The following is an 82956-nucleotide window of genomic DNA, read 5'->3' on the forward strand; positions in this document are numbered from 1 at the left end:
TAAACTTCTCTCTACTCATAATTATAACAGATAAAATCACTTTTGTCAGTTTATTTAATAAAAATAAACTAAACTTTTTTTCTTAAAATAAAATCTATCACAACTAAACTTTTACCCAAAAATTTATTTACATACACCTAAACTTAAATACTCTCTCTGGATCACTGGTTTGCCCTTGGAACCACTTTCAACCCCTTAGTCCATATATTTATACCCTAAACTCAGAAAACCCCTGGAAATTGATTCTGGTCGCTATTTTGAATATCAAACTAATAAACAAACATAAAAATAACATGCCACCTGATTGATGACATGCTATCTTTATCATTTACTATTTGCTATTTCTCTACTTGATTGCTTGAATAATAATCATGTGTTATATTCTGAGTTTCATTACAGTGCATTTTATAAGGCACTGATCCCAACTTTACTTTATAACCCAGTAACCCCCATTGTCTACTTGTCTTAAAATTATCTCTTAAATGACTTGGCAGATTATTTTTATATGGTAACCTATCAAGCCTTGAGACCTGACCCTCATAGAAAAAGAGTTCAATTCCATCTATAAATGCACTCCATGACCTGAACATGTAATATATGTTGGAGAAGGAAGTAAGGGCTCTCTTACAGTGTTTGTTCTAGCCATATAAACAGACCTCATCTGTTTAAACATGTTAGACAATCCTCTGAAATCTTGCCTATCTGGTGGAGCACCTGCTGCCTCTAGTAATCCATAAGTTTCATTTGATTTATCTATTGCCATTTTCAACCCAGATAAGTCTTTAAAGAATGGTTTTGCATATCCTTTTTCATTACTGCCCATTACTTTTTTAGTGGAATGAACCACTATCTGCACCCTGCCCATTCCTTCATCTTTAGCTGATCCTTTATTATCAGCTCTGAGTACTTCTTCAGGGTATATATCTCTATAAAAATCCATTAGTGTCACTTCAGTATATCCCTCTTTAAGCATCCACTCTGCTACAGTATTCTTTTTCAAATCTAGCATGTGCAATCACCTTTCCTCATGTTGTTCTTCTTCCTAATGTTCTCTTTACCATGTTCTTTCTCAAAATTTTGCCGTACCTATCTCATTTCTTAAAGCTCTCACATAGAGGGGAGTATACAAGCGTATCATACCAAAGGGATTTTGACCCATTAAAATCCCTTTGGGCGAACCCAGATAAAACTTCTCAAATTCACTGAACATCTCCAAAATCCTCCCCCTTCTCTCCTTTTATACTATAGGTAAATGGACCTATCTGTTCTCATCCACAGGTGACACGTTATCATCATTAAAAAATTATTTATATATACTACATACTTTAACGTCCTCTGGATTTATCAACTTTTCTTCCTACTGTCATAAAATTTTTCTCTTTACGTACATCGAAGCGTGTATAACTGTAGGCATTAAAAAAGCAGAAGCTATCATAGGAAAAGTCCTACTGCTTCTGCTTTCTTGAATCTTATGCTATTTTTTCTCTACCCAGTAAACTACACTACCAGCTTGTAATACCTCAATGCCTCCATGATATATTCCCTTTTCTCTGGAGTACAGGATTTTATCACAGGATCATCTTTCTTTGAAACATTATAATTAGGACGCATATCCAATTCACAATCCCGTTTTACTTCTGCTATATAAGCAGTATGCACCTTCACCCCATGCTTCTCCATGATATATTTCTTGATATTCTCATAAGTTGGTTTCTGTTCCTTCTGTTCTTTATACTCCTTATGCATATCTGGACTAATCGGCACTTCCATCTCAACCTGGAAGTCTCTCTTTTTCTTCCCAAAGTCACTTTTTTTAGTTAAAAGAGCTACCGTCTCGACAGTTGTTTCAGTTTCCAAGGGAAGTTCTTTCACTTCCTCACCATCAACAGGCACAGGAAAATTGAATACGATCTTCTTTATCCAGCTTCCGTCTTTCCTTTTCTCCGGGAACATCTCAATTCGCTCGATAAAGGCCTTCATAAACTCCTTCTGCTCCGCTTCCGTTGCGGAATGGTAGACTTCATCAAATGCCAGCAACAAGCGATAGATATTGTCTCCGGAAATCTTCTCCTGCTGGATGCTGCGGATCTGACTTTGCAATTCGCCAATCTGAACTTCGATTTCCTCTATGGTGTCATACTGCTCATCATAGCGGCGCTGCAAGTCCAAAATCTTTCTGTCATAGTGGGCATCATTGATGTCCAAGGTATCCATCTGACGCTCCAAGCGGCTTTTCGTTCCAAAGGCTTGCTTTAGCCGCCCTTGTAGGACAGCAATCTGCCGTTCCATATCTTCTGTATCAACTGCTGTTCCGATTTTCGCCTGAATCGCTTCTACAAACCGTGGATTGTTGACCATAGCGGAGATAACCTTCGCCACAAATTTGTTGATTTCCGTCTGCTCGATATTCAGACGGAAACTGCACTCATGCCCGGTAGGTGTTACCGTATTTTTGCAGTAGTAATAATACCGTGTTTTCTTGTCCTTGCTGTGCGCCTTGGCGATATTGCCGTACATACTCTTTCCGCAGCATGGGCATTTCAAGATACCGGACAGGATGTGTGCGTGGTCTGGATTGTTAACCTTTTCCCGCTTAAAAGAATTGATCTTGCGCTTTTCCTGTGCCAGATACCAATCCTCTTCGGAAATGATAGCTTCGTGTTGTCCTTCATAAACCGGGAACTCCGACTGCTCAACCACGTGCATCTCGTTTCTTGTACCCTGTTTCTTTTCTGTTCTTCGTCTGCCGTAAGCAATCTTTCCCATATAAACAGGATTGTACAATACATTTTTCACAAAATCTCTTGAAAATCCCGGAATGGTATTATTCTGTCTTAGTTTCTTAGTATAACCATTGCGGTTCAGATATTTTGCAACTCCTGCAACACCCTCATTAGTGTGAATGTAGCGGTCATAAATGACACGAATTACTTCCACTTCATCCTCTGCAATGACAAGGTTTCCATTTTCCAGTTTGTATCCATATGGAGCGAAACCGCCGTTCCATTTGCCCTCACGAGCCTTTTGCTCACGTCCTGCCATTGTCTGTGTGCGGATATTTTCTCGCTCAATCTCTGCCACCGCAGACAGCACAGAGATCATCAGCTTTCCTGCATCCTTGGAGCTGTCAATGCCATCCTCCACGCAGATCAGATTGACACCGAAATCCTGCATGAGTTGCAAAGAGTTCAGAACGTCCGCTGCATTTCTGCCAAATCGGGACAGCTTAAAGACCAACACATAAGAAACATCATCTTTGCCGTCCTGGATGTCATTCAGCATCCGTTGAAACTCCTGCCGCCCTTGAATGTTCTTTCCGGAAAAGCCCTCGTCAGAATACTCCCCGGCAACGATCATATCCTCGTATGCCGCATACTTCCGCAGCTTGTCACGCTGGGCATCCAAACTGTATCCGTCAACCTGCATCGAGGTGGACACTCTTGTATAAAGATAGCATTTAAGTTGTTTCTTTTTCAGAATCTCCACCTCCCTCATTCCTTCCTTTTACCATAAGTCCCTCGTTGCGGATATAATACTCCAAAAGCCACAGCACATAATCCGGTGCATGGCGGTTGTCCAATTCCCATTCAGTCATAGTCCGGTAAGGAATATGAACGAGCTTGCAAAAATCTTTCCGATTCAGTCCTGTGCTTTCCCGCAACTTTATAATTCTGTTTTTACAATCCATCCGTCTTTTCTCCACAAAAGCAAAAAATACACGTTGCGTAATCATTATAGCATAGCCATAGTGAATACGCAACGTGTAAATTGCAAATTTTACGCAGCCTTATCCGTCAGAAGCTGCGCTTGATTACTTTCCTCGGAATACTCCACTTCCTGCGGAGCGTCCTGTTCCAATTTATCCAAAACCTGATGTCCATATTTCTGGAGCATCTGGCTCATAACATCCACACAGCGGTCAAATGCCGCATTATATTTCGCTTCTTCATAATATTTCTTCAATAGGCGATTCCTCCATCAAAGTTCCATATCCTGTCCACGCTTCCGGGCAGGGTGTTCGTGTTCCTGTGTTTCCTTTCCTCTGATGAGGATAGAATTGATAAAAGCCCGAACCTTTTCGGATGCGATTTCCAGTGCATCCAGAAAGGGTTGGGCTTTCTGTTTGAGTTCCATATATTTTTCGCTTACCGCTTCATACCGCTGCTTCCAGATGGAAACCGTCTTTTCTGCGGAAGCCAATTTTTCTTTCAGTCGCTTGTTGTCAGCATTGGCAATAATACCATTGACCGCATAGTGTTTGAGCGTGTCGCATTCATCCGGAGTCAGCACAACATTGTTTCCGAATGTGGCTTTTTTGCCCATTGTTTCAATCTCCTGCACCGTCAGAGCAACGGTCTTTGCTGTTTTGGTTTCCTTTTGCAGAGCTTCCAGTTTCTGTTTCTGCTTCTCCGTGGCAGCTTTGGCATTCTCCAAACCCCGCTCCACCTGTGCCACCTGTCCGGCCACAGTTTCCAGCCGCTGCTGTTCTGCCTGCACCTTGAACTGGGTCACAGTCAGATGTTCCTCGGTACTGCCACGCTCTCCACGCTCCAGATCGGTATATCCGGCAACTCGCATGAAATGAAAAAAGTCATCCTGCAACACACTGTAGGATGACCTCAAAATCTTTTTTCCTCTTGCGTTCAACATTGGATTACCGTCCTCGTCAAGCACCGGCTTAGACTCCCATTTCTTACTGCGGCTGACCTGTGTGATGACCTCCTTAACGGTTCCCCGGAGGCTTCATCCTTGCATCGCTTCGACCAAAGGATCTGCTTTTCCACCACCGGGATATAAACCACATGAAGATGATAGTGGTACACATCCTCGCCCAGAGCTTCGGACATCGCCCGGTTGCGCTCATCGGCGTGCATCACAGCGGAGAGGATATACTGCTCACCGCCTACAATCTCCACGGCGGCTTTGTAAGCATCAGCATAAAACTGTTTTGCAAATTCATAGCCGCCATGATTGTAGAAATAAGCAGAGTTCACATCAAATACTAACTCGCCGTATTTGACGGCATCCGGTTTCAGACCTCTGGTGGAAATTACGCCGTCCTGTTCCATCTGCTCAAACGTTTTTACATAATCGTCCGTGGGTGCTTTGAAATGAACGTTCAGAGAAGTGCGTTCCGGCACGATGTCCTGATTGCTGTAGCTGTCCTTTTCACGCTCATTGTGTTCCTGTACCTTAGCCACATCTGCCGGGGTTTCCAAGTCCTGATTTCTGGCTACGGTACGGTCTATTCCATCATTTCTTGCCATAGAATTTTTGTCCTTTCTTTGAGATTTGCAGACAGCGGAGAACTACGGAGAGGCACTTTTTCAAAGTGTAATAACCCACTATGACACTTTCATCCATACTGGCTGCAAAGTGCCGTGGGCTCTCCGAGGGCTCTCCCGAGGGGGAATGCGGTCACTGCGGTGACCTCTGCTGAACTGCCCGAAAACTGTCTGCATCGTTTTCTGTTGTTCAGCCCGGATAGCTGCTGTTTTGCGAAACACCACCCATCCCGGCGGCAGTGAAAATCAAATCTTTCACTGCAATAGAAACAGCCCAAATAAAGGAAATGAGCTGTTTCTATCACAAGCGTTTCACGCTCTTTTGCTGCGTACATACGTACCAGCCAATGGGATTTACTCGACCTGCCGCCATTCCTCCGGAATGTCCTCCGGTACGTACGTACACGGCGAATCTCCGTAAAACCCATTTATATGAGGTCGTGCAATGGCTTCCACTCCCATGAATCCCCAAACCCGCCGTCCGGCAGAGTTGGTGATATTGTTGCAATGTTCCAGATTAAATTTCTTGGCATTGGCAATCATGGCGTCGCTGAAGCTGCGGGCTTTCAGCGGTGCAAGGGAATTTTCTTCGCACCACATCCGGTAGATTTCATAGAAATCCTTGGAACTGATGGACGCATCCGCTTTACGCTGGATGTATCCCTCGGAATCCATGAAATCAAAGATATTGTTGTTGTCACGCTTGACCGCTTCCCGGTTTTCCCGGATACGCTCACTCTCCGTAAACTTAAAGTTGTTGGCAACAAGCCGCTGTAAGCCTTCAAATGCCCACAGGAAGATACCCTCGGCTTCAGCTTTCATCTTCTCCGCAAGGTCGGGATCGTCAGCTCTGTCCACTGGCTTTTCCTTGGTGGTCAGCACAAGCTGTCTGCGATAAAATCCGTCACTGCGGTCATACAAGGCTTGCAGATCACCGTTGCTGAATGCCAGCAATCGGGCGAACATCCAACCCTGATAACTCTGCTTGCCTTTGCGTTCCAAATCCATCTTGCCCTGTGCGGTGACAATGGATTTTACATAGTTGGTCTGGCGCAGAGCTTCCATCCGCATATCATCATCCACGCACAGGAGAATGTGTTCCAAATCGGCACGGGCGAAGCGGTTTTCAGAAATCTTGCCGATGCTGCCGTCTTTCATATTCGTGCCGAAGATGGTAGACAGTACCGCACCGATTTGAGATTTACCCTCGCCGCCGTTGCCTTTAATCACCATCATGTGCTGCCCCTTGTTGGAGGGAATCAGGCAATAGCCGATAAACTCCTGCAAAGTTGGAATGTCCTCGGCGTAAAGCAACCCATCCAGAAAGTTCAGCCAGATCACCGGCGCAGTAGCATCGGGATTGTAAGCAACCGGCAAACGGCTCCGCACGATAGCCGGTCTGCCCTCGGTAAATGTGCCATTCAATAGCAGCGTACCGTTGGACAAATGAATCCGATCCTGCTCCGGTGGAAAGTCCGGCACTTGCGCTTCCAGTTTCAGCACTTCCAGAATGTTGGTGATCTTCCGGGGGATATTGTTTACGGCACAGAATTTCAGCTTGTCGTAAATCTCCCCACGCAGAGGAAGATCGTCCGTCACTCGACCATCGGGCGTGAAAAAAGCTCCGTTTGCGAAGATGATCCTGCGCTCTTGCAGAAATTCTTCACAAAACAGAGCTTCGTTGATGTTCTGCCCGTCAAACCACATGGGCAAGTTCATATCAGGCGTTTTCCGGTTCTTCGCATGGTGCGCCACCTCCTTTTTCTTTCGTGTGATGTACTCTTGCAGAAAAGCAATTTTGCCGTCATGCATCAGCTTGTCCACCAATGCCACCCGTTCTTCCAGATCACCCACCGTCAGCACATCTGCCATATATTCGATATAGCAGTGCATCTGGCAGGCTTCCACAAAACGGTCATCCAGAGCATCTTCCGGTGTCTTGGGTGCGTATCGTACTTTCCAATCTTCCAGCAGATGCAGATAATCCGTCAGCACCCGGAAACACAGCATTTCATCCTCCCGTAACTGACGGATATAGGGACGCTTCGGCTTGACCATAGCTGCGGCAGTGGGCGGTTTTGGGTCAAGTCCAAAGTCCGCAGCCAGCTTTTGCGCTGCTTCATAACTGCTCAGATCGAACAGCCTTGCCACAAGGTCGATCACATCCCCTTTGGCTCCGCAGCCGAAGCAGAAAAAATAGTCCTCATTCAGCTTCAGGCTCGGATGCCTGTCGTTGTGGAACGGGCAGCAAGCCATGCCGTTGTGGCTCACTTTCAGCCCGTAGTGTTCGGCGGCTTGCTTGACGCTGATTGCCGCCTTGATGGTTTCATAGATTGTCATAGAAAACCCTCCGTTCATAATATTCTGGAAAGCACGAAGCACCCGCCGTGATTGGCAGGTGCTTCGCTCCTTCTATTATGGTTATGACGGATTTTTCAAAAAACAGGCTAATGACAGGACAATCCTGTTTCAAAAAACAGGACAACTTATCTGAGGACGTAGATTTCTTTACATTTACATGATATAATTAGAAAAATGAAAAAACAGGACAGGAGGGCAAGCATGAATCAAGAATTGATGACATTGGATTTCTGGCAGGATACGGTCATATATGAGAGCAAAACATTTCCTGTCGGTACGCTTGCCTGTGATGCACTGAATGTTCCTGTGAATACCATTGCAAAAATAAACGAGCAATGCGAGAAAATCAATCTGCTGCTCGGGATGCTGAATGCCGGACAGGATACTTCTGCACTCTTTCCTATGGCAAAGGAAGCTGCATTGACAATGTTAGAGATTCTCAGCAAAACGCCGCCGTTCTCCTATATGGATATACCAAAGCACCGGGAACGAATAGAAAGGGTCTTTACTGCGGACAATGCTCTGAAATATGTGGAGTTCGCCATAAAAGCCGTAACCAATTCTTTACCGTTCGAAGAAGTTCCGAAATATGCTGATGCGGTGATGCTCCAGCGCTATACCGCTGTATGCGGGCATCTGGCTTACTCCCTTGGGGAATACCAAACGTCCATGCTTGATTTTGCAGAAAAAACAGACGGCAACGAAGCAGACCGCACCGCAGAGGGTTTTGCAAAAATGTTCGGCAGCTATTTCCCGCCGGAGTTTTCCATCACGGAGGGCAATGCCTGGATGTCTACCCTGAACAATTCCGTTCAGTATGTATCCGTCATCCGTCCCGGCGAAAAAGTTGCGAAGCTGGTCAAGCGGATGCACTATGTATCATTTGTGGGGATGTTCCGGTCTGATCTCTTTGAGGGCTTGTGTGTGGGTCATGCACCGAAGAAATGCCGGATCTGCGGCAAGTGGTTTCTGACCACCAACGCAAGGCACACCAAATACTGCGGTGGCTATGCACCGGGGGACAAGCTGCACCGCACTTGCCGACAGATCGGCAACTTGAAAGGCAGAGAACAGAGGGAGCTTGCGGACGATCATCCGCTGAAACAGATTTATGAGAAGCGTCTGAATACCATAAACCGCTATATAAAGCGTGGCGCTTTGGACGCTGATCTTGCGGAGGCTATGAAGAAGCTGGCAAAGGATAAAATGCTTCGAGCGCTGAGCAATGTCGCCTATGCCAAAGGTGATTACGAAAAAGAGATGGGACAGACGGCTTTGAAAAAAGAAGCATTGAAAGTAACTTATAGGTATAAACAATGAAAATTATTGAGGTTACAGAAAACAAAAAGGAATATCTGGATTTGCTGTTATTGGCTGATGAGCAGGAAAACATGGTAGATTGCTATCTTGATAATGGCAGGATGTATATCCTCGATGACAATGGAGTTAAAAGCGAATGTGTCATAACCGGCGAAAGAAATGGTGTGCTTGAAATTAAGAACATTGCAACAGTTCCAGAACATCAAGGCAAAGGCTATGCAAAAGCTTTGATTGACTTTATCATCGAGAAATATAGCGGACAATATGCTGTTCTGCAAGTTGGAACGGGCGATAGTCCACTGACAATACCATTCTATGAAAAATGTGGTTTTGTCCGTTCTCACATAATACCAAATTTCTTTACAGACAATTATGACCACCCAATATATGAAGGTGGTGTACAGTTGGTGGATATGGTGTATTTGCAAAGAAAGTTCTAAATACTGATATGGTAAACCGGAAGGAGGTGCGCTATGCTGAATGATTTTACATGGAATATGACTGGATACATACCAAAACACCAAGTCAATCCGCACGGTGACGGCATCATTCCCTATGTAGCAGAGCGCATCTTCCAACTGGAACCGGAGCCGCCATCAGTGGGCAATCTGAACGAATATATCCTGTCTGCCTTGCAGGAAAAGAATTTGATATATTTCTCATTCTTCCTACACCACTACGAGCCGCAGCTTAACAAGCGCATCAAAGACTTTCTCGGTGTGGATGGCGGCGATCTGTACGACACAGACCGATTTATAGATATAAAGCTCTCCTGCCGGGAGCAAATGCTCCAAAAGCTGATGGACTATGACCTTGCCAAGGGTGCAGAGTATGCTACATACATTTTCCCGTTCATCCGGGATGCTATGCTCCGTTTTCGCATGGGCGAAGAAAAATGGTCGGTGTCCTCTCTGACCAATTACAAAATGGTGCGGTCAATGGCATGGATGTACCATAACACCAAGGATGCGGTCAACGAATTTTCCAAGAAGTACAACTGCGATCTTGCCCTTGCGGAAGAATATCTGAAAGTTGTCCGTGGAATCCGTAATCAGCAGCCTTTCTATGTCACAGACGAGGACGGCGAAGAAACAGGCGAGGATGTAGCCCTTGACGATAGCTGGAACTATACCGATATCCTCTGGAACGGCATACAGGCAGAAAAGGTGCAGCGGGCATTTGAGAAACTGAATTACCGGGAACAGACCTTGCTCGAAAAACGGTTAGCAATTTGCATGACCTGTGGGCGTGTCAGCTCATGGAAAGACCGCCCCACCTTTGAAGAACTGGCGGTTATGTTTGAGGGCAGTACAGCCAGCGGTGCAGAACGAGCCTACCGAAAAGCGGTGGACAAGCTGACAGAACTTCTGGTTGCCGAGGGTGCGATCCACGCTGTCCGACTAAAACAGAAATCCAAGACCAAGCGCAAAAAGAAAATCGCCGCCGCAATCTACGAATATCAAGCAGACTGCGACGGCGAATGGGGCGAAATATCATTGGATTTTCAGAACGGCAAGGCAGAGGTCATTCGGCTTGCCGATTGGGATACAGTGAAAACAAACAAATTTGCAAGCAGAGCAATAGCCTATCTTCTGAACTGTGAGAACGAAAAATTGCCCAAGGAAATAATGGTGGCATTTGAATAACGAAGGAGTGAGATACATGGAACAATTATTGATTATTGAAGATGATATCGGTTTGAATCAAGGCTTATGCAAAGCGCTGAAAGCAGATGACCGTCAGATTATATCCTGCCATGATCTAAAAGCGGCAAGAGAACAATTGCTTTGCGGGAGTGTATCCCTGATCCTGCTGGATATCAATCTGCCGGATGGCAGCGGGCTCGAGCTGCTCCGGGAGGTCAAGGAAAACACACCCTATATTCCTGTTATTCTGCTGACTGCCAATGACACCGATCTGGACATCGTAGACGGACTGGAGAGGGGCGCTGATGATTACATTACCAAGCCCTTTTCTCTTTCGGTTTTGCGGGCAAGGGTGAATACCCAACTGCGAAAGCAAGCGTCAAACCATAAAAATGCGCCGTTCCATATGGATCTATTTCACTTTGACTTTGAGGCTATGACCTTTTATGTGGGAGATTCAAAAGTGGAATTGAGCAAAACAGAACAAAAATTACTGCGTCTGCTTGTTGAAAATCGTGGTCGAACCATGACCCGTGGAGACCTTGTCGACCGGATCTGGACAGATGGCGCAGAATATGTGGATGAAAATGCTTTGTCTGTTACGATCAAGCGTCTGAGGGATAAGCTTGGTGCACAGAAATACATTAAAACCGTCTATGGAATCGGTTATAGCTGGGTGACAAAAGATGAATAAAACCGGCATTGTGATCATACTGCTATGTTTTCTGGCGGCGATAGCTGCTGTATTATGGGAACGGAGAAAGACCAGAAAAACGATGGAAGAAATCGAAAAGATGCTGGACGCTGCCATGACCGGCTCCTTTTCTGAAACCAATTTTGATGAAAGCCAGCTGTCTGCATTGGAAACGAAGTTTGCGCACTATCTTTCCGCAGCAGAAGCATCTTCTCAAAATATAGCGCAGGAAAAAGACAAAATCAAAACCTTGATTGCGGACATTTCCCACCAGACGAAAACGCCGATTGCAAATCTGCTGTTATACAGCGAGCTTTTGATGGAGGAAACTCTGCCTGCATCGGCGAAGGCAAATGTGGAGGCGCTGTACAAACAATCGGAAAAGCTGCGTTTTCTGATCGATTCTCTCGTAAAGCTTTCCAGACTGGAAAACGGGATCATTTCACTCTCCCCTCAGCAAGCAGCGCTGCAGCCGCTGCTTGAAAGTGTGGTAGAACAATATACTGCCAAGGCTTCTGAAAAAGGATTGTCTTTGCAAATGCAGGATACCGATGCTTTTGCTGTATTCGACTTCAAATGGACAGCGGAAGCGCTGGCTAATATCGTAGACAATGCCATCAAATATACAGAGCATGGCACAATCAGGATTTCTGCCGTAAGTTACGAAATGTTTGCAAGGATCGATATATCGGATACCGGTTCAGGCATCCCGGAAAATGAGCAAGCGAAGATATTTGCTCGCTTTTACCGCTCAAATAGTGTGCAGAAACAAGAAGGTGTGGGCATCGGCTTATACCTTGCTCGACAGATCATATCCGGCGAGGGCGGTTATATCAAGGTTGCTTCCGTTCCGGGAAAAGGAAGTACGTTTTCCATATTTCTGCCGAAATAACAACAATTCTATCAAAACTGTTAGATTTCATTTTCCGCCGGAAAGAATGTGGAAAGATTCCTATGCAATAATCTGTATGTATCAAAGGATCATTTCCTTTCATACATACAGATTTTTTCATGGAGGTACTCATTTATGGAAGTTTTACAGGCAAAAAACCTGAAAAAGATTTATGGCTCCGGCAATAACGCAGTTCATGCGTTGGATGGAGTTGATTTAAGTGTAAAGAAGGGCGAATTTGTTGCAATTGTCGGCACATCCGGCTCCGGCAAATCCACGCTGCTGCACATGCTGGGCGGGCTGGATCGCCCTACAAGTGGCACGGTTATGGTGGACGGACAGGATATTTTCTCCCTGAAGGAGGAAGCCCTGACCATCTTCCGCCGCAGGAAAATCGGCTTTGTGTTCCAAGCATATAATCTTGTTCCGGTGCTGAATGTGTATGAAAATATTGTTCTACCCATTGAGCTGGACGGTGGCAAGGTCAATAAGGATTTCGTACAGCAGATTGTACAGACACTTGGGCTGGATGATCGTCTGGATGCGCTGCCCAATCAGCTCTCAGGCGGTCAACAGCAGCGGGTAGCCATTGCCCGTGCGCTGGCGGCAGCACCCGCTATCATTCTGGCAGATGAACCCACCGGCAATCTGGATTCCAAAACCAGCCAGGATGTATTGAGCCTTTTGAAAGTCACCAGTCAAAAGTTCGCCCAGACAATCGTAATGATCACTCACAACGAAGAAATTGCACAGATGGCAGACCGCATTATCCGTATCGAAGATGGTCGGATCGTCTCCCAGAGCTAACGGGAGGTGGTTACGATGAATGTCAAAAACAGAAAATGTATTCGGAAGCTCAGCTTAAAATCTCTTTATGCGAACCGCCGTCGCAATCTGATCGCTATTTTTGCCATTGCGCTGACAACGCTGCTATTTACGTCCATGTTCACCATTGTCTTGTCGTTGAACGCCAGTTATGAAACCTACCAGTTTCGGCAGGTAGGCGGCTATGCGCATGGCACCTTTAAGGATGTTTCCCCCGAGCAGGCGGAACGCATCGCTGCCCACCCAAAGGTGAAGGCTGCGGGGGTACGGAAGGTAATCGGTATCACTGCGGAGGGGGTCTTTGCCAAAATACCGGCAGAGATCAGCTACATGGATGCCAACTGCACTAAATGGAGCTATGCAACCCCTACTACCGGACGGATGCCCGAAAGCGGCAAAGAGGTAGCCATGGATACGGCAGCGTTGCAGCTGCTTGGCGTAACGCCGGAGCTGGGCGCCGAGGTCACGGTTTCCTATTCCATTACGGACAAGGATCAAACCGCCTTTACTGTAACAGATACCTTTACGCTGGTGGGCTATTGGGACTATGATGAACTAATGCCTGTTCATTACATCAACATCAGCCGTGATTACGCAGATGACATCGAAGCGCAGGCAGTGAAAACAGGTTTACAGCCTTTCCGCACCGATTTGAATGTCATGCTGGCCTCCGGCACAAACATTCAAGGCAGATGGAGCAGGTGGATACCGATCTTGGCTACACATGGGACAGCTATACCGATCCCAACAGCGTCCGGATCGGCGTCAACTGGGGATATACCTCATCCCAGCTGGAGTCGAAGCTTGATCCGGAACTTGTGATCGCCATAGCAGCTTTTTTGCTGCTGGTGATTTTCACGGGGTATCTTATCATCTATAACATTTTCCAGATCTCTGTTGTAGGGGATATCCGGTTCTACGGACTTCTGAAAACCATTGGCACAACGCCCCGGCAGCTCAAACGTATCATTCGCCAGCAGGCACTTCTGCTTTGTCTGATCGGCATTCCGGCAGGGCTGCTGCTGGGCTACGGCATCGGCGCTGTTCTGGTGCCTGTTGTCTTGCGCTCCACCCAGTTGGATGCAGGCATCACCACCATCAGCACATCGCCTGTGATCTTCCTTGGTTCTATGCTGTTCGCCTTGTTGACGGTGCTCTTGTCCTGTTCCAAGCCCGGAAAAATGGCAGCTAAGGTCTCTCCGGTGGAGGCTACCAAATATACGGATGCAATGCAGACCAAGAAAAAACAGCGCAGCACCCGGGGAGCGAAGCTCCATCAGATGGCCTTTGCCAATTTGGGACGAAACAAGAAAAAGACGGTACTGGTGGTGGTGTCTCTGGCACTGTCGGTGACACTCTTCAATGCGCTGTGTACCTTTGTGGGCGGCTTCAGCATGGAGAAGTATGTATCCGCCAAGACCTGCGCCGATTTTATCGTCAGCACGCCCGACTATTTCCGTTACAACTCAGCAGATGAATTCATCACGCCAGAACAGATCGGAGAGATCGCAGCAAACACAAAGGCCAGTCTTTCCGGCACGGGATATGCTGTGCGAAAACCCGCATATCTGTGGATGACGGAGGATGCTCTGCGGCAGGACTATGCATGGTTCGAAAGCGCCGAGCAGTTGGACAGCCATATGAGCCGTCTGGAGCACCGGGGCAATATGGTGATGGGAAAGACCAGAATTGAGGCTCTGGATAACAGTCTGTTTGACAAGCTGCAAGTGTTCGACGGAGATATTTCTCCCATGTTGGAGCCGGACAATAACGCCATTGCCATTGCGGTTTCCTTAGATGACTACGGTAATCTGCCCAATCTTGAATACTACCCTAAGGTGGGAGACACGATCACCGCTACCTATGCGGACGATGTGAAATATATCGACAGCCGCACCGGGGAACTCTGCACCGAAGATACACCGGAGGAGTACCTTCAGGAAAAACTGTATGGAGCCAGAGATGTAGCGTACACGGTCTGCGCCTTGGTAGAGCTTCCGTATTCCATGAGTTATCGTTATGGTGGTATTGGATATGAGACAGTTTTGTCTGTGGATACCGCACAGCGGGACAGCGGTGGTGCGGCCATTCCGCTGCTCTACCTGTTCGACACAGCGGACGAAGCGGACGAGGCCGAAGCAGAGCAATATCTATCGAAGCTCACTGCCGGTGAGTTTTCGCCCTTGATGTATGAAAGCAAGGCCACGGCTCGCTCTGAATTTGCTCAGTTCCGGCAGATGTTCCTTCTGATAGGTGGTATCCTCTGTGCTATCATTGGGCTGGTGGGACTCTTAAATTTCTTCAACGCCATGATGACCAGTATTCTTTCCCGCCGCCGTGAATTTGCTGTGCTTCAGGCTGTAGGAATGACGAACCGGCAGCTCAAAACCATGCTGATCTACGAGGGATTGTTTTACGCAATGTCCTCCGTATCGGCGGCCTTTATTCTGTCGCTGGCGGTGGGACCTCTTGCAGGAAAAATGCTGGGCAGTATGTTCTGGTTCTTTGAGTATCGATTCACCATTCTGCCTGTCCTGCTGACAATTCCGGTATTTCTTCTGCTGGGGTGGCTGATTCCTTGCATGATGTATGACAATGCAGCGAAATGCAGTGTTGTAGAGCAATTAAGGGATGCTCAATAACTGTTAAGCAAAAAACGGCCCTCTGCCAAGGAAAAGGCAGAGGGCTGAGTTTTAATCTAAGGGTTTACATTCAGTTACAGTTTTTAGATAAATTTCGGGATCACCGTTCAAGATCAAGTCTGCATATCCAACCGGATCATTGTAGATTAGATAATCCAGTTCTGACCGTTGATACATATTGTCAGCAACCTCATTCTCCACGGCGATGGTATCAATGGCAATCATGCTGCCATCTAAAAATTTCAGTTCCACACAAGCGGTATCCATGTTAAACTCACAAGAAATCAATCTATCCATAAGAAACCTCCATTTTGCGGGATGTTAGATCATCCCAAAATATTTGAATGCTTCTCGGATTGCTTTCTCTTTTTCCTGCGGACACTGGGGCTGTCTGGAATCCTCGGACTTCGGCAGATTATAGTTCTTACCAACCCCAATCCCACATTTTCGTTTAATCTGTGAGATATAGAGGTTGGACACCTTTAACCCGGTATGCTCCAACACATACTCCTTGATCTGCGGATAGGTTGCCCCATCCTGAAATTCGGACATATCCATATCTTCCAAAGAGAACTCAACCCGAATCTTTTTCGAGTCGACCTCACCCTTGGAAAGCAAGACAACCGTCTCCACATGCCCCGTCCACCCAAACAAATCCACCGGCCATGCTTCTTTCGCCCGATAACCGTGCTTTGCGAATACTTTCAAATCGCGTGCCAATGTATCCGGACCACAGGAAATGTAGACGACACGTTTCGGCTGCATCAGGCTACCGCGTCGATAAATTCTTCGGTACTTCCGCTTCTCGGCGGATCCATGAAAACGACGTCGGCGCTCTCGCTGCGGGCTGCCATATGAGACATGAACCGGCCTGCATCATTGCAGAAGAACTGTGCATTGGTGATGCCATTCTTCTTCGCATTCTGCACTGCATTCCGCACTGCATCCTGATTTAACTCTACGCCGATAACTTTGCCCGCGTGTTTGCTGGCAATGAGACCGATCGTACCAATACCGCAATAAGCATCCAGTACCGTCTCCTTGCCTGTAAGTCCTGCCAGTTCCATCGCTTTTCCGTACAGCTTCTCAGTCTGAACTGAGTTAATCTGATAGAAGGAACGGGACGAAATACGGAACCGGAGTCCGCAGAGTTCATCTTCGATATATCCTTTTCCATACAGTACATGTTCTTTGTCCCCCAGTACCATACTGGTGCTTCTGCCGTTGATATTCTGGACAATCGTAGTAATTTCCGGGTGCTTTTCACGAAGCGCCTTGACGAAATTGTTCTTCGACGGGAATACCGGGGATGCTGTCACCAAAACGACCAGAATCTCGCCGGTTGTGAAGCCGCGGCGAATCAATACATGACGCAGCAGACCGTATCCGGTGTCCTCATCAAAAACACGAATCTTGAACGAACGAAGCATACTCCGGATCGTCACGATGATCTCGTCTGCTTTCTGATCCTCAATCAGACAGGAATCCACCGGAAGAATCCGATGTGTCCCCTCTTTGTAAATGCCAGAAATCGGATTATTTTTCCGATCCAATCCAAATACCGCATGAACTTTATTGCGGTAATGATACGGCTCTTCCATTCCAATGATCGGACGAACCGGACAGACACCGCCCAGCAGTTCTTCCATGCGCTTCTGTTTTTCTTTTAACTGCTGATCATAGGTTAAATGGAGATACTGACAGCCACCGCACTCACGGTAAATCGGACATTTTGTTTTTCCTCGCTGTCCACCACGAACCGTTTTCTGACCGTCTTTTTCCCCTACATTTCGTTTCCTGTCCCCATGTGTGCCCCATTTATCCTCAACTCCAGACACTTTACGAGCAGCTTTTCTCTGTTTTTCCCCATTGACTCCCACTTTTGCACTATTCTTGGAAAATCCAGTTGTTTTCTCCCCCCGGCCAAACGATTTCTTTCCTTCCGTTCTTTTTCCATCAGAACCATTCCCTGCTGTCTTTTTCCATCCTGTTTCTTTCATTTTTTCTCACACTTTCTTTCTTCGCTTATCTTCTACGCCTCTCCCAACTCCGCTTCTGTCTTCACGCCCTTAAAATTCTTCTTCCAACGTTCTTTCTTAAAATGCACCGCGTAAATGAGTCCGCGCACGCATTCATCGGCTGCCATCGCAATCCAGACGCCTTCCAACCCCCAGCCGAGCTTGCTGCCGAGCAGCCAGGAACCGGCGGCAGCTACGACCCACTGGAAGGTGATTCCGACCGTGGTCGGGGTCAGGACATCGCCGACCGCAATCAGGCATTTGGTCATAACAATGTTGACCGCGCGCCCGATCTCCAGCACAATCTCAATCACCAGAATCCGCCGTCCAAGCGCAATGATCTCCGGGTTGTCTGTGAAAATCAGGAAAATGTATTTGCCTCCCAGACACATCAGCACCGCCATACCGACACACGCCGCAATCGCAACCTTCAGTGTCGCATTCACTCGTTTCTGTATATCATTCAGACGGCGCGCGCCGATCAGGTAGCCCAGCACAATCTGGGTTCCGTCGCGATCGCCATCGCATAGACATAATCAATATTGGCAAAAATCGTACAATATCCCTTAGTTACAGTAACCAGCGTGCCAAAGGAATTAACAATTCCCAGAATCATCATCTGGGAGAGATTGTATGAAAAACTTTCGACCCCTGTCGGAATTGCCAACAGGCAGAGATTTTTTAAAATCTGCACCGGAAATGGACGCAGATAACTCATTCCCATTTTGACGCGGCGGCTCTTGAAAAACATTCCGATCATCAATGCCAGACCAACTAACTTACTGATATCCGTCGAGATCGCCGCCCCGACCGCCCCAAGCTGCGGCATTCCGAACCAGCCGTTGATTAAAATCGCATTTCCCACAATATTCATGGCATTCATGATAACTGATATAATCATGACTTCCTTTACCATGGCAAATGCGCGGATCATCGCTGAGAAGGTCAGATAAAGTCCCTGCACCAGAATAAATGCGCCGACAATCAGCAGATACAGCGACGCCTCATCAAAAACCTCCTCCGGCACATGGATCGCCCGGTAAAGCGGCGTGTGCCCGGCAAAAACCAGAATCGTTGCCGCAAGACTGACGCCGCCGATCAGCACGATCGAGACCATGCAGGTCCGGGATGCATTTTTTTCATCCTGCGCGCCCAGATACTGGGACAAAATCACGGTAACCGCCGTCGATGCCATGCTCAGCACGATAATTACCAGGTTCATGATCTGGTTCGCATTGACAATCGCTGCCACTGAGGGCTGCGATACCCGGCTTACCATCATCTGATCAACGTTTCCGACCAAAAGCTGCAATAACAGCTCCACGAAGATCGGCAGCGACATCAGAAATAAATTCCGGTTCGTATTCATTTTGTCAATATCATTTTGATATTTCATATTTTCCCCTTACTTGTAATAATAGCAAAACAGCACATACAGCCGTCCAAACACTCTCGTATTCGCCCGGCTGCATGTGCCATTTTACACGATACTATATTGAATTGCAAGTGGAAGTCATTCTTTTTCCCTTACAAAAGCCCCCTCATTTTTAAATAATCCTTAATCAACTGAACCGCCCCATCCACACCAATCTGCGTCGTATTGATCAAAAGATCGTAATTCTCCGGTTTCTCCCAGTCGCGCCCTGCATAATAACGATTATAATCGCGGCGTTCCCGGTCGATCCGGTGGATATTTTTGAGAACGTCTTTGTCCGCGTAGAGATTCCGCTCACGCACGCGCTCCTCACGCACTTTAATATCCGCGTAGAGGAACACGCGGATCAGTCCCTCGGTGCCATCCAGCACGTAATCCGCGCAGCGACCGATGATGACGCAGGATTCCTCCGCCGCCAGCTTCCGGATCACTTCCGACTGGAAGCGAAACAGATTGTCGGCTGAAATGAGATCGGAACCGAACGACGGTGCGCCCTTTTCCGGCGTCAATGTATTGATAATCTTGTATAAAAGCCGGTTGCCCGCCTTCTCGTCTGCCAGATGGAAATAGCTCTCTTTGATACCGCTCTCATCTGAGTTCATACGGAGAATGTTCTTATCATAAAAACTGATCCCCAGATCTTCCGCCAACTTTTTGCCCGTATCCGCACCACCGCTTCCATACTGTCTCGCAATCGTGATGATAATTTTTTTCTTCTCTGACATACCAAACCCCTCCCTTTATCTACAAGAAAATGCATGTTGCTTTCTATCTTCAGCATACCATAATGAGGGGATTTTTTCCATTCATTTTTACAAAAAGCACAGCAAAAATCAATCAAATAAGTCATTCTATTCTTATTTTCAGATAGTGCCTGTTTTTCAGCTTTTCTCCCCTACTTTACCTCCCTCTCATACAAAAGCACCGTCGGAAATCCCGCCTTCCGCAGTTCCTGTTCCATCCGCACAGCGTTGTCGAGATTTTTAAACGCACCGACCCGAAGCTTGAAATACGTCCCGTCGTACACCAGAAATGCAGGGAATCCCATACGGCGCAGTTCTTCTAACTGCTGCTCTGCCAGCGATCGGATGCGGTACGCCCCCGTCTGGATCTGGTAATAATAGTCGCTCTCTTCCACCGGACGGCGATCCATGTCGTCATCGATTACATTTAGAATCCCAGATGCAACCGCCGCCGCAATTTCGTCAAACTGCGCGTCAAACCGCTTGTTATCCTCCGGATTGTCGATAAATCCGGCTTCAACCAGAACCGCCGGCATCTGCGTTTTCCGCAGCACAATCAAATCCGGGCGCTCGATCACGCCGAGATCCACATATCCGGTGCGCGCCAGCTCTCTCTGGATTGAATCCGCCAGCTGTTCTGATTCCCTGCCTGTCTTGTACACCAGCGTCATGACGCCCGAACCTTTTCCCGGCTCACTCGCCGCATTGCGGTGCAGGGAAACAAAATAGTCCGCGCCCGCCTCATTTCCCATCTCTGCTTTCTGGTAGGGCGTGTCATAAACGTCCGTTGACCGCGTGTAGACGACATTCACCCCATTTTCCTCGAGAATCCTCCCTACTGCCAGCGCCAGACGCAGGGTATCGTCCTTTTCCATCCGATCCTCAAATACTGCTCCCGGATCTTTCGTTCCGCCGTGCCCGGCATCTATCATCACTTTCTTTTTTTCTTCCAAAAGAAAAGACTCCTCTCACATATCGTTGTACTACTACCATATGTGAAAGAAGTCCCAAAGTTTCCTGTTTAATTATTCCTCATACTCCCCGCTAAACACTTCCACCGCCGGTCCAGTCATGAACACGCGGTTTTTCTCTCGGTCCCAGCGGATCTGCAGGCAGCCGCCCAGCAGCTCGACCTCAACCGAATCCTCCGTATGCCCTGCCAGAATGGATGCAACGGCAACCGCGCAGGCACCTGTTCCACATGCCATCGTTTCGCCGGATCCGCGCTCCCAGACACGCATTTTTACGTGTGTGCGGTCAATGACCTTGACAAACTCGGTGTTGGTACGATCCGGGAAACGCTTATGGAACTCGAATTTCGGTCCAATCGTCTCCAGATCCAGGGAATCAATCTCATCCATAAACAGAACGGCGTGCGGATTTCCCATGGAAATTCCGGTAAATTCGTATTCCGTTCCATCTACCTCGATCTTCTCCGGAAGCTCGGAAGTCTGCTCCGGCTCGCCCATATCGACGGTGACCGCCGTTACTTTGCCATTTTCAACCTTCATATCCAGATATTTAATCCCGGACAATGTCTCAACAGAAATCTGCGGCTTGTCCACGATATGGTGGTCATACGCATATTTTCCCACACAGCGGATGCCGTTGCCGCACATCGCGCCGCGGGAACCGTCCAGATTGTACATATCCATGCGGCAGTCTGCCACCTCAGATGGGGTAATCAGAATCAATCCGTCGGAACCAATTCCAAAATGGCGGTCACTGACGGCAATCGCCAGCTTCTCCGGATCGTTTACCGTTTCTTCAAAACAGTTGACATAGACATAATCATTGCCAAGTCCCTGCATTTTTGTAAATTTCATCGTTTTTGCTGCTCCTTCTGCCTTTTTGATCCTATTGTAAAGGATCTTACGCCATTTTGTAAAGACTGATTACCATTTGTGCCGCCTCAATAAGGCTGACCTGGCTGTCCATGCTGCATTTCTGCAGATATTTGTGCGCCTCCGGCTCCGCCATCCGGTTCCGCTCCATCAAAATAGCCTTTGCGGTGTCGATCGCTTTCTGATCCTCTTCCCTACGCTTCTGCGGCGGCTGGCGGCGCATCCGCCGTCTTTTTTCCGCCTGTGACTGCTCAATCATGCGGACTGTCGAAACTAAATCTCCCATTTTAAACGGCGCCGGCAGGCAGACAATCCTTCCCATCGCTTCGCCGCTCCACCGGCTCGGGGAAGCAATGAGAAGCAAATCAAATCCCGGCGGCAGCTGGTCGGCAAGCTGCCGGCAGGTCATATCACCAAACCGGTAGCCGCTCACCACAATCCCGCTTCGCAAATCATCGGTTAACGCTAAAACCTGCGCGCCCGATGTGCAGGAGGCTGTGACCTGTATTCCATGTTTTACGAGTATATTTCTAATATTTCGTCCGTCCTGCGGCTTCGAAAATGCTACTATGATGTTTCCCACGTGGTCTCACCTCACTGCGATTTCGTACCCCCTAACAACGATACAGATATTCCGCTGTCTCCCAATCCGTCACATAGGCACAGAAGCGTTCCCACTCCTCTTTCTTGCCCTCGCCGTACATCCGGCAGAACTTTTCCCCAAATACACGGTGTGCAAATTCATTCTGATCCAGCTTCTGGAGCAATATCCCCAATGTCTCCGGGAACCGCGGCGCATTCTCATCGCCCGCTTCTTCATCCAGCACCAGCGCCTTCTCGATTCCTTCCAGTCCTGCTGCCAGAATCGCCGTCAGCGCCAGATACGGATTCGCAGACGGATCCGGGAACTGCACTTCCACGGAAATACATCCGTTCCGGTCTTCCTTCACATGAACTGCCTTTTCACTTCCTTTTTCCCACACAGCCGCCGGGAACTCCGGCTGGAACACCGTGCTCCGCTCCGCCGCCAGACGTTTATATGAATTGACGGTCGGATTCGTAAAAATCATCATATCACTCAGATTTTTAAGCACGCCTGCTGCAAAATGCTTCGCCTGCGCCATCGCCTCCGCGCCCCGTCTGGAAGAGATCGACATGCCCACATGAAGCCCCGATCCGTCGCCGCTCATGTTTGGCTTCGGCATAAAAGTCGCATGCAGACCATGGCGTTTCGCAATCCGTTTGACCGCCGCCTTGAACGTCTGTAAATAATCTGCTGCCTCAATGCCCCGGCGCGCCGGAAGGACGAAACTGTGCTGTCCGGCAGTCAGACCATGATGCGTGCTCTCGACCGCAAATCCTGCTTCCTCCAGGCTCAGAACCATGTCCCGGCGGACGCCCTCTGCCAGATCGATCGGCCCCGCGTCATAATACCCGGCAACCTCATGCGTCACCGTCGTCGGTCTCCCATCATCATCCGTGTGAAACAGATAAAACTCACACTGGAAATCAAAATCAAAGTCCAGTCCCATCTTCTCGGCACGTTTTACCGTTTCCTGTAAAATATGACGCGAATCCGTCCAGGACGGCGTCCCATCCGCATTGCAGACCTGGCAGATCACGCGCGCTACATTTTCCTGCCCGGAATCCCACGGAAGAATCTGATACGTTGATGCATCCGGCTTCAAGTACAATTCCACACTCTCGCTCTGGTCCGTCAGATACTCCGGCGCCGCCGCGCCCTCGATCCCAGCTTTCTGTAAGCCGCCGAGCGCAAACCGGTTGATTGCATACCCCTCTTTCATCGCTTTTTCCGCCTGCCTCCGCGTCATCTGGACCATTTTGCACTGTCCAAAAATATCGGTAAACTGCAGCTTTACCAAATCAACATCTTCATCAAAAAAAGGTTCGGATCGGTTCGTATTCTCTCCCATCGCCATTTCCTCCTATAAAAAACGAGGCAGCTGTCTCTGTTTCCAGTCAGCCCCCTCGCCCTCTTTTCATATACGCCCAGAATTTTCCTGCCTATACAGACCCCAAAATTTCAAGCATACGTTTATGATCGTTTTGCTGTGTGAGAATGCCCCTGTCATTCTTTTCACAATTTTTATAAATAAAATATAGCAGTCCGATATTTTTCTGTCAAATACTTTTTTATTTAATCCGCAGCTGTTCGCTCAATTCATTTCCCAACTGGATATGTCCCACATAGCCGACCTCGCCGACCATGTAAACCATGCCGTCCTCCTTGATTTCCACTTCCAGCGTGCCGCCCGGCATATGGACGTACATATGCGGATCGGCAAGTCCCAGGCGGTATGCCGCACTCGCCGCCGCGCAGGCGCAGCTTCCGGACGCCAGCGTATATCCAACGCCTCTCTCGTAGATCTCGATCTGGATATTCGTCCGGTCAAGAACATTTAAAATCTGCGTATTGACCTTTTCCGGGAAATATTCGGATGTTTCCGAATGCTCGCCGATCCGGCACACCATTTCCTTCGAAATCTCATTCATCCAGATAACACAGTGCGGATTTCCCATTGAAAGACAAGTCGTGACATACGGAATCTTTCCAAATACCATCGTCTGGTTTACCATCTCCCGCCGCTCGCCGGTCACCGGAATCTCATCGCTCCAGAACGTCGGATGTCCCATCGAAATTTTCACACGGGTCGCATCCTCGTTGAGATAAAAGACTGTCTCCTCGCCTCCCAGCGTTTTCCAGGAGATCGTCGTTTTCTGCACATATCCCGCGTCCCGCAGATATTTTGCAAAAATACCCATGCCGTTGCCGCTCTTCTCCGCCTCGCTTCCATCCGCGTTGTAGATGCGTACATAAAAATCATTCTCCCCCAGATATGGACCCGCCAGAATGCCATCCGCGCCGATGCCAAAATGACGGCTGCACATCTTCTTGATATTCTCCGCATTCAATTCCAGATCATTCTTATTTGGATCAAACACCAGGTAATCATTTCCCATACAGTGATATTTTTCAAGCACAACCTGTTTCATCGCGATACCTCCTGCCCCTTTTAATCAATACCATAAAATTCTTTTATCAATGATTTCTATTCTACTTCCGTTCTTGAAATCACTTTATCATGCATATCCATTTATGTTTTGAATATGTCTGCATTTTCATAATATTCCATCTATGCTTTCTTTAATTTCAATTTTAGGAAAATATAGCAGCTTTTAATAGAAGAATCATGCTTTAAATATTGCATATAATGCTATATAATATGAAATAAGAAATGAAATGTCTGTGTTTCAAAACATATTTATCTCAGAGGAAAACAACAAACTCAATGCATTTATACAAGATATAATTTCCCGCAACAATCAACCTGCAATACACTCAAAAAAGGAGTCCCCTTATGTCAGAAAATACCACCCACGAATCCCCCGCCTACGAAAAACGCGGCTACCTCAACCACGAATTCCGCCTTTTCCACCTGCGCGGGCAGATGGATACACCGGTTGCCTACCACTATCATGATTTCCACAAAGTCCTGATCCTGTTAAATGGCGAAGCGGACTACATCGTGGAAGGCCGTTCCTACCACCTCCGCCCGCTCGACATCGTCCTCGTCGGCGCGCACTGCCTGCACAAGCCGGTCGTGCCATACGGAAGCCGATATGAGCGCATCATCCTCTACCTGTCGCCGGAATGTCTGGATGCATTCTCCTGTGCTGACTGTGCGCTCGACCTCTGTTTCCAGCTTGCCAGAGAACAGCAGTCCGATGTTCTGCGCCTCGGTTCCCTTACCATGACGCCGCTCTTAGAGGCGCTGTCAAGACTGGAAAATGCCTATCAGGCAGGCGGTACAAATGACAATGGCACAGACAATGCTAACTTTGAATCCCTTGGTGGCAGCAGCTATGGCTCCGGGCTTCTTCTGCGTTTATTATTTCTGGAATTTATGGTACACCTTGATCGCGCCGCCTCCGAAAACCACCGGGAATACGTTCCGACCTCCCCTTCCGGCGAAAAAATCCTGGAACTCATGCGCTACCTCTCTGAACACCCAGAAGGAGACCACACGATCGACCAGCTCGCCACCCGCTTTTACATGAGCAAATACCACATGATGCGCCTCTTCCGCCAGGAAACCGGCTACACCATTACCGAATACCTGACCGAAAAACGCCTCCAAAACGCAAACGAGCTCCTGCGCCGGGGCACCCCCGTCACAGAAGCCTGCTATCAATCCGGATTCCGCAATTATGCTGCATTCCTCCGGGCATATAAGAAAAAATATCGCGATACGCCGCATAATTTATCCAGATTAAATTACAAAGAAAATTTTACTATATAATAAGGAAACCTCCCTATTCTTCCCTCCGGAATTTCTGAATCGCCTCCATCAGCATCCTGAAATTCCGGATCATTGAATCAAACGCCCCATATTTATAAAAATTGATAAAGACAAGCCCCACCGGCACCGCCAGAATCATGCCTGTCAGCCCGCGCAGCTTAAATCCCAGATACAAAAGAAACAGCGTCATCAGAGGCGGCAATCCCATCGACTCCCCGACGATCTTCGGCTGGATGATCTGACGGACGACCTGCGTCAGGATGTAGAGCAGGATAAGCCCGGTCGCATACGCATACTCCCCCGCAAACAGTTTCACAACCGCCCATGGGAACAGCACCGTTCCCGTTCCAAAGATCGGCAGAAAATCCAGAATCGCCGTCAAAAACGCCAACAGGACACCGTAGCGGACACCCAGCACCAAAAATCCTGCCGCGAGAATCAGCGCCACCACACACATGATACGGAATTGTGCCAGAAAATATCCACCAATCAGTCCCTTTGCGTCCCGTTTCATATACTCGATATAGCGGAATACAAATGCCGGAAGATGCTCTTTCAGCCACCGCATGATGGACTCCCGATCCGCCAGAAACAGGTATGAAGACAGGATAATAATGACCATATTTACCAGAAGATTCGGAATACTCTTCGCCACATGTCCGGCGATCTGCACGGTCGGTTCCGCCGCCCGCGATACCAGTTTTCCAAACAGACCATCCAGATTATCCGAAAATGCCAGCAGCGGCGGTTGTAAATTCTGCGGAAAATATTCTGCAAGCTTCCGCCCATTCTGCAATGCATTCTCGATCTCAGCGATCACACTCTGATATATTTCCGGTGCATCCGCCAGAAAACTTCCCATTTCCCGGTAAACCAGAAGACCCGCCCCGTAAAAAAGACCGATCACGATCGCCAGCGCCGCAATAATGATCAGCATCGAGCCGTGGCGCCGCACCAGCTTCACGCGCCGTTCCAGAAACCGAACCAGCGGATTTGCTAAAAGTGCCAGAATCCATCCGACCACAAACGGCATGAAAAAATGCAGAAGTCTGGGACCTAAAAAGATGACCAGACATAAACCAAGGAGCGGAATCACAATATTCAGAATCATTCTAAAACATCGTTTCATCTCATCCTTTTCCTTTCCGAGGCAATGATGCAATTTCGCTATACCAGATTATAGTGTTCCGCAATCTTTCTGAATGCCGGAAGCGATCTCTCGATCTGTCCATATGATACGCAGTATGCGATGCGCACATAACCTGGGCACGCGAATGAACTTCCCGGTACTACCAGTACATTGTACTGTTTGCATACCTCGCAGAATTCCTTCTCATTCTCCACTGGAGATTTCACAAACAGGTAGAACGCGCCCTCCGGCTTGATGCAGGAAAATCCGCACTCTTTCAATCCGTTGTAAAGCAGGTTACGGTTGCGGTCGTAAGCTTCCAGATTCACATTCGCATCTACGCAGCGCTTGATGACTCTCTGCATCAGGGATGGCGCATTGACACAGCCAGAACACGGTTCGCGATCGTTGCCGCCTGGAATACATTTGCGCTCTCATCCATCTCAGACGGGATTACCAGATAACCGATACGCTCGCCCGGAAGGGACAGGGACTTGCTGTACGAGTAGCAAACCACTGTATTGCGGTAATATTTTGTCACATACGGTACAACCGCGCCGTCGTAAGCCAGCTCACGATACGGCTCATCGGACAGAAGCACGATCGATGTGCCAAATTCCTTCTGTTTCTTTTCCAGAATTGCTGCAATCTTCTGCAGTGTTTCCTCGGAATAAATAACGCCGGTCGGGTTATTCGGGGTGTTGATGATGACTGCCTTGGTCTTTTCGTTGATCTTTTCCTCAAATTCAACGAGATTCGGCTGGAAATCCACCGTATTCGGAGATACAACCACCAGCTCGCCGTCATAGTTGCGGACATAGGAACCATACTCTACAAAGTATGGTGCAAAGGTAATGACCTGCTCTCCTGGATTTAACAGGGTCTTTAAAATGACATTCAAACCACTTGCCGCACCGACCGTCATCAGGATGTTGCCTGCGTGAAAGGAGGTGCCGAACCGGCGGTTTAACGACTGAGCGATCGTCTCACGCACATCTTCATAGCCTGCGTTGGACATATATCCGTGTACAAACAGGGAATCTTCTTCCTTTACGATATCCTGAATCGCCTGATTTACCTCTGCCGGAGCCGGTACGCTCGGATTTCCAAGGCTGAAATCAAACACATTCTCACGTCCATATTTCGCCGCCAGCTTATTGCCCTCTTCAAACATCATACGGATGGCGGAGTTATTTTTCATAAGCGGTATCATTTTTTCTGAAATCATTGGCTTGCCCTCTTTTCTGTAAAACTGATCCATGCGGCAACTCTATCTGTATACAAGCAGCACTTTAACTTACTGAATTGTCGTCTTTTTGTTATTATAGCAGATTTTATTTCATTTTTATATCTTAATCCATATATTTTTACCGCCCTGCAACCTTATGCGATACCAGAAAGGCCACAACCGCTGTCACCGCGAAATAAAACCATGTGGACGGATTGCTGAACCAGGTTGTGAAAAACGATAACAGCATGTAAAGTGCAAACTGTGCGTACAGAAGATAGGTAATCGGATTCTGCACCTGGCGCATCATCCGCATCAGCAGATACGCCGCCGCTCCTAACAGGACAGAAAAGACGAACACGCCAATTATGCCGAAATCGTAGTACGCATCATAAAACATCGTCAGCGTCGTCAGCTCTTCCTTCGTCACATAATACGGAAATGCCGTCAACGACGGAACCAGAAACTTGAGTCCCGTCAGCGTCCAGAACGGTGCCAGCATCTTCATGCCCCAGCTGTGCTTCACAAGTCCCTTGACCAGACAGTCGAAATTATCGTAATTGTTTGCAATATAGATATACGGCTGCGTCACAAAAATCGGCAGGTGCCGTTTCATCTCAAAAACCGTATTCAAGTAGGCAGTATCATGGCTGCGCGCGATCGTCAGCAGAATGTAGAGCACAATCAGCCCTGCCAGCGCAAAAGCAACATAAATCGGATTCAGCTGGTGTTCCATCTGTATGTAGGTAATCAATGCCAGCAGTACCGCAAACAGAAGCTGGGAGCGCGACACGCACAGAAGCGGAATCGCCACCGCCGCTGCATCTGCCAGAAGCATACATACCAGCCGTCCCCGGCTGCGACCGCCCTCGATGCAAAAATAGATCACAGAGAGCGCCGGAACCAGCACACAGGACACCGTTAGATAATGAAGCCCGGTCACATGGAAATAGGAATAAGCATGCGGAACGCCCCGGAGCAGCAGCGGAATATAGCCCATATAGACCGCCTCGATCGCGAAACAGCCTGCCGATAGCGCCGCCAGCGCCACCGCGCAGAAAAAGACGGTTCCGGCATAAGATTCCAACCCCCGGCGCTGCACCGCGCCGGAATGACCGCCCACGCGGACGGACGCCTCACCGGAAAATGCTTCCAGATAATAAAAAGCCAGATAAAAGCCCGCAAACGCCGCCAAAAGTCCCAGCCACGTTCCCGCACTCCATGCCTGACTTAAATAACTAAGCTTCATACACGCCAGTCCCTGTCCACCTACAAAGGAAAGAGCGAAAATCCCCCGCAGATGCAGAAGATTTCCACTCCGGATATAGTCTGACGCATACAGATACGCCGCCGCCGCCAGAAGCCCTGCGCCGGATAAAAGATAATGGCGGCCAAGCGCCAGAAGCAGCGAAGCCGCATAGCAAACCAAATAAACGATCATAGTTTCATCCTATCTGTACGTCTGTACACATTCTTTTACCGCACCGGTTTTCCCTACTCGCCCAGCCCGTCATCAACTATTTTCAGCATCGCCGACAGAGCTTCCTCCTCGTCTTTTCCATCACAGATAAACTCGATCTCATCACCGCTCTTGATGCACGCCCCAAGCACGCTCAGGACACTCTTTGCATTGGACACGGTGCCACGGAACTGGAACTGGACAGAACAATCGAATTTTACCGCCTCATTACACAGGATTCCCGCCGGTCTCAAATGCAGACCGGTCGGGTTTTTTAATTTAATTTTTGCTTTTACCATTGTTTAACTTCTTTCTCCTCATTTGTGGATGGCATACCATGCTTTATGCAGCATTGCCGCTCTCTGCATCCACATTTTCTTTTGCCGAGCTTGCCCCGCTCTCCCGGTTGGAACTGCTCTGGCTGCCCGTGTCTCCACGGTCACTCTCGGTGCTTTCCGTCGTCTGGGCACTGGAGCTTCCATGTTCGCTGACCCGCACTGTCACAGCCGGCGCCGACAGCATCTTATACGCGTCCCCCAGCTGGAACTGCGCCGCTGCCGTGTGCTCGCCCAGTCCCATGCCTGATACATCGACCCGGATATTCATCTTCGCCGCCGACAGGCTGCTTAAATCCTCCTCAAGTCCCTGTACCTTGACTTCCATCTTCGTATCTTCGACGGTATAGCTGTAGCTGCTGTTCTTTCCGTTTAGAGTCACATCCTCCGGTTTGACCGTAAAGGTCTTCTCTATCAACTTCTCCACCTGTAGTGTCACGTTGATCGTCGTGCTGTCCAGTCCCACGATCGTAAGCCCGGACGGCAGATAATCATCCAGATCGATCTCGCACTCCACATTCTTCGTCGCGCCCTGCACATTAAGGGACGGTCCCTGAATCGTGAGCGTGCTGACCGATGCCAGATCCGTCTTAAGCCCCGCCACAGACACCGACTTGATATCCGTCTTCGGACCCGTATAGCGGTATCCATCCGCCACTTCACCACTGACGTCAAAATCAAGCGGTACTTCTTTTACTTTCAGGATCTGCATCGTATAAGAGACATCTCCGCCAACCGTCTTGACAGAATCTCCCAAATCTGACAGCACATTTCCATTGGCGTCAAAATACTCCGGTGTTGCTGTTCCACCGACATCCGCCGCAGCACCGTCAATATTAAAACGGATACCCACGCTGCTGATCTGTCCGATCAGGGAGGTTGGTCCTTTAACCGTCACCTGGGATGGCACCATTGTCACCTCACCTGCCTCGTAACCGTCTGCCGCCTTGCCCTGCGGATACGCTTTCAGCGTAAATGCCTTGGTCTGCAGCGCCTCGGTCGTGATCTTGATGACCTCCGGGGACTTCACAACCGGCGTGGACTCCAGCAGTTCCTCATTGTTCACCACTTCCACTCGGATCGGGATCGCACCCGTCACATCATACATTTCCGATAAATCCGCATAGGCGTTGAAATCCGACGCCTTTACCTTATAATCATCCTTCGTCCGGATCTTGAAATTGATCGTCGCCGTTTTTTTGCCTACCACATCATAGGCAAGATCCGCCTGCTCCAGCACCTGATCGTTCGTGATCGTGACCGGAACCTCCCTCGTCGATACCTTGATCGGGTTCGCCACATTCACGACTGCCAGCCACACAAAGAAAGCACAGAACAGGGCAATCAGCTTGATCGCAAGATTATTCGTCAGCTTTTCTTTCATTTCTGCGTCTTCCCTTCCATATTCTGAAACGACCTGTGTTTTCCGTTTCCCGTTTTACCAGAACTGACAATATATCTCTCAGTTCATCTCCATCCTTGACACTCTTAAGCCGTCCGGACACAGCCACCGACACACGCCCTGTCTCTTCCGATACAACCAGCGTCACGCTATCGGTCGCCTCACTGACTCCGACTGCCGCACGGTGTCTGGTTCCCAATGCCTTGCTGATATCCATATTGTCCGAGAGCGGCAGATAACAGGTCGCCGCCGTCACACGGTTACCGCGAATCACGACTGCGCCGTCGTGCAGCGGCGTGTTGTGCTCAAAAATATTGATCAGAAGCTGGCTCGTCACGATACCATCGACCTCGATGCCCGTCCGCTCGATCTCTCCAAGCGGCGTGCCCCTCTCGATGACGATCAAGGCGCCCGTCTTGACTTTTCCCATCTCAAAACAAGCACGCACCAGCTCTGCGATCGTCTTTTCGCTGAAATCCTCATTTTTCTTCGTATCATCCGTTGAAAACAGCGTCGTCAGCACGTTCTGGCTTCCGATCTGTTCCAGTGCTTTCCGCAGCTCCGGCTGAAAAATAACGATGATCGCCGTCACCGCAATGTACGACGTCTTTTCCAGAAGCCACAGAATCGTATCCAGTTCCAGGATCGCAGCTGCCAGAAAGAATGCAAGAATAAAAATAATACCCTTCAGAAGCGTCCACGCCCGCGTATTTTTGATCCAGATCAGCATTTCATATACCAGAATTGCTATAATCGCGATCTCTATTAAATTTTTAAAGGTTATCTTCGGTACGAACGAGATCCACGAATAAATCTCCGCCAGTATCTCTGCCATTCTTTTCCCTCCCTTTCGGGCTGCGTTTCTGTTACCAGTCACGTACATATGACCCGTCACGCATTTCTTTTAACAACAAGTTTCTTTTATAAAATAGTCTATCTTCTCTTTACTTTATTGATTTCCTGTACTTTTACATCCGTCCTCGAGATCGCAATCTTTGGAACCGCTTTCACATAGTAATAATAATCGTCATCCTCAAACTGCGTGTACTCGGTCCGGCTGTAATCGACCGAAAAAACAAACAGCTGATAGATCAGCGATGCAATAACCGCACCAATCATTCCTACAATCAGCTCCGGCACGGACACCGGAACGCCAAAGCGGAAATCGCCGATAAACACAACCAGAATCTGTAAAATAAGGCCAGCTCCGATCGCGATCCCCCAGGAGTAATTGATCGACAGTTTCTTGAGCACACAGACCGTCAGCGCCCCCAGGCAGCATGCCGCAATCATGACAAGCATCGCCGGGTTTGCCAGCAGGTTTTTGATGACCTGAGCCAGCATCTGCGTGATCTCAGTCTGCTCACTGCCTGCCAGGAAGCTTCCGTTCTGCTTCACATACAGAATCACGTAGTACAGAAAAATCCCGCAGCTCATCGGAATCACCGATATGAGGCTTCCAGTCAGTCCGAGAATCATCGGGACTGCAAACGGCACCTTCAGAAAAAACAAGATCGGCGTTACAATCAGGTACGCGCTGTCACCCGGCTGAAATCCGTAATACAGCAGCACCACGATCAGAAGGAACACCAAGGTGATGAGCGCCACTTCCATCGATGCTGCAAAGAGCTGTGCCAGCAAAAAAATCCCAATCAGAAACGCAATGGCTCCAAATGGGAGAAATGCACATATAATTCCCGCAAACAGCGGCACCAGACCGCCGCTCAGTTTCGGCATCAGTCCGATGTTCTGGTTAATCAGAAACACCGCCGCAAAGGCAGTTATAAAACGCAGGAATGCATTCACAAATGCACTGTATCTCGCATAGAAAGCCTTGAGTGCTTCTTTCCCTGCAAGGAGTCCTCTCATCTGCCTCTCCTCTCTCTCTCCATTTTTCTGGCGCGCGGTGTATATCGTAACGCTTATCCAGATGTTTCAGTTTCGCTATGTAGATCCGATTCCTCTTTTCCTCGTACTCATACCGCCCGCCATACACGATGATCGTCAGCACGACATACAGAAAAAGCCCCCCGAGGTATAAAGCTCCTCCTCGAAAAGCCAGTCCCTTCAGTTCATCCATTCCTATCGAACTCAGAACTACTTCTACATTAAATAATACCCACATTCCAAAGAGAAGTATGCTGCACAATGTATAGCTTATAAATCCCCGGAGCAGATTGCGGCTGATATAGTCGCTTTTAAAATACTGATTGACTGTTTTCATCTGGGAAGCATGCTTCTTCTCAAACAGTGCCAGTTCGGTCATTAATTTTATCTTGTCTTCGTTGAGCATACATGGTTCCTTTTTTATATATGCCGCGCTTCCGGTCCAATACGTCCCGTTTCTGAAACCGCTGCGCCAAAAACGCATTCTTCCATAAATTATAACATAACTTTTTTCTCTTGGCGAGGGGGCGGGGGGATTTTTCATAGGTTTTTCATAAATTTGTAAGGGATTGTCAGACATCAAAAAAGAGCTCTGCCGATCACACATTTTCGCATGATCGGCAGAGGGTATCAAGTCTGTTTCATAAGATGCCAAAATACGACACACGATGTAAAAACTATGCCTTTTTTGCTTCTTTTTATGTTATGATACTTTTATGATATTAGGATCAAAAGGTTCGAAACATGCGTAAGCAGCCTTTTTCCAGACAATCAGACGAAAAGAGGGATTTTGTTTTGAAAATCGCGATTGTAGATGATTTGAAATTGGATGCCGAACAGTTGTCGCATCTGATTTTTTCTTATATGAAGGAGCACCGTATTCCTACGGCTGCACCAGAAATATTTCCAAATGGTAAAACATTTCTCGCCAGCTTTACCGTCGGTTCCTTCGATATTGTCTTCTTAGATATCTATATGGATGGATTGAGCGGAATGGAAACCGCCCAAAAACTCCGCGCGCTGGATGCTTCCTGCCGGATCGTTTTTGTCACTACTTCGCCGGATTTTGCGGTGGACAGTTACGATGTGAACGCGGCTTTTTATCTGCTAAAACCGGTTACGATGGAGCGCGTTTCAAAGGCGCTGGAACGATGCCATCTTTCCGCCGCCGAGGCGGAGGTTTCCGTTCTGGTTCCCTGCCAGGGAACAGAGCTTCGCTTGCCTCTGCATCAGATATCGTACACAGAATATCTGAAGCGGCGGATTCTGGTGCACATGCGGGATCGGAGCCAACATGAAATTTCCATGAATCAGCGGGATTTTTCTGCCCTGCTTTTGTCCTATCCTTGGTTTTGCGATTGCATCAAGGGGGTTTTAGTAAACCTGGAGGATGTCGATAAGCTTCTGGAAGACCGTTTTCTGATGAAAAGCGGCGCCTCCATTCCCATCAGCCGCCTGAAATACCGGGATGTCCGGGAACAATATATCCAATATTCGTACCATTTAGTCCGGGGAGGTCCGCATCTATGATTGAATTATTTTTTAATGAATTCATACCTCGCAGACTACGAAAAACAACATCCGACTCATTCGGACCGCGTATACTGCAACAATTATGCGCTCAACGCCATTCTTTCCTTCTATGCAGATAAGGCGGAAAGCGCCGGAATCCAGTTTGACATCCACATTCAGCTGTCCGATCCCCCAGTCATCCCGGAGACGAAACTGTGCGTGCTTCTCGGAAATCTGCTGGAAAATGCCCTGGACGCCTGTCAGACCTGGTGTTCCGGCTCTAAAAACACGCCGCCTTTCATCCGTCTCTCCGCGGTGCAGACGGGTACCTCCACCCTGTCCATCACCACGGACAACACCAGCGCATTCAGCCCTACCTGGATGAATGAAAAACTGGTATCGACCAAACCTGCGGGAAGCGGCATCGGAACCGAATCGATCCGCATGATCGCCGAACAGTACCACGGCGATGCACGGTTTGAATGGCGGGACGGCGTATTTTATGCTTCGGTATTGCTGAACCCATAATGATACAAAAACCAGATATCCTCTTTTTATATAATATAAATTTTCTGCTATCTCCCTACATAACCGGTTCCTGCAGCACGGTTCCCTCCGGGAATGCGGTACGGAACACGCGGCGCACCAGCGGACCTGCTACAATGAGCTGGAACGGAAGCGCATGATGATGTTCTTCGGAATATTGGTCAGCCAGATGATGAGCAGCTGGCTCCATGCGCCGGATTTCACGCAGGCTTCCAGACCGCCATATAAGGACATAACAAATACCATCGGAACGACCATGCAGCAGGAGATCGTGATTACTTTACGAAGTGTGCTGCTCTCCGGTGATACAAAGTAACGGAACGCAATTCCCTTCGCCGGACCGGACACGATGAACCAGTCAAACAGAAACGCATACACGAATGCAAACGGGAATCCGATCCATCCTTCGCGGATCGTTTCCAAGGATAAATGTCCCATATGAAGGGTTACATTGTACATACTCATCCAGAGTACCATCGTGAAACACATGATAACGGAATAGATAAAACTTTCTCTCTTATTTCTTGGCATTTTCATTCTCCTCCTATAAAATAATTGCTTCTATCCAGATGCAACGGCAAATCAGTCCGACACACCCACGCACAAGATGCTGTCCGTGATAAATTTCACAAAATAAAAGGCAGCAGAAATCGGAAACTCGTTTCGATCTCTACTGCTGTATGCAATCTCACTGCGTTTTTTCAAACTATATTCGATTTGGGTTACGGTTCGCTATTATAACGTCTTTTTTCCATTCGTGTAAGCACTTTTTTTTATTTTTTCACAATTTCATCATATTGAACGATCAATTTTTTTTATTTTTTATTCCGCTTATGCAACTTGACAAGAGCTGCTTTTTCAGCTCCCCTTTCATTTTTTCCGAATTTTTCCCTAAAAACAGGCAAATAGATATTGACAATACTGCCTTTATTCGATAGAATGTAATAGTATGTTTACATTGAACTGTCCGTGTCCAGGCTTTAATGCAAACCAAATACAAAATGAATTACGAATCAAAATAAAAGAATTTATGATGGAGGTACACTACATTGGCTAACATTAAATCCGCAAAAAAAAGAATCTTAGTTGCAGAGACAAGAGCTGCAAGAAACAAGGCTATCAGATCCAAAGTAAAACTGCTGTTAAGAAAGTAGAAGCTGCTGTTGCTGCAAAAGATAAGGCTGCTGCACAGGCTGCATTATTAGCTGCTACCAGCGAGATCGACAAGGCTACTTCCAAGGGCGTATACCACAAGAATACAGCTTCCCGCAAAGTATCCCGTCTTTCCAAGGCTGTAAATACTCTGGCTTAATTATCCAGAGCGGATCTTTCGAATTATATATTAAAAATTAACCCAAATTAAAAAACCATTATTCTGTGGGTGTGACAGAATAATGGTTTTTTGTTGCTTCTTTTCCAGCCGGGTCCGGCCGAAGAACCGCTGATTCTGATGCTGGCACTGCCCTTTAGAATCAGCGCACGGAACTTCTGGGCTGACTGATCAGCAGCTCCACCGCCAGCCGGTCGCCCATCCGCCCGGTCTTGACTGCCTCCTCGGCATCCACGCAGGTCTGCACATAGGAAATGAGCTGTTCTTTCGTAAATGCCGCCGCCTGGCTGCTGAGCTTTCCGGCTACGAACGGAGGTACTTTCAATTTCGAGGCAACCGTCCCCCGGTCTGCGCCGGACGCCTGCAATTCTCGCACCAGCAAAAGCTGGTTAAACTGTCTGGCAATCAGGAACAGGATCCGCATCGGCGGCTCCCTGAGTGTCAGCAGGTCTTCGTACAGATCCATCGCCCGCTTCGTCTTTCCCGCCGTGATCGCCGCTACCATGTCGAAGATCTTGTTCGTGATCTGCACGGTCGTGATGACTTTCACATCCTCTGCCGTCACTACCTCACTGCCCATCGTGTAGGAAATGAGTTTTTCCAGCTCCATCCGGATGTTTTCCATATCATCGCCGACGCGCTCCAAAAAGAGATTCATCGTGGAGGGCGTGATCTTCCGCCCATTCTGCGCCAGGATCGTCGCCGCCCATCTGGCGAGCTGCGCGCTGTCCTGCCGCTTCATCTCCGCAATGTGACCCAGATCCTTGACCTTTTTGTAGAGTTTGTTTCTCTTATCGACCGCCTCCTCCACAAATACGATGCAGGTCGTGTCCGGCATCATCGGCAGATACTCCGCCAGCGCCTCCGAAGAAGTCTTGAAAAATCCGCTGTCCTCGATCAGAATCAGACGCCGCTCGCTGAAAAATGGCATCGTGTCCGCCAGACTGATCAGCTCGTTCACATCCAGCCCTTTTCCCTCGAAATAATTGTAGTTCATCGTATCATCGCCCGAGATCGCCGCCCGCAGCTTCTTTTTATAACTCTGCTTCAAAAACGCCTCTTCGCCGTATAGCAGATAAACCGGCTTAAATGTGCCATTTTTGATGTCTTCATTGATCGTCTGCATTAACTCCGTCCCCGCCTCCTGGTTCTATTCGATAAAAACAGATCCATTTTTTCGAATGACTGTCCATCCGGTTACTTTCCTGTCTATTTTTTCACTTCCTACTATTATAAACATTTTTCTAAAATGTTGTCTACTGTAAACCCATAAAAAGAATAAAACAGCAGCTCCTTTTGTTGCTTGAAATTTTTCCTTGGTTCACTTTCAGTCAAAACCTACATTACCATCCCTAGCAAAAGATAGACCGCATACGCTACAATCCACGCAATCACGCACTGCGCCACCACGACAAAGCAAGCCCATTTTCCGCCCAGTTCGCGTCTGACCGATGAAATCGCTGCCACGCACGGCGTATAGAGCAGGCAGAAAACCAGCAGACTGACCGCTGAAAGAGGGGTCAGAATGTCACGCAGGCTCTGAGTCGTCCCGAACAGAACCGACAGCGTTGATACAACACTCTCTTTTGCCATAAATCCGGTCAGAAGTGCCGTGCAGACACGCCAGTCGCCTAATCCCATCGGCGCAAACAGTGGTGCAATCACACCAGAAATAACCGCCAGAAGACTCTGCTGGGAATTGGACACAACATTCAGGTGCAGATCAAATGTCTGAAGGAACCAGATTAAAATCGTCGCCACAAAAATAACCGTGAATGCTTTCTGCAGGAAATCCCTTGCCTTTTCCCAGAGAAGCTGGGCGACATTGCGCGCCCCCGGCATCCGGTAGTTCGGAAGCTCCATGACGAACGGAACGGCTTCACCCTTAAATAAAGTTGTTTTAAGAAGCATTGCCATCAAAATTCCCATCAGGATTCCCAACAAATAAAGTGCAATCATAACAATCGCCCCATGATGTGGGAAAAAGACGGCGGTAAAAAACGCATAAATCGAAATCTTGGCGGAACAGCTCATAAACGGAGTCAACAGGATCGTCATTTTTCGATCCCGCTCCGAAGAAAGCGTCCGGCTTGCCATGACTCCTGGTACCGTGCAGCCAAAGCCAATCAGCATCGGCACGATGCTCCGTCCGGAAAGGCCGATCTTTCGAAGCAGTTTATCCATCACAAACGCCACACGTGCCATATAACCGCTGTCCTCTAAAAGCGACAAGAAGAAAAACAGCGTCACAATGATCGGCAGAAAGCTCAAAACACTTCCCACACCATTGCACACACCATCGATCAGCAGGGAATGGAGCACCGGATTGATACCGGCCGCTGTCAGCGCTGCGTCTGCCCGCTCTGTCAGCCATCCAATCACCAGTTCCAGACCATCTGAAAGGACCGCGCCAATCACATTAAATGTCAGCCAGAATACCAGACCCATGATTGCAATAAATGCCGGAATCGCCGTGTAGGTTCCGGTAAGAAGACGGTCAATCTTCACACTTCGCTGGTGTTCCCGGCTTTCCCTCGGTTTGACGACTGTCTGCCTGCAGACTTTTTCGATAAAACCAAACCGCATATCTGCAATCGCAGCTGCCCGATCCAGCCCGCGTTCCTTCTCCATCTGGCAGATAATATGTTCCAGCGTCTCTTTTTCATTCGTGTCCAGATTCAGACGCGCCTCAATCTCCTCATCGCCTTCTGCCAGCTTCGATGCAGCAAAGCGCACCGGAATACCCGCATTCTGCGCGTGATCTTCGATCAGATGCATAATACCATGCAGGCAGCGGTGCACCGCGCCACCGTGATAATCCGCATCACAGAAATCCTGCCGTCCCGGTTTCTCCTGAAAATGCGTTACATGAAGCGCATGATCGATCAGCTCTCCGATTCCTTCATTCTTTGCCGCTGAGATCGGGATAACCGGAATCCCCAGTTCTTCCTCCAGTTCGTTGACACGGACAGAACCGCCGTTCTGGCGCACCTCGTCCATCATATTAAGCGCCAGAACCATCGGAATATCCAGTTCCAGAAGCTGCATGGTCAGATACAGGTTGCGCTCAATGTTTGTCGCATCCACGATATTGATGATTCCCTTCGGGTGCTCCTGCAAAATAAACTGACGCGTCACCAGCTCCTCATTCGAATATGGCGATAAGGAATAGATTCCTGGCAGGTCGGTCACTTTCGTATTTTCATGTCCGCGGATCGTGCCATCCTTCCGGTCCACCGTCACACCCGGGAAATTCCCCACATGCTGATTGGATCCGGTCAACTGGTTAAAAAGCGTCGTTTTGCCACAGTTCTGATTACCTGCCAGGGCAAACGTCAGGACGGTGCCATCCGGCAATGGGTGTTCCTCCGCCTTTGTATGGTATTTTCCACCTTCTCCGAGTCCAGGGTGATCGATCGCGCGCGCCATCGGAATCCCATGTTCCTTTTTGTCCGCTGCTTCGGTTCCTGCCTCGCGTACATTCTCAATCTCTATCTTCTCTGCATCCGCCAGGCGCAACGTCAGTTCATAGCTATGAATCCGCACCTCAACCGGATCGCCCATCGGCGCATATTTTACCATCGTAACCGATGCAGTCGGAATCAATCCCATATCCAGAAAATGATGCCGCAGTGCACCTTCTCCGCCAACTGCCCGAACGGTTGCAGTTTTTCCTATTGGTAAATCCTTTAATGTCATTCTCTGCCTCCATCTCTCTTCATTGGTCAAACTCATTGTATGTCATCAGGCTTCTACATCCGCCTGATTTTGAAGCAAAGCATAGAGAGAAAAATACTATTGAAACTTTTTCTCAATTATGTTTCCAGATAAGTCTATTGTACTTTAGGGAATTTGTCAATCGTTGGAATCTTTAAGAATCTACCAATCAGAAAAAAATAGAAAAGATAAAAGAAAAACAGTAAGGATGAATCATCCTCACTGTCTCAAAATAGCTGGGCTACAAGGATTCGAACCTTGAAAATGACGGAGTCAGAGTCCGTTGCCTTACCATTTGGCGATAGCCCAATCTTTTATTTCATAGCTGTCTCAGCCACATTTATTATTATATCATAAATTTTTGTTTCGTCAAGTATTTTTTTCAAACACTTATGTTTTTTTGAACAATTATAATTATTTACCAGTTCGAAACATTTTACAGTCTCGTAATGCCCCGGATATTTTTCCGTCACGAGGCTTCCTGCAAATAATTCTAATGATTCTTAAAATTCCTGCTGCCCGAATCCAACTTCTGGTAACTCCAGACATATCATGGTTCAGGCAGCAGGAATCATATATCCTCATACACTCCGCTTTAATTAGCTGACTCCGCATCTGTCTTCGTTTCTTTTTCCGTCGGCTTTGTCTCCATCTGACTGTACTCTGTCTCCGAGTGCGTGCTCTCTTTTACTGCTTCTGTCAGTGTCTCCGGCGCGCGGGATGTCTCGGACGGCTTTGTCTCCACTGTCTCATCATCCGCATCGTCGTCATCCTCATCAATCAGATCATCCGCAATATCCGGCGTCTCGAAATAGCTTTTACCGTACCAAAGGAGCCGCCGTCCCGCACTGCCACTCCGCCGAGCGTAAACGTGCACTCCGTATTGGCTGGAAGCCCTTTGACGTGAATCTCACAGGAGGTTCCGCCTGTGTCCGTGATTCTCGCCGAATAGCTCTGACCGTCCGGATCTACCACCGACACGGTCGGATTTTTCCATTTAACCTTTTCCTTAAAAACGATGTTCAGCGAACCGCTCTCGTAATCTACATAGTCAATCTTCGCTTTCTTGCCTCCCGAATCGACTTCTTCCTCGTCCTCATCTGCTGCGGCGGTTGTCTCCACCGGGCGTACTGCAGTCGATGGCTGTTCTGCCGGCGTCGGTTCATTTTCCGGCTGACCGGTGCTTTCCACGGTCGTCTCCGCTAAGGTTTCTTCCTCGGTCTGCGGCAATGTCACCTCACGAACCAGAGCCGCATCCGTCTCAATGGTGCTGTCCGTCTTCGAATAACCTACCGTATAAGCACGATCCGCGATCTCCCGCGCAATCTCTTCCATCGTCATACCGGCAAATTTTTTCATATCATTTTCGGTCAGGTCGTTATCCCGAATCAGCTCTCGCAGAAAATACGCTTTTCCATAAGAAATATTGTATTTCTCCGCCAGATCCTGAATCTCCCCGGTTACCTTCATCCGCTGGTCATAGACAACCGCCTGTACCGCGTGTTCCTGCAGGGAAGACTCTACATCCCCTACGACATCCTGACGCAAAGATGATGCCTTTTTCTCATTCTCATTGGACACGGTAACCAGAATCGCATTGTCCAGTTCATCCAGATAACCGTTCCGGACCATCGAACCGATCAATGCGTTGACCGCAATATCAAGGTCTACATTTTTCAAATTCATATCATCCAGGATCGTCTCCGCATCCTCATTGAGCGGATTCGCCTGCAATACTTTCTCGTTCCGGTTGACGGAAAGCTCAATACTCGGATTGACATCGATGCCAATCACCGAATCGACACGGTGATTCTGGTAAAATGAAACACCGCCTCCTAACACAGCCACACACAGGCAGGCGGCTGCTGCCATCGCCACGGTCCGCATCCGGCGGTACATCCGTACACGGCGGGATGGTTTTACATAGATCTCCTGTGGCGTCGAGAGATCGATTTTATCGAATACGTTGGGAGTCAGGGCGTCCATCGCCGATCGCAGATGTGACTCAATCTCATCCTGTTCCCACGCTGTTTCAGAGTGATCGGTCAATGTACTCCCTCCTCTCTCAGGTGTTTTTTCAGTTTTTTCATAGCACGGTTGTACTTGGAAAGCACCGTTGCCAGCGGCATCTCCAAATCTGCCGCGATCTCACGATGTTTACCCCGCTGATGTCCGCAGAAGTACAATCTGCCGTTCTTCTTCATTTAATATTTTGAGTGCTGCGTGTAATACCATCTTATCCGCAGCATCCTCTATCTGGGGACAGAATTCCCCTGTCTCCATCTCAGAAAGATCCGAAAGCCCGATATCCGCTTCATGCTTCTGGTCACGGAAGCGCATATAGCAAAGATTTCTAGCGATCGTAAACATCCACGCCAGCGGTTTGCCCTGCGACTGATAGCTTCCAGCCGAAGTCCAGACCTTTAAATAAAGCTCCTGCATGACCTCCTCAGAGTCCTGCGGATTCCGCAAAATCGATAGAATAAAACCGTATATAGTTTTATCCGTATTCTGATAAAGCTGCTGAAATGCCGCCTTATCTCCCTCTGCCACTCGCAGAAGCAACTTTTCATCGCTCATCTTATCATAGGCGACCGGCTCTTCCATGGTCGTTAAAAGCCCCGTCAAAAACATGGACGAAATTTCCTTTCTATATAACTTAATGCAAAGAAACCAGTTCTTATTGCATTTGTTATGAATTTTTTCTGATTTCTGTCCAGCTCCTCACGGCAGCTGGCAAAAATCAATGCAGCTTTATTCATACTCGACCCGTTCCAGAAAAAGCCCCTCCGGCGGCGCCGTAAAACCTGCCAGCGCTCGGTCACAGGAAAAAAGCGCCTCCGCCACTGATTCCGGTGTCCGCTTATGAAGTCCTACCTCGATCAGTGTACCGGTCAGAATTCTTACCATATTATATAGGAAGCCATTGCCACGAAAATGCAGTTCGCACACACTTTCCTGCATGGTCAGCTCAATAGCAGTGAGATTCCGCACCGTCGATTTTTTTATCCGTTTCAACGAACAGAATGCTTTAAAATCGTGCTCACCCGTCAGATACGCAGCCGCCCGTCTCATGGACGCTATGTCCAGCGGTTCCCCCAGACCGTACACATATCGGCGCTCAAATACATTTTTCTTCGCTGCCGTCTCAATCCGGTAGCAGTACGTCTTGGAAACAGCATTTAAACGGCTGTGAAAACGCGTTCCCGCCTCCTGTGCCGATAAAACAGCGATATCATCCGGGAGATAGCGGTTCAGGTACGCTTTCAACTCCTCCGCGCTCATCCCGGCACAGGACGCCGGAAGATGGAAATTCGCCACCTGTCCCCATGCGTGGACGCCTGCATCTGTCCGTCCGGAACCGTGCACCTCTACCGTCTGCCCCGCCATTTTCTCCAGAATCTGCTCTAATTTTCCCTGTATCGTCTTGTCCGTGTTTTCCTGCTTCTGCCAGCCGTCATAACGGCTTCCGTCATATTGCAGGGTAATTTTTATATTTCGATCCGACATATTTTTTCTCCATGTGTTATCTATCTTCATTCTTTCTTTATTCGCAAATATATCCGCCTCGCTGCCAGATACAGCACCGTTCCAGTCAGTGCTCCCGCCATATCCAGCCATACATCGCTGATCTGCCCGGAACGTCCTCGGTAAACAGCTGAATCGTCTCATCCAGAAACGGGACCGCAAAAATAGCGATACGATGGATTTCCAGCCATACATGTCCGTCCGGTGTCAGCGCACACATTCTCCCAGTCCCATCTCCCCGATCAACCAAATCCTCTATCCGCATTTTTTCTGAGACAGTCCGGTTCCTGCGCACACAGGCATCACTCTGTCTAAGCAGCATTCCCAGCCCTGTATATTCAATAAAATGAGCACATTTGCGCACAATATGTTCGGTCAGCCATGGTACAGCCACTCCGGACTCTGCTGCCAGCTTCTGCAAAAACCGGAGGATCCGTCCGCTCTCCGCCGATGACTGTACTGCCGGACGCATGGAATTGGAGTAGATAAACAAAATATATAAAATTAAAACAATATGCCAAATCCAGACCGTCACCAGGACTCTCTGTCTTCCCCGGATATTTTTTTCCACATTCATCTATAAATTCCTGTATCCATTCTATCTTCTATTGATTTATATCTTTACTGATTGGATTGTAAAATGCCGCTCTCTGCAATCCGGCGCACCGCCAGCGCAATCGCATCCTCGTCCTGCACCAGTGCCATCCGCACATGACCTTCGCCCGACGGTCCAAATGCGCTGCCCGGTGTCACCAGAACACCTGCTTTTTCAAATAAAGCCTTTACAAACTCCAGTGAATCCGTAAATCCTGCCGGGATCGGCGCCCACACAAACATCGTGCCTTCCGGTTTTTCCATCTTCCAGCCGATGGATGCAAGTCCGTCGCACAGACAGTCGCGCCATCTCTCATATGCCGCCCTCGTCGAAGCCACACAGCTCTGGTCACCGCTGATCGCCGCGATCGCCGCTTTTTGAATCGGCAGGAACATACCATAATCCATGTTGGATTTCAATGTTTTCAGATGACTGACCACTTCCTCATTTCCCACACAGAAGCCGACGCGCGCGCCCGCCAATCCGTACGTTTTTGACAGCGAATTAAACTCCACGCCGACCTCGCGTGCGCCCGGAAAACGCAGGAAACTTCCGCAGGTTCTTCCGTCAAACACAAGCTCACTGTAGGCGTTGTCGTGAAGAACGATAATATCATATTTCTTTGCAAATGCAATCAATTCCTCATAGAAACTGTCTGGAGCCAGCACCGCCGTCGGATTGTTCGGGTAGGAAACGATCATAAATTTCGCTTTCTGAGCGACTTCCTCCGGAATTTCCTTCAAATCAATGATGTAGTGATTTTCTTCGCGCTGCGGCATATAGTAAAGCTCTGCCCCCGCCAAAGACGGACCATCCGCAAACACCGGATAACACGGATCCGGTACCAAAACCACATCGCCCTCGTCCACGATCGAAAGTGCGATGTGCGCCAGTCCCTCCTGGGAACCGAGCAAAGAGCAAATCTCTGTCTCCGGGTTCAGCTCCACTCCATAGCGGCGCGCATACCAGTCGGACACTGCCTCCAGAAGTGCCTGCTGATCCTGAATTGCATACAGGTAATTTCCGGTACCAGACAGGCTTCGCTGAGCGCCTTTAAAATATGCGGTGCGGGGGCAATATTCGGTGCGCCGATGCTCAGATCAACGATCATCTCCCCCTCTTCCAATTTTTTCTTCTTCATCTGCGCCAGCATGGAGAACACGCCCTCGCCAAACCGGTCCATTCTATTTGCAAATTTCATCTTATGTTTTTCCTCGCTTTCAGAAGTTCTTCTATCCACCAGCTGAGTCAACAGCCCCTGACTCTGTCATTCTCCATCGTTCTATCTTTGATTTTTCTGGTTCTCAGCCTTTCTCCGCCATTCTTTTTATCTGGCTATATAAGTATTAATTATAGTACAAGCATATAGGAAAGTAAAGGCGTGTCCAACAACGGAATTTGCCGTAGCTTTTCTAAAAACGTTGTAAAAACAACCGACTTTTCTCAGCAAAACAATTATACTTAATCTCGTAATTGAAACAGTAATTGTTCCGTGCTTTTATCCTCACGGACAGGAAATTCATACATGAAAGTTAAGAAAGACGAGGTTTTTATCATGATACGAAGAATTATTGAAATTGATCAAAAAAAATGCAACGGCTGCGGGCTCTGCGCTTCTGCCTGTCACGAGGGCGCCATCGGCATGGTTGATGGAAAGGCAGCTCTTTAAAAGATGATTACTGTGACGGTCTGGGAGACTGCCTGCCAGCCTGTCCGACCGGTGCCATCTCTTTTGTCGAGCGCGAAGCAGCGGCTTACGATGAAGCGGCCGTCCAGGTTCATATGGCTGCCCGCAAGGCAAAACAGGTGCTGGAAAATGCAAATACTGCTGCTTCTGCAAACGCTTCCGCCCGCCCTGCATTCAGCGGATGTCCAGGATCCATGAGCCGTTTCCTGAAGCGCACTGAAAGCGCTCCTTCTGAACATGACGATACTCATGCAGATAGCGCCGAGACTTTTAATCCTTCTGATTCAGCATCCATCCCGGTGAGCGCCCTTCAAAACTGGCCGGTTCAGATTAAATTAGCTCCGATCCATGCACCGTATTTCGATGGGGCAAAGCTCCTGGTCGCTGCCGACTGCACCGCTTACGCATACAGCCGCTTCCATCAGGACTTTATCCATGGTAAAATAACCTTGATCGGATGTCCGAAACTGGACAGCATCGATTACTCCGAAAAACTGACCGAAATTATCCGCAGCAACGATATCAAGAGCGTGACCGTTGTCCGCATGGAGGTTCCATGCTGCGGAGGCATTGAACAGGCAGTTAAAAATGCCTTGCAGGAAAGCGGAAAATTCATTCCATGGCAGGTAACAACCATTTCGATCGATGGGCGGATTTTAGATTAATATCTGCCATTCCCCCGATTGACCTACCCAACCATTTCGTGCAGGTTCCGCTCTCCATACACACCTGCCGAATGGACTCAATCAGACTCAAAAGAATACGAAAATTTATATATCTAAACGAGATTTTATTAAGGAGGTTCATTATGGAATACCCATACATCAAAAACATTACTCACGAAAAAGTGCAGTCTTTAGCCGGCCTGGTAAACGCAGAAGACGGTCAGATCGTCAGCAAGACTCTGGCACAGAACGAAGCTGTCAGCGTTACTCTGTTTGCATTTGCAAAAGGCGAAGAAATCTCCACCCATGATTCCACCGGAGATGCGATGGTGACCGTTCTGGAAGGCACCGGCCGCTTCACGGTCGATGGCGTCGAGCACCTGGTTCACGCAGGCGAAGTTCTCGTCATGCCGGCGAAAAAGCCGCACGCCGTTTATGCACCGGAAGCATTTAAATGGATGTTGACGGTTGTTTTCCCATTTAAATAAAGACTGCGCTCAAACTCTTTTTACCATGCAGCCCGACTGATAGCAGCCCTTATCCATTTATTCCAAAACAGGCATACCGCAGGAATCCATGCATGATTTTCATCCTTTTCTCTGCGATATGCCTGTTTTTCATTTTATAAGCACATGGTTGTGTTCATTTTTCCAGTTAATCTCCCTTCAACAGATATGAACAGCAGCTTCCAGCTTTCATTATTCCACATACTCATGTGTCTCCACCCACTGCAGCAGCTTTTCAATCGCCGGATTCGGGTTGCTCTGACGCCATGCGATCTCAAAATCAAGCTCTTCCGGGCTGCCGTCCGCGCGGAGAAGCGGAACCACTACCAGATTCCGCGCATTCCGATAATGGCGGACGGCATATTCTGGGAGAATCGCCACGCCAAATCCCGCTGACACCTCCAGAAGCACCGTCTGTACCTCCCGTTCACGCGCCACGATATTCGGTATAAAACCGCCCTTATTGTAACAAATCAATACTTCTTCCGCCTCATCGTTGGAACGTCCCTGCGGCTGCATGATGATAAAGTCTTCCCGCGCCAGATCACGGTACATCAGATGGCTCTCTCCCGCCAGCGTGTGTCCCGGATAAAGAACCGCCATCATCGGAAACCGTTTGAGGAATCGATGCTTTAAATCCTCGTAATTCTGCGTGTACAAAGACAGATTAAACGCAAGATCGCAGGTTCCATTATCTAACAGCTCATAGAGCGCACTCATATTTTCCCGCAGCAGATGAATCGAAATATTCGGGTACGCCTCATGAAAACTTCTGAGCGTCTCCGAAAAACGGCTCTGCTCATATCCCCGGATAAATCCGATCGTCAGCTCCCCAGCTACGCCTTCCGCTGCCGTCCGCGCGAGCTTCGCCGCCTCCTCGGCGCGGACCAGAATCGCCCGCGCCTCGTTCAGATATACCTTTCCCGCCGCCGTCAGCTCGACATGGTGCTTGTCCCGCACAAAAAGCGGCACCCCGATCTTCTCCTCCAACGACCGAATCTGCAGCGTCATCGCTGTCTGCGAAATAAAACATTTTTTCGCCGCCCGCGTAAAATTCAGCTGCTCCGCCGCCGCCACAAAATATTCCATCTGTTTTAAATTCATCTTATTTCCCCATTTCTATATCCTATATGTAATCGCGTCTTTTCGATCGAGCAGAAAAATGAATCATGCCGCCCAATTTACGGGCTTTCGATCTGGCTTTTCCTGTTTTGTTATAAGTTTCCCTTATTATAATATCTGTTCTTTCTATTGGCAAGTTTTTCATTCATCCTTTATAATTTTTAATAGTCAACAAAAGAAAGTGAGTGAAAGGTATGAAACAATTCAAAAATTTCTACGAAGGCACATACGCCAAGTACATTCTGCCGGGCGTCCTGCTGCAATCGGTTCTGATTGGCGGCGGCTATGCAACCGGACGTGAGATTTATTCTTACGGTGCGAAATTCGGAGCGATGGGCTGGATCTCCGGACTGACGATCGGCATCGGTTTTGCCCTGTTTGCCTTCCTGACCTTTGAGATCTGCCGGATCTACAAGGTTTACGATTATAAAAACTATATCAAGCAGGTCATTGGACCGCTCTGGCCGATGATGGATATTTTAACTGTCCTCATCGCGATTCTGCTGATTGCCGTTATGGCAGCCGCAACCGGAAGTATTTTCGAGCAGGTCGGACTTCCGAATATTCTCGGCTCCGTTGTGATCGTTCTGATTTGCGGACTCCTGAACTTTAAGGGTTCCAAGATGATCGAGAAATTTGAATCGATCGGTACTATTTTACTGTACGGCGGCTATATTCTGTTTACAATTCTGGTACTCGTCAACAAGGGCGGCAACATTTCCCATGTATTCAGCACGATGGACACCAGCACCTACGACGGCTCTGTCACTGTTCCGTTGTGCATTTACACCGGTATCCTGTATGTTGCCTACAACATCAATTCCATCCCGATGGGCATGTTCTCCCTGACACGCCAGACCAAACGGAAAGAAACCTTTATTTCCGGTCTGATCGCCGGTCTTCTGATGGTTATTCCGTGGTTTTTGTCTTACTTTGCGATGATGTGCTTCTACGGTGACACCTCCATCGTCGGCGCGGATGTCACAACCCCGTGGATGGAAATGATCAAGGCAGTCAACGGCGGACCGGCACTGATGGCACTGTTCAGTCTCGTTATGGGCTGGACGCTGGTTGAGACGGCAACTGGCTGCATCCACATGATCATCGACCGTTTCGACGTTGCCATGGAGGAAAAGGGCGCTGCCAAGCTGTCCGATACAAACCGCGGTCTGATTACGGTCATCACGCTGATCGCTGCACTCGTATTATCCCGCGTCGGCGTTGTCACCTTGATCGAGCAGGGCTATTCGTACCTGTCTTACGGATTTATCCTCTTCTACCTGCTGCCGACGCTGCTGGTAGGCGGATATAAGATTATTAAACATAAAGACAAATAAATATGTAATGATAAGAACACATCCGCCTGTGGTAGATATCATCTTATAGGCGGATGTGGTATAATGTAAACACTTGACGAGGTATTTTCGAATCAACATAGAAAGGAAGTATATGCAATGAAATATGTCGGATATTACAATGGAGAAATCGGCCCCCTCGAGGAAATGAAAATCCCGATATTGGACCGCGCCGTTTATTTTGGAGATGGCTGCTACGATGCCACCACCTTTGCAAACAACAACATTTTTGCCGCAGACGACCACCTCGACCGTTTCTACAACAGCTGCAAGCTGCTGGAAATCCCGTTTGAAATGTCGCGCGAAGAACTGCGTGCCGAGCTGCAGAAATGCATCGATGCCAATGAGATTGACCACGGTATGCTGTACTGGCAGTGTTCCCGCGGAACTACCTATCGTGGACATCAGTTTCCACCTGCTACCGTAAAACCAAATCTGATGATTTTTACTGTTCCGTGCGACCTGATTCCATTTGATAAGACTTTCCGCCTGATCTCGATGGAGGACACCCGTTTCCTGCACTGCAACATCAAGACGCTGAACCTGATTCCAAGTGTCATCGCTTACCAGCGCTGCATCGAACAGGGCTGCCAGGAAACGGTCTTCCACCGCGGCGAACGCGTCACCGAATGCGCCCACAGCAATATCTTAATCATCAAGGACGGCGTTCTCTGCACCCCACCGAGAGATAATCTGATTCTTCCGGGCATCACGTTAAAACACCTGCTGATGTTAGCTGAGAAAAACGGCATCCCGACCAGCGAGGCACCATTTACCATGCAGGAACTGGCAGACGCCGACGAAATCATCGTCAGCAGCTCCGGTGGGCTCTGCATCCAGGCCGTTGAGCTTGATGGTAAACCAATCGGAGGAAAGGATCCGAAGACGCTGAAGACTTTGCAGGATGCTTATGCGGAGTTTTATGCGGAAGATACGAAGGTACGGTAAAAATCCATAAATTTGCCAATCAAGGGCTGTCACTCAAAACGTGGCAGCTCTTTTTTTATTCTTTTCATATTTTTCCCGCTGTCCGTCTGAAATCTTAGTGCCGCCTCATCTTAGATTACCGAAGTATCTTGCAATTTTTATTTTCATATGCTACTTTAACAGTAATAGAAATCGAACTGTAGAATGGAATCTATTCCCAGTCAGGTGTCCGGGAATACTGGATTATCGATCCTGCAAAGGAAAAAGTTGTGGTTTACTATTATGACCGTGATAGTGACCCTTGTCTTTACTCGTTTGATTCTGATATTCCGGTTGGGATCTATCCGGGTCTGAGCATCAAAATCAATGATTTGTTAAAGAATCACTAAAATCTGCAACATTTAAATTCTGTGAAGTTCAACCATATAGCTGAAAATTCACAAAATCAAACTCAACATAGAATCACTTGCAATATATAAAAATATAGGAGGCGTTTTTAAAATGTTATACCCTTTTATGACCTTAAATGACAATACAGAAATTGTCCATTCCGAAATACTGGAAAATTCAGGAAAAGAAGAAGTCGAAGTTCGAATCGAAAAACCAGTTCAGGGCGGCTTTTATTCCGCCACCTGCTGGCTTCCGGAATACCGCTGGGAAAACATTCAGGGATTCTCTCAGGAAGATATCCATTATTTTCAGGAGCTTCTGGAATCCGTCGCCCACATCATTTTGCAGCTGGCAAGAGAAGGTGGAATCGAAGGAGGTCTTGATCATGCCGCAGGTTTTTAAAATTGCTGGATATACGGTTTATTTCTGGGTCAATGAAAACAATCCGCTCGAACCAGTCCACGTTCATATTGCTAAGGGCGTTCCTTCTCCCAATGCTACCAAAATATGGATTACAAAGTCCGGAAAATGTCTTTTGTGCCACAATAATTCGAAAATTCCAGACAAACAACTCCGAATCATCATGCAGATCATCGAAGCCCGGAATAAATCGGTTATTGATTTGTGGTATTCAACTTTTAGAGAAATCCGCTTTTATTGCTAAATTCTTCCCCATCCTCCGGCATCCGCCGAAGGAACCTCACCACCATCGGAATGGTAATCGCCGCAGCTATCCCATCCGCAATCGTCTGTGACGTCTGAATTCCAAAAAGCCCAATCAGATAACTGAGAATCCACAAAACCGGAATAAAGACGAGACCGCTTCGAATCATGGACAAAAAAGTTGCTTTTCCACTCTGTCCGATGCTCTGGAACAGCATATTTCCACAGAGGGAAAATGGCATGAAAAACAGGGCAATACACTCGATACGCAGCGCGGTGATTCCGATGGAAATAACCGCCGGATCATCGCGGAACATTTTTACAATAGGAGCAGCAAATACTATTCCAAACAAAGCAGAAACACTCATAACAGCAAGGTTGCTTCGGATGCTGAACCAGAATGCTTCACGCACACGGCTGTATTTTTTCGCGCCGTAATTGAAGGCGCTGACAGGCTGAAAACCCTGACCGATGCCAAGTGCAATACAGAACAGGAACATGATGACCCGGGTCACAATGCTCATGGCAGCGATGGCGGCATCACCGTAAGGAGCCGAACACTGGTTTAAAATCATCACAGAAATACTGTTAAGTCCCTGACGCATCAGGCTTGGAAAACCGGTTGCGATAATGTTGGTCACATCGGAAAGTCTCCGGGTCATATAGCGGATATGAATCCGGCTCTGTACCTTTTTTCTAAAGAACGGGCTGATCAAGATTGCCATGCTGATGTACTGCGAAACAGCCGTAGAGATACCGGCACCGCGCACTCCCAGATTTAGTTCAAAAATCAGAAACATATCACCAAAAATATTGAGAATACCGCCGGATGCCAGCCCCAGCATGGCGAAAAAAGCTTTCCCTTCATAACGAAGAATGTTGTTCATCACACAGCTGGAAGCCATCGCCGGTGCGGAAATGAGAATCCATGTGCTGTACTCAAGCGCATAAGGCAAAATAGAATCTGTGCTTCCCAAAAGCCGCATAAATGGAACATGAAATAAAAGTCCTAATATTCCAATGCAACCTCCGGCTAAGAACGCTAAAAAGAAGCTGGTGGAAGCAAACACACGGGCACTCTCCACATCATGCGCCCCTAATTTCCGGCTGATATTGCTGCCCGCACCATGTCCAAACATGAATCCAAACGCATTGATTACTGCCATTAATGCAAATACCACTCCGGTCGCACCGCTGACACTCGTTCCAAGCTGGCTGACAAACAGAGTGTCTGCCATATTGTAAATGCTAGTTACCAGCATACTGATGGTGGTGGGAACCGCCAGCCGCAGTACCAGTTTCGGAACCGGCGTCTGCGTCATTTCTTCATATTGTTCCTGTGTGCTGTCTCGTTCCATACGTTTGTATCCTTTTCCTTTGCTGAAATCTATACGCTGAGATCTACGTTACCATAATGATAGTATTTTGTGAAAAATATGTTAAATACGTTCAATTTAAAATTTAAAAAATGTCCCCAAATAGTATGTAAATGCAACATTTCTTAAATGACGAAAAAACTATATAATACACTTAACATCTTTCCTAGCATGAGGAAGTCGTACTTTCTGTTAAGCGTACTATATAGTTTTCACGATTATTCAAACTTACTTATACATATCGTTTCCGGAACAATTTTTTGATTTCCGCAATCGGAGCATCTTTTTCAATCAACTCACGCATGATTTCCTCATCCGGGAGAATCTCCTGACACTTTTTCAGGACAAATTCTGCGTGCTGCGGCGGAACCGCACAGATACCGGAATCATCTGCGATAATCAAATCACCCGGATTAATTTGAATGCGGTTCAGGACAACCGGTCCATTGATCTCCATCGCTTCGATACGGCATTTTCCAGTCTTTGGTGTCACGCCACGGCACCAGGTAGGAACGCCATATTTTCGAATTTCACCCACATCGCGTACCGCGCCATCGATTACAACACCTTCCAGACCACGTGCTTTTGCAGATACGAAGGATTGTCCTCCCATGCTGCTCATATCGGTCATTCCACCGGCATCTCCGACCAGGACATCACCCGGCTCTGCCAGATAATTTACCTCTCTCGATGCCATTTTGATAAAATCATGGTCTATCAAACCCTGTGTAGTTGTTTTCTCAATCGGAATACTGCGAAGTGTCACTGCTGTTCCGACAATCATATGTCCCGGTTCAATCGGTTTTAAATAGCTTCCCGGAATCACTTTATTATATCCCAGTGCATCCAGAATATCGCTGACTGTACCGGTCAGATCGTCTTCCAGTGCCTTAAAACCATCTACGATTTCTTTTGGAACCCGTGGAAATTTGATTTTTTTGATATTTTCCTTATCAATGACTCCCCAGATTCTTCCAGCCGCTTTATATTCCTCATACTCCGCTTCTACCTTCGGATCCATCATAACTATTTCTCCTTTTCTTACTTCGCCCTACACGCTTCGATTTATTTGTAACGTGCTCTGAACAGTGGGCGAAGTTCGCTGATCGGTTTCTTCTCCTCGATTAACTGACGCATTCTTTCCTCAGATGCCGCAATCTTCTCTGCTTCCTCGATAACTGCCTCTGCCAGCTCTGCCGGTACAATGCAGACACCAGAATCATCTGCAACCATCAGATCGCCCGGCTCAACCAATTTGCCGCACAGGGTAATCGGTCCATTCATCTCTACGCACTCCATACGATACTTTCCGGTCACCTGGGTTGTACCGCAGCTGAATACCGGATATCCCATCTCACGGATGGAGCTTACATCACGGCAGCAGCCATTTACGATGTTTCCTGCAAATCCGCAGCTTTTACCAACAGTACAACTCTGTCCGCCCATGTTGGATACTTCCAGGTTTCCGCCGAAGTCAGATACCAGAACATCGCCCGGCTCGCCGATATAATAAATATCACGGGTAGACATTGCAATGAAATCATGGTCATGTGCGCCCTGTGTCGGAGTCTTACGAACCGGAATATTTCGAATCGTAACAGCCGGTCCCACAATCTTGGAACCCGGGATGACCGGTTTTAAATAGGAAGTTGGGATAGCTCCGTCGATTCCATATCCATCCAGAATATCCGAAACGGTTGTGGACATATCTTCCAGTGCATAATAACGATCGATAATCTCTTTCTTAACACGCGGGAATTTAATCTTGGTAATTCTCTCTCTTGGAACCAGTCCCCAGATTCTTCCAGCTTTCTCATATTCTGCATAATCTGCATCTCTCTGCTCGCGAAGTTTTGCTACATCCTCATTGTAAGATTTTACCTGATCTAAATCCATTTTTGTTCTCCCTTCACTGGTTTTACCAGATTTATTTTTGTTTCGGTTATCTGTTCGCCATTAGAAAACCTTGTTCTCAATTTGTAATTAAACAATACTACACCAATCTTTTATTGTCAATCCATTTTTTCTATTTCGACACGTTTTGTCGTCATGCACAAATAATTTTTCACTTTTTGTACATTTTGTTTTCTATCTATGCTTTATTATTTCTTATTAAGAAACTATGTGTCATTGGACTTCTTTTTGTTTCTTGCAAAAAAATGCTGTCATGCAGCTTTCCCGCACAACAGCATTTTTTCTATCTCTTTATTTCGTTTCTTTTTTCTTCTCCGCTTTCCATTCTGTATAAAATGGATATGCAACGGAAATAACCATAAATATCATCAATACGACACAAATCGGTCTCGTAAACAAGGAACCTAAAACCAGTGATAATGAATTCTGATTTAGGGTCAATGCCTGAGAAAGTCCTTCTTCCGCAATCGGTCCTAAAATCAGTCCCAGTACAATCGGAACAACATTATACTGATATGCCCTCATAAAGAAGCCTGCTACGCCGAATACCAGCATTACGAAGACGTCGCCCACGTTTCCGCGGATTGCGTAGGATCCCATAATACTCAGCATCAAAACACAGACTGAAAGTATATTTTTCGGGGTCAATGTAACCAGCGCAAAATGTTTTGCACCAAACAGGCCAATCAGCATCATAATCACATTAGCAATAAAAAGTGCCGCAATAAATGGATATGTAATGCTTTTCTGGGTTGTAAAGAGCCCGTATCCTAGAATCAGTCCATGAACTGTCAGCGCACCCAACAGAATTGCCGTTGTCGCATTGCCCGGTACGCCCAGCGTCAGAGTTGGAATCAGGGTTCCGCCTGTTACCGCATTATTTGCAGATTCACAGCACGCCACGCCCTCTCTTGCTCCATTTCCGAAGTTTTCCTCCTTGGTAAACATTTTACCAACATTGTGTGCAACATAGGAAGCCACATCTCCGCCTGTACCCGGAATAATTCCGATAATAATTCCCAGAACTGCCGAACGGATATATGTAACCGGATACCGGACTAAATCAAGCAGCCGTACCCGCGCTGATTTGAACTGTGCAATCGATGATTTGTCCGCGATTTCAATCGGATTCTTCAGATTTCCCAGAACCTGAGAAACCGAAAACAGACCGATAACTGCTGGAATCATATTGATTCCACCCATTAAAAACGTCTGTCCAAAGGTAAAACGTGCCCGCCCCAGAACCGGATCCATGCCAATGCAAGCAACCAGAAGTCCCGCGCAGCCCATCATAAGACCCTTCAGAACATTTTTTACGGATAAAGATGCAATAATCGTAAGCCCGAACACCGCCATCATAAAGCGTTCCTGTGGACCAAACTCAAACGCAAATTTTGCCAGAGGCGGCGCTAGGAAAATAAGTGCAATCAGACTGATACAGCCGCCCCAGAAAGAGGCAACCGCTGCCTCTGTCAGTGCTTCGTGTGCCCGGCCAGACTGTGTCATCGGATAACCATCCATCGCTGTCGCAGCGGCCGCCGAGGTTCCCGGCGTATTGATAAGAATCGCCGAGATCGAGCCTCCAAACATAGAACCGCAGTACAGTGCGCCCAGAAAAACCAGACCTGCTGTCGGCTCTAATGTGTATGTAACCGGTATCAGCACCGCAATACCCATGGTCGGAGTAAAGCCTGGAAGTGCACCGATTACGATTCCAATTACCGTTCCCAAAAGTGCCAGCAGCAAATTGATCCCGGTAAATGCCATTCCAAAATATGTAAGAATATCTGCCATCTTCCGTCCTCCTATATCAATATGCCCTTCGGGAAGGTAATACCAAGTGCTGTAAACAGTGCGTACATTCCTACTGCAAAAATAACTGTTACAATCAAATCACGCACCACTGTTTTCGACGAAAGCGCCAGTTCAAATATCAGCCCCGTTGCCGCCATCACAATCACAGAGGAAGTTAAAAAGCCCAGAATACGGATGCATACAACCCAGATAATTAAAAGCGCCAATGCAATCCCCAGACGTTTTACTGTGCGCCGGTGAACGGAAATAATTTCTCATCTTTTTCCGATTTCCATTTCATTCCTGATACCAGCGTTGACAAAAGGGAGAGGGCAATGCCAAGTTTCGCAATGATCCCCGGCCAATACGATGCATTTTCTCCCATCTGTACATCCAGATAAAGAAAGAAAAGGAAAAAAAGTGTCCAAAAAATACCAGAAACACAATTTTTTCGATTCATCGCGTCCTCCTATTTCTTAAAGCCAAGTTCTTCCAGAACCGGAATGATCGCTTCTTTTGACTGGCTGATCTCAGCCGCAAATGTTTCCGAATCTGCATAAGACAAGGTCAGGGACTGCTTTTTTGCTTCTGCAATTACCTCCGGATCCTCTAATACTTTCTTAACTGCCGCATCAAACGTCTCTACAATTTCCGGTGCTACATCCTTGCTGAAATAGAAGCCTGAATATGTATCTGTGCAATATCCTTTATATCCCAGTTCTTCTAAGGTTGGTATGTCGGCATATTCCGGATTATTGGATTTACTTCCAAGGTTGATAACCGGGCGCACATCGTCTCTTCCTAAAAGTTCGCTCTCATTTCCTGAATAAGAATCTACATGACCGCCCATAACAGCTGTGTAATTGTCAGCCGAACCGCCTGCAGACGGTACGCTCGTTGCATCTAACCCCTCGCCATGAAGAAAAACGCTAAATGCAAGCTGGGCAATTCCTCCGTTACCTGCATTTGCATACGAAAACTTGCCCGGATTTTCTTTGATAAAGTCAATCAGCTGCTCTGCATTTTCATACGGCGAATCGTTCTTTACAATTAAGTACATCGGAGCGCTGAACACTTCCGAAACCGGCTGTAAATCTTCCACCGTATATTCAGTCTCTCCCGCTGCTGGTTTGTAAAGAGTAGGTGTCGGCAGTGAAAACAGAACATTGTATCCATCTGCCTCCCGGCTTAAGAAATCAGTTGTTCCGATAACACCAGAAGCGCCACCATTATTTACTACTGCCATGGAAACTCCCAGTTCTTTCTCCAGATACGGAAGAATAAATCGGCACTGTGTATCGGTCGTACTGCCCGCGTTAAACGGTACAATTACCTGAATCGTTTTATTCGGATATCCATCTGCCTGCTGCGTGTTTCCCTCTCCTGCCGCTGCTGATTCTCCACTCTGTCCGCTGCAAGCGGTCAGGGATGCTACCATCAAAACTGCAGCTGCCGCGCAAATTACCTTTTTCATCTTACATTCTCCTTTGACCCTAAAACTTCACTAATCTGCTTGCTCCTTTACAAATTGATTTACATGAATCGTTTGGCGAACGTTCTCTAATAAAAAACCTTGTTTTCTATATAAGAAACACTATCACTAATGACGAAAAAAGTCAATACGAAAAATATATTTTTGAGTATTTTTATTCAATTTGTTTCTTATTTGAGTACATTATTGTATACTGTTTCCTATATGCTTCTATATTTTCTTTTTCTCTTTTTTTGTTTCTTTATTTCCACTATCTATTTCATAAGAGACGATTTCCTATAGAAGAACAAAAATCCCTCGAGTCTGTTCAGGGGATAGAAAGCGGAGACGGAGGGATTCGAACCCTCGTGCCGGGATGAACCGACAAACGCATTTCGAGTGCGCCGCGTTACGGCCGCTTCGCTACGTCTCCAATTATACAGGTGCTTCTACTCGAAACACCTGTACTATTATACCCGATTTTTCCCTGTTTGTCATCTACTATTTTTGTTTTTATTCAGTATTTTTATTCAGAAATGCTTTCTCCCTGCGTCATCTGCTCCGACATTTCCTTCGCAATTTCCCGGATCAGGAAGATATAACGTTCCATCTTGACTGCATCCACCCGCATTTTAGGCGCGCCGATCGAAACCGCCGCCCAGATATTTCCAGATTCATCATAAATCGGTGCGCCGATTCCGATTGTTTCTGAATTCAGTTCTCCATCACTGATCGCATATCCCTGCTCACGTATTTTCGCGTATTCGTTCAAAAGTCCCTCTGGGGACAAGATTGTATTTTCTGTAAACGCTTTCATCGGTTCTTCCATCAAACGTTTGTGAATCACACTTTCTTCCTGATAAGCGCCCAGAATCTTGCCGGTTGCTCCTGCATATAAGGGACGTTCCTGTCCAACATTTCCCATAACACGAACAAGCTGCTGACTTTCTTCCCGGTAGATCAGAATTGCCTTTCCATTGATCAGCATACTGAATGAAGCATTTTCCCCTGTCATATCCCGGAGACGAACCAGATATGGTTTCACCATCTTTGATAAACCAATCTTGTCTTCATATGTACGTCCCAACACATAAACCGCCGGTCCCAATGTATATTTATGTTCCGGTGTCTGCGCTGCCAGTCCTGTTTTTACCAGTGATGCAAGCAATTTAAAGGTCCCACTCTTACTACAGCTGATCTGCTCGCCAAGCTCCGTCACACTATGTACATAAGGTGCCCGTCCCAATAATTTTAATAAAGTTGCCGTTTTTTCCGATGAATTCATAGGCTCCTCTCCCTTCGCTTCACAACCATTATACCTTTTTCCCTTCTAAAATCCGTCGAATAGTTGTCATTTCTTTCTATACTACGAAAAACCAGTCTCTTTGTCAACCTTTTAGAAACTCCAATTCCTATTTTAGAACACTTTTTTATTTTTATTCAAAATGTTTCCCTTATTCTTTTTAATTTCTTTCTGTGACCAAAAAAATACCAGTCACCTGAAATATGCATCTTCATTCCAAAGAAACATTTCTCAAATAACTGGTATTTTTGATTTTATCTCTATTCTACCTGTTGAACGATTTTACTGATAATACGCATCAATTCCGTTCGCAATTCCCCCGGCAATCAATTCCTGATAATCATCCTGTGCCATCTTCTGGTCTTCTTCCGGGTTGCTCATAAAGCCCATCTCGACAATGGAAACCGGAATCTTACACCAGTTGATGCCGCTCATGCTGTCTGTCTCCTGCACACCGCGGTTCTTGAAGCCGGTTGCCGCGCAGACAGAGTCCGTGATCTTCTTGGAAAGAGAATAGCTTGCCGCGTGAAGCCCGCCGTTGTACGGGTTGGTCGCCGTCTGGCACATGGAGAGTGTTCCGTTGACTGTCGTGTTATCCAGCGAATTGCCATGAATCCGGACAAAAATGGAGGCGCCGCTCTTGTTGGCGATCTCCGCTCTCTCCGCATTGCTTAAGTTGACATCGTTGGACTCCCGGATCATGACGACCTGATAGCCTCTCTCTTCCAGAATCCGTTTTAACTTCTTCGAAACTGATAAAGTCAGCTCATATTCCGGCAGCTTCGTCGATACACCTTCGGTGCCGGAAGCCACCTTCGCCTTCATGGTCGAGGAGCCCGGTCCAACTGGTTCTTTGTCCGGATTGCCCTTTGCCTGATGTCCCGCGTCGATCGCTACGATACGTCCGTTGGACACCGGTGCACCCTGTGCATCCGCTTCTGCCCCCTGCGCTGTGACCGTCGCTTCCTCACTGCCCGGCTCGGTCGTCGTCAGGTATTCGGAACGGATAAAACAGCTCTTGTCCTTATAAAGCACCTCGCTCCAGCCGTCTCCGATACCGACGCGCTGCACGCTGTCGCCCTGATTCAGCTGTGTCACAATCTCATACTCCGTTCCACAGCCCGAACGCACGTTGAGCAGGTTCTCAGTCGCATACACTGTCTCATCGACACTCCGGAAGCCGCTCGCCGTCGTTTTGTCACTCTCCAGCTCGCTCTGGTCCGCAACCGCCGCTGCATCCGCCTCCTGATGCCCTGTGCATCTTCCAGCTCCAGACTTCGCTTTGCCGCATTCGGCACCTGTTTCTTCGCTGTCTGTTCCGCCGGTTCTGTCTCAGCAGCCGCCATCTGCACCTGCTTCTGTGCCTGATTCGGAAGGGTAAATCCAGCATGGCTTACGCCAATGGAACCCGCCGTGACCACAATCGCGGTCACCGCCGCCCAGAAACGTTTCCGGTAATCCGGTGTGCCTGGCTTTCTTTTTCTGCTTTCTCCTCTTGCCATTTATAAAAAACTCCAATCTTACAGAAGATTCTAACCTCTCCATGATCCGCGCATTCACTGTTTCCAATCAATCGGATCGCAGCACAACTTTGATGCCGACAGAGATTTCTGCCCAATTAAAATCTTCTTTCATTTCTAAATTATTCGATCGTACCGCCGCCTACGACATATTCGCCGTCATAAAAAACGACTGCCTGTCCCGGCGTCGCCGCTCTCTGCGGCTCATCAAATACGCATTCCACCCGATCTTCGCCAATCTTGCGGATCGTACAGAGCGCCCCTTTGTGGCTGTAACGAATCTTCGCACTGACGCGCATCTCCTGATCGCCCAGATCCTCAATCGCCATCCAGTTGAGATTCCGGCAGGTCAGGCGGTTAGAAAAGACATCCTCATTTTCCCCGATCACAACCTCGTTCGTCTCCGGACGTATCTCCGTCACGAACACCGGATGACCGAGTGCCAGATTTAAGCCCTTTCTCTGTCCCACCGTATAATGGGTAATTCCTTTATGACGACCTAAAATATTGCCGTACTTATCTACAAAATTGCCTTCGTCAATCCGGCAATCACTATTTTCCTCGATAAATTTTGCATAATCGTTGTCCGGCACGAAACAGATCTCCTGGCTGTCCGGCTTGTGTGCCACCGGAAGTCCAATCTCCTCCGCCATCTCACGAATCTTGTCTTTCGTATATTCGCCGACCGGCATCAAAGTGTGTGCAAGCTGATGCTGGGTCAGGTTATAAAGCGCGTAGGTCTGATCTTTCGCCGCCGTCGCAGACTTGCAGATCGCATAGCGGCCATTCGGCAACTTTCTCACGCGCGCATAATGTCCCGTTGCAATATAATCAGCCCCAATTTCCAGACTTCTCTGCAAAAGGGACTCCCATTTTACATATCGGTTACAGGCAATACATGGATTCGGCGTGTGTCCGTCCAGATATTCCTGTACAAAGTAATCCATGACATTTTCTTTGAACTCTTTTTTGAAGTTCATCACGTAATACGGGATCTCAAGCCGTTCCGCAACCCGTCTGGCATCATCGACAGCGCTCAGACCACAGCAGCCGCCGTGCTCTTCCTGCTCTACATTCGTCTCATCCTGCCAGATCTGCATTGTGACGCCGATCACATCGTATCCTTGTTCTTTTAAAAGCCAGGCAGCCACGGAGGAGTCAACTCCTCCTGACATGCCGACTACTACTTTTTTCTTTTTCATCAATACTCTTCTTCGACGTCTTCCTCGCCGATATCCGTCTTCGGTTTTACGAGTCCTTTGATCTCAATGCCATTCTTCTGAGCATAATCCCAGAGAGCAGCGTGAATTGCCTCCTCTGCGAGCAGAGAACAGTGTACCTTAACTGGCGGAAGTCCGTCCAGTGCCTCCATAACGGCTTTGTTGGTAACTTCCATCGCTTCCTGGATGGTTTTTCCTTTTACCATCTCGGTCGCCATGCTGCTGGTCGCAACGGCTGCACCGCAGCCAAATGTTTTAAATTTTACATCCTGGATGATCTGGTTGTCATCGATATCCAGGTAAATACGCATAATATCGCCGCATTTTGCGTTGCCGACGGTACCCATACCGCTGGCATTTTCAATCTCGCCTACATTTCTCGGATGCTGGAAATGATCCATTACTTTCTCTGAATACATCGGGTGTTTCCTCTCTATATCTTCATTCACTGTGTACGTGTACAGTAACGGAATTTGCCGTGCTTTCGCCTTTAAATACGGCAAATTTCTGCTGCCACCACGTTATCCTAGGGCACTTTCAGTTGCAAAAGTACCTATCTGTAGATGTTCATTTTGCTTAAAATGTCTAAATCTTACTGCTGCGGATGTTTCTTAATGTAATCCTCATACAGCGGAGACATAGAACGAAGACGTTCTACAATCTTCTTTAAGCAGTCTACCGTGAAATCAATCTGCTCCATGGTTGTCTCGGCTGACAGGGTCAGACGCAGGGAACCGTGTGCAATCTCATGCGGCAGTCCGATCGCCAGAAGTACATGGGACGGATCCAGGGATCCGGAGGTACATGCAGAACCGCTGGAACCACAGATGCCTTCCATGTCAAGCATGATCAGCATGGATTCACCCTCGATGAACTGGAATGCAAAGTTTGCATTGTTGGAAAGTCTCTGGGACGGATGTCCGTTGAGGCGTGCAAATGGAATTTCTTTTAATACACGCTCGATCAGGTGGTCACGCATCGCTTTTTCTTTTGCTGTGCGCTCTTCCATCGTCGCCATCGCAATCTCAACTGCCTTGCCGAATCCTACGATACCAGCCGTATTCTCGGTACCGCCGCGCGTTTACGCTCCTGTGCGCCGCCGTGGATGAAGGAACGAGTCTTTAATCCGGTACGGATATAAAGGAAGCCGGTTCCCTTCGGTCCATTTAACTTGTGGGCGCTGGAACTGAGCATATCGATATGGCACTCATCTACATTGATCGGAACATGACAAAATGCCTGTACCGCATCGGTGTGGAATAAAATGCCGTGTTTCTTCGCAATCTCACCAATTTCCTTGATCGGCTCAATCGTACCGATCTCATTGTTTGCAAACATAACAGAGATGAGGATGGTGTCCGGACGGATCGCCTTCTCCAGCTCGTCTAATTTAACAACACCAAACTCATCTACATCCAGATAAGTAACCTCAAAACCTCTCTGCTCCAGGTACTCACAGGTGTGCAGAATCGCATGGTGCTCAATCTTGGTCGTGATAATGTGCTTGCCCTTTGCCTGATATGCCTCTGCTGTGGAAATCAGCGCCCAGTTATCAGACTCCGTGCCGCCGTAGGTAAAGTAAATCTCGTTGGACTTTGCGCCCAGCGCTTTCGCGATCGTCTCGCGAGCCTGTGCAATCGCTCTCTTCGGCTCTGCCGAAAATTCATAAACGGAAGACGGGTTGCCGTAATACTCCGTAAAATACGGGAGCATTGCCTCCACTACTTCCGGACGCGTTTTGGTTGTCGCCGCATTGTCCAGATAAATCAACTGTTTCATAACTAATAAATCCGCCTTTCTTCTTAGTGTATGCACGCCTGCCTTTATTGTGATTGTATCACACGGAATCTCACGGCAGGAACTCCCCGCCTGTAAACATTTGCTGCGTACATAGTTTGTAGCAATAAAGGTAAAAGCTTCATCTACGTTCTTTATTATTATATAGGAAAATTGAAAAAATACAAGCAAGAATGAGCGGGTTTTTGAAAAAACCTAGTTAAAAATGGGGTATATAATGTGCTCAAGCTATTCCACCTTACTTATCCAGACAATAAAAAACCGTCCAGCTAGGAGGGGTCAACTCCTGACTAAACGGTTTTTTATTAAATCTTTGCTCCACTTCTGCCTTGAAATCCGTTACCCAATCGGCAGCAATTCCGTGGAAACGCATGTTATCCTCCAAGAGGGAATCTTCGGATAACTGCTGTAGTGCTGTCATTGGCTTCTGACCGCACATGGAGGGTTGATGCAATAGGGTTTACATAAATAAAAAGAAATAAACTGGTAACGGATACCTGTCAATACTTATACATAAAAGGGATTGGTATAGAATCAGGTCGGTTCTTCACTTGACATATCGCTATTGTAATATTATTATATATTATTAGGATACTTCTAAGTGAAAACTCTTGTTTTTTCCTGATGGCTATAATATAACACGCATCAACTTGAAATACCATCCCCGGAACGAGAATATAAATATTGTTTTTTTACAATAATATAAGCATTTAAAAATAGTCCTATAAAGCAAAGGCTAATTAAGCTAAATGGAGGCGGAAAAATGTATATTAAAAACCCGGAGTATTTTATTACCACCGTCCGTGAGGGAAGCATTTCCAAAGCGGCTGAAAAATTATATCTGTCACAGCCATATTTAAGCCAGTGTATCGCACGAACCGAAAAGGAATTAGGTGTCAAGCTCTTCGATCGCAGCCATATGCCGCTCAAACTAACTGAGGCAGGAAAAATCTATATGCGTTATCTGGAAAGTGTCGGAGTCCTGACCGGGCAGTTTGAGGAACAGCTCGGCGAGCTGAAAACGGGACGCAGCCGTACTCTGAATGTCGGCATGACGCTGTGGCGCGGATCCGTCCTGCTGCCGGATATCCTGCCAAGCTACTCTGAAAGCCACCCGGATGTCCGCATCACCTTACGTGAACACCACACTGCCCAGCTTTCCAAGCTGTTACAGGAGGATCAGATCGATTTTGCCCTGATGAATATGCCGCTCAATCTGGATGATTTCGTCTATGACACCATCTTCAATGAGCGCCTCCTTCTGGTAGCCAGCAAGGACCATCCGGCTATCCGCGGTCTGGAAGCAGGCACTCCGGACCATCCGCTTCCAATCGACATGAAAAAGCTGCGCCGGGAACGCTTCATCCTGCTGCAGGAGGATCAGGTCATGGGACACGCCATGAAAAACCTCTTTGCCAAGATGAATATGGAACCAAAGGATGCCCTATACACCACCAGCAGTACGACTTCGGTCAACCTGGCGGCAAGAGGGTTCGGCATCACCTTCCTCCCGGAAGGCGGAATCCGCCACACTGCCCACGTGGAGCAGCTTGCATTCTTCACCGTAGACAATCCACCGTTCAGCGTGCCGCTGCTGCTTTTATATAAGAAGAACAGCATTATTTCACCACACGCGAAGGATTTTATCGATATGGTGAAGGAGTATTACCGGAATCTGGAGGAAAAGAAGATTAAGGCATAAGAATTTGCTCTTTCTCTGTGCATTCTGTTTCTACATATATTTTAGAATTTTTGCACAAAACGTACAAAATGGGACTTCAGCCCCTAATAGACACAGGCAGCCTAGACGATATCCGTCGAAGCTGCCTGTGTTTTATTTCATATTTTTCTATCATTTCTTGGTCGAATTTATTTAACATTTGAAGAATTTTTATTCTACTATTCTTCCTTATCCAGATTCCGACCATTCACTCGGTCTTTCAATTCGTAAAGCAAATTTTTTAAGTAACTTTTACTTACGAATCTTCTCCACAAATTCCTTCAGTCTCTTGCATCCCTCAACAACATTCTCATAGCTGTTTGCAAAGGACATACGGATATAGTGGTCGCCTTCGCTTCCGAATACATCGCCCGGTACCATTGCTACCTTGGCATTTTCAAGAAGCAGCGGAGCAAATTCCTGGCCGCTCATGCCAAGCTTTTCGATGTTGATGAAGATGTAGAATGCACCTTCGGGCAACGGCAGCTCAGTCCGTCGATCTCGTTGATTGCTTTAACTGCATAGTCGCGGCGTCTCTGATACTCTTTTACCATGTCTGCTACTTCGTTCTTCTCTTCTTTCAGCGCTACGACGCCGGCTTTCTGTACGAAGGAACTTGCACAGGTAACCACGTGCTGATGCAGCTTATTGACAGTCTTGACAATCTCTTCGCTGCAGGCTGCGTAGCCGAGACGCCAGCCGGTCATGGAGTATGCTTTGGAGAAGCCGTTTAATGTGATGGTTCTCTCCTTCATGCCCGGAAGAGAGGCGATGCTGATGTGTTTTGCATCATCGTATAACAGTCTCTCATATACCTCATCTGATATAATCATGATATCGTTCTTCACAGCAATCTCTGCCAGTTCTTTCAGCACATCCTCTGCCAGCACACCGCCGGTCGGATTGCTCGGAGTGATAAGAACGAGTGCCTTGGTCCGTGGGGTAACCTTTGCACGAATCTCATCCAGATCAATCTGGTAATCATTCTCCTCTTTCAATGTATAGGTAATCGGAACCGCGCCCAGAAGCTTCGGAACATTTAAGTAGTTTAACCAGCCCGGATTCGGAACCAGAACCTCATCGCCCTCGTCGAGAATTGCTGCCATGACATCAAAAACTGCCTCGGAAAGACCTACACTGACGATGATCTCAGTCGGTTTGTACTCTACATTGTTCTGCGTCTTTAATTTCCAGGCAATCGCCTCCCGCAGCTCCATGGTACCAAAGTTGGAAGTATAGAATACATCGCCTTTTTTGATATCCTCGATGCAGGCATTCTTGATGTATTCCGGTGTATCGAAATCCGGACGCCCTAACTCAAAGTGAATGACCGTCTCTCCTGCGCGCTCCATTGCCAGCGCCTTTTCGTTTACTTTACGGATTCCAGACGGAACCAGTTCATCCATTCTTTTTGCGAATAATTTATACATAATAAAATCTCCTTTTCATTCTGCATATACTCTCAGATTCTCATTGGTCCGCATCTGCTGACACTTTTCCAAGAATATTTTATTTTTCCTGGTAGCCGGCCGGAATTCCGTTTTTCTGTTCTCCAGCCCTTACGCTGCCTTCGTCTCGGTTTCCGCACCAGTTCCCAGCGTATGCATCATGCCCTCGCTGCGTGCTACTACCATGGTAGTTACCACATCACCGGTTACGTTAAAGGTTGTATTTGCCATATCAATCAGTCGGAAGATACCGGCAATCAGACCTACAATCTCCAGCGGAAGTCCCATGTTCGTCAGAAGAATCGTGGTCATGATGATCGCGCCTCCCGGAACACCCGGACAGCCCATAGCTACTAATACAGTAGAAATAATAATGTTTACCAATGCGGACGGTGTCAGGTTCATTCCATAAATCTGTGCCGTCATTACGATAGCTGCTGCATAGTAGATACATCCACCATTCATGTTGATGGTTGCGCCAAGCGGCAGGGAGAACGATGATAACTCGGAAGATACGCCAAACTCATCATTCGTAACAGAGGTTGTGATCGGAAGAGAACCGCTGCTGCTGGTGGTGCTGGCCGTTACAACCCATACTTTCCAGATACCCTGCAGCCATTTCTTTACCGGGAACTTTGCCAGAAGCGCTACCATCGGAATATACATCAGTAAAACAAGGATTACATCGGAAGCATAAACCGTGAGAATCAGCTTTCCGAGCGGTCCAAAGATTTTCAGACCATATGCACCAACTGAATCTGCTAACAGTGCACATACACCAATCGGAGAAAACTCCATAACAATAGCTGTGATTTTATACATTGCATTGGCACAGCTCTGTACACCTGCTAAAAGGCGTTCCCCCTCTTTTCCCATCATGATAAGTGCTACGCCTAAGAATACCGAAAATACGATAATCTGCAGCATATTTGTGTTGGTAAAAGAAGTGAAAATGTTGGATGGGAACATATCGATTAACGTATCAATGATACTCGGCATCGCCTGCGCCTCATAATCAGTCGATTGTGATAACGCGGTTAAATCAAATCCTTTTCCTGGATTGATGATGTTTGCCATGATAAGCCCTAATTCTACACAGAGTGCAGATGTCAGCGCATACAGTCCAACCACCTTCACGCCAATGTTCCGAAGCTTTTTCAAGTCTCCTAAGCTCGCGACTCCCGCTGTGATGGAAAAGAATACCATCGGAACGACAATCATTTTAATCATATTTAAAAAGATGGTTCCCAGAGGTTTTACAATGGTTGCTTTTTCTCCAAATACGAGTCCGATGACAATACCAAGGCCAAAACCGATGAACGTCTTTGTCGCCAAGCTCAATTTCTTTTTTTCTTTCATGAATATTCCCCTTCTTATGCAATACCCTCACTTACTGTTCACACATATGTGACCACCATGTTGTTTCACAGCACTTTCTATTTCAAAAGTGCCTGCTTTAAACAACCTCCTCTATGCTATATTCTCTCCCAGATTTCATTTCCCCAAATGTCCTCCGGGAGAGAGGTATCTGCAGTTCCGGGTAAATTTCCCAATTCACCTGCAAAACATGCCTTCCGTGAACTCTTCCGGATGTCCTGCATTCCGGAAATGCATCTTTGCCATGTTTTGCAATTAGTATGCTCTTGTCATCGCACCGTCTAACAGGATGGTCTGACCAGATACGTATGTATTTGCCTCGGAGCACAGCCATGTAGCCAGACGTCCGTATTCATCGATGGTGCCGTAGCGTCCCATCGGGAACTTCTTCAGGTCTTCCTTCTCGTAATCTGCTACGCTGATGCCAGCCTTGTCTGCACGCATCTTGTTCAGATTCTCAATTCTTGCGGTGCCGATACGACCTGGTCCAATGACATTGACTAAGATATTGTCTTTGCCGACCTCACTCGCCAGGGTCTTGCTCATGCCGACAACGCCCATTCTCATGGTATTGGAAAGAATCAGGTTGTCCAGGCAGTCCTTAACGGAAGAAGAAGTTGAGTTTACGATACGGCCGCCGCCGAGACGTTTCATGGACGGGAGTACCGCACGGATGGTTCTTACGTAGGAGAGCAGGCACATCTCAAAAGCGCCCTCCCATGCCGCATCATCAAAGCTTACGAACGGTCCCGGCTTCGGACCCGGACACATATTTACGAGTGCGTAGATATCGCCCAGTGTTTCAACGGTGTGTTTTACAAGTGCCTCGATGTCCTCCGCCTTGTTAACATCGCAGAGGAAGGTCTCCGGACGGTTTCCGGTTTCTTTCTCAATCTCAGCCTGTGCTCCAGAAGCTGATCTTTAAACGGTTCTGCGGTACAAATCATAACCTTTGCACCTTCTCTTGCCATCTCGGTTGCAATTCCCTTGCCAAGTCCGGCTGCTGATGCCATACAGAGAACTACTTTGTCTTTTAATCCTAAATCCATGTTGCTACCTCCTGCTTAAAATGAATATATAAAATGATTTGAATGTTCTGTTTGAATTTTTTATTTTCCTACACTTCCTTTTCCGGATGTTTCTTTAAATCAACAACCGGGTTTACAAGTGGTGTCATCTCGAATCCGTCCGGTCCGGTGATGCGGCACTCTGCTACATCGCCATCCTGGATATGGAACGCTCTCGGTGTTCCGGTGGAAAGGATGTCTCCGGCGTACCAGCCTGGATGCTGCTGTGCAGGGATACCAGACGCGGCGGTCTGTGGGTCATGTTTGCTACTACGTTTTCTGCATGAACTTCACCGTTGTGAACACTCTGGACCAGAAGTTCATTGACATCCGGTACCTCATCCGGGGTTACCAGCTCCGGACCGAAGGAGAAGAAGGTCGGGAAGTTCTTTACGATGGTTAAATATCTCGGGTTGCCGCTTACATAATCATTTCCCTTTAAGATGGACTCCTCAGTCATATCAAGGATGGTGGTGTAACCGACGATGGCATCCTGCCAGTTTTCTTCGGATATATCTCTGCAATCCTTGCCCATGATGATTCCAAGCTCTGCCTCTGCGGTGGTTTTCTGTGCTTCTTTCAACTTCGGAAGCAGGATTTCATCGTCCGGACCAATCAGGGTGTCTGCCTGTTTGAAGAAGCTTCCCGGAAATCCCTTCGGAGCTGCAGAACCGATGTCTCCGGCATGGTCTACATAGTTAAGGCCGATACCAAAGATACGTTTCGGGTTGCGGTAGAGCGGTCCGTATACAACTTTCTCGCTCGGAACCAGTCCCGGAATACTTTCCAGCTCTTCCTTGCCGCCTGCGTTATACCATTTTGTCAGTCCCGGAATCTGCTGCTTCTGGATGAGACTCATGACATCCTCGGCCCATGCAGTTCCCTTTGCTGCATTCAGTGCCTCAATCGGAAGCACTCCATTCTTTAAGACGATACCGGCTTTTTCTGTTCCGTTCACTTTGATAGTTGCAAATCTCATATGGTTTCCTCCTTTATCTGTCAGAGATTGCTTCTTCAGAAGTTCTATTTGTCTGTTTCTTTTCATTTTGTTTCAGCGTCTGAAACCCAACCTCTTGAAGCTCTCTGTTTCTTTCTGACATTACTTTACCATTCCCACCAAAAATGTTCCAACTCTCTTTCGAATATGGACGTATAGGTAAATGGTTATGGACCATAACGTGTCTAAAATGATACTTGACCTTCCCTAATAAGCGAAAATACGCCTGGATACAGGCTTTCCTTGTGGTTGGAGGAAGTGGAAATGCCTGTTCCAGACGTATGATTTTAAATATATATAATCGTTTTATTATGGATTTTATAAGTTAATCACTCTAGTAGTATGTTTGATGTCCATAGGAGAATCCTTATGCCTGTCCATGACACTGAGAATTTGAACACTTATTTTAATATGCAGCCTTGAAAAACGGCACCAGTGCAATCGCTTTCGCACAGTCATGGGAATAGCCGCCGCCCAGGCTCTGCATCCGAGTTTCTATTTTTTCAGCTACGGGATATACTCTAGTATTTTATCTGATAAAAATCCAAGTCACTTTTAAATATGGCTCTATAAGCAGATTCCTATCAATATTTTATGAAATTTTAAACTATTTTTTAGCCAGTAGAATGTATTTGATAAAATCATCACTGTTGCCCCCACGCCCGGATAGCGCTTCATCGACAAAAGGATTGCACGCTTTGCCAGCGGATCGCCAATCTTGTAATAACAGAGTTTTTCCGTTTTCTCTGTGTATTTCAGCAGTGCATCCCTAAAAAAGATGATACCGGACTGTCCGCTCCGCGCCACATTATAGGCAGTCTGAAGCTGATCAAAATACATAATCACCTTCGGCTCGAAACCAGCGTGGGCGCAGATATCCATACTCCTTTTATAAGAATCCTGATTCTTTTTCAGCATCAGAAATGGTTCTTTCGAGACTTTGGAAAGGTCCACCGCACGCACCGCTTCATCCAGAAAACTCCGCTCCAGGATTGATTCCCTGGAGATCTGAAACTCTTTCAGCTTCTCATTCACAGCAAAGGAAGCAGGAACCGCCATAATCATATACTCATACCCCAGCGTCACACTCTCAAACATCTCCGGGTCGAGTGCCTCGACATCCATCGTGATATCAAACTGCCCGGTTCTAAGCCCCGCATCCATCCCTGAAATATCCGTCTCCGTCACGTTGATCCGGCACTTTGGATTCAGTCTGCAATAGCCCCGGATCACCTCCGGAAGAAAATACGCACAGAAATATCCGGAGCTTCCGATGTTAATCACACCGGAACGGATACCCGCCAGCTCTGCAAAATGCTGCTCCATCTCATTGCTGAGCTCGTATATCTTCCGCGTTTTTTCCAGATAATACTGCCCCGCCGGGGTCAGTGCCACCGGGTTCACATTCCGGTCAAAAAGCGAGATCCCATATAACTCTTTCTCAATCTTTTTAATCGCACCGCTGAGCGCCGGCTGGGAAATATAGAGTTTCTGGGCTGCTTTTGAAAAACTTCCTTCCTTCGCAATTTCCATCACGTATTCATACTCACGCTTACTGAACATACTCCCATCCCTCCATTGTATCTCTATGTACTCTATCAGCTACCCGCTTTATCCGGTTATATGTTTTAGTCTCTCTCCCGGAAAAAAAGTAAAAATATTTTTATCGCAATTATAACGGGTTCTTTTTATCACGTCAATTCTGTAATGTATACTATTTTTACACAATTTTCAGTCTCTAAACAACAATCCGAGCATTTTTCACTCTTGCTTTATGAGGCGTTCTTTCCTATAAAACAACGAAAAAGACGCTATGCTGAAGCCTCATTACTTCGTACACAGCGTCTTTTTATCCAGAATTTTATTAAAATCTAAAATTTGAATTATTCAGCCTGCTCAGACTCTTTCTTTGCGTTCAGGTACTCCTGGATGTTTGCCATAACCTCGTCTGCGTTCAGACCATGTACCATGCAGGCCTCCTCCAGAGACTCACCGATCGAAGACGGACAGCCAACACAGTGCATGCCTGCCTCCATCAGAACATATGCAATACCCATATCATACTGAAGCATCTCGCCCATCGTGGTTGCTTTTGTGATTTCCATGATAAATTTTCCTTTCTATTCATACTTGCAGTCTCTTACGCAGCTTTGCGGTTTTCACCGCCGCTGCAAAAACACCGCGATTATTCTTATGCTTTCTTATATTAACACGAATCGCGCGGTTTTACTATCTTTTTTTGTGAAACATAGAAAATGTTACGATTCACTGGAAAAATTTTTCTGAGCTGAAAATTTTGTACAATCCGGCAGCAGCATTGCTCTTCTCTTGCATCCTCTTCTTATTTCTCTTATAATTACCATGATTGTTCTATGTTTTCCTGTATTGAGAATACGATAGTCACTGGCTCCGTTTTTCTGCCTGTGTCGGAAAACATTTTGATTTTTATACATTAAGGAGTTTTATAAAATGGATCCCTTTTCCATGTTAGAATTACTATTATCCGAAAACCAGTTCGAACTTATTCTCCCGGAAACCGGCACTTCTGCTCCCGACACGATCCGCCTGGTTTACCTGATGAATGATGCAGTCGAAAGTTTCCTTCTCTTCCACAACGCCCGCCTGACCGGTACCTACGATCCGGCATACGAGGGCGAACTCGATGCCTCTTAACCCAGGATGAAAACGAACGCTACGCCCTGATCGTCCATCAGGGAGACTCGGTTGTCACACTCTTTTTCGAAGATCTGACTCTCGAAAATCACTACTATGACTACAGTCAGATCGGGCACTTCTGGATGAAAGGCTACGAATACCTCCGCCAGCTCGAATACCGCATCGCCATCCTGCGCGACAAACTCGACTATCTGGGGGAAAACTCCTGCAACGCAAACGAGCGGGAGCTTGCCTCCCTCGCGGAATTTCCTCCGCTAAACGTCTGCTGCTACCCGGCGGTCCCGGAAAAATACCGCGTCATCCGTGAAAATCCCTGGCATCTCTCCGAAGACGCTTCGCGCGTCTTCCAGTCCATCGCCGTCGAAGCCGGTGATCCAAAACTGCTACATCGCCTGAAAGACTATGAGCAGCACCCCACCAAGCGCCGCGCCCGTCAGATTGCCCGCCTCCTGCACCGGAACGCCCATGCCAAGACAGTCGATCTCCTGACCCGGAAGCTTCAAAAAGCCTCTTCCGCCTACCCGTCCCGCACCTTCGGAAAAGCCCAGCAGACCCGTCACCTGGCTCTCGAACTTCTTGCCAAAAAAAGACAGAAAGAGCTTGAAAAGCGCGGCATCCGCTCCGAACTGCTGCGTGAAGAACCCTTTACGACAGCGCAGGATTCGATTGAATTTAAGATGCATTTAATGATATGGGAGAAAGGGATTTTGAACCGTAAGGCGCGGATTGAGACTTGGGAAGATCAATAACATAATCTATTGCAACAGATCCTGCCGGTTGCAGTACTCTGTATGTAGCAGCTTATGTGACAGCTCCCCGCACGGTTCTCCCAGATACGTCTCATAAATTTTCTGGATCGCCGGGTTCTTGTGCGACTGTCTGACCGGAAGCTCTGCCTCTGCCTCATAGATGGCTTTCTTCCGCTTCTCCATGATCGACCATGTCTTAGGCGGATTTCCACCGCCGCCGATGCAGCCGCCCGGACATGCCATGATCTCGATAAACTGATAATCGGCGGTTCCGTTTTTTACCTTTTCCAGCAAAACTTTCGCATTTTTAATGCCATGTGCACCGCTACCTTGATGACTCTGCCGTTCAAATCAACCTGTGATTCCTTGATTCCCTCGAAGCCGCGGACCGGTGTATAGTCGAGATGTTCCATCTCTTTGCCGGTTAGCACCGCGTAGACGGTGCGGAGTGCCGCCTCCATGACACCGCCGGTTGCACCGAAAATAAGTCCCGCGCCGCTTCCTTCTCCAAACGGATCGTCAAACGGTGTATCCGGAAGCTCGGCAAAATCGATTCCACCGGCACGGATCAAGGCAGCCAGTTCCTGAACCGTGATGGAAATATCCACATCCTGGTAGCCGCTGTCCTTCATTTCCGGACGGGTACACTCAAATTTCTTTGCTGTACATGGCATAACCGAAACGCTGCAGATATCACCCGGATCGATTCCCTCGCGCTTTGCAAACCAGGTTTTAATCAGCGCGCCGAACATCTGCTGCGGAGATTTCGCCGTCGATAAATGCTTTGTATACTCCGGTGCATAGGTTTCACAATATTTGACCCACGCCGGACAGCAGGAGGTAATCATCGGCAGGGTACCGCCGTTCTGCAGGCGGTTCAAAAGCTCGGTTCCTTCCTCCATGATCGTCAGATCGGCAGAGAAATCGGAATCGAATACCTTGTAAAATCCCAGGCGCTTGAGAGCCGACACCAGACGTCCTGTGCTGACAACGCCCGGCTGTTCGCCCAGTGCCTCCGCCAGCGTAATGCGGACGGACGGAGCCACCTGAATAATCAGTTTTTTGCCTAATTCTTTCTGGCGATATAACCCGTAGGTATGATAATGAACCGTCAATGCGCCGGTCGGACACACCTGCACGCACTGGCCGCAGTTAATACAGTTGGTATCAGCCAGTTTTTCCCCATAGGCCGGGGCGATCAGCGTATGGAATCCACGGTTTTCCTTCGAAAGGACGTTGATTCCCTGAATCTCATTGCAGACCTCCATACAACGCCCGCACAGAATACATTTCTGCGGATTCCGCATGATGGCCGGAGAACTCCAGTCCTCCTTCTGATGGCGGAGCTGCTTGTCATAGCGGATATCGAGGTGCATTCCGACATCCTGCGCTACCTTCTGCAGATCGCATTTTCCGTCCTTCGGACATACGAGGCATTCCTGCGGATGTCTCGCAAAAATCAGTTCCAGAATATTTCTTCTCGCTTTCAGTACCTTCGGGGAGGCCGTCTGCACGACCATTCCCTCCGAAACCGGTGTGCTGCACGCCGTCGGAAGCAGTCTCTGTCCTTCTACCTCGACCACGCAGATGCGGCAGACCGCCTTGATGCTCAGATCCTCATGATAACAGAGAGTCGGAATGTGGATACAGGCTTTTTTCGCCGCCTGTAGGATCGTCGTTCCTTCCTCCACCTCTACCGGCTGCCCGTCGATTGTCAGATGTACCATCATGCTTCTCTTCCTCCTCTCCGCTCAAATCGTCCCGCGTAGGATGTTCCCCGGCTGCGGTGTCTCGCATACGCGTCATACGAATCATACATGACATCGCGTTCACCGACTGCTGCACGCCGTCTTCCCATCCGGCTGTTTCCATCGTTTCTATAATCTTCTTCTGCTTCATAAATTCCTTCCGCCACGGCTGCCTGAGCGCAGACCGGGCAGTAATCGCGGTCGATGTGCGCCAGATATTCCTTACGGAAGTTCTGGATGCTCGTCTGCACCGGAACAGCGGTCGAATGTCCCAGACCACACAGGGCAGTCAGGCGCATCGTCTCCGTCAGCTCATCGATTTTTTCCAGATCCGGCAGAGTCGCCAGCCCCCGGCTGATGCGGGTAACCAGATTGTAAAGCTGCTGGCCGCCCTCGCGGCACGGTGTACATTTTCCGCATGACTCGCCGCGGAAGAAGTCCAAATTGTTTCGCACAATATCTACAATACAGTTGCTGTCGTCGATGACCAGAATCGTACCGCAGCCAAGACGTCCGCCGGATGCCGAAACTGTATCAATATCCAGTGTCATATCGATCTGATCGGCATTGATGATCGCACCGGAGGTACCACCGGTCTGCACGCCCAGAAGCCCTTTTCCATCCGTGATGCCGCCGCACACTTCATAAATGATATCTTTGAGGTTCACGCCCATCGGAAATTCAAATACGCCCCTGCGGACTACATTTCCACAGACCGTAAAAAGCTTTGTGCCAGGGCTGTTCGCTGTGCCGATGCTGCGGTACCATTCCGCTCCGTTTAAGAGGATCGGTGCAATATTCGCCAGCGTCTCTACGTTATTTAACATGGTCGGTTTTCCAAAGAGTCCGTGAATGCTTGGAAACGGCGGACGGAAACGTGGCTCGCCTCGTTTTCCCTCAATGGACTCAAACAATGCCGTCTCCTCGCCGCAGACGTAAGCACCCGCACCGGAGCGGAACTTGATTTCAAAGTCAAAACCGCTCTCCATCATATTTTTTCCTAAAAATCCGCGTTTTTCCGCATCCTCCAGCGCATCTTTTAATACCGGGAACAAATATGTATACTCGGCTCTCAGATAAATATATCCGGTATGGGCGCCGACTGCTTTTCCAGCAATCGCCATGCCCTCGAAGACCGCACACGGGTCGGTCGAGAGAAGAATCCGGTCTTTATTCGTTCCCGGCTCTCCCTCATCGGCGTTACAGACGATGTATCTCGTTGGGTCAGATGCGTGGGCGGTAAACTCCATCTTGCGATAGGTCGGGAATCCCGCACCGCCGCGTCCACGAAGTCCGGAGGCGCGGATCACATCGATAATCGCTTCACTGTCCATCGAAAGTGCTTTTTTCAGCGCTTCAAATCCGCCGCGGTCCGCATACTCCTGTGAACTTCTCGGATTAATCTTGCCGCGGTTTTTCAGCAATACGTGCATTTCCTCCATACTATTCCACATCCTCCCGTATATATTGTTTGATAATATCCCGCACCGATTCCGGCGTCAGGTTGCCGTACACGTGCTCATTGATCATGATCGCCGGGGATATTTCACAGAGTCCCAGGCAGGGACAGTATTCCAGGGTGAACCTTCCGTCCTCGGTCGTCTCCCCGATGCTGATGCCGAGCTGATCCTCCAGCGCCTGAACGACTGCCTGCGCCCCATGTACGTGGCACGGCGCGCTCTTGCACATCCGGACAATGTAGCGCCCCCTCGGTTTTACCGACAGCATCGCATAAAAGGTGATGAAACTGTACACCTTGTTCATCGGAATATCCATCTCTCTGGCGATGACCGACGCCACTTCCTTGGAAAATGCCGACACAACCTTCTGCGCCCGGATGATCACCGTCATCAGCATATCCGGTCTGCCCTTATATTCCGCCGCAATCGCAGCCACCTGTACCAGCTTTGAAGCCGGTGTCTTATATACATAACTGTCCCTGTCCATCCTGCTCCCTCACTTTCAGTTTGTGTTTTTACAAACTTATTTTTTGTTTGTCTAACTGTCTGTTTGATTTTTTCTCAATTATAGGGATGCACTGACAAATTGTCAAGAAAAACTTACAGTCTGGTTTGTTAATTGACAAACAGTTTGGTTGAGAGTATGATGAAAGAAACAGGGTTGCTCTCATTTCCCGTTATCTTGCACCTGAATTTTTGATTTTTAAACAAAAAAGGGAGAACATTCTCTTATTTATGTTCCCTATCTACTAACTTTTTCTATAGAAACGGGATTGACGCAGCAAAATGAACGCGATAAAATTTTTTCAGGAACTTTGACAAAAGAAAGACAATCCCTGTGCATTTCATTTTCCGAATTATTTTAAGACGCAAAATTTTGCGATACACACTCGGGGCACAGAGCACCCCAAAGGAGGTATTCATGGAAATTTCCAACTACATGGACTTTCAGTTTCTCATCCGTTTTCTCGAAGGACTTCAAAAGTTTCTCGGAGATAACTGTGAGATCATCGTCCACGATTACCGCAAAGGCTACGATCACACGATCGTCTACGCATTCAACTCACAGCTAAGCGGGCGCGACGTCGGCGGTTCCCCGCGCGGCGGCATGATCACACAGCTCGGCAATGATATCGAGCCGCTCAAGCATTCGATCATTTCCCTCGATACCAGCCAGAAAGACCGGCTTTTTAAGTCCTGCACAACGCTCATCGAGGACGAACATCACAAAATTATCGGATCTGTCTGCTTAAATATGGATGTTCGCGATCTCTATCTGGCACAGAGCGCCCTGCAAAATCTGATCGGACGCCCAGGCACCATCGGCGTATCGGCAGCTGTGGGCGCACAGATCGACGGCATGTCTGGCTGCACACCATCCGGAATGGCTTCTGATGGCACCTTTTCCGGAACTGGCAGCACGGACGGCACGAATGGCGCAAATCAGGCAGCCATGTCTGACCGCGACTTTATTCTCAAAAAGAATGTCGATGATATTTTACAGCACTATATTTATCAGGCAGAGTCCATGATCGGAAAACCGATGATGCTGATGAACAAGGAAGAAAAAATTCGTGCACTCGACTATCTTGACCAGAAAGGCGTCTTCAAGATCACAAAAACCAGCCTGCTCCTGTGCGACGCGATGCAGATTTCCAAGTATACACTGTATAATTATCTGGAAGAAGCGCGGATTTCACGAAAGAGTGAAACGAATGAATAAGAATCATAAACTAATTCTTTCAACCTCTGTTTGCTTAACCTTTGATTCATTTTAAAATATAAAAGACCTGAAGAGCAGCCATTTACCGCACCTTTCAGGTCTTTTTATATTCATTTACCATATTTACATTATTTTCTCAATTTTTCTAGTATTCTTTCTATTATTGTTGCTTCTTACCTATTCTTTTTATCCTATAAACAGACACCACGCCGGAATCGTAATCATCGAAATCAGCGTCGTGAGCACTACCGTTTTCGCTGCAAACGGTGCATCGCTGTCATAGCGCGCCGCAAAGATCGCTGCAGTTGCACCGGCTGGCATTCCCGTCATGATGACTGCCACACCTGCTGCCACCGAATCCAATCCGGCCGCCAGGCTGATTCCATATGCCAGAAGCGGAAGAAGGAACAGACGGAGCACACTGAATTTGAGGGCCGTCGGATTAATAATCTCACGCAGTTTCACATCGGTCAGAATCGTACCGATAATAAACATCGTCAGCGCCGAGTTACAGTTTCCAATGTAGGTAACCGTCGATTTCAGCACGCCCGGAAGCTGCAGCTGTGTTGCCATCAGGAACATACCGATGTAGACACCGACCAGACACGGGTGCGTCAGGACATTTTTCAATACCTTTTTCCGGTCAGAACCGCCTCCAACAAAATAGGATGTACCCGCCGACCACATGACAACGCGCATCGGAATCAGAAAAATGGATGCGTAGAGAAGTCCCATACTTCCATATACGCCTTCCGCAACCGGATTTCCGAGGAATCCGCCGTTGGAAACGATCGTACAGTATTGAAGCACCTTCCGGTGCTGCTCTGAATATTCCTTAAACAGCACTTTGTTGAGGGCCACACAGACAAGCTGCAAGACAAATCCAACCGCCAACAGCAACCCGCACGTTTTAAAAATCGAAGCATCAAATGAAATCAGGCACGATTTCACAATATTGCAGGGAATCACGATATTCACGCAGAGATCCGTCAGACATTTTTCGCCTTCCTTGCTGATGATCCCGCGCCGTTTCAGTACCGCACCCGCCAGTATCATCAGGAATAAGGAACCCTGTAGGTTGCAAAGTTCGAGTAAATTCATATGGCTCTTCCTCCTTTTCCTACGACCTTCTTATGAGACGAACCAAAAAACTCCAGATCGGCAGTATGTACAGATACGACGCCACCACCACACTCGCAATCGGAGCACCGACGGCTGCCAGAGGAACGGCTCCGGCGATCGACCACGGAACCAGCGGTGCCAGCACAACCGCCGTATTTTCCAGATCGATTGCAAATCGTTTATTATCTGGATTTCCTTCCTTGCAGAGCTGATGGGTCAGCATGATCGAAAGCGTCTGGTTACAAGCGATCATGGAAGCAACTGCCGCCACCGCAAAGGTCGCACCAAACGGAGTAATTTTCCGGCTCAACGCCTCTATTTTCCCCTGAATCGGCTTCAAGAGCCCAGTTCCCTCGAAAATTCCTGCATAACAGGAGGACAGGCTCACAATCGCAGCCACCTTAATCATTGATTTCAGGCCGCCGCCGTTCATCATAGCATTGAGCGCCGGATCGCTTGCCTGATAACCGGTCAGGCACATCTGTAAAATTTCTTCGATTGTCCGCCCCTGCAGCACCACGCTCAGAAACGCCGCCAACACAATGCTGATCAGCATCGTTTTCTTGACCTCCACCCGGAACACAGACAGCACCAGGATAATCGCCGCCGGGATCACCGCGCTCCAATGAAGTACAAAACGATTGGAAAACAGCCCTTCCACATCCATCCGTCCGTTTCCGGCACTCATGGAACGTCCCACTATATAATAGAGAATACATGTAGCCACAAATGGCACCAGCGATGTCTTTATCATTTCGCGGATATTTTCATAAATATCCGTCTTCGTCAGCACACAGACAAGATTCGCGCTGGACGATACCGGTGAACAGCGGTCGCCAAAATAGATGCCAGAAAGAATCGCGCCGCCGATCCAGAACGGGTCAAGCTCCATCGCACGTCCCATCGCCATACAGATAACACCCATCGTCGCACCGGTTCCAAAGGAGGTTCCGGTCAGGATCGACACCATACAGTTAAGAAGGAACGCGATCACCAGAAATGCCGACGGCGACACCAGCTTCGACGACCAGCACACGATCACGGCGATCGTGCCGGACGCCCGCCACAGCGCTGTGATAAAGCCAATAAGTCCGAAAATCATCAGGATATTGCGGACGGTTTTAACGCCGGAAAGCGACATTTTTCCGAGTTCCGCGAGGCTGTGCTTCCGAATCAGGCCATACGCACAGAAAATCAGATAGCCCCCCGCCAACGCCCAAAGCACGGACGCGCCGGTAAATACGCAGCCTGCCAGCGCCGCGATAAATGCAAGTAATACAATTCCCTCCAGCATACTTCCTCTCTCTTTCCTACCAACCTGTTATTTTTCATCATAATCTTTTGTTTTTGATGTTTTTAGTATATTCCTGTTCTACCTTAATGTCCATCTGTTATTTTATGTATTAAATACAGCTAATTTTTGTATCTTACGTAAAAAATCCCTGCTTTTTCTCTATTCGTTTGTTTCTTGATCTAAAAAAGAAGACTTCCCAACATTTTATAATCGTCCAGCTTTCTTCTACTTTTTTCTATTTCTTCATATACTTTTCTAACATACCCTCCCCGGAGATCTGCCATGCGAAGATTTCATCCTTTGATTACCGGAACCCTGCTCCTGACGGCAGTCGGATTTTTCTGCCGGATTCTCGGCTTTTTCTACCGCATCTTTCTCTCCCGGACGATCGGCGCCGAAGGTCTGGGTTTATATCAGATGATTTTTCCCATACATGGCATCGCATTTGCTCTCTGCGCCGGTCCAATCCAGACTTCGCTCTCCCGCCTGACCGCCGCCTCCCCGGAAAAGGGACGCGCCTTTTTGCGGGTCAGCCTCGCACTCTCACTATCGATCGCCCTGCCGCTGACCTCTTTGATCTACACCTTCGCCGATTTTCTCGCCGCGCGCGTCCTTCTTGCGCCCGAATGTGCGCCGCTTCTGCCCGCACTCGCCCTCTCGATCCCCTTCTGCGCGATCCATGCCTGCTGCTGCGGGTATTATTACGGGCTCAAAAAAACGGCAGTCCCGGCGTTTTCACAGGTGTTCGAGCAGTGCATCCGCATTTTCTCCGTCCTGCTGATCGTCCATGTCTGCCGCACGAACAGGATTCCGATCACGGTGCTGCTGGCTGTCTGGGGGCTGTTGATCGGGGAAGCGGCTTCGGCGGTGTTCTGTCTGTTAGTTTATGGATGCTCGAAGTCCGTTGCCATACTGCCAAATGCAAACACACCTATTACTCCCCTGCTCCTCCCCCTCCTAACCATGGCACTCCCCCTCATGGCGAATCGCCTCACGCTCAGCTTTCTCCAGAGTCTCGAAGCCATCTTTGTACCGAACCAGCTTCTCCTCTCCGGGCTCTCGCGGGTTGAATCGGTCAGTATTTACGGAGTCCTCACAGGCATGGCACTCCCCTTTGTCCTCTTTCCATCCGCCATCACCAACTCCCTCGCCGTCGTCCTGCTCCCGGCA

80 protein-coding genes, 2 tRNA genes and 7 pseudogenes are annotated in these 82956 nt (G+C 47.9%); 23 read left to right on the forward strand and 66 right to left on the reverse strand.

Features of this window, described 5'->3' with window-relative positions; genetic code table 11:
* Positions 1-562: 562 nt before the first annotated feature.
* From DWZ16_RS08265 to DWZ16_RS08295, 8 genes and pseudogenes are all read right to left on the reverse strand, one after another.
* Positions 563-1009, reverse strand: a complete 447-nt coding sequence (locus tag DWZ16_RS08265) for a hypothetical protein (RefSeq protein WP_118522602.1) — start codon at positions 1007-1009, stop codon at positions 563-565.
* A gap of 60 nt (positions 1010-1069) precedes the next feature.
* Entirely contained in the window at positions 1070-1210 is a 141-nt protein-coding gene (locus DWZ16_RS15440) for a hypothetical protein (RefSeq protein WP_182427317.1), read from the reverse strand.
* A gap of 287 nt (positions 1211-1497) precedes the next feature.
* Positions 1498-3477, reverse strand: coding sequence for a recombinase family protein (locus DWZ16_RS08270; protein WP_182427321.1), 1980 nt, complete (start codon positions 3475-3477; stop codon positions 1498-1500).
* Positions 3458-3688, reverse strand: a complete 231-nt coding sequence (locus DWZ16_RS08275) for a helix-turn-helix domain-containing protein (RefSeq protein ID WP_015540908.1) — start codon at positions 3686-3688, stop codon at positions 3458-3460. Before DWZ16_RS08275 ends, DWZ16_RS08270 begins: the two co-directional genes overlap by 20 nt.
* An 89-nt stretch (positions 3689-3777) precedes the next feature.
* Complete coding sequence (locus DWZ16_RS08280) at positions 3778-3963, reverse strand: hypothetical protein (protein WP_117526568.1); 186 nt, start codon at positions 3961-3963, stop codon at positions 3778-3780.
* A gap of 15 nt (positions 3964-3978) precedes the next feature.
* Positions 3979-5267, reverse strand: a pseudogene (locus DWZ16_RS08285) (plasmid recombination protein).
* 372 nt (positions 5268-5639) lie between these two features.
* Positions 5640-7004: a phage/plasmid primase, P4 family gene (locus DWZ16_RS08290; RefSeq protein ID WP_118522604.1), complete on the reverse strand. Its 1365-nt coding sequence runs from the start codon at positions 7002-7004 to the stop codon at positions 5640-5642.
* A 1-nt stretch (position 7005) separates the two neighbouring features.
* A pseudogene (locus tag DWZ16_RS08295) lies at positions 7006-7625 on the reverse strand (CHC2 zinc finger domain-containing protein).
* A gap of 222 nt (positions 7626-7847) precedes the next feature.
* Between DWZ16_RS08295 and DWZ16_RS16125 the strand changes: the two are divergent.
* From DWZ16_RS16125 to DWZ16_RS08335, 8 genes are all read left to right on the forward strand, one after another.
* A complete protein-coding gene (locus DWZ16_RS16125) occupies positions 7848-8966 on the forward strand; it encodes a DUF6076 domain-containing protein (protein ID WP_242993100.1) in 1119 nt (372 codons plus the stop codon).
* The gene (locus DWZ16_RS08310) at positions 8963-9406 is read left to right on the forward strand and encodes a GNAT family N-acetyltransferase (RefSeq protein WP_117526580.1); all 444 of its coding nucleotides are present in this window, start codon (positions 8963-8965) and stop codon (positions 9404-9406) included. The genes DWZ16_RS16125 and DWZ16_RS08310 overlap by 4 nt, the downstream gene beginning before the upstream one ends.
* 33 nt (positions 9407-9439) lie before the next feature.
* A complete protein-coding gene (locus DWZ16_RS08315; RefSeq protein ID WP_117526582.1) occupies positions 9440-10612 on the forward strand; it encodes a hypothetical protein in 1173 nt (390 codons plus the stop codon).
* Positions 10613-10628: 16 nt separating this feature from the next.
* Positions 10629-11306 (forward strand): response regulator transcription factor, encoded by a 678-nt coding sequence (locus tag DWZ16_RS08320; RefSeq protein ID WP_117526584.1) that lies wholly within the window; start codon positions 10629-10631, stop codon positions 11304-11306.
* Positions 11299-12198: a sensor histidine kinase gene (locus DWZ16_RS08325; protein WP_117526586.1), complete on the forward strand. Its 900-nt coding sequence runs from the start codon at positions 11299-11301 to the stop codon at positions 12196-12198. Before DWZ16_RS08320 ends, DWZ16_RS08325 begins: the two co-directional genes overlap by 8 nt.
* 135 nt (positions 12199-12333) lie before the next feature.
* Positions 12334-13005: an ABC transporter ATP-binding protein gene (locus DWZ16_RS08330; RefSeq protein ID WP_117526588.1), complete on the forward strand. Its 672-nt coding sequence runs from the start codon at positions 12334-12336 to the stop codon at positions 13003-13005.
* 15 nt (positions 13006-13020) lie between these two features.
* Entirely contained in the window at positions 13021-13845 is an 825-nt protein-coding gene (locus DWZ16_RS16130; protein ID WP_243021965.1) for a hypothetical protein, read from the forward strand.
* Between the two features lie 26 nt (positions 13846-13871).
* Complete coding sequence (locus DWZ16_RS08335) at positions 13872-15665, forward strand: ABC transporter permease (protein ID WP_243021975.1); 1794 nt, start codon at positions 13872-13874, stop codon at positions 15663-15665.
* Between the two features lie 51 nt (positions 15666-15716).
* Here DWZ16_RS08335 and DWZ16_RS08340 read toward each other — a convergent pair whose 3' ends face one another.
* The 11 genes from DWZ16_RS08340 to dapF (DWZ16_RS08380) all read right to left on the reverse strand — a co-directional run bounded on the left by DWZ16_RS08340 (position 15717) and on the right by dapF (DWZ16_RS08380) (position 24720).
* Positions 15717-15962: a DUF6061 family protein gene (locus DWZ16_RS08340; RefSeq protein WP_021683568.1), complete on the reverse strand. Its 246-nt coding sequence runs from the start codon at positions 15960-15962 to the stop codon at positions 15717-15719.
* A gap of 24 nt (positions 15963-15986) precedes the next feature.
* Positions 15987-16430 carry a hypothetical protein gene (locus tag DWZ16_RS16755; protein ID WP_412694309.1) on the reverse strand — a complete coding sequence of 148 codons (444 nt, stop codon included), beginning with the start codon at positions 16428-16430 and terminating at the stop codon, positions 15987-15989.
* The gene (gene rlmD, locus DWZ16_RS08345) at positions 16430-17665 is read right to left on the reverse strand and encodes a 23S rRNA (uracil(1939)-C(5))-methyltransferase RlmD (protein ID WP_412694310.1); all 1236 of its coding nucleotides are present in this window, start codon (positions 17663-17665) and stop codon (positions 16430-16432) included. The genes DWZ16_RS16755 and rlmD overlap by 1 nt, the downstream gene beginning before the upstream one ends.
* Positions 17666-17697: 32 nt before the next feature.
* On the reverse strand, positions 17698-18180 hold the full coding sequence (locus DWZ16_RS16135; protein ID WP_243021966.1) for an MATE family efflux transporter: 483 nt from the start codon (positions 18178-18180) through the stop codon (positions 17698-17700).
* The gene (locus tag DWZ16_RS08350) at positions 18165-19079 is read right to left on the reverse strand and encodes an MATE family efflux transporter (RefSeq protein WP_243021967.1); all 915 of its coding nucleotides are present in this window, start codon (positions 19077-19079) and stop codon (positions 18165-18167) included. The genes DWZ16_RS16135 and DWZ16_RS08350 overlap by 16 nt, the downstream gene beginning before the upstream one ends.
* A 131-nt stretch (positions 19080-19210) precedes the next feature.
* Positions 19211-19843, reverse strand: coding sequence for an AAA family ATPase (locus DWZ16_RS08355; protein WP_022358543.1), 633 nt, complete (start codon positions 19841-19843; stop codon positions 19211-19213).
* Between the two features lie 170 nt (positions 19844-20013).
* Positions 20014-20814 (reverse strand): N-acetylmuramoyl-L-alanine amidase, encoded by an 801-nt coding sequence (locus DWZ16_RS08360; RefSeq protein WP_117795973.1) that lies wholly within the window; start codon positions 20812-20814, stop codon positions 20014-20016.
* Between the two features lie 72 nt (positions 20815-20886).
* Positions 20887-21687: a diaminopimelate epimerase gene (gene dapF, locus DWZ16_RS08365; RefSeq protein WP_118522605.1), complete on the reverse strand. Its 801-nt coding sequence runs from the start codon at positions 21685-21687 to the stop codon at positions 20887-20889.
* 46 nt (positions 21688-21733) lie between these two features.
* Positions 21734-22288 carry an ANTAR domain-containing response regulator gene (locus DWZ16_RS08370; RefSeq protein WP_117795975.1) on the reverse strand — a complete coding sequence of 185 codons (555 nt, stop codon included), beginning with the start codon at positions 22286-22288 and terminating at the stop codon, positions 21734-21736.
* A 31-nt stretch (positions 22289-22319) separates the two neighbouring features.
* Entirely contained in the window at positions 22320-23639 is a 1320-nt protein-coding gene (locus DWZ16_RS08375) for a glutamine synthetase family protein (RefSeq protein WP_118522606.1), read from the reverse strand.
* Positions 23640-23859: 220 nt separating this feature from the next.
* Positions 23860-24720 carry a diaminopimelate epimerase gene (gene dapF / locus DWZ16_RS08380; RefSeq protein ID WP_022358537.1) on the reverse strand — a complete coding sequence of 287 codons (861 nt, stop codon included), beginning with the start codon at positions 24718-24720 and terminating at the stop codon, positions 23860-23862.
* Positions 24721-25085: 365 nt separating this feature from the next.
* Here dapF (DWZ16_RS08380) and DWZ16_RS08385 point away from each other — a divergent pair, with 365 nt between their 5' ends.
* Positions 25086-26027 (forward strand): AraC family transcriptional regulator, encoded by a 942-nt coding sequence (locus DWZ16_RS08385; protein WP_118522607.1) that lies wholly within the window; start codon positions 25086-25088, stop codon positions 26025-26027.
* A 13-nt stretch (positions 26028-26040) separates the two neighbouring features.
* Here the strand turns inward: DWZ16_RS08385 and ytvI are convergent, their stop codons facing one another.
* The 8 genes and pseudogenes from ytvI to DWZ16_RS08425 all read right to left on the reverse strand — a co-directional run bounded on the left by ytvI (position 26041) and on the right by DWZ16_RS08425 (position 33873).
* The gene (ytvI, locus tag DWZ16_RS08390; protein WP_117795979.1) at positions 26041-27156 is read right to left on the reverse strand and encodes a sporulation integral membrane protein YtvI; all 1116 of its coding nucleotides are present in this window, start codon (positions 27154-27156) and stop codon (positions 26041-26043) included.
* Positions 27157-27194: 38 nt separating this feature from the next.
* Positions 27195-28384, reverse strand: a pseudogene (locus tag DWZ16_RS08395) (pyridoxal phosphate-dependent aminotransferase).
* A 139-nt stretch (positions 28385-28523) separates the two neighbouring features.
* Positions 28524-29825, reverse strand: coding sequence for an O-antigen polymerase (locus tag DWZ16_RS08400; protein ID WP_118522608.1), 1302 nt, complete (start codon positions 29823-29825; stop codon positions 28524-28526).
* 53 nt (positions 29826-29878) lie between these two features.
* Complete coding sequence (locus tag DWZ16_RS08405) at positions 29879-30142, reverse strand: HPr family phosphocarrier protein (protein ID WP_107001249.1); 264 nt, start codon at positions 30140-30142, stop codon at positions 29879-29881.
* Positions 30143-30185: 43 nt separating this feature from the next.
* A complete protein-coding gene (locus tag DWZ16_RS08410) occupies positions 30186-31562 on the reverse strand; it encodes a YbbR-like domain-containing protein (RefSeq protein ID WP_118482002.1) in 1377 nt (458 codons plus the stop codon).
* Positions 31540-32415 carry a diadenylate cyclase CdaA gene (gene cdaA / locus DWZ16_RS08415; protein ID WP_117795982.1) on the reverse strand — a complete coding sequence of 292 codons (876 nt, stop codon included), beginning with the start codon at positions 32413-32415 and terminating at the stop codon, positions 31540-31542. The genes DWZ16_RS08410 and cdaA overlap by 23 nt, the downstream gene beginning before the upstream one ends.
* 98 nt (positions 32416-32513) lie before the next feature.
* Positions 32514-33449 carry an ABC transporter permease gene (locus DWZ16_RS08420; RefSeq protein WP_118522609.1) on the reverse strand — a complete coding sequence of 312 codons (936 nt, stop codon included), beginning with the start codon at positions 33447-33449 and terminating at the stop codon, positions 32514-32516.
* On the reverse strand, positions 33334-33873 hold the full coding sequence (locus DWZ16_RS08425) for a hypothetical protein (protein WP_243021968.1): 540 nt from the start codon (positions 33871-33873) through the stop codon (positions 33334-33336). Before DWZ16_RS08425 ends, DWZ16_RS08420 begins: the two co-directional genes overlap by 116 nt.
* A gap of 389 nt (positions 33874-34262) precedes the next feature.
* Here DWZ16_RS08425 and DWZ16_RS08430 point away from each other — a divergent pair, with 389 nt between their 5' ends.
* Together DWZ16_RS08430 and DWZ16_RS08435 are read left to right on the forward strand one after the other, a co-directional pair.
* A complete protein-coding gene (locus DWZ16_RS08430; protein WP_118522610.1) occupies positions 34263-34997 on the forward strand; it encodes a LytR/AlgR family response regulator transcription factor in 735 nt (244 codons plus the stop codon).
* Complete coding sequence (locus DWZ16_RS08435; protein WP_118522611.1) at positions 34998-35507, forward strand: ATP-binding protein; 510 nt, start codon at positions 34998-35000, stop codon at positions 35505-35507.
* A gap of 129 nt (positions 35508-35636) precedes the next feature.
* Here DWZ16_RS08435 and DWZ16_RS08440 read toward each other — a convergent pair whose 3' ends face one another.
* Entirely contained in the window at positions 35637-36056 is a 420-nt protein-coding gene (locus DWZ16_RS08440) for a DUF2798 domain-containing protein (RefSeq protein WP_243021969.1), read from the reverse strand.
* Between the two features lie 518 nt (positions 36057-36574).
* Between DWZ16_RS08440 and rpsT the strand changes: the two are divergent.
* Positions 36575-36837 (forward strand): annotated as a pseudogene (gene rpsT / locus DWZ16_RS08445) (30S ribosomal protein S20).
* Positions 36838-36997: 160 nt separating this feature from the next.
* On the opposite strand, the gene holA reads toward rpsT, so the two are convergent.
* The 9 genes and pseudogenes from holA to DWZ16_RS08485 form a co-directional block, all read right to left on the reverse strand.
* Positions 36998-37981: a DNA polymerase III subunit delta gene (gene holA / locus DWZ16_RS08450; protein WP_107001255.1), complete on the reverse strand. Its 984-nt coding sequence runs from the start codon at positions 37979-37981 to the stop codon at positions 36998-37000.
* 212 nt (positions 37982-38193) lie between these two features.
* A complete protein-coding gene (feoB, locus tag DWZ16_RS08455; RefSeq protein WP_107001256.1) occupies positions 38194-40554 on the reverse strand; it encodes a ferrous iron transport protein B in 2361 nt (786 codons plus the stop codon).
* Positions 40555-40808: 254 nt separating this feature from the next.
* Positions 40809-40881 (reverse strand) — tRNA-Gln (locus DWZ16_RS08460).
* Positions 40882-41167: 286 nt separating this feature from the next.
* Positions 41168-41317, reverse strand: coding sequence for a hypothetical protein (locus tag DWZ16_RS15445; protein ID WP_182427318.1), 150 nt, complete (start codon positions 41315-41317; stop codon positions 41168-41170).
* Positions 41318-41352: 35 nt separating this feature from the next.
* The gene (locus DWZ16_RS08465; RefSeq protein WP_118522612.1) at positions 41353-42621 is read right to left on the reverse strand and encodes a hypothetical protein; all 1269 of its coding nucleotides are present in this window, start codon (positions 42619-42621) and stop codon (positions 41353-41355) included.
* A 108-nt stretch (positions 42622-42729) separates the two neighbouring features.
* Positions 42730-43206, reverse strand: a complete 477-nt coding sequence (locus tag DWZ16_RS08470; protein WP_412694020.1) for a sigma-70 family RNA polymerase sigma factor — start codon at positions 43204-43206, stop codon at positions 42730-42732.
* A 120-nt stretch (positions 43207-43326) separates the two neighbouring features.
* Positions 43327-44082, reverse strand: coding sequence for a tRNA pseudouridine(38-40) synthase TruA (gene truA / locus DWZ16_RS08475; RefSeq protein WP_118522613.1), 756 nt, complete (start codon positions 44080-44082; stop codon positions 43327-43329).
* An 85-nt stretch (positions 44083-44167) separates the two neighbouring features.
* Positions 44168-44677, reverse strand: coding sequence for a VanZ family protein (locus DWZ16_RS08480; RefSeq protein ID WP_243021970.1), 510 nt, complete (start codon positions 44675-44677; stop codon positions 44168-44170).
* A 44-nt stretch (positions 44678-44721) separates the two neighbouring features.
* Positions 44722-45896 (reverse strand): annotated as a pseudogene (locus tag DWZ16_RS08485) (aminotransferase class I/II-fold pyridoxal phosphate-dependent enzyme).
* Between the two features lie 354 nt (positions 45897-46250).
* Here DWZ16_RS08485 and DWZ16_RS08490 point away from each other — a divergent pair.
* Together DWZ16_RS08490 and DWZ16_RS08495 are read left to right on the forward strand one after the other, a co-directional pair.
* A pseudogene (locus tag DWZ16_RS08490) lies at positions 46251-47047 on the forward strand (4Fe-4S binding protein).
* A gap of 143 nt (positions 47048-47190) precedes the next feature.
* Positions 47191-47535 carry a cupin domain-containing protein gene (locus DWZ16_RS08495; protein ID WP_107001261.1) on the forward strand — a complete coding sequence of 115 codons (345 nt, stop codon included), beginning with the start codon at positions 47191-47193 and terminating at the stop codon, positions 47533-47535.
* 210 nt (positions 47536-47745) lie between these two features.
* Here DWZ16_RS08495 and DWZ16_RS08500 read toward each other — a convergent pair whose 3' ends face one another.
* On the reverse strand, positions 47746-48657 hold the full coding sequence (locus DWZ16_RS08500; RefSeq protein WP_118522614.1) for a LysR family transcriptional regulator: 912 nt from the start codon (positions 48655-48657) through the stop codon (positions 47746-47748).
* A gap of 212 nt (positions 48658-48869) precedes the next feature.
* On the opposite strand from DWZ16_RS08500, the gene DWZ16_RS08505 reads away from it, so the two are divergent.
* The 4 genes from DWZ16_RS08505 to DWZ16_RS08525 all read left to right on the forward strand — a co-directional run bounded on the left by DWZ16_RS08505 (position 48870) and on the right by DWZ16_RS08525 (position 52011).
* A complete protein-coding gene (locus DWZ16_RS08505; RefSeq protein WP_107001263.1) occupies positions 48870-50012 on the forward strand; it encodes a hypothetical protein in 1143 nt (380 codons plus the stop codon).
* 117 nt (positions 50013-50129) lie between these two features.
* Positions 50130-50978 (forward strand): aminotransferase class IV, encoded by an 849-nt coding sequence (locus tag DWZ16_RS08510; protein WP_118522615.1) that lies wholly within the window; start codon positions 50130-50132, stop codon positions 50976-50978.
* Between the two features lie 480 nt (positions 50979-51458).
* On the forward strand, positions 51459-51749 hold the full coding sequence (locus tag DWZ16_RS08520; RefSeq protein ID WP_118467054.1) for a hypothetical protein: 291 nt from the start codon (positions 51459-51461) through the stop codon (positions 51747-51749).
* Positions 51733-52011 (forward strand): DUF4160 domain-containing protein, encoded by a 279-nt coding sequence (locus tag DWZ16_RS08525; RefSeq protein WP_118467052.1) that lies wholly within the window; start codon positions 51733-51735, stop codon positions 52009-52011. The genes DWZ16_RS08520 and DWZ16_RS08525 overlap by 17 nt, the downstream gene beginning before the upstream one ends.
* Here DWZ16_RS08525 and DWZ16_RS08530 read toward each other — a convergent pair.
* The 14 genes and pseudogenes from DWZ16_RS08530 to nifS form a co-directional block, all read right to left on the reverse strand.
* The gene (locus DWZ16_RS08530; protein ID WP_118522616.1) at positions 51986-53368 is read right to left on the reverse strand and encodes an MATE family efflux transporter; all 1383 of its coding nucleotides are present in this window, start codon (positions 53366-53368) and stop codon (positions 51986-51988) included. The genes DWZ16_RS08525 and DWZ16_RS08530 overlap by 26 nt on opposite strands.
* Positions 53369-53618: 250 nt before the next feature.
* Positions 53619-54410, reverse strand: a complete 792-nt coding sequence (locus tag DWZ16_RS08535; protein WP_118522617.1) for an RraA family protein — start codon at positions 54408-54410, stop codon at positions 53619-53621.
* 41 nt (positions 54411-54451) lie between these two features.
* The gene (locus DWZ16_RS08540; protein WP_118467046.1) at positions 54452-55282 is read right to left on the reverse strand and encodes an RraA family protein; all 831 of its coding nucleotides are present in this window, start codon (positions 55280-55282) and stop codon (positions 54452-54454) included.
* 309 nt (positions 55283-55591) lie between these two features.
* Complete coding sequence (locus tag DWZ16_RS08545) at positions 55592-57094, reverse strand: tripartite tricarboxylate transporter permease (protein ID WP_118522618.1); 1503 nt, start codon at positions 57092-57094, stop codon at positions 55592-55594.
* Positions 57095-57105: 11 nt separating this feature from the next.
* Positions 57106-57321, reverse strand: coding sequence for a hypothetical protein (locus DWZ16_RS08550; RefSeq protein ID WP_182427319.1), 216 nt, complete (start codon positions 57319-57321; stop codon positions 57106-57108).
* A gap of 17 nt (positions 57322-57338) precedes the next feature.
* Positions 57339-57554 carry a hypothetical protein gene (locus tag DWZ16_RS08555; protein WP_118481995.1) on the reverse strand — a complete coding sequence of 72 codons (216 nt, stop codon included), beginning with the start codon at positions 57552-57554 and terminating at the stop codon, positions 57339-57341.
* A gap of 9 nt (positions 57555-57563) precedes the next feature.
* Positions 57564-58568, reverse strand: coding sequence for a Bug family tripartite tricarboxylate transporter substrate binding protein (locus DWZ16_RS08560; RefSeq protein ID WP_118467039.1), 1005 nt, complete (start codon positions 58566-58568; stop codon positions 57564-57566).
* A gap of 340 nt (positions 58569-58908) precedes the next feature.
* Positions 58909-58998: transfer RNA gene (locus DWZ16_RS08565), tRNA-Ser, on the reverse strand.
* 93 nt (positions 58999-59091) lie between these two features.
* Positions 59092-59850: an IclR family transcriptional regulator gene (locus tag DWZ16_RS08570; protein ID WP_118522619.1), complete on the reverse strand. Its 759-nt coding sequence runs from the start codon at positions 59848-59850 to the stop codon at positions 59092-59094.
* 300 nt (positions 59851-60150) lie between these two features.
* Positions 60151-61026 carry an N-acetylmuramoyl-L-alanine amidase gene (locus DWZ16_RS08575; protein WP_243021971.1) on the reverse strand — a complete coding sequence of 292 codons (876 nt, stop codon included), beginning with the start codon at positions 61024-61026 and terminating at the stop codon, positions 60151-60153.
* Positions 60963-61370, reverse strand: a complete 408-nt coding sequence (locus tag DWZ16_RS16140; protein ID WP_243021972.1) for a hypothetical protein — start codon at positions 61368-61370, stop codon at positions 60963-60965. Before DWZ16_RS16140 ends, DWZ16_RS08575 begins: the two co-directional genes overlap by 64 nt.
* A gap of 140 nt (positions 61371-61510) precedes the next feature.
* Positions 61511-62590, reverse strand: a complete 1080-nt coding sequence (mnmA, locus tag DWZ16_RS08580) for a tRNA 2-thiouridine(34) synthase MnmA (RefSeq protein WP_107001265.1) — start codon at positions 62588-62590, stop codon at positions 61511-61513.
* Positions 62590-63027 carry a Fe-S cluster assembly scaffold protein NifU gene (gene nifU, locus DWZ16_RS08585; RefSeq protein ID WP_022358753.1) on the reverse strand — a complete coding sequence of 146 codons (438 nt, stop codon included), beginning with the start codon at positions 63025-63027 and terminating at the stop codon, positions 62590-62592. The genes mnmA and nifU overlap by 1 nt, the downstream gene beginning before the upstream one ends.
* A gap of 173 nt (positions 63028-63200) precedes the next feature.
* Positions 63201-64387, reverse strand: a pseudogene (gene nifS / locus DWZ16_RS08590) (cysteine desulfurase NifS).
* Positions 64388-65168: 781 nt separating this feature from the next.
* Between nifS and DWZ16_RS08595 the strand changes: the two are divergent.
* Entirely contained in the window at positions 65169-66107 is a 939-nt protein-coding gene (locus tag DWZ16_RS08595; protein WP_107001266.1) for a LysR family transcriptional regulator, read from the forward strand.
* A gap of 270 nt (positions 66108-66377) precedes the next feature.
* Here the strand turns inward: DWZ16_RS08595 and DWZ16_RS16145 are convergent, their stop codons facing one another.
* The 8 genes from DWZ16_RS16145 to DWZ16_RS08625 form a co-directional block, all read right to left on the reverse strand.
* Positions 66378-66557: a hypothetical protein gene (locus tag DWZ16_RS16145; RefSeq protein ID WP_243015246.1), complete on the reverse strand. Its 180-nt coding sequence runs from the start codon at positions 66555-66557 to the stop codon at positions 66378-66380.
* Entirely contained in the window at positions 66554-67555 is a 1002-nt protein-coding gene (locus tag DWZ16_RS08600) for a pyridoxal phosphate-dependent aminotransferase (protein WP_243015245.1), read from the reverse strand. The genes DWZ16_RS16145 and DWZ16_RS08600 overlap by 4 nt, the downstream gene beginning before the upstream one ends.
* A gap of 129 nt (positions 67556-67684) precedes the next feature.
* Positions 67685-68932 (reverse strand): dicarboxylate/amino acid:cation symporter, encoded by a 1248-nt coding sequence (locus DWZ16_RS08605; protein WP_118522620.1) that lies wholly within the window; start codon positions 68930-68932, stop codon positions 67685-67687.
* A 273-nt stretch (positions 68933-69205) separates the two neighbouring features.
* A complete protein-coding gene (locus DWZ16_RS08610; protein ID WP_243015249.1) occupies positions 69206-69844 on the reverse strand; it encodes an SDR family oxidoreductase in 639 nt (212 codons plus the stop codon).
* The gene (locus DWZ16_RS16150; protein WP_243015244.1) at positions 69766-69999 is read right to left on the reverse strand and encodes a hypothetical protein; all 234 of its coding nucleotides are present in this window, start codon (positions 69997-69999) and stop codon (positions 69766-69768) included. Before DWZ16_RS16150 ends, DWZ16_RS08610 begins: the two co-directional genes overlap by 79 nt.
* Positions 70000-70162: 163 nt before the next feature.
* Complete coding sequence (locus DWZ16_RS08615) at positions 70163-70996, reverse strand: fumarylacetoacetate hydrolase family protein (RefSeq protein ID WP_243021973.1); 834 nt, start codon at positions 70994-70996, stop codon at positions 70163-70165.
* Positions 70997-71581: 585 nt separating this feature from the next.
* A complete protein-coding gene (locus tag DWZ16_RS08620) occupies positions 71582-72577 on the reverse strand; it encodes a LysR family transcriptional regulator (RefSeq protein ID WP_243021974.1) in 996 nt (331 codons plus the stop codon).
* 320 nt (positions 72578-72897) lie between these two features.
* The gene (locus DWZ16_RS08625) at positions 72898-73119 is read right to left on the reverse strand and encodes a DUF1858 domain-containing protein (RefSeq protein ID WP_107001272.1); all 222 of its coding nucleotides are present in this window, start codon (positions 73117-73119) and stop codon (positions 72898-72900) included.
* Between the two features lie 364 nt (positions 73120-73483).
* Between DWZ16_RS08625 and DWZ16_RS16760 the strand changes: the two genes are divergently transcribed.
* Together DWZ16_RS16760 and DWZ16_RS08635 are read left to right on the forward strand one after the other, a co-directional pair.
* Positions 73484-73687 carry a DUF3878 family protein gene (locus DWZ16_RS16760; protein ID WP_118493204.1) on the forward strand — a complete coding sequence of 68 codons (204 nt, stop codon included), beginning with the start codon at positions 73484-73486 and terminating at the stop codon, positions 73685-73687.
* Positions 73660-74439, forward strand: a complete 780-nt coding sequence (locus DWZ16_RS08635; protein ID WP_118522621.1) for a DUF3878 family protein — start codon at positions 73660-73662, stop codon at positions 74437-74439. The genes DWZ16_RS16760 and DWZ16_RS08635 overlap by 28 nt, the downstream gene beginning before the upstream one ends.
* A 6-nt stretch (positions 74440-74445) precedes the next feature.
* Here the strand turns inward: DWZ16_RS08635 and DWZ16_RS16765 are convergent, their stop codons facing one another.
* From DWZ16_RS16765 to DWZ16_RS08650, 4 genes are read right to left on the reverse strand one after another with little or no spacing between them, the layout of a single operon-like run.
* Complete coding sequence (locus DWZ16_RS16765; RefSeq protein ID WP_412694311.1) at positions 74446-74733, reverse strand: iron hydrogenase small subunit; 288 nt, start codon at positions 74731-74733, stop codon at positions 74446-74448.
* The gene (locus DWZ16_RS08640; protein WP_412694312.1) at positions 74718-76169 is read right to left on the reverse strand and encodes a [FeFe] hydrogenase, group A; all 1452 of its coding nucleotides are present in this window, start codon (positions 76167-76169) and stop codon (positions 74718-74720) included. The genes DWZ16_RS16765 and DWZ16_RS08640 overlap by 16 nt, the downstream gene beginning before the upstream one ends.
* The gene (gene nuoF, locus DWZ16_RS08645) at positions 76166-77629 is read right to left on the reverse strand and encodes an NADH-quinone oxidoreductase subunit NuoF (protein WP_182427320.1); all 1464 of its coding nucleotides are present in this window, start codon (positions 77627-77629) and stop codon (positions 76166-76168) included. The genes DWZ16_RS08640 and nuoF overlap by 4 nt, the downstream gene beginning before the upstream one ends.
* Before the next feature lies 1 nt (position 77630).
* Positions 77631-78134 carry a complex I 24 kDa subunit family protein gene (locus DWZ16_RS08650; protein ID WP_107001275.1) on the reverse strand — a complete coding sequence of 168 codons (504 nt, stop codon included), beginning with the start codon at positions 78132-78134 and terminating at the stop codon, positions 77631-77633.
* 435 nt (positions 78135-78569) lie between these two features.
* Between DWZ16_RS08650 and DWZ16_RS08655 the strand changes: the two genes are divergently transcribed.
* Entirely contained in the window at positions 78570-79370 is an 801-nt protein-coding gene (locus DWZ16_RS08655) for a transcriptional regulator (protein ID WP_107001276.1), read from the forward strand.
* Positions 79371-79556: 186 nt separating this feature from the next.
* Here the strand turns inward: DWZ16_RS08655 and DWZ16_RS08660 are convergent, their stop codons facing one another.
* Both DWZ16_RS08660 and DWZ16_RS08665 read right to left on the reverse strand, forming a co-directional pair.
* Positions 79557-80471: an AEC family transporter gene (locus DWZ16_RS08660; protein WP_107001277.1), complete on the reverse strand. Its 915-nt coding sequence runs from the start codon at positions 80469-80471 to the stop codon at positions 79557-79559.
* Positions 80472-80490: 19 nt separating this feature from the next.
* A complete protein-coding gene (locus DWZ16_RS08665) occupies positions 80491-81786 on the reverse strand; it encodes a Na+/H+ antiporter NhaC family protein (RefSeq protein ID WP_118467014.1) in 1296 nt (431 codons plus the stop codon).
* A gap of 282 nt (positions 81787-82068) precedes the next feature.
* Here DWZ16_RS08665 and DWZ16_RS08670 point away from each other — a divergent pair.
* Positions 82069-82956, forward strand: an 888-nt coding sequence (locus DWZ16_RS08670) for an oligosaccharide flippase family protein (RefSeq protein ID WP_147353410.1), incomplete at its 3' end; no start/stop codon positions are given.

Source organism: Clostridium sp. AF29-8BH (assembly GCF_003478145.1).
GTDB classification, from domain to species: domain Bacteria; phylum Bacillota; class Clostridia; order Lachnospirales; family Lachnospiraceae; genus Otoolea; species Otoolea fessa.

Bases quoted from the DNA above. Each gene is read 5' to 3' on its own strand.
- DWZ16_RS08265 (WP_118522602.1), bottom strand. From the start codon at position 1,009: ATGCTAGATTTGAAAAAGAATACTGTAGCAGAGTGGATGCTTAAAGAG.
- DWZ16_RS15440 (WP_182427317.1), bottom strand. From the start codon at position 1,210: ATGTTCAGTGAATTTGAGAAGTTTTATCTGGGTTCGCCCAAAGGGATT.
- DWZ16_RS08275 (WP_015540908.1), bottom strand. From the start codon at position 3,688: ATGGATTGTAAAAACAGAATTATAAAGTTGCGGGAAAGCACAGGACTG.
- DWZ16_RS08290 (WP_118522604.1), bottom strand. From the start codon at position 7,004: ATGAACTTGCCCATGTGGTTTGACGGGCAGAACATCAACGAAGCTCTG.
- DWZ16_RS16125 (WP_242993100.1), top strand. From the start codon at position 7,848: ATGAATCAAGAATTGATGACATTGGATTTCTGGCAGGATACGGTCATA.
- DWZ16_RS08310 (WP_117526580.1), top strand. From the start codon at position 8,963: ATGAAAATTATTGAGGTTACAGAAAACAAAAAGGAATATCTGGATTTG.
- DWZ16_RS08315 (WP_117526582.1), top strand. From the start codon at position 9,440: ATGCTGAATGATTTTACATGGAATATGACTGGATACATACCAAAACAC.
- DWZ16_RS08320 (WP_117526584.1), top strand. From the start codon at position 10,629: ATGGAACAATTATTGATTATTGAAGATGATATCGGTTTGAATCAAGGC.
- DWZ16_RS08325 (WP_117526586.1), top strand. From the start codon at position 11,299: ATGAATAAAACCGGCATTGTGATCATACTGCTATGTTTTCTGGCGGCG.
- DWZ16_RS08330 (WP_117526588.1), top strand. From the start codon at position 12,334: ATGGAAGTTTTACAGGCAAAAAACCTGAAAAAGATTTATGGCTCCGGC.
- DWZ16_RS16130 (WP_243021965.1), top strand. From the start codon at position 13,021: ATGAATGTCAAAAACAGAAAATGTATTCGGAAGCTCAGCTTAAAATCT.
- DWZ16_RS08340 (WP_021683568.1), bottom strand. From the start codon at position 15,962: ATGGATAGATTGATTTCTTGTGAGTTTAACATGGATACCGCTTGTGTG.
- DWZ16_RS16755 (WP_412694309.1), bottom strand. From the start codon at position 16,430: ATGCAGCCGAAACGTGTCGTCTACATTTCCTGTGGTCCGGATACATTG.
- rlmD (WP_412694310.1), bottom strand. From the start codon at position 17,665: ATGAAAGAAACAGGATGGAAAAAGACAGCAGGGAATGGTTCTGATGGA.
- DWZ16_RS08350 (WP_243021967.1), bottom strand. From the start codon at position 19,079: ATGAAATATCAAAATGATATTGACAAAATGAATACGAACCGGAATTTA.
- DWZ16_RS08355 (WP_022358543.1), bottom strand. From the start codon at position 19,843: ATGTCAGAGAAGAAAAAAATTATCATCACGATTGCGAGACAGTATGGA.
- dapF (WP_118522605.1), bottom strand. From the start codon at position 21,687: ATGAAATTTACAAAAATGCAGGGACTTGGCAATGATTATGTCTATGTC.
- DWZ16_RS08375 (WP_118522606.1), bottom strand. From the start codon at position 23,639: ATGGGAGAGAATACGAACCGATCCGAACCTTTTTTTGATGAAGATGTT.
- dapF (WP_022358537.1), bottom strand. From the start codon at position 24,720: ATGAAACAGGTTGTGCTTGAAAAATATCACTGTATGGGAAATGATTAC.
- DWZ16_RS08385 (WP_118522607.1), top strand. From the start codon at position 25,086: ATGTCAGAAAATACCACCCACGAATCCCCCGCCTACGAAAAACGCGGC.
- ytvI (WP_117795979.1), bottom strand. From the start codon at position 27,156: ATGAAACGATGTTTTAGAATGATTCTGAATATTGTGATTCCGCTCCTT.
- DWZ16_RS08400 (WP_118522608.1), bottom strand. From the start codon at position 29,825: ATGATCGTTTATTTGGTTTGCTATGCGGCTTCGCTGCTTCTGGCGCTT.
- DWZ16_RS08405 (WP_107001249.1), bottom strand. From the start codon at position 30,142: ATGGTAAAAGCAAAAATTAAATTAAAAAACCCGACCGGTCTGCATTTG.
- DWZ16_RS08410 (WP_118482002.1), bottom strand. From the start codon at position 31,562: ATGAAAGAAAAGCTGACGAATAATCTTGCGATCAAGCTGATTGCCCTG.
- cdaA (WP_117795982.1), bottom strand. From the start codon at position 32,415: ATGGCAGAGATACTGGCGGAGATTTATTCGTGGATCTCGTTCGTACCG.
- DWZ16_RS08420 (WP_118522609.1), bottom strand. From the start codon at position 33,449: ATGAGAGGACTCCTTGCAGGGAAAGAAGCACTCAAGGCTTTCTATGCG.
- DWZ16_RS08425 (WP_243021968.1), bottom strand. From the start codon at position 33,873: ATGCTCAACGAAGACAAGATAAAATTAATGACCGAACTGGCACTGTTT.
- DWZ16_RS08440 (WP_243021969.1), bottom strand. From the start codon at position 36,056: ATGCCAAGAAATAAGAGAGAAAGTTTTATCTATTCCGTTATCATGTGT.
- holA (WP_107001255.1), bottom strand. From the start codon at position 37,981: ATGCAGACGATCAATGAAGACATCAAAAATGGCACATTTAAGCCGGTT.
- feoB (WP_107001256.1), bottom strand. From the start codon at position 40,554: ATGACATTAAAGGATTTACCAATAGGAAAAACTGCAACCGTTCGGGCA.
- DWZ16_RS08470 (WP_412694020.1), bottom strand. From the start codon at position 43,206: ATGTTTTTGACGGGGCTTTTAACGACCATGGAAGAGCCGGTCGCCTAT.
- truA (WP_118522613.1), bottom strand. From the start codon at position 44,082: ATGTCGGATCGAAATATAAAAATTACCCTGCAATATGACGGAAGCCGT.
- DWZ16_RS08480 (WP_243021970.1), bottom strand. From the start codon at position 44,677: ATGAATGTGGAAAAAAATATCCGGGGAAGACAGAGAGTCCTGGTGACG.
- DWZ16_RS08495 (WP_107001261.1), top strand. From the start codon at position 47,191: ATGGAATACCCATACATCAAAAACATTACTCACGAAAAAGTGCAGTCT.
- DWZ16_RS08500 (WP_118522614.1), bottom strand. From the start codon at position 48,657: ATGAATTTAAAACAGATGGAATATTTTGTGGCGGCGGCGGAGCAGCTG.
- DWZ16_RS08505 (WP_107001263.1), top strand. From the start codon at position 48,870: ATGAAACAATTCAAAAATTTCTACGAAGGCACATACGCCAAGTACATT.
- DWZ16_RS08510 (WP_118522615.1), top strand. From the start codon at position 50,130: ATGAAATATGTCGGATATTACAATGGAGAAATCGGCCCCCTCGAGGAA.
- DWZ16_RS08520 (WP_118467054.1), top strand. From the start codon at position 51,459: ATGTTATACCCTTTTATGACCTTAAATGACAATACAGAAATTGTCCAT.
- DWZ16_RS08525 (WP_118467052.1), top strand. From the start codon at position 51,733: ATGCCGCAGGTTTTTAAAATTGCTGGATATACGGTTTATTTCTGGGTC.
- DWZ16_RS08530 (WP_118522616.1), bottom strand. From the start codon at position 53,368: ATGGAACGAGACAGCACACAGGAACAATATGAAGAAATGACGCAGACG.
- DWZ16_RS08535 (WP_118522617.1), bottom strand. From the start codon at position 54,410: ATGATGGATCCGAAGGTAGAAGCGGAGTATGAGGAATATAAAGCGGCT.
- DWZ16_RS08540 (WP_118467046.1), bottom strand. From the start codon at position 55,282: ATGGATTTAGATCAGGTAAAATCTTACAATGAGGATGTAGCAAAACTT.
- DWZ16_RS08545 (WP_118522618.1), bottom strand. From the start codon at position 57,094: ATGGCAGATATTCTTACATATTTTGGAATGGCATTTACCGGGATCAAT.
- DWZ16_RS08555 (WP_118481995.1), bottom strand. From the start codon at position 57,554: ATGAATCGAAAAAATTGTGTTTCTGGTATTTTTTGGACACTTTTTTTC.
- DWZ16_RS08560 (WP_118467039.1), bottom strand. From the start codon at position 58,568: ATGAAAAAGGTAATTTGCGCGGCAGCTGCAGTTTTGATGGTAGCATCC.
- DWZ16_RS08570 (WP_118522619.1), bottom strand. From the start codon at position 59,850: ATGAATTCATCGGAAAAAACGGCAACTTTATTAAAATTATTGGGACGG.
- DWZ16_RS16140 (WP_243021972.1), bottom strand. From the start codon at position 61,370: ATGGCAAGAGGAGAAAGCAGAAAAAGAAAGCCAGGCACACCGGATTAC.
- mnmA (WP_107001265.1), bottom strand. From the start codon at position 62,590: ATGAAAAAGAAAAAAGTAGTAGTCGGCATGTCAGGAGGAGTTGACTCC.
- nifU (WP_022358753.1), bottom strand. From the start codon at position 63,027: ATGTATTCAGAGAAAGTAATGGATCATTTCCAGCATCCGAGAAATGTA.
- DWZ16_RS08595 (WP_107001266.1), top strand. From the start codon at position 65,169: ATGTATATTAAAAACCCGGAGTATTTTATTACCACCGTCCGTGAGGGA.
- DWZ16_RS16145 (WP_243015246.1), bottom strand. From the start codon at position 66,557: ATGAGCGGCCAGGAATTTGCTCCGCTGCTTCTTGAAAATGCCAAGGTA.
- DWZ16_RS08600 (WP_243015245.1), bottom strand. From the start codon at position 67,555: ATGTATAAATTATTCGCAAAAAGAATGGATGAACTGGTTCCGTCTGGA.
- DWZ16_RS08605 (WP_118522620.1), bottom strand. From the start codon at position 68,932: ATGAAAGAAAAAAAGAAATTGAGCTTGGCGACAAAGACGTTCATCGGT.
- DWZ16_RS16150 (WP_243015244.1), bottom strand. From the start codon at position 69,999: ATGGATTTAGGATTAAAAGACAAAGTAGTTCTCTGTATGGCATCAGCA.
- DWZ16_RS08615 (WP_243021973.1), bottom strand. From the start codon at position 70,996: ATGAGATTTGCAACTATCAAAGTGAACGGAACAGAAAAAGCCGGTATC.
- DWZ16_RS08620 (WP_243021974.1), bottom strand. From the start codon at position 72,577: ATGTTCAGTAAGCGTGAGTATGAATACGTGATGGAAATTGCGAAGGAA.
- DWZ16_RS08625 (WP_107001272.1), bottom strand. From the start codon at position 73,119: ATGGAAATCACAAAAGCAACCACGATGGGCGAGATGCTTCAGTATGAT.
- DWZ16_RS16760 (WP_118493204.1), top strand. From the start codon at position 73,484: ATGGATCCCTTTTCCATGTTAGAATTACTATTATCCGAAAACCAGTTC.
- DWZ16_RS08640 (WP_412694312.1), bottom strand. From the start codon at position 76,169: ATGATGGTACATCTGACAATCGACGGGCAGCCGGTAGAGGTGGAGGAA.
- nuoF (WP_182427320.1), bottom strand. From the start codon at position 77,629: ATGGAGGAAATGCACGTATTGCTGAAAAACCGCGGCAAGATTAATCCG.
- DWZ16_RS08650 (WP_107001275.1), bottom strand. From the start codon at position 78,134: ATGGACAGGGACAGTTATGTATATAAGACACCGGCTTCAAAGCTGGTA.
- DWZ16_RS08655 (WP_107001276.1), top strand. From the start codon at position 78,570: ATGGAAATTTCCAACTACATGGACTTTCAGTTTCTCATCCGTTTTCTC.
- DWZ16_RS08660 (WP_107001277.1), bottom strand. From the start codon at position 80,471: ATGAATTTACTCGAACTTTGCAACCTACAGGGTTCCTTATTCCTGATG.
- DWZ16_RS08665 (WP_118467014.1), bottom strand. From the start codon at position 81,786: ATGCTGGAGGGAATTGTATTACTTGCATTTATCGCGGCGCTGGCAGGC.